100 protein-coding genes and 5 tRNA genes (2 of these 105 only partly in view) are annotated in these 108,658 nt (G+C 53.8%); 47 read left to right on the top strand and 58 right to left on the bottom strand.

Annotated features, from left to right (window positions below; all coding sequences use genetic code 11):
* Nucleotides 1-163, top strand: partial view of a transposase gene (locus F6R98_RS22425; RefSeq protein WP_265588135.1) — the 3' portion only. 38 nt of this gene lie to the left of the window's left edge; only the last 163 of its 201 coding nucleotides appear in the window; its start codon lies beyond the left edge, outside the window; the stop codon is at nucleotides 161-163.
* A gap of 292 nt (nucleotides 164-455) precedes the next feature.
* On the opposite strand, the gene tyrS is transcribed toward F6R98_RS22425, so the two are convergent.
* The 6 genes from tyrS to mepA form a co-directional block, all read right to left on the bottom strand.
* On the bottom strand, nucleotides 456-1,655 hold the full coding sequence (gene tyrS, locus F6R98_RS05760) for a tyrosine--tRNA ligase (RefSeq protein ID WP_153248177.1): 1,200 nt from the start codon (nucleotides 1,653-1,655) through the stop codon (nucleotides 456-458).
* 303 nt (nucleotides 1,656-1,958) lie between these two features.
* Nucleotides 1,959-2,729, bottom strand: coding sequence for a formylglycine-generating enzyme family protein (locus F6R98_RS05765; RefSeq protein ID WP_228125117.1), 771 nt, complete (start codon nucleotides 2,727-2,729; stop codon nucleotides 1,959-1,961).
* Between the two features lie 131 nt (nucleotides 2,730-2,860).
* Nucleotides 2,861-3,391, bottom strand: a complete 531-nt coding sequence (gene rsxB / locus F6R98_RS05770) for an electron transport complex subunit RsxB (RefSeq protein ID WP_153248178.1) — start codon at nucleotides 3,389-3,391, stop codon at nucleotides 2,861-2,863.
* Between the two features lie 4 nt (nucleotides 3,392-3,395).
* Entirely contained in the window at nucleotides 3,396-3,977 is a 582-nt protein-coding gene (rsxA, locus tag F6R98_RS05775; RefSeq protein WP_153248179.1) for an electron transport complex subunit RsxA, read from the bottom strand.
* Nucleotides 3,977-7,273, bottom strand: coding sequence for a methionine--tRNA ligase (gene metG, locus F6R98_RS21910; protein WP_228125118.1), 3,297 nt, complete (start codon nucleotides 7,271-7,273; stop codon nucleotides 3,977-3,979). The genes rsxA and metG overlap by 1 nt, the downstream gene beginning before the upstream one ends.
* An 86-nt stretch (nucleotides 7,274-7,359) precedes the next feature.
* A complete protein-coding gene (gene mepA, locus F6R98_RS05795; protein WP_194270163.1) occupies nucleotides 7,360-8,148 on the bottom strand; it encodes a penicillin-insensitive murein endopeptidase in 789 nt (262 codons plus the stop codon).
* Between the two features lie 254 nt (nucleotides 8,149-8,402).
* Between mepA and lplT the strand changes: the two genes are divergently transcribed.
* Entirely contained in the window at nucleotides 8,403-9,620 is a 1,218-nt protein-coding gene (gene lplT / locus F6R98_RS05800; protein ID WP_153248181.1) for a lysophospholipid transporter LplT, read from the top strand.
* Nucleotides 9,621-9,699: 79 nt separating this feature from the next.
* Here the strand turns inward: lplT and F6R98_RS05805 are convergent, their stop codons facing one another.
* The gene (locus F6R98_RS05805; RefSeq protein ID WP_153248182.1) at nucleotides 9,700-10,146 is read right to left on the bottom strand and encodes a winged helix-turn-helix transcriptional regulator; all 447 of its coding nucleotides are present in this window, start codon (nucleotides 10,144-10,146) and stop codon (nucleotides 9,700-9,702) included.
* Nucleotides 10,147-10,302: 156 nt separating this feature from the next.
* Between F6R98_RS05805 and F6R98_RS05810 the strand changes: the two genes are divergently transcribed.
* A complete protein-coding gene (locus F6R98_RS05810) occupies nucleotides 10,303-10,692 on the top strand; it encodes an MAPEG family protein (protein WP_153248183.1) in 390 nt (129 codons plus the stop codon).
* 53 nt (nucleotides 10,693-10,745) lie between these two features.
* Here the strand turns inward: F6R98_RS05810 and F6R98_RS05815 are convergent, their stop codons facing one another.
* The 3 genes from F6R98_RS05815 to F6R98_RS05825 all read right to left on the bottom strand — a co-directional run bounded on the left by F6R98_RS05815 (nucleotide 10,746) and on the right by F6R98_RS05825 (nucleotide 12,602).
* Entirely contained in the window at nucleotides 10,746-11,111 is a 366-nt protein-coding gene (locus tag F6R98_RS05815; protein WP_153248184.1) for a DUF5684 domain-containing protein, read from the bottom strand.
* A 183-nt stretch (nucleotides 11,112-11,294) separates the two neighbouring features.
* Complete coding sequence (locus tag F6R98_RS05820) at nucleotides 11,295-12,122, bottom strand: hypothetical protein (RefSeq protein WP_153248185.1); 828 nt, start codon at nucleotides 12,120-12,122, stop codon at nucleotides 11,295-11,297.
* A 273-nt stretch (nucleotides 12,123-12,395) separates the two neighbouring features.
* Nucleotides 12,396-12,602: a cold-shock protein gene (locus tag F6R98_RS05825; RefSeq protein WP_153248186.1), complete on the bottom strand. Its 207-nt coding sequence runs from the start codon at nucleotides 12,600-12,602 to the stop codon at nucleotides 12,396-12,398.
* Nucleotides 12,603-13,054: 452 nt separating this feature from the next.
* On the opposite strand from F6R98_RS05825, the gene F6R98_RS05830 reads away from it, so the two are divergent.
* The gene (locus tag F6R98_RS05830; RefSeq protein WP_153248187.1) at nucleotides 13,055-13,897 is read left to right on the top strand and encodes a PA4780 family RIO1-like protein kinase; all 843 of its coding nucleotides are present in this window, start codon (nucleotides 13,055-13,057) and stop codon (nucleotides 13,895-13,897) included.
* A gap of 286 nt (nucleotides 13,898-14,183) precedes the next feature.
* Here the strand turns inward: F6R98_RS05830 and ispG are convergent, their stop codons facing one another.
* Nucleotides 14,184-15,398, bottom strand: a complete 1,215-nt coding sequence (gene ispG / locus F6R98_RS05835) for a flavodoxin-dependent (E)-4-hydroxy-3-methylbut-2-enyl-diphosphate synthase (protein WP_153248188.1) — start codon at nucleotides 15,396-15,398, stop codon at nucleotides 14,184-14,186.
* A gap of 176 nt (nucleotides 15,399-15,574) precedes the next feature.
* On the opposite strand from ispG, the gene rplM reads away from it, so the two are divergent.
* The 4 genes from rplM to F6R98_RS22430 all read left to right on the top strand — a co-directional run bounded on the left by rplM (nucleotide 15,575) and on the right by F6R98_RS22430 (nucleotide 16,771).
* Nucleotides 15,575-16,003 carry a 50S ribosomal protein L13 gene (gene rplM, locus F6R98_RS05840; protein WP_153248189.1) on the top strand — a complete coding sequence of 143 codons (429 nt, stop codon included), beginning with the start codon at nucleotides 15,575-15,577 and terminating at the stop codon, nucleotides 16,001-16,003.
* A 17-nt stretch (nucleotides 16,004-16,020) separates the two neighbouring features.
* On the top strand, nucleotides 16,021-16,413 hold the full coding sequence (rpsI, locus tag F6R98_RS05845; RefSeq protein ID WP_153248190.1) for a 30S ribosomal protein S9: 393 nt from the start codon (nucleotides 16,021-16,023) through the stop codon (nucleotides 16,411-16,413).
* 57 nt (nucleotides 16,414-16,470) lie between these two features.
* Nucleotides 16,471-16,544, top strand: a tRNA-Gln gene (locus F6R98_RS05850).
* Between the two features lie 104 nt (nucleotides 16,545-16,648).
* Complete coding sequence (locus F6R98_RS22430; protein WP_265588136.1) at nucleotides 16,649-16,771, top strand: hypothetical protein; 123 nt, start codon at nucleotides 16,649-16,651, stop codon at nucleotides 16,769-16,771.
* A 379-nt stretch (nucleotides 16,772-17,150) separates the two neighbouring features.
* Here F6R98_RS22430 and istB read toward each other — a convergent pair whose 3' ends face one another.
* Nucleotides 17,151-17,957 carry an IS21-like element helper ATPase IstB gene (istB, locus tag F6R98_RS05855; protein ID WP_153248191.1) on the bottom strand — a complete coding sequence of 269 codons (807 nt, stop codon included), beginning with the start codon at nucleotides 17,955-17,957 and terminating at the stop codon, nucleotides 17,151-17,153.
* Nucleotides 17,947-19,470 carry an IS21 family transposase gene (istA, locus tag F6R98_RS05860; protein ID WP_153250922.1) on the bottom strand — a complete coding sequence of 508 codons (1,524 nt, stop codon included), beginning with the start codon at nucleotides 19,468-19,470 and terminating at the stop codon, nucleotides 17,947-17,949. The genes istB and istA overlap by 11 nt, the downstream gene beginning before the upstream one ends.
* Nucleotides 19,471-19,835: 365 nt before the next feature.
* Between istA and F6R98_RS05865 the strand changes: the two genes are divergently transcribed.
* Together F6R98_RS05865 and F6R98_RS05870 are read left to right on the top strand one after the other, a co-directional pair.
* A complete protein-coding gene (locus F6R98_RS05865; RefSeq protein ID WP_153248192.1) occupies nucleotides 19,836-20,090 on the top strand; it encodes a type II toxin-antitoxin system HicA family toxin in 255 nt (84 codons plus the stop codon).
* Nucleotides 20,091-20,098: 8 nt separating this feature from the next.
* Nucleotides 20,099-20,422 carry a type II toxin-antitoxin system HicB family antitoxin gene (locus F6R98_RS05870; RefSeq protein WP_228125119.1) on the top strand — a complete coding sequence of 108 codons (324 nt, stop codon included), beginning with the start codon at nucleotides 20,099-20,101 and terminating at the stop codon, nucleotides 20,420-20,422.
* Nucleotides 20,423-21,025: 603 nt separating this feature from the next.
* On the opposite strand, the gene F6R98_RS05875 is transcribed toward F6R98_RS05870, so the two are convergent.
* The 3 genes from F6R98_RS05875 to F6R98_RS05885 all read right to left on the bottom strand — a co-directional run bounded on the left by F6R98_RS05875 (nucleotide 21,026) and on the right by F6R98_RS05885 (nucleotide 22,475).
* Entirely contained in the window at nucleotides 21,026-21,262 is a 237-nt protein-coding gene (locus tag F6R98_RS05875) for a hypothetical protein (RefSeq protein ID WP_153248193.1), read from the bottom strand.
* On the bottom strand, nucleotides 21,241-22,080 hold the full coding sequence (gene trfA, locus F6R98_RS05880; RefSeq protein ID WP_194270165.1) for a plasmid replication initiator TrfA: 840 nt from the start codon (nucleotides 22,078-22,080) through the stop codon (nucleotides 21,241-21,243). The genes F6R98_RS05875 and trfA overlap by 22 nt, the downstream gene beginning before the upstream one ends.
* Nucleotides 22,081-22,253: 173 nt before the next feature.
* A complete protein-coding gene (locus F6R98_RS05885; protein ID WP_153248195.1) occupies nucleotides 22,254-22,475 on the bottom strand; it encodes a DNA-binding protein in 222 nt (73 codons plus the stop codon).
* Between the two features lie 112 nt (nucleotides 22,476-22,587).
* On the opposite strand from F6R98_RS05885, the gene F6R98_RS05890 reads away from it, so the two are divergent.
* Nucleotides 22,588-24,000, top strand: a complete 1,413-nt coding sequence (locus tag F6R98_RS05890; RefSeq protein ID WP_153248196.1) for a helix-turn-helix domain-containing protein — start codon at nucleotides 22,588-22,590, stop codon at nucleotides 23,998-24,000.
* On the opposite strand, the gene F6R98_RS05895 is transcribed toward F6R98_RS05890, so the two are convergent.
* From F6R98_RS05895 to F6R98_RS05915, 5 genes are all read right to left on the bottom strand, one after another.
* The gene (locus F6R98_RS05895; RefSeq protein ID WP_153248197.1) at nucleotides 23,943-25,016 is read right to left on the bottom strand and encodes a site-specific integrase; all 1,074 of its coding nucleotides are present in this window, start codon (nucleotides 25,014-25,016) and stop codon (nucleotides 23,943-23,945) included. The two genes, F6R98_RS05890 and F6R98_RS05895, sit on opposite strands and share 58 nt — an antisense overlap.
* 109 nt (nucleotides 25,017-25,125) lie before the next feature.
* Nucleotides 25,126-25,201: transfer RNA gene (locus tag F6R98_RS05900), tRNA-Lys, on the bottom strand.
* A gap of 7 nt (nucleotides 25,202-25,208) precedes the next feature.
* A tRNA-His gene (locus F6R98_RS05905) sits at nucleotides 25,209-25,284 on the bottom strand.
* Between the two features lie 21 nt (nucleotides 25,285-25,305).
* Nucleotides 25,306-25,382, bottom strand: a tRNA-Arg gene (locus F6R98_RS05910).
* Between the two features lie 5 nt (nucleotides 25,383-25,387).
* A tRNA-Pro gene (locus F6R98_RS05915) sits at nucleotides 25,388-25,464 on the bottom strand.
* Between the two features lie 91 nt (nucleotides 25,465-25,555).
* Here F6R98_RS05915 and queG point away from each other — a divergent pair.
* The 3 genes from queG to F6R98_RS05930 all read left to right on the top strand — a co-directional run bounded on the left by queG (nucleotide 25,556) and on the right by F6R98_RS05930 (nucleotide 29,972).
* Nucleotides 25,556-26,647, top strand: a complete 1,092-nt coding sequence (gene queG, locus F6R98_RS05920) for a tRNA epoxyqueuosine(34) reductase QueG (RefSeq protein ID WP_407079281.1) — start codon at nucleotides 25,556-25,558, stop codon at nucleotides 26,645-26,647.
* 70 nt (nucleotides 26,648-26,717) lie between these two features.
* On the top strand, nucleotides 26,718-28,385 hold the full coding sequence (ettA, locus tag F6R98_RS05925) for an energy-dependent translational throttle protein EttA (protein WP_153248198.1): 1,668 nt from the start codon (nucleotides 26,718-26,720) through the stop codon (nucleotides 28,383-28,385).
* A gap of 57 nt (nucleotides 28,386-28,442) precedes the next feature.
* Nucleotides 28,443-29,972, top strand: coding sequence for a B12-binding domain-containing radical SAM protein (locus tag F6R98_RS05930; RefSeq protein ID WP_153248199.1), 1,530 nt, complete (start codon nucleotides 28,443-28,445; stop codon nucleotides 29,970-29,972).
* Between the two features lie 165 nt (nucleotides 29,973-30,137).
* Here the strand turns inward: F6R98_RS05930 and F6R98_RS05935 are convergent, their stop codons facing one another.
* Entirely contained in the window at nucleotides 30,138-32,369 is a 2,232-nt protein-coding gene (locus tag F6R98_RS05935) for a heavy metal translocating P-type ATPase (protein WP_228125120.1), read from the bottom strand.
* A gap of 158 nt (nucleotides 32,370-32,527) precedes the next feature.
* On the opposite strand from F6R98_RS05935, the gene F6R98_RS05940 reads away from it, so the two are divergent.
* Nucleotides 32,528-33,037, top strand: coding sequence for a cytochrome P460 family protein (locus F6R98_RS05940; RefSeq protein ID WP_153248200.1), 510 nt, complete (start codon nucleotides 32,528-32,530; stop codon nucleotides 33,035-33,037).
* An 86-nt stretch (nucleotides 33,038-33,123) separates the two neighbouring features.
* Here the strand turns inward: F6R98_RS05940 and groL are convergent, their stop codons facing one another.
* Both groL and groES read right to left on the bottom strand, forming a co-directional pair.
* On the bottom strand, nucleotides 33,124-34,758 hold the full coding sequence (groL, locus tag F6R98_RS05945; protein WP_153248201.1) for a chaperonin GroEL: 1,635 nt from the start codon (nucleotides 34,756-34,758) through the stop codon (nucleotides 33,124-33,126).
* Nucleotides 34,759-34,805: 47 nt separating this feature from the next.
* Nucleotides 34,806-35,096, bottom strand: a complete 291-nt coding sequence (gene groES / locus F6R98_RS05950; RefSeq protein WP_315700474.1) for a co-chaperone GroES — start codon at nucleotides 35,094-35,096, stop codon at nucleotides 34,806-34,808.
* 419 nt (nucleotides 35,097-35,515) lie between these two features.
* Between groES and F6R98_RS05955 the strand changes: the two genes are divergently transcribed.
* Nucleotides 35,516-36,163 (top strand): hypothetical protein, encoded by a 648-nt coding sequence (locus F6R98_RS05955; protein WP_153248203.1) that lies wholly within the window; start codon nucleotides 35,516-35,518, stop codon nucleotides 36,161-36,163.
* A gap of 518 nt (nucleotides 36,164-36,681) precedes the next feature.
* Here the strand turns inward: F6R98_RS05955 and F6R98_RS05960 are convergent.
* The 8 genes from F6R98_RS05960 to F6R98_RS05995 all read right to left on the bottom strand — a co-directional run bounded on the left by F6R98_RS05960 (nucleotide 36,682) and on the right by F6R98_RS05995 (nucleotide 44,228).
* A complete protein-coding gene (locus F6R98_RS05960; RefSeq protein WP_153248204.1) occupies nucleotides 36,682-36,969 on the bottom strand; it encodes an MSMEG_0570 family nitrogen starvation response protein in 288 nt (95 codons plus the stop codon).
* A complete protein-coding gene (locus F6R98_RS05965) occupies nucleotides 36,962-38,137 on the bottom strand; it encodes an MSMEG_0565 family glycosyltransferase (RefSeq protein ID WP_153248205.1) in 1,176 nt (391 codons plus the stop codon). Before F6R98_RS05965 ends, F6R98_RS05960 begins: the two co-directional genes overlap by 8 nt.
* Nucleotides 38,134-39,126, bottom strand: a complete 993-nt coding sequence (locus F6R98_RS05970) for a sll0787 family AIR synthase-like protein (RefSeq protein ID WP_153248206.1) — start codon at nucleotides 39,124-39,126, stop codon at nucleotides 38,134-38,136. Before F6R98_RS05970 ends, F6R98_RS05965 begins: the two co-directional genes overlap by 4 nt.
* The gene (locus F6R98_RS05975) at nucleotides 39,123-39,665 is read right to left on the bottom strand and encodes an MSMEG_0567/Sll0786 family nitrogen starvation N-acetyltransferase (RefSeq protein WP_153248207.1); all 543 of its coding nucleotides are present in this window, start codon (nucleotides 39,663-39,665) and stop codon (nucleotides 39,123-39,125) included. Before F6R98_RS05975 ends, F6R98_RS05970 begins: the two co-directional genes overlap by 4 nt.
* 1 nt (nucleotide 39,666) lies before the next feature.
* Nucleotides 39,667-40,764, bottom strand: coding sequence for an MSMEG_0568 family radical SAM protein (locus F6R98_RS05980; RefSeq protein ID WP_194270166.1), 1,098 nt, complete (start codon nucleotides 40,762-40,764; stop codon nucleotides 39,667-39,669).
* Complete coding sequence (locus F6R98_RS05985) at nucleotides 40,751-41,770, bottom strand: Nit6803 family nitrilase (protein ID WP_153248208.1); 1,020 nt, start codon at nucleotides 41,768-41,770, stop codon at nucleotides 40,751-40,753. Before F6R98_RS05985 ends, F6R98_RS05980 begins: the two co-directional genes overlap by 14 nt.
* A gap of 247 nt (nucleotides 41,771-42,017) precedes the next feature.
* On the bottom strand, nucleotides 42,018-42,500 hold the full coding sequence (locus F6R98_RS05990) for an MSMEG_0572/Sll0783 family nitrogen starvation response protein (protein ID WP_153248209.1): 483 nt from the start codon (nucleotides 42,498-42,500) through the stop codon (nucleotides 42,018-42,020).
* Nucleotides 42,501-43,340: 840 nt separating this feature from the next.
* The gene (locus F6R98_RS05995) at nucleotides 43,341-44,228 is read right to left on the bottom strand and encodes a WYL domain-containing protein (RefSeq protein ID WP_228125121.1); all 888 of its coding nucleotides are present in this window, start codon (nucleotides 44,226-44,228) and stop codon (nucleotides 43,341-43,343) included.
* A 144-nt stretch (nucleotides 44,229-44,372) separates the two neighbouring features.
* Between F6R98_RS05995 and F6R98_RS06000 the strand changes: the two genes are divergently transcribed.
* Nucleotides 44,373-44,546 (top strand): hypothetical protein, encoded by a 174-nt coding sequence (locus F6R98_RS06000; RefSeq protein WP_228125122.1) that lies wholly within the window; start codon nucleotides 44,373-44,375, stop codon nucleotides 44,544-44,546.
* A 129-nt stretch (nucleotides 44,547-44,675) separates the two neighbouring features.
* On the opposite strand, the gene F6R98_RS06005 is transcribed toward F6R98_RS06000, so the two are convergent.
* Entirely contained in the window at nucleotides 44,676-45,719 is a 1,044-nt protein-coding gene (locus F6R98_RS06005) for an IS30 family transposase (protein ID WP_153247527.1), read from the bottom strand.
* Between the two features lie 105 nt (nucleotides 45,720-45,824).
* Here F6R98_RS06005 and F6R98_RS06010 point away from each other — a divergent pair, with 105 nt between their 5' ends.
* Nucleotides 45,825-46,085: a hypothetical protein gene (locus F6R98_RS06010; protein ID WP_153248211.1), complete on the top strand. Its 261-nt coding sequence runs from the start codon at nucleotides 45,825-45,827 to the stop codon at nucleotides 46,083-46,085.
* A 658-nt stretch (nucleotides 46,086-46,743) separates the two neighbouring features.
* On the opposite strand, the gene F6R98_RS06015 is transcribed toward F6R98_RS06010, so the two are convergent.
* Both F6R98_RS06015 and F6R98_RS06020 read right to left on the bottom strand, forming a co-directional pair.
* A complete protein-coding gene (locus F6R98_RS06015) occupies nucleotides 46,744-47,049 on the bottom strand; it encodes a hypothetical protein (protein ID WP_153248212.1) in 306 nt (101 codons plus the stop codon).
* A complete protein-coding gene (locus F6R98_RS06020) occupies nucleotides 47,039-47,296 on the bottom strand; it encodes a hypothetical protein (RefSeq protein ID WP_153248213.1) in 258 nt (85 codons plus the stop codon). The genes F6R98_RS06015 and F6R98_RS06020 overlap by 11 nt, the downstream gene beginning before the upstream one ends.
* A 504-nt stretch (nucleotides 47,297-47,800) precedes the next feature.
* Here F6R98_RS06020 and F6R98_RS06025 point away from each other — a divergent pair.
* The gene (locus F6R98_RS06025; protein WP_153248214.1) at nucleotides 47,801-49,078 is read left to right on the top strand and encodes an MSMEG_0569 family flavin-dependent oxidoreductase; all 1,278 of its coding nucleotides are present in this window, start codon (nucleotides 47,801-47,803) and stop codon (nucleotides 49,076-49,078) included.
* A 117-nt stretch (nucleotides 49,079-49,195) separates the two neighbouring features.
* Here F6R98_RS06025 and F6R98_RS06030 read toward each other — a convergent pair whose 3' ends face one another.
* The 11 genes from F6R98_RS06030 to F6R98_RS06080 form a co-directional block, all read right to left on the bottom strand.
* On the bottom strand, nucleotides 49,196-50,635 hold the full coding sequence (locus tag F6R98_RS06030) for an aminotransferase-like domain-containing protein (RefSeq protein ID WP_153248215.1): 1,440 nt from the start codon (nucleotides 50,633-50,635) through the stop codon (nucleotides 49,196-49,198).
* Nucleotides 50,636-51,063: 428 nt separating this feature from the next.
* Nucleotides 51,064-51,726: a Fic/DOC family protein gene (locus F6R98_RS06035; protein ID WP_153248216.1), complete on the bottom strand. Its 663-nt coding sequence runs from the start codon at nucleotides 51,724-51,726 to the stop codon at nucleotides 51,064-51,066.
* Nucleotides 51,704-51,901 (bottom strand): antitoxin VbhA family protein, encoded by a 198-nt coding sequence (locus F6R98_RS06040; protein WP_153248217.1) that lies wholly within the window; start codon nucleotides 51,899-51,901, stop codon nucleotides 51,704-51,706. Before F6R98_RS06040 ends, F6R98_RS06035 begins: the two co-directional genes overlap by 23 nt.
* 105 nt (nucleotides 51,902-52,006) lie before the next feature.
* Complete coding sequence (gene rlmB, locus F6R98_RS06045) at nucleotides 52,007-52,759, bottom strand: 23S rRNA (guanosine(2251)-2'-O)-methyltransferase RlmB (RefSeq protein WP_153248218.1); 753 nt, start codon at nucleotides 52,757-52,759, stop codon at nucleotides 52,007-52,009.
* Nucleotides 52,760-55,024, bottom strand: a complete 2,265-nt coding sequence (gene rnr / locus F6R98_RS06050) for a ribonuclease R (protein WP_153248219.1) — start codon at nucleotides 55,022-55,024, stop codon at nucleotides 52,760-52,762.
* Nucleotides 55,025-55,162: 138 nt separating this feature from the next.
* Entirely contained in the window at nucleotides 55,163-56,311 is a 1,149-nt protein-coding gene (locus F6R98_RS06055) for a calcium:proton antiporter (protein ID WP_228125123.1), read from the bottom strand.
* A 46-nt stretch (nucleotides 56,312-56,357) separates the two neighbouring features.
* The gene (cysB, locus tag F6R98_RS06060) at nucleotides 56,358-57,335 is read right to left on the bottom strand and encodes an HTH-type transcriptional regulator CysB (RefSeq protein ID WP_153248220.1); all 978 of its coding nucleotides are present in this window, start codon (nucleotides 57,333-57,335) and stop codon (nucleotides 56,358-56,360) included.
* Nucleotides 57,332-57,589: a hypothetical protein gene (locus F6R98_RS06065; RefSeq protein ID WP_153248221.1), complete on the bottom strand. Its 258-nt coding sequence runs from the start codon at nucleotides 57,587-57,589 to the stop codon at nucleotides 57,332-57,334. Before F6R98_RS06065 ends, cysB begins: the two co-directional genes overlap by 4 nt.
* 3 nt (nucleotides 57,590-57,592) lie before the next feature.
* Complete coding sequence (gene fdxA / locus F6R98_RS06070; protein WP_153248222.1) at nucleotides 57,593-57,916, bottom strand: ferredoxin FdxA; 324 nt, start codon at nucleotides 57,914-57,916, stop codon at nucleotides 57,593-57,595.
* 172 nt (nucleotides 57,917-58,088) lie between these two features.
* Nucleotides 58,089-58,556 (bottom strand): CYTH domain-containing protein, encoded by a 468-nt coding sequence (locus F6R98_RS06075; protein WP_153248223.1) that lies wholly within the window; start codon nucleotides 58,554-58,556, stop codon nucleotides 58,089-58,091.
* Between the two features lie 49 nt (nucleotides 58,557-58,605).
* Nucleotides 58,606-59,535, bottom strand: a complete 930-nt coding sequence (locus F6R98_RS06080; RefSeq protein WP_153248224.1) for a LysR family transcriptional regulator — start codon at nucleotides 59,533-59,535, stop codon at nucleotides 58,606-58,608.
* Nucleotides 59,536-59,654: 119 nt separating this feature from the next.
* Between F6R98_RS06080 and F6R98_RS06085 the strand changes: the two genes are divergently transcribed.
* Nucleotides 59,655-60,125, top strand: coding sequence for a YybH family protein (locus F6R98_RS06085; protein WP_153248225.1), 471 nt, complete (start codon nucleotides 59,655-59,657; stop codon nucleotides 60,123-60,125).
* Nucleotides 60,126-60,275: 150 nt separating this feature from the next.
* On the top strand, nucleotides 60,276-60,857 hold the full coding sequence (sodB, locus tag F6R98_RS06090; protein WP_153248226.1) for a superoxide dismutase [Fe]: 582 nt from the start codon (nucleotides 60,276-60,278) through the stop codon (nucleotides 60,855-60,857).
* Between the two features lie 92 nt (nucleotides 60,858-60,949).
* On the opposite strand, the gene F6R98_RS22435 is transcribed toward sodB, so the two are convergent.
* From F6R98_RS22435 to F6R98_RS06100, 3 genes are all read right to left on the bottom strand, one after another.
* Nucleotides 60,950-61,072, bottom strand: coding sequence for a hypothetical protein (locus F6R98_RS22435; protein ID WP_265588137.1), 123 nt, complete (start codon nucleotides 61,070-61,072; stop codon nucleotides 60,950-60,952).
* Between the two features lie 339 nt (nucleotides 61,073-61,411).
* Entirely contained in the window at nucleotides 61,412-62,824 is a 1,413-nt protein-coding gene (locus F6R98_RS06095; protein ID WP_153248227.1) for a PAS domain S-box protein, read from the bottom strand.
* Nucleotides 62,821-65,703: a chemotaxis protein CheB gene (locus F6R98_RS06100; RefSeq protein WP_153248228.1), complete on the bottom strand. Its 2,883-nt coding sequence runs from the start codon at nucleotides 65,701-65,703 to the stop codon at nucleotides 62,821-62,823. The genes F6R98_RS06095 and F6R98_RS06100 overlap by 4 nt, the downstream gene beginning before the upstream one ends.
* 625 nt (nucleotides 65,704-66,328) lie before the next feature.
* On the opposite strand from F6R98_RS06100, the gene F6R98_RS06105 reads away from it, so the two are divergent.
* The 7 genes from F6R98_RS06105 (at nucleotide 66,329) to F6R98_RS06135 (ending at nucleotide 75,760) form a co-directional block, all read left to right on the top strand.
* On the top strand, nucleotides 66,329-66,865 hold the full coding sequence (locus tag F6R98_RS06105; protein WP_153248229.1) for a bacteriohemerythrin: 537 nt from the start codon (nucleotides 66,329-66,331) through the stop codon (nucleotides 66,863-66,865).
* Nucleotides 66,866-66,925: 60 nt separating this feature from the next.
* A complete protein-coding gene (locus tag F6R98_RS06110) occupies nucleotides 66,926-67,513 on the top strand; it encodes an HD-GYP domain-containing protein (protein ID WP_228125124.1) in 588 nt (195 codons plus the stop codon).
* 159 nt (nucleotides 67,514-67,672) lie between these two features.
* Entirely contained in the window at nucleotides 67,673-69,544 is a 1,872-nt protein-coding gene (locus F6R98_RS06115) for an ATP-binding protein (RefSeq protein ID WP_194270167.1), read from the top strand.
* A 75-nt stretch (nucleotides 69,545-69,619) separates the two neighbouring features.
* A complete protein-coding gene (locus tag F6R98_RS06120) occupies nucleotides 69,620-70,168 on the top strand; it encodes a methanogen output domain 1-containing protein (RefSeq protein ID WP_153248231.1) in 549 nt (182 codons plus the stop codon).
* The gene (locus tag F6R98_RS06125; RefSeq protein ID WP_194270168.1) at nucleotides 70,165-72,873 is read left to right on the top strand and encodes a PAS domain S-box protein; all 2,709 of its coding nucleotides are present in this window, start codon (nucleotides 70,165-70,167) and stop codon (nucleotides 72,871-72,873) included. The genes F6R98_RS06120 and F6R98_RS06125 overlap by 4 nt, the downstream gene beginning before the upstream one ends.
* Before the next feature lie 89 nt (nucleotides 72,874-72,962).
* A complete protein-coding gene (locus F6R98_RS06130) occupies nucleotides 72,963-73,418 on the top strand; it encodes a response regulator (RefSeq protein WP_153248233.1) in 456 nt (151 codons plus the stop codon).
* A 17-nt stretch (nucleotides 73,419-73,435) separates the two neighbouring features.
* Nucleotides 73,436-75,760 (top strand): response regulator, encoded by a 2,325-nt coding sequence (locus F6R98_RS06135; protein ID WP_153248234.1) that lies wholly within the window; start codon nucleotides 73,436-73,438, stop codon nucleotides 75,758-75,760.
* Between the two features lie 92 nt (nucleotides 75,761-75,852).
* Here F6R98_RS06135 and F6R98_RS06140 read toward each other — a convergent pair whose 3' ends face one another.
* From F6R98_RS06140 to F6R98_RS06155, 4 genes are all read right to left on the bottom strand, one after another.
* The gene (locus tag F6R98_RS06140) at nucleotides 75,853-77,187 is read right to left on the bottom strand and encodes a diguanylate cyclase domain-containing protein (protein ID WP_153248235.1); all 1,335 of its coding nucleotides are present in this window, start codon (nucleotides 77,185-77,187) and stop codon (nucleotides 75,853-75,855) included.
* A gap of 332 nt (nucleotides 77,188-77,519) precedes the next feature.
* Nucleotides 77,520-77,678, bottom strand: a complete 159-nt coding sequence (locus F6R98_RS06145) for a hypothetical protein (RefSeq protein WP_153248236.1) — start codon at nucleotides 77,676-77,678, stop codon at nucleotides 77,520-77,522.
* A gap of 115 nt (nucleotides 77,679-77,793) precedes the next feature.
* A complete protein-coding gene (locus F6R98_RS06150; RefSeq protein WP_228125125.1) occupies nucleotides 77,794-79,350 on the bottom strand; it encodes a chitinase in 1,557 nt (518 codons plus the stop codon).
* An 881-nt stretch (nucleotides 79,351-80,231) separates the two neighbouring features.
* Nucleotides 80,232-80,594, bottom strand: coding sequence for a transposase (locus tag F6R98_RS06155; protein WP_320412173.1), 363 nt, complete (start codon nucleotides 80,592-80,594; stop codon nucleotides 80,232-80,234).
* A 544-nt stretch (nucleotides 80,595-81,138) separates the two neighbouring features.
* Here F6R98_RS06155 and F6R98_RS06160 point away from each other — a divergent pair.
* Together F6R98_RS06160 and F6R98_RS06165 are read left to right on the top strand one after the other, a co-directional pair.
* Entirely contained in the window at nucleotides 81,139-84,186 is a 3,048-nt protein-coding gene (locus F6R98_RS06160) for a S8 family serine peptidase (RefSeq protein WP_153248239.1), read from the top strand.
* Nucleotides 84,187-84,309: 123 nt separating this feature from the next.
* Complete coding sequence (locus F6R98_RS06165) at nucleotides 84,310-84,510, top strand: hypothetical protein (RefSeq protein ID WP_153248240.1); 201 nt, start codon at nucleotides 84,310-84,312, stop codon at nucleotides 84,508-84,510.
* Between the two features lie 21 nt (nucleotides 84,511-84,531).
* Here the strand turns inward: F6R98_RS06165 and F6R98_RS06170 are convergent, their stop codons facing one another.
* On the bottom strand, nucleotides 84,532-85,536 hold the full coding sequence (locus F6R98_RS06170) for an HD domain-containing phosphohydrolase (RefSeq protein ID WP_153248241.1): 1,005 nt from the start codon (nucleotides 85,534-85,536) through the stop codon (nucleotides 84,532-84,534).
* A gap of 566 nt (nucleotides 85,537-86,102) precedes the next feature.
* Here F6R98_RS06170 and F6R98_RS06175 point away from each other — a divergent pair.
* Together F6R98_RS06175 and F6R98_RS06180 are read left to right on the top strand one after the other, a co-directional pair.
* Nucleotides 86,103-87,698, top strand: a complete 1,596-nt coding sequence (locus F6R98_RS06175) for an ABC-F family ATPase (RefSeq protein ID WP_153248242.1) — start codon at nucleotides 86,103-86,105, stop codon at nucleotides 87,696-87,698.
* Between the two features lie 406 nt (nucleotides 87,699-88,104).
* Entirely contained in the window at nucleotides 88,105-88,470 is a 366-nt protein-coding gene (locus tag F6R98_RS06180) for a hypothetical protein (protein ID WP_153248243.1), read from the top strand.
* Between the two features lie 558 nt (nucleotides 88,471-89,028).
* On the opposite strand, the gene F6R98_RS06185 is transcribed toward F6R98_RS06180, so the two are convergent.
* Complete coding sequence (locus tag F6R98_RS06185; protein WP_153248244.1) at nucleotides 89,029-89,334, bottom strand: hypothetical protein; 306 nt, start codon at nucleotides 89,332-89,334, stop codon at nucleotides 89,029-89,031.
* 315 nt (nucleotides 89,335-89,649) lie between these two features.
* Between F6R98_RS06185 and F6R98_RS06190 the strand changes: the two genes are divergently transcribed.
* The 13 genes from F6R98_RS06190 to F6R98_RS06250 all read left to right on the top strand — a co-directional run bounded on the left by F6R98_RS06190 (nucleotide 89,650) and on the right by F6R98_RS06250 (nucleotide 104,708).
* Nucleotides 89,650-90,741 (top strand): PilN domain-containing protein, encoded by a 1,092-nt coding sequence (locus F6R98_RS06190; protein ID WP_153248245.1) that lies wholly within the window; start codon nucleotides 89,650-89,652, stop codon nucleotides 90,739-90,741.
* Nucleotides 90,725-91,336 (top strand): type II secretion system protein GspM, encoded by a 612-nt coding sequence (gene gspM, locus F6R98_RS06195; protein WP_153248246.1) that lies wholly within the window; start codon nucleotides 90,725-90,727, stop codon nucleotides 91,334-91,336. The genes F6R98_RS06190 and gspM overlap by 17 nt, the downstream gene beginning before the upstream one ends.
* Nucleotides 91,333-91,869 (top strand): hypothetical protein, encoded by a 537-nt coding sequence (locus tag F6R98_RS06200; protein ID WP_153248247.1) that lies wholly within the window; start codon nucleotides 91,333-91,335, stop codon nucleotides 91,867-91,869. The genes gspM and F6R98_RS06200 overlap by 4 nt, the downstream gene beginning before the upstream one ends.
* A gap of 83 nt (nucleotides 91,870-91,952) precedes the next feature.
* Nucleotides 91,953-94,424: a type II secretion system secretin GspD gene (gene gspD, locus F6R98_RS06205; RefSeq protein ID WP_153248248.1), complete on the top strand. Its 2,472-nt coding sequence runs from the start codon at nucleotides 91,953-91,955 to the stop codon at nucleotides 94,422-94,424.
* 87 nt (nucleotides 94,425-94,511) lie between these two features.
* Nucleotides 94,512-96,803, top strand: a complete 2,292-nt coding sequence (gene gspD, locus F6R98_RS06210) for a type II secretion system secretin GspD (protein WP_194270169.1) — start codon at nucleotides 94,512-94,514, stop codon at nucleotides 96,801-96,803.
* A 186-nt stretch (nucleotides 96,804-96,989) separates the two neighbouring features.
* Nucleotides 96,990-98,624, top strand: coding sequence for a type II secretion system ATPase GspE (gene gspE, locus F6R98_RS06215; protein WP_315698999.1), 1,635 nt, complete (start codon nucleotides 96,990-96,992; stop codon nucleotides 98,622-98,624).
* Nucleotides 98,625-98,836: 212 nt separating this feature from the next.
* Complete coding sequence (locus F6R98_RS22610) at nucleotides 98,837-100,183, top strand: M23 family metallopeptidase (protein WP_153248250.1); 1,347 nt, start codon at nucleotides 98,837-98,839, stop codon at nucleotides 100,181-100,183.
* A 172-nt stretch (nucleotides 100,184-100,355) separates the two neighbouring features.
* Nucleotides 100,356-101,573: a type II secretion system F family protein gene (locus tag F6R98_RS06225; RefSeq protein WP_153248251.1), complete on the top strand. Its 1,218-nt coding sequence runs from the start codon at nucleotides 100,356-100,358 to the stop codon at nucleotides 101,571-101,573.
* Between the two features lie 78 nt (nucleotides 101,574-101,651).
* Nucleotides 101,652-102,095: a type II secretion system major pseudopilin GspG gene (gene gspG, locus F6R98_RS06230; protein ID WP_153248252.1), complete on the top strand. Its 444-nt coding sequence runs from the start codon at nucleotides 101,652-101,654 to the stop codon at nucleotides 102,093-102,095.
* A gap of 24 nt (nucleotides 102,096-102,119) precedes the next feature.
* Entirely contained in the window at nucleotides 102,120-102,569 is a 450-nt protein-coding gene (locus F6R98_RS06235) for a GspH/FimT family pseudopilin (protein ID WP_153248253.1), read from the top strand.
* A complete protein-coding gene (locus tag F6R98_RS06240; RefSeq protein WP_228125127.1) occupies nucleotides 102,556-102,975 on the top strand; it encodes a type IV pilus modification PilV family protein in 420 nt (139 codons plus the stop codon). The genes F6R98_RS06235 and F6R98_RS06240 overlap by 14 nt, the downstream gene beginning before the upstream one ends.
* An 18-nt stretch (nucleotides 102,976-102,993) precedes the next feature.
* The gene (locus F6R98_RS06245; protein WP_153248255.1) at nucleotides 102,994-103,800 is read left to right on the top strand and encodes a prepilin-type N-terminal cleavage/methylation domain-containing protein; all 807 of its coding nucleotides are present in this window, start codon (nucleotides 102,994-102,996) and stop codon (nucleotides 103,798-103,800) included.
* Nucleotides 103,797-104,708: a type II secretion system minor pseudopilin gene (locus tag F6R98_RS06250; RefSeq protein ID WP_153248256.1), complete on the top strand. Its 912-nt coding sequence runs from the start codon at nucleotides 103,797-103,799 to the stop codon at nucleotides 104,706-104,708. The genes F6R98_RS06245 and F6R98_RS06250 overlap by 4 nt, the downstream gene beginning before the upstream one ends.
* Nucleotides 104,709-104,801: 93 nt before the next feature.
* Here the strand turns inward: F6R98_RS06250 and cax (F6R98_RS06255) are convergent, their stop codons facing one another.
* From cax (F6R98_RS06255) to F6R98_RS06265, 3 genes are all read right to left on the bottom strand, one after another.
* Complete coding sequence (gene cax, locus F6R98_RS06255) at nucleotides 104,802-105,917, bottom strand: calcium/proton exchanger (protein ID WP_153248257.1); 1,116 nt, start codon at nucleotides 105,915-105,917, stop codon at nucleotides 104,802-104,804.
* A gap of 12 nt (nucleotides 105,918-105,929) precedes the next feature.
* The gene (cax, locus tag F6R98_RS06260; protein WP_153248258.1) at nucleotides 105,930-107,009 is read right to left on the bottom strand and encodes a calcium/proton exchanger; all 1,080 of its coding nucleotides are present in this window, start codon (nucleotides 107,007-107,009) and stop codon (nucleotides 105,930-105,932) included.
* Between the two features lie 101 nt (nucleotides 107,010-107,110).
* Nucleotides 107,111-107,368, bottom strand: coding sequence for a cell division protein ZapA (locus F6R98_RS06265; RefSeq protein WP_153248259.1), 258 nt, complete (start codon nucleotides 107,366-107,368; stop codon nucleotides 107,111-107,113).
* Nucleotides 107,369-107,441: 73 nt separating this feature from the next.
* Between F6R98_RS06265 and F6R98_RS06270 the strand changes: the two genes are divergently transcribed.
* A complete protein-coding gene (locus F6R98_RS06270) occupies nucleotides 107,442-107,981 on the top strand; it encodes a UPF0149 family protein (RefSeq protein ID WP_153248260.1) in 540 nt (179 codons plus the stop codon).
* A gap of 414 nt (nucleotides 107,982-108,395) precedes the next feature.
* Nucleotides 108,396-108,658, top strand: partial view of a Xaa-Pro aminopeptidase gene (gene pepP / locus F6R98_RS06275; RefSeq protein WP_315699004.1) — the beginning only. Its footprint extends 1,063 nt past the window's final position; only the first 263 of its 1,326 coding nucleotides appear in the window; it begins with the start codon at nucleotides 108,396-108,398; its stop codon lies beyond the right edge, outside the window.

The following is a 108,658-nucleotide window of genomic DNA, read 5'->3' on the forward strand; positions in this document are numbered from 1 at the left end:
CTCTATCGAGCAGGAAATCACCGACCGCTGGCTGGTTGATCACCGGCTCGTTCTTTTGTATCTGCCGCCCTATAGCCCGGAACTGAATTTGATCGAAATACTTTGCGGAAGCATGCCAAATACCATTGGCGTAACTTCACTTCCTGGACACGGGATACGTTGATTCAGAATGTTCAGGTGCTTCTGAATGACTTCGGCACAATGTTCCACATAGGTTATACACGATCACTTATAGAAAATAGAATCCGGCGAGTATCGTGTCGATTTGATTGTCAATTACAAACAAACGACCGCGTCGATACGGAATCATTTTTCTATCATTCTTCACCACTCGATTCGAGCGGCAAAAGCTACCTCCGCTGCATAGAGCTGGCAGCGTATTATTGCTTCAGCACCTTCTTCTTCATTTTTTCCATATGGATACGGTCATAAAAACAAAGTGTTGCACGATCTTATCACACAGTCAGCGTCACGCGGGCAATCTTGAGCTTACCGACTTGAACGATGACAGGACCGCCCTTTTGCACTTTCAATCTGGGATCGGCGATTTTTTCGCCGTCGAAACGCACAGCGCCCTGTTTAATCAAGCGTATCGATTCCGACGTACTCGACGTCAATCCAAGATCCAGCAACAAATTAGCAATCGGATAGCCGCCTTCGGGTGTTTGCCGTACTTGCTCGATGATATCTTCCGGCACCAGTCCTCGACTGAAACGCGCCTCGAAGTTTTCCAGCGCGGCTTTTGCCGCTGCCGCGCCATGAAAACGCGCAACCAGCTCCTGCCCCAACCGGACTTTGACATCGCGCGGGTTGGCGCCTTCCTCGCACGCCTGTTTCCAACGGTTGATTTCTTCAATCGGGGTAAAACTCAGCAACTCCAGATAACGCCACATCAGCACATCTGATACAGACATGATCTTGCCGAACATTTCATCGCATGTTTCGGCGATGCCTATGTAGTTGCCCAGCGATTTCGACATTTTCTGGACACCGTCCAGCCCTTCCAGTAAAGGCAAGGTCATCACCACCTGCGGTGGCTGTCCATAAGCCTCCTGCAGTTGCCGCCCGACCAGCAGGTTGAATTTTTGATCGGTGCCGCCCAACTCCACATCCGCCTTGAGCACAACGGAATCGTATCCCTGTACCAGCGGATATAAAAACTCGTGTATCGCAATCGCCTGACCGTTCTTGTAACGCTGGGTGAAATCTTCGCGCTCCAGCATGCGCGCCACCGTATGCTTGGCTGCAAGCTGGATAAACTCGGCTGGCGACAACTGGTTCATCCAGCTCGAATTGAACATCACGCGCGTTTTTTCCGGATCGAGTATTCTGAAAATTTGCGTCTCGTAGGTTTTGGCATTCTCAAGTACTGCCTCTTGCGACAAGGGCTTACGCGTCACGCTTTTACCGGTAGGGTCACCGATCAAGCCGGTAAAATCACCGATCAGAAAAATGGTTTCATGCCCCAGGTCCTGAAACTGGCGGAGTTTGTTTAATAAAACCGTATGCCCCAGATGCAAATCCGGCGCGGTCGGGTCGAATCCGGCTTTTATGCGCAGGGGTCGCCCGCTTTGCAGTTTTTTTTCCAATTCGCCGACAGGCAAAATCTCCTGCACGCCTCGCTGCAACAGCGCAAGGGATGAATTTACAGACATTGAGCAAGAATCCGTGTGTTTGTAGGATTAAAGCTACATTCTATCATAAACTTAGTATTATTCGGAGTACGCTGGCACAGAGGAGGCGAGGAGAGGCTGTCGAGACACACGCAGAAGCCTGTCGGCCCTATACTTTTTGCTACTCCTCCGTAAACCTGCCCGCGCTGTGGCTCCGTGCCTGCATGTGAAGAAGTTATCGACTACGGCACCTGCATAACCGATCTCGCCAACCTCACCCCCAACTCTTCAAACAACAAACTCGTTGGTACTGTATAAGCTTTGCCAAGTTTCTTCAGTTTTAAATCAATTATCGCGGATCAGCCGAAAACCAACGGCCAAAAGCTTGGCCATCGCACCGAAACCTGCTTTTGCATCCCCACGCACGTTAGGCTCCTGACTGTCCCAGGCGCCACCAAGAAAGGTACGGCAAGAACAATCCTTGTTGCAACAACCGGTAGTCCACTCCGCAACATTGCCGCTCATATCGTATACTCCAAAAGCGTTGGCTTGTTTTCCTCCAACCTGATGAGTGCGTCCACCGGAATTCCCTTCATGCCAGGCAACCGCATCTATATTGTCGGAGCCGCAATATTTGTGACGGCTTCCGCTCTGACAGGCCATGTTCCATTCTTTTTCTGTTGGAAGCCGATAATGTTTACCGGTACTCTGGTTAAGCCGCTTGATATACTCCTGAACTTCGTCCCAGCTCACCTGTTCAACCGGGCAGTTATCGCAGCCGGTAAATTGCGACGGGTTGTTTCCCGCAATGGCTCGCCATTGCCCCTGCGTGACTTCGTATTTACCAATGGATATGCGGGATGGAAGATGCACCATCTCCGGACAATGGGGGCAATCCCGAAAACTTTTATCGGTATCGGAATTGGGTTTTTTCTTGCACCAGACTACACCGTCAGGGGCGGTATAACAGGTCTGAGAGTCCAGGCACGGATTTTCCTCAATGATAGAGGGTTGCTGATCCAGCGACAGATCGTCGGGTTGTACGGCGTAGACGGAAAGAGGCCAAATCACGACCATTAACAAGGCCAGTTTTACTAAACCATATAAAAGTCTCATGGATTTCGTACCATCGCTTGGTTTGGAGGCGTTGATTGTGCGTTGTTTCAGGCAAAAATGAAACACCATCGGCCAATCTTCAAGATTGTTGTGATATTTCGAGTAAAACAGCAAGTGCCTGGCCGATGCTTTTATTTTCCTGGTTTGGGCCAGCTCCAGTTAATCAAGCTGGTTTCCGGCGCGCGCATGTCGATACAGTCGACCGGGCAAGGCGCTATACATAGTTCGCAGCCGGTGCATTCCGAGGCGATAACGGTATGCATCCGTTTGGGCGCGCCGAGTATCGCATCGACCGGACAAGCCTGTATGCACAAGGTGCAGCCTATGCATTTGGCTTCGTCGATAAAAGCGACGGAACCAGCAGCTGCACGCTCCTTCTCCTCGTTCAACGGCCTGGTTTCCACGCCCAGCAGTTCGGCCAGCGCTTTTACTCCGGCTTCGCCGCCGGGAGGACACTGGTTGATTTCCGCTTCGCCGCAGGCGATAGCGACGGCATACGGCTTACAACCCGGATAGCCGCACTGGCCGCATTGCGTCTGCGGAAGCAGCGCGTCAATTTTATCGACCAGCGGGTCGCCTTCAACTTTGAAGCGCTTGGCCGAATAGCCGAGGATAAGTCCGAATCCGGCAAACAACGCACAAACAAGCAGTACCGCCAGCATGAGCCTAGCCTTTCACCAGCCCGGAAAAGCCCATGAAAGCCATGGATGCCAAACCCGCTGTAATCAGCCCGATCGAATTGCCTTTGAATGGCGCAGGCACGTCGGCGGCATCCACACGCTCCCTGACTGCGGCAAACAGCACCAATACGAGCGTGAACCCGCTCGCCGCGCCGAAGCCATAAACCACCGACTGCATAAAACCATGCTGCGATTGCACGTTAAGCAGTGCAACGCCCAGCACAGCGCAATTGGTGGTAATCAGCGGCAGAAAAATGCCCAGCAGCTGATGCAGAAGCGGACTGGTTTTTTGCACCGCCATTTCCGTGAACTGGACTACCACGGCAATCACGACGATGAAGGTGATGGTGCGCAAATACTCCACTCCCATCGGCACCAGCAGGTATTGGTTGGCCAGATAGCTGGTAACCGACGACAGCGTCAGGACAAAGATAGTCGCAAAGCCCATGCCGATCGCAGTTTCCTGTTTGCGCGATACCCCCATGAACGGGCATAGACCTAGAAACTTGACCAACACAAAGTTGTTGACCAGCAACGTGCTGACCAGGATTAACAGGTATTCTTTCACTATTTTACCTTCATGCCCGGTTGCGCGCCGGAGTCGGGAGACAAAATAAACAGTCCCGGCGTTTTACCGTCGCCGGCGGCCAGCACCATACCTTCTGATAAACCGAATTTCATCTTGCGCGGTGCAAGGTTGGCAACCATAACAGTCAATCGTCCGATCAGTTGTTCGGGTGGGTAGGCCGATTTAATGCCGGCGAAAACGTTGCGCGTTTGTTCTTCTCCGATGTCCAGCGTCAGTCTGATTAATTTGTCGGCGCCTTCGACATGTTCGGCATTGACAATCCTAGCTATGCGCAGATCGACTTTGCTGAAATCGTCTATGGAAATGAATTCTGATTCTGCCGTCGCTTGTGATTTTTTTCCTTCTCCCTCCGGGAGAAGGTGGCCCGCAGGGTCGGATGAGGGCTGCACTGCCTGCCAAATGGTTTCCAGCACGACATCTGTTTGTTGCAAAACCTCATTATTCCAGAACCGAAGCAATCGAACGCCCTGTTCCGCCAGAGCGCGAGTACGGTTCATATCGTATGAAACCTGCGCTTGGTGCTGGCTGCCATCCAACTCAATTCCCAAGTGTTGCTCATGGCAATAAAAGTCGAGAATAAAGCGACCGTACTTGCCGCAATCTATAGGGTGTTGACGGCGAAATTTGGTATTTGCAATTCGCCTGTCTCGAAGCAGCGACCATAACAGGGTTTCGGCGTCGGTTTGGGTTTTGCGCATTTCGCGGGCGTATTCGAGTAGTGCGGTTGGAAGTTTGGGCTTGCGTGCTGTTTCAGGCTTTACCCTCACCCCTTGCCCCATTGTTTCCGGGCTATCCTGCCCGGAACCCTGCGGGCGAGCTACGCTCGACCCAATCCGCGCCTGGCGGATTGGTCCCGAAGGGAGAGGGGGTGGGATGCTTTCTTTATTGGCGGCTATCATGGCTTCGACTTGTTTGGGGTCTATGCGCGTCATCAGATGTTGATAGGATCCAATTTGATGTTCTGCAGGTAATAAGCTTGTTGTAGCATTCCAAGTGAAAGACTTTAGTTTTAGGAAGTGCTCTACTGATTCGGTAAGTTTGGGTAGTATTGGTTTGAGATATACCGTCAAAAGCCTGAACAAATTGATTGCGACAGTACAGACTTCCTGCAGTTTTTCCTCTTGTCCCGCCTGTTTTGCAAGCTCCCATGGTTTTTCATTCGCCACGTATTGGTTGGCGATGTCTGCACATTGCATAATTTCACGCATTGCTTTCGCATAATTGCGTTCTTCATAAGCAGATGCAACGCGTTGCCCTATTTCGAGAAAAACGGCAAATATTTGTGCTATATCATCATGAGGGGATGAATGACCTAGGAGCGGTACGATTCCCCCTAATCTGCTAAATTCATCGGAGGTATAAATACCTCTCCCAGTCGCAAATATCGAGCAAACATTGCCGTTTGCGATGATTTGTCTATATGCATCAAATACCGCCTTAATATTTCCCTGTTCAATATTCGCCAGACGCCCACCAAAGTGCTTACTGACAAACCCCGCAGTACGGCTGGCAATATTGATATATTTTCCCACCAAGTCAGAGTTGACGCGCGCGACGAAATCCTCCAGGTTGAGGTCGATGTCCTCCATGGAGCCGTTAAGCTTGCAGGCATAGTAATAGCGCAGCCATTCGGGGTTCAGGCCTGCGTCGAGAAAGCTTTGCGCGGTGATGAAAGTGCCGCGCGATTTCGACATTTTCTCGCCGTTAACGGTCAGAAAACCGTGCGCAAATATTTTCGTAGGCGTGCGGAAACCGGCATTTTTCAGCATGGCGGGCCAGAACAGCGCATGGAAATACAGAATGTCCTTGCCGATGAAATGGTAGAGTTCGGCAGTGGAATCCGGCTTCCAGTACGCATCAAAATCCAGCCCTGCTTTGTCGCACAGATTCTTGAAGCTGCCCATGTAGCCGACCGGCGCATCAAGCCAGACGTAGAAAAACTTACCGGGCGCATCGGGGATTTCGAAGCCGAAATAGGGCGCATCGCGCGATATATCCCAGTCGGACAGCTCTCCGTCCAGCCATTCATCCAGTTTGTTGGCGGCCTCGGCCTGCAGCGCGCCGGAACGCGTCCATTCCTTCAGAAATCCGGCGCATTCTCCTAGCTGGAAGAAATAATGCAGCGACTCCTTGCGTTCCGGCGCAGCGCCGGAGACCGCGGAATAGGGGTTGATCAAATCGGTTGGCGCATATGTCGCGCCGCAGACCTCGCAGGAGTCTCCATACTGATCCTTGGCGCGGCATTTGGGACATTCGCCCTTTATGAAACGATCCGGCAGGAACATGGCCTTGACCGGGTCATAATATTGTTCGATTGAGCGAGATGCAATCAGGCCATGTTCGCGCAACCGTGTATAGATTTGGCCGGCGAACTGTCGCGTCTCGTCGGCGTGCGTCGAGTAATAATTATCGAAGCCGATATGAAAGCCGGTAAAATCGCGCAAATGCTCGCCGTGTACGCGAGCAATCAGCGCTTCCGGACTGATGCCTTCCTTTTCGGCACGCAGCATGATCGGAGTGCCGTGGGTGTCGTCGGCGCAGACATAATGCACCGTATGCCCCTGCATTTTCTGGAAGCGTACCCAGATATCGGTCTGAATGTACTCCACCAGATGACCGAGGTGGATGGAGCCGTTGGCATAAGGCAGGGCGCTGGTAACCAGCAGATTTCTGGTCATATTATTTTTTTGCATCGGCTTTGATGAGGAAATAAAGGTTTGTTTTGCGATATTGCCTATGGCGCCGGTGGTGACGCTGTCAATCGCGCCGCCGACAATGCCGCCGATAAACGGAATACTTTTTGAAATATTGACGACCAGCTGTCCGGTTATTTTTTGCATGATACGCCCAGTTATATGGGTTCCTGCCCTGATGCCGGCGCTTTTAACGATATCATTGGTCGCATTTCCGCACAAACAGGCGTAAATCAGGGTTTTGACCCGGTCGTCCTTGATATCGTGTCCCCCCATATAGGCGATGGCGGCGATCATGCGAATCTGGATATACATCACGCCGGCAAACTCGGCCGGTATGGTGACCGGCATCGTCAAAATGCCGCCCAGTCCGTTAATAAACCCGCTGGTTGCGGCCTTGGTACTCTGCCAACGTATCAACGCGTTGACTTTATCGCGCAACGGAGCATTGGATTTCAGGTAATGCAGAGCCATTTCCTCGGCGGAATCGAGTCCCGGCAGACCATTGACGGCGGTATTATAGGCCCACTCCAATGTTTTCGTGATTTTGGATTGCGTGAGGTTGTTGAAGATTGCGTTCAATGCCGCCTACACTTTACGGATATGGAAGCGACGATGGTCGTCGGTAAATTGGCCGTGAATATTACCAAACAAGCTTTTCATGATTCTCAGTTTGCATATAAAAGCGAACGGCACTCTGCCGGCATGTTTTTTTCGGGTACCGGTTGCGGAGCCGACGGCGGTAAGGGCTGCTGCAGCCACCAGTCGAGCGCCTCGTCGTCGCATCCGTCACCGGCGGGCAGCGAGTCCTGCTGTTCGCATAGCGAACTGCCGGAAGGACAAGTAATGCGCAGATGAAAATGTTCGTTATGTCCGTACCACGGGCGGATTTTTTGCAGCCAGGCGCGCGGCCCTTGTGCGTGACGGCACAGGTCAAGCTTGATATGCGGATTGACAAAAATACGATCGACCTGTGGAATGGAAGCCGCCTTTTTGAGTATTTCACGATGCGAATCCGACCACAAGTCAAGATCGAGTCCATCCCTGTCCCTGGTTAGCATGGAAGGAGCGCCCGAATGGGCGTATTCCCTACCCGCTTTATGCAGTTGGCGATGCGGCGTTTCCAGTTCGAACCAGACATCCGCGTCGAGTCCGTTCTGGTGGCTGCGATGGCCGGAGGGCATCGGGCCACCCCTGGGCTGGCTCATATCGCCGATTTGCAGCCGTCCGTACCCGCGTTGGTGAACGAAGACGCCGATATCCTGCAGCACGCGTATCAGGTGCGGATGCCCATAGTAACGATTGCGGTGCGCATTCATGATCCGGTAACCGGTACCGTCGGCGGTCAGCCGTTCCGCCCCGGCAATACAACCGTTGCCGACTTGTCCGATGGCATGAGGAGGGCTGTCGCTGGGATGCGATTGGGCGGGCCACGGATTGGCCACGGCGATATTCATGCTGCCAATTAATAGCAGGCCTGTCATAATTTTGCAGTAGGATCGCAAAGCTTGCATGGAGGCCCTCGGGTTTCTGCAAGAGATAGAATAAAAGTAACTATTCAGCAAGCGCTTTTGTATCATGACCGAAACAGTCGAAAGCGAGACAAGTTTGCAGAGACACGCGGCAGCGTGTCGGTAGACTCAAGCCACGCAGTAAATCCTGTACCGAAGCTCAACTCGCTTCCTCTTCATCAACGTATGTTGATATAGATATGAATAAATATAAAACGGACGCAATAGAGGACACTATTTTGCCACAACGCTCACTCTCTGCGGTTATGACCGCGCAATTTTTATCGGCGTTGGCCGATAATGCCCTGTTGTTTGTTGCGATAGCGCTGATGCGAACCCAGCATCGTCCCGAAGACTGGATTCCGCTGCTGCAAATCAGTTTCGTACTGGTTTTCGTAGTGGTCTCGCCCTATGTCGGCCATATTGCCGACTCCTGGCCCAAGAGCCATGTCATGATGGTCGCCAACATGCTCAAGTTGATCGGCGCGGGCTGTTTACTGCTTGGTGCCAACCCGCTGGTGAGTTACGGCGTCGTCGGACTGGGGGCCGCGCTTTATTCACCGGCCAAGTACGGCATACTTTGCGAGCTGGTTGCGCCGGAATACCTGGTAAAAGCCAATAGTTTGATGGAAGGTTCGACCATAGTCGCGATTTTAACCGGTGTTGCCGGAGGCGGCTGGGTAGTCGATCATTCGGTTCCGTTGGCGTTTACGTTGGTAATCGGCTGTTATGTCGCGGCGTTTGCCGTAAATTTCGCGATTCCGGTCATCCCCGCGCCGCATGCCAGGGCGCGTCTGCATGCCTGGAACCTGTTGAAGCAATTTCTCGTGCTGGGCCGTACCTTGGTCGGGGACGCCGACGCCAGATTTTCCCTGGTTGCGACCAGTATTTTTTGGGGTATAGGCGCGACACTGAGGATATTGCTGGTTTCGTGGGTACCCTTTGCCCTGGGTATTATGGACAATCAGACCGCAGCGGGCCTGAATGCGCTGGTGGCCGTCGGCGTTGCCGTAGGCGCCAGTCTGGCGTCGGTGTTTATTCATCTTAAAACCGTGAACCGTTCCATGTTGCCAGGCTTATTGCTTGGCCCGCTGGTCATGGGAGCGGTACTGTCGCATTCGCTGGGTACCGTCAGTTTTTATGTGATTTTAATCGGTTTATGCGGTGGGGCTTTCGTCGTGCCGTTGAACGCGCTGCTACAGTTTCGAGGACAGCACAGCATCGGTTCCGGCAATACCGTTGCGGTTCAAAATCTGTTCGAAAACATCGCCATGCTGGTCATGCTGGGCGTTTATACCGCGGCAGTCGATGAAGGCGTTACGCCGGTGGGCACCGGCTTGGGCCTGGGACTTTTCATATTGCTGAGTCTGGCATTTTTGGCCTGGCTGCGCTATCGGGATGTAAAAAGCGGTGCATGATCATGCCGGCCGGCGCTTTTATAGCCGATGAAGGTCAACTTAAAGATGTAGCCGCAACTTCGCCTTTTCATTGGCGTTTTTACCTGCTGTCCGGACAGCAAGACGCCGGCAACTCGCATTGCCGGCGTCTTCGTATATCTGCGATGTATGCCTCCCGGTTCCCGGTAATCTGCTGCACCAATGCAGGAGGCATAGCCGTTTTTTCGTGTTTTGTCGCCCATACCACCATCTCCACCAGTAACGGTGCGAGATCGATGCCTTTTTCCGTCAGCCGGTAAATATAGCGGCGGGTATCGTCCGAGTCGCGCTGTTTCGAAACGATACCGGCAGCTTCCAAACGCTGCAGCCGGTTCGACAGAATATTGGTGGCGATTTTCTCTTCGGCATGCAGAAACTCGTTAAAGGTTTTACGTTCCCTGAACAGCAGATCGCGCACAATCAAAAACGACCAGGCGTCCCCCAGCGTTTCCAGCACGACATTAACGGGGCAGCCCGAGCGTAGGGCGTTGTGTTTCTTTGTTTTCATAGATGAAACCTGGTTATAACGATTGTAAAATGCAACCTATCCATTATACTGCTTGCAAATTGCAAGCCATGTATAATGAAGTCCACTTGTTAAAATAGCCTATGTGCAATTCAAAAAGTATACACAACCATTGAACTTAACTGCTCAGGAGTAAAAATGGCATCGAAATATACGGGATTCTACGCAGCGTTACTGGGTTTGTTGTTTGTTTTTCTCAGCATGCGCGTCATTACGTTACGAATGAAACTGAAAGTATCGGTAGGGGATGGGGGGCACGAACTGTTAACCCGCGCCATACGCATTCATGGTAATTTTGCAGAATATGTGCCATTTGCCTTGCTGCTAATGCTGCTCAACGAGCTGGCTGGCGCTTCAATGTGGCTGATACATGCGCTGGGAGTCTCCCTGATAGCCGCAAGGATTCTGCATATCAAGGGTATTGCGACCGCCGAATCGCCGATGGCGCCCAGGAAGGCGGGAATGATGCTGACCTTCGCGGTAGTGATTACCGGCTCGTTGAGTTTATTGTTCAGAAGTATTTGGTAAGGTTGCAGCAGGAAGCGCTGTTTCTACCAGCGCTTCCTGTCGGATAAGTAAGGCTACTGGAAACCGCGATCCAAAAAGCGCGGGTCTTCCGGCGACGGCGACGGTCTTATGTACCTGGCGTCGCCAAAACCCAGCAGGGGATAGAACACGAACGGCACCAGCAACAAACCGATTGCGAACGGCCAAATCTGGCCGAAGCGTTCAGCCAGTTTCCAGTACAGAAAACCCAGCGCAATGAAGTTTACCACCGGTATCAGGCAAAGAATAAGCAGCCACCACGGCTGGGCTGCGATGACGGTCAGCACGTAAAGATTATAGACCGGAATGACCGCTTCCCAACCTTCCCGCCCCGCTTTGACAAACACTTGCCACGCACCGGCGAAAGCAACTATTGCCAGAATAAATCCAATGAAGCCCATATGCCCCCCTCCGAATAATGCACCTGTCAGAACATATCCAACATATCCATGAAGCCCATATGACCTCCTCTTTAATCTGTCAGTGACATGGCACAGAAAACGAATGGGATTATAGAGCCAACACTTTTCCGCCGCCGACATATTCTGCGATGCGGGCCGGGCGGCACTCGAAAGTTACACGTTTTATTTGAAAAGCGCAAATGCTTCCGATTTATAATCTTGCGGAACCTGCATCTTCTCATCCGCTATGGCCGCGCCGCTCAAGCGCTGCAGAGAGATATTGCCGTTGCCGTTTTTATTCAGATCGTTTATCGCAACAGGTATACCGTCAATATCGGTCAGCGAGAAGCTGGGAATATTTACGCCAAATTGACTCGCCAACCCGCGGGAAGAGGTCACAACCTTATCGGCGAAATTAAATAAAGACTTGAACGTTGCGTAATCATTATCATTCATATGCAGATTGCCCTGACTGGCCAGGCACAACTCCGCGCTGGGAACGTTGTCGGTAAGCACGTTGATCTGTTTGCAGCTGATTCCCGAGACAGTTCGCTTTTTGCCGGTATCGAGCAGGGAAGCGCTTTTAGGCGGTTTTGCCGCTTCGCTGATTTTATCCAGGGATACCGAGTTTCCCAGCATCTGCTGCCATTTGGCACGTTGCTGCGGGTCCAGTTGGGCCAGTTGTTTACTAAATCCCTGCAATAAAGGCTGAACTGTCTCGCTGGTTTTCGCCATACTGTTGATCTGTTGTTCGTTCAAGGTCTGAACAGAACGTTTTTTGTGATCGATGATAAAAAGCGTTTCCGGCGCGCTTTGATAGAGCAGATTGTATTGCGTACTGCCCTCTGCCGCCTGGATCAGAATTTTGCCGCTCTTGATAAGTACCGAGTGGGTTTGGCGACCTGCACTTTTATTGGCGTCGGCGAGATACTCCAGCGTACTGTCCGCCCTGGTGTTTGCTCCAACCAACAGTAGGGGGAAGAGAACTGAAAGATAACGGATTGTTTTCATGGCTAGGCTCACTTCGGGACTGGTTTGTGGATTTATTGATGTGCCGTTGACGACGACCGTACCGCCGGAGTTGGTGACGAGCCAACTTACTCAAGCGAATAAAATGAAGGCGCTTATAATATACCGACATGCACACTTTGTATTGCAGTGCGTCAACTGGCAGTGAAGGCCGGCCTGTTCTGGCCTGGGGGAATAATAAATACGGTATGAGCAAAAAGCAGGCGCTTTGAACTGCCTGCTTTTGCGATGAGCGGGTTAAGCCAGTGGCGTTAATTAAACAACGGTCACGTTTTCGGCTTGCAGGCCTTTCTGGCCTTTCACTTCGTCAAAGCTGACGCGTTGACCTTCAGCCAGGGTTTTGTAACCTTGACCGACGATGGAACGGAAGTGCACGAACAAGTCACTGCCGTTATCGTGCTGGATGAAGCCGAAGCCTTTGCTTTCGTTGAACCATTTAACGGTTCCATTTTGTTGTGACATGATTATTAATACTTTATAAAACGCGCTGAGTGCGCAAAGATTCCAATATTCCATTATGGATATACTGAAAGTACGGGCGGGTATTACGAAAAGCGGACAGTTGAAGCAGGAACGATTCTTATATGAACAAAAACTACACTGACATGCTAGGCGCGGATTTCTATACACCAGTGACTAAGATACGGGAAAAACACTTCTACCGCAAGCTTTTTATCGAAGCGTCGGCTTTCTTTTTACTCCCGCACATAAACGTCGCATCACGAATATCATAGCGTGCCGATTTAGATAAACGAGCGCCTGGCCGGCAGTGGAGGTCCGGCATTACGGAACCTCCCCTCTTCCGGAAATGTCTTACAGCCGTTCTTGATATAGAATGGAACATCAGAATCCAGTAGTGAGTTTATGCCGAATAATTTCCCCCCTGCGCCGTCCGTAGCGCAAAAGACCTGCTTATGAAGACGCCGAAACAGATCGCACCGCTGGTGCATGACGGTCTCATAGATGAAGTCGTTCGTTCGCTCAAGAGCGGCAAGGAGGCCTCTGTTTATGTAGTGCGCTGCAATGGCGAAATCCGTTGCGCCAAGGTGTACAAAGAATCCAACAAGCGCGGTTTCCGCCAGAGCGTTCTCTATCAGGAAGGACGCAAGGTGCGAAGCAGCCGGAGGGCGCGCGCAATCGAAAAAGGAAGCCGCTATGGGCGGCAGGAGCAGGAGGACGCCTGGCAGAACGCCGAGGTGGACGCCTTGTACCGCCTTGCCGCCGCCGGCGTGCGCGTCCCTCAGCCCTACGGTTTTTTTGGCGGCGTATTGCTGATGGAACTGGTGACCGACGATGAGGGCAATGCGGCCCCAAGGCTAAACGATGTTGATTTGACGGCTGAGCAGGCGCGCGAATATCACCGAAAAATCATTGCACAGATCGTGCTCATGCTTTGCGACGGCATAGTCCATGGCGATTTGTCGGAATACAATGTTCTGCTCGGCGGCGATGGGCCAGTCATCATCGATCTGCCGCAAGCGGTCGACGCCGCAGGCAACAACAACGCGGCCATGATGCTTGAGCGGGACGTCGACAACATGGCGGCCTATTTCGGTCGTTTTGCCCCCGAGCTTTTAACCACGCAATACGGCAAGGAAATGTGGCGGCTCTACAAGAGCGGCGAACTTCATCCTGAAACCGAGCTGACCGGCCGCTTCATATCCCATGACAAACCGGCCGATGTACGCGGCGTCATGCGCGCAATTGATGCCGCGCGCAAGGAAAACGAAGAACGCTTGCGATATGAGCGAGGCTGACGAGCGGCTTAAAACCAGGTCAGCTACCGTCGCCTATTCCCGTGGGAGCGGGCTTTAGAACGCTCCTACCAAAATTCAGCTGCGCCGGACGGTGCTCAGCACAAAACGGACAAGGAAAGATCTTGCTGGCCGAATCCTTGGGCCAACCCCGTACAGGTTTAACATCCGAGGCTGGCTGTTGGCTCCATCAAATTACCAGGAAAGGCCGTTCGACCTGAACGAGCCGAAGACACATAAACCGGCGTTCGACTCGCTCACGGAGAACGGGAAGGTTTAAAAAACGAACCTATGCCTGCGCGCCGTAATGCGATTCCACATAGCGCTCCACTATCTCCTGAAACTCTTCGGCAATGCGGTCGCCCTTCAAGGTAACCGTCTTTACGCCGTCCTCGAACACGGGTGCTACCGGCTGCTCCCCGGTGCCGGGCAAACTGATGCCGATATTGGCGTTCTTGCTTTCGCCGGGACCATTGACAACGCACCCCATCACCGCGACATGCATGTCTTCGACGCCCTTGTAACGCTGTTTCCAGGACGGCATCTGGTGGCGCAGATGCGACTGGATATTTTGCGCCAGTTTCTGGAAATAATCGCTGGTGGTGCGTCCGCAGCCGGGGCAGGAAATAACCATCGGAGTAAACGCGCGTATGCCCATGGTTTGCAGAATTTCCTGGGCGACGATAACTTCGAGTATACGGTCCGCGCCCGGCTCCGGCGTCAGCGAAATACGGATGGTGTCGCCGATACCCTGGCTGAGCAGCACCGACAGAGCTGCAGTAGAAGCGACTATGCCCTTCGAACCCATGCCGGCTTCGGTCAATCCCAGGTGCAGCGCGAAATCGGTGCGCGAGGACATCGACTCGTAGACATGAATCAACTCCTGCACGCCGCTCATCTTGCACGACAGCACGATGCGGTTACGCGGCAGCCCCAGCTCCACCGCCTTTTCCGCACTTTCCAGCGCCGAGGTAATTACCGCTTCGCGCATGACTTCCTGCAAAGGCCTGGGTTCGCTCAACGTGGCGTTTTCATCAAGCAGGCGCGCCAGCACGCTCTGATCCAGACTGCCCCAGTTGACGCCGATGCGCACCGGCTTTTCGTAGCGGCACGCGAATTCGATCATTTGCGCAAACTGGGGATCGCGCTTGGAGCCTTTTCCGACATTGCCGGGATTGATGCGGTACTTGCTCAGCGCTTGCGCGCAGTCAGGGTATTTTTCCAGCAGCTTGTGGCCGTTGAAATGAAAATCGCCTATCAACGGCACATCGCAGCCGCGCGTGGCGAGCTGATCGCGAATATGCGCCACCGCCTCTGCTGATTCTTCTCTGTCGACGGTCAGCCGCACCAGCTCAGAACCTGCGCGAGCCAGCTCATAAACCTGTTGAACGGTACCCTTGATATCGGCAGTATCGGTATTGGTCATCGACTGCACGACGACCGGGCCGCCGCCGCCGATCCGGATATTCCCAACCTGGACGCCGATAGTATTTTTTCGCTTCATGGATCGATAGCCCTAAACAATGAGTGAATTTCGCGTTATTCTATCAGGGATGGGAGCAGACGGCACTGCTCCGTAAGTAGATACGGGTTTTATGCACATTCAGCTTGTTTTGTCCGAAGAGCTCATGTAAAATGCACGGTTTTTAGAAGAACGCCATATTTCTGGAGCGTGAACAAATGAAGACCTTTAGCGCAAAACCTGCTGAAGTAAAACGCGACTGGTACGTGATCGACGCCGACGGCAAAACACTCGGCCGCCTCTCTACCGAGATTGCGCGTCGCCTTCGCGGTAAGCACAAGGCCGTGTATACTCCGCACGTAGATACCGGCGATTACATTATCGTAATCAATGCCGAGAAAGTCCGTGTGACAGGCAATAAGGAGCAGGACAAGATTTATTACAAGCATACCGGCTACATCGGAAACATGAAATCCGTCAGTCTGGGCAAACTGCGCGGGACGCATCCCGAACGGATCATCCAGACCGCCGTGAAAGGTATGCTGCCCAAAAACCCTCTGGGGCGGGCTATGTTCAAGAAGCTGAAAGTCTATGCCGGTATCGAGCATGGGCATCAGGCCCAGCAGCCGCAGTTGCTGGAAATTTAACCAAGTCGGATGTTATCATGGCAGCTACTCAAAATTACGGCACGGGGCGTCGCAAAAGCGCAATCGCGCGTGTTTACACGAAGTCCGGCACCGGACAGATTGTTATAAACAACAAGCCGCTCGAAGTTTATTTCGGACGCAAAACCGATCGCATGATCGTCAGACAGCCCCTCGAATTGCTTGAAGTGTCGAATAAATTCGACATTGACGTTAAAGTCGTCGGCGGTGGTCCATCCGGACAGGCAGGCGCTATTCGCCATGGCCTGACCCGCGCCTTGATGGATTTCGACGAAGCGTTGCGCCCCGCATTGCGCAAGGCCGGTTACGTGACTCGCGATGCGCGTGAAGTTGAACGTAAAAAAGTCGGCTTGCATAAAGCAAGAAGACGTCCGCAGTACTCGAAGCGTTAATCGCTTGCAAAGCAGACCGCTGCTATCGGCAGTGGCGGTCTGTGGTCTATAGTTAATTGGGGAATCGTCTAGCGGTAGGACTACGGACTCTGACTCCGTCAACTGAGGTTCGAATCCTTGTTCCCCAGCCAACACAAGTAAAGCCTTGCGAGAAATCGCAGGGCTTTTTATTGTCTGCATGGATTCATGCGTATATTGAGCCTAAATCAGGTTATGACACCTTGCGAAATGTCGCATGAATAACGGTTTTCTCGCTCATGACGTCATCGAGAAAATCGGCCCACTGTTGCAGCATGGCGATACGCTGCTTTTTGCATTGCGCGTGGGAATAAGTACCGGCCAGCCGGGTATGGCGTGACTCAAAGCGGTCTCCACTACTTCCGGGTGATGCCCATGGTTGCGTAGCTCCGTGCTGGCCGTGTGCCGGGTGGTCGTGTATGTGATAGTCCTCGATACCGGCGCTATTGATCGCGGACGCATGTGCTCCCGTCCAGGTTGTTGCCGTTCATGGAGTTCGTGGGTCTGTGAGCGAATGTAGACAGCAATCCTTCGCTTATGTTGTTAACGCTGATTGAATAATGCCCCAGAGTGCTGATTGAATTTTGACCCAGGACCTGTTGCTGTTTTGTGTTGCAGCAACTGTGGATAAGTCTACCAGATTGTTGATTTGAAGTTTTTAGATGCGTGGGAAGTTCACGAAGTTTGGAGACCGTAGTGAACTCCCCGCGCGTGCCTGGTTAGAACGGCTCTTCTACTGCTGCGTTTTTGCCTCCTCTTCGTGCTTGCTCTCTCGATTTGATGCGGGCCTTCGCGGCCATGCTGCTGTGCTGAAACCGGTATGACTCATTCCCGGTTTCAACAATGTGGCAGTGATGCGTCAGCCGATCCAGCAACGCCGTCGTCATCTTGGCATCACCGAATACACCCGACCATTCCGAGAAGCTCAGGTTCGTCGTGATGATCACACTGGTGTGCTCATACAGTTTCGAGAGCAGGTGAAACAGCAAGGCTCCTCCCGTTTGGCTGAACGGCAGATAGCCAAGCTCGTCGAGTATGAGCACATCCATGCGCATCAACGATGCGGCGATTCGCCCGGCACGGCCATCCTGTTTCTCGCGTTCGAGTGCATTGACCAGATCGACCGTCGAATAGAATCGCGCCCGCTTACTCTGCGTGGTGATACCCGACACCGCGATGGCGGTCGCCAAATGCGTCTTGCCTGTCCCGGGCCCGCCGATAAGCACCACGTTCTGCGCTGTCTCGGTGAATGATAGCGTTGCCAATTGCTCTACCAGCGGCCGATCAGCCTTGGAGGCGGCGAAGTCGAATCTGGCCAGGTCGCGATGTACCGGAAACCTGGCCGCATTCAATTGGTTTCTCACTGAGCGCATGTGCCGGTCCGTTGCTTCGGCTTGCAGCAGGTGTTCGATCAGCCATTTCGACGAATCGGTCGATGCAGACCCTTGTGCGATCAGGTCTGTCAATGCACCGGCCATGCCATGTAGCCGCAAATCCTTGAGTTCAGCAGTGACATCACAGCGCATGATCAATCTCCTCCGCATTGAGGTGAGCTTCAGCGTCATGCCTCAGCTCATCATATCGGCGGGTATTGGCCAGCGGCACATCCTTGAGCTGCAAACTCGTTTCCACATTCGGTGGAAGGGGCGGCGCATTCAGCCGTCCCAGTACGTTGAGGACGTGTTCCACACTCAACACGCCGGACTCGATGACCAGTTCCACCGCAACAATAACGGCTTCAAGCCCCGCCCGTGGTACGGCGGCCAGCACCTGCGCCATGCAGCGATCTCCGCCCGGATCGCGCATCAGCCCCTGCCTGAGCTGTCTGAGTGGTACAGGCATGTCTGCGAACGGGGCGCCATTGCGCAGCGCTCCCGGTTTGCGTTCGATCAGCGTGATGTAGTGTTGCCAGTCGTAGCGAACATGTCCGCGTTCTGTCAGGCGCTCGTGGCAGGCGACAAACGCGTCACCCGACACAACGGTGACTTGATTGGGATAGAGCCGGACGCTGACCATCTTTCCCGCCAGCTCGCATGGCACGGAGTAGTGGTTGCGCTGTACATTGATCAGGCACGTGCTCGATACACGAGCCGGATTTTCAACATACCCATCAAATTGAACCGGCATGGGCATCATGTGCGCGCGCTCCTGCTCCAGCATGTCGGCTACGCTAAGCTCCTTGTACTCGGGATGGTGCAGCTCGCCCCATAATGCCCGGCAGCGATCACCCAGCCACACATTGAGTTCGACGAATGAACCGAACCGCTGGTTCTGCGCTTCCAGCCAGATGCGCCGCCGACTGTCCTGTACGTTCTTCTCGACAACGCCTTTCTCCCAGCCGGATGCCACGTTGCAGAAATCGGCATCGAACAGGTAGTGCGCGCACATCACGGCAAAGCGCGCATTGACCACGCGTCCCTTACCTTTGTTGACGCGATCAACGGCAGTCTTCATGTTGTCGTAAATGCCACGGCGAGGAATGCCACCCAGCGCCGCAAAGGAGCGCGTATGGGCATCGAACAGCATCTCGTGCCCTTGGCCCGGATACGCCACCAGCCAGAATGCCCGACTGGCGCACAGCTTCAGGTGCGATACCTGTATGCGCCGGTAAATGCCTCCAATTACCAACCCTTCTTCGCTCCAGTCAAACTGGAAGGCTTCGCCAAACTCAAATTTCAACGGCACAAAGGCGTGGGGCTTCTTGCCTGAGTCAGCACGCCAGTTGCGAATGAACGCAGTCACCTGGCTGTAACCGCCCGTGTAACCATCCGTCCTGATTTGTGCAAACAGATTTTTGGCGGTGCGCCGATTGTGTTTGGGGCGATGGGAATCCGCTTTGAGGGCTTGTTCCAGTGTGGGGTGAAACGCGCTGAGCTTGCAGTCCGCCTTTATCCTGCGGTATTTCGGCGGTACTGCTTTCTCTTCCGCCCTTAGCCATTTGCGTATCGTGTTGCGCGATAAGCTCGTGCGCTTTGCTATCGCATGCAGCGACATTTTGTCGCGTAAATACATCCGCCGTATCTTGCCTATCATTTCCATAGTGATCACCTTTATCTCCTGCCCAAAAATTGGACAGGGCAAGTAGAGCACCTGGGTCACTTTTGAATCAGCAAACCACCTCTACATGGGTCAGTTTTCGGTCAGCGACAACACCCCGTCCTCTGGGGGATTGCTGCCGCACCCCCGGACGGCGCCCCCTATGGGTTTTTCCTACGGCCACTGATCCCCCGCTACCGCGCGGGGTGGCCGTTGCTTCATCGTGTCGGCAGGTTGTTTTTAGACAAAATTGCTAGGCGCGCAAGGCGTTGGTCCGGAAAGAGTTTTTTACCCAAGAAACCTTCGGTTGTTGGACAAATTTTAAAATTGAAGCCGTATATAGTACCGCCAGATGGTACTATATTCCCATGAAACGCAAACACCAGAAAACGCTCGAACTGATCTATGCCCGCCCTGTCGGTGGCAACATTCAATGGCGGGACATCGAAGCGCTTTTCGTCGAATTGGGCGCTGAAATCAGCGAGCGCGAGGGCTCACGTATCGAGGTGTTTTTGTTTAATGAGGTGCGCGTGTTCCATCGCCCGCATCCGCGTCCAGATACCGATAAGGGCGCGGTTTCGAGCGTGCGGGAGTGGTTAAAGGCAAACGGGGTAACGCCATGATGAATAGAATGATCATTGACGGCTATAGTGCCGTCATCCAGTACGATCCAGAGATTGAAATGTTCCGGGGTGAGTTCACCGGCTTGAATGGTGGCGCGGATTTTTATGCCAAGGATATTGACAACCTGAAGCGTGAAGGCGAGATTTCCTTGAGGGTGTTTCTGGATGCCTGCCGGGAGCGCGGCATTGCACCGAAGAAAACCTTTTCCGGCAAGTTCAATGTGCGCATTCCAGAGGATCTACATGCCGATATAGTCAATGCCGCATGTGCTGAAGGCAAAAGCCTGAATCAGTGGGTGGCAGAAGCGCTAAGGCGGGAAGCCAGCGCTTAATACAGAAAAAATATTTTCGATATTGAAAGCACTGGCGAAGCCAGCGCCGGTATGTGGGCGGTTGCCCACATAAAGCGACTGCGCGGCATCGCGTAACGGTTCTCGACATCAAGGCTGTTCGAGCGCCGCCAGAGGATCGCCAAGCATTGCTGCCAAACTCCAAGCACTTTCCCCCTCTAAACAACCGCTTTTTTCTCTCCCATAAGCTCGCTACGCTGTTTTTTCTCGAACAACACAAATGGGTTGCCGCGTGCCGCAAAGCGGCTTGACGCGGCTCATTTTGGCTCTGGCCGTTGCTTTTTAATTTGAGGGAGTTGCCGGGTGGCGCGTTAGCGCCGTAACCCGGCTCCTTTTTTGTTTGCGAAAGGGGGCGTTACCCGAAGGGCCGAGACGGTTCCCGGCTCGGTGCGCGAAGCGTATAGCAGCCGGCCCGCTTTAGCGGGTTCGCCCGCCTGTGTCTCGCGCGCGGATTTAATATAGATTTAAATAGATTTAAGGGGCGAACACTTTACTAAAACATTCATTAAAAACAAAATTATGCAATGACTTTGAGGCTTCGCTCGGTCGTCGAAAAGCCGCACCTCGGTCGCCGAAATGCCGCACCTAATTGATAGGCTCGTAAGTCCAAGGCACATAACCCTTAGCGCGCACTCTACTGGCTATTTCGTCTACGTCATCAATGGTGATTATGTTATTCCCACGCGCCACACACATCTCAATCGTCACCTCCAACAGAATCAAATGACCATACGAAAGGTCATCACTCGATATTTCCACTTCAAGTCCGTTGGGCAGCATGATTTTGCGTTTTGGTGTGTTCATTTTATTGGCTTTCTGCATTTGGCTTTCTTTTCGATGTGTTTTATCTGGGCGGGGCTTGGTATCCGCTCGATGTGTACCAGGTCGCCGGCGTCAATGCTCCACGCGGTTATAATTCCCGCATCCTTTAGCAAGTCTAGGGCTTGCCGCAATATAGCGCGGAAGTGCTTAAGCTCTTTCGTCTGGCTTCCGCTACGGTCGCGGATGGTTTCAGCTTTCATCGAGTATTGCTCGGCGTGGCTCTCGATGTGCAAATGCAGCCACTTTGCAAGCTCGGAGCCTCTGCCACTGATTTTCAGGCGGTCTTGCCAGTCGATCAGGGTTACTTCCATCCGACCGAAAAACCGCGCAAACTTCGGGTTTAATCTGTAGACAAGGTGGCGGCGGTATTGCGGCAGGATCGCTTGATCTTGCGGCGTGCTGGCATCGTCCAGCAAATGCCCCTCATAGCGCGGCATATTCGGCAAGGTGAGCCGAATCGTACCGCGCACAAGGCGGCTTATTTGCTCGAATAGTTGGCGCCGTTGCTCTTGGTACGTATCGCGCCCCAAGCCCTTCAAAACGGCATTGACAGACGCGCAAACGTCCACGCCTAGCGGCTTGTGATTTGCACTAAAGATAAGCTGCATAAGCGTGTCATGATCATCTTGATTGAGCTGCTCGCCGCAAAACTCAATCTTTACCCCTCCGACTTCGCCGACGGTCACATAATCGCGGAAAAACTGCCGCTTTTTCACGGCGGCGAACAAGGCACAACGCGCGATTTTGTTCGATACTGCGCGGGTATCGTCGCCAAAAGGTGAGGGAAACTGCAGGACGGTGTTTTTTACTTCCTGCACCGCTGGCTGGCTCTTTCCCTCGTGTTCCTCGCGCGCCTTTATCGCCCGGCGCAAATTTTCGACTGACTCGGCAAGCGGGTCGCCAAAATCATTTTTCTGCGCACGCCCGTTGGCGGTAACCTGGGCTGCAACGAAGGCGGATATATGCTCCATCGGGAGCCCCCCGACTAGAGTCAAACCCCGCCATCAATAACCGCCGCAACCACATCCACCCGAAACAAGATACGCCTACCTATTTTCAGTCTGCCTTGCTTTAATTTTTCGGCAAATGCCGACTCCCCTCGGAGGGTAAATCGCAATCCCTCGGGGGTGCGATGCAGCACCTCGGCAACCTGTCGCGTGTCGAGGAGTAATCCGCCATATTGTTTTGCAAGTTTGTCTTCGGTTGTATTCATTTTTTCCCCGTGTTTTTCGGTGTTTACGTGTGGCACGCGGATATAATATGAGTTGACTAGATGCCCGTAAGGTATAAAATATGTAAATCTGGTTACCTAATGACACAATGACATGCTCGAAGAATTAGGCGAAGATCTACCCGAGTTTCTGCACACGCTCAATGCCCCAGAAACGACTAAGATTACTGTCCATAGGGACGGGGATCTGTTGCATCTGTTGCAAACGCGTTTTGGGGGGAACAAGAAATCTATAGAGGTTGTTGCTGCTCCTGGTGCAGCAGAGATGGCGATACACAAAATAGCCAAAAACTTAGATATAAAGATTGAGAACCTAACTGGATTTTTTGAAGGAGAAATCCTGATCAGAGGGGCTCGGTTTAATTTTACAGCTCATGAAAACGCCCGAGTGTTTACCCTCCGCAAAATTGACCCGCAAATACTTGCGCTCGAAATCGCGCTTGCGAGCGATTTATCTCCAGCGAAAGCGAAGAAACCCTTTTATTGGTTTTGTGACGCAAAAGTTACGGATATAAAGCGCGATAGAGCGGCGAATGTTGATTTATTACTCGACCAAATTCATTGGTTTTGTGACACCAAAGTTGCGGATGCGATCCGGATATGTGCAATGAAGTCAGCCACGTACTCATTGACCTCAAAACCTCACTCGCTTTGGAGTCTTATACGCGCACATATTGACCCAGCGGTAAAAGACTATTTGAATCAGGCCAATTTTCCTAGCTTGAAAATCCTAGGTTTTTTCTCACCTGGTTTTTCGGAGTCATCGAAGTTAAACGGTATCAGAAGTACGCAAGAAAGTATAAAAGCAGTAATACGATATTCAGCTTCTATTGAACGTGCCCGTAATTTTCCAGAAAACTTCACACAAACCCTGGATTCTTTACTTTATCTGTTAGAGTTTATGGCTATGTGTGAGCGGAAACAAAATATCGGTTTGGTAACCAACCCATCTGGGACTACTAGGCGAACATTGAAATATAAGGCTGATGCTACTAATCATTTCCCCTACTGTGAACTCTGTTGGCGTTTATCTGCTTTTGCCCAAGCAGCCAAAGATGGAGATCCCACTTCAAAAGTTGATAAAGAATATAAAGCGCGCGATCTTAGTCGTCGATTCTGCGAGGAACACGACCCATCTATCAATATAAATAAAAAATCACGCGACGATGATAAAAAAGACAAAAAAAATTTTTACAGAACCGACTTAAAATACAAAGATGTGTTTCACGCTAAGGTCTTAGAGTGTTACCGTGCTCTACACTGGCCTCCTGGTGCCTATGACGAGCAGGATCGTGAGATTAGGCGTTTCGCCTATGAGTTCGTTCGTCTATCCGATAATCCTATACATATAATGCGCATGAAACGACAGGGGTTAAGCAAGGAGGAAATAGCCGTCAAGTTGAGTATTCACCCCAAAACGGTTTCTAAGCATCTAAGAGGGCTCTCTCCTTACTTCAAAGAATTGATAGCATCTAGCTTGTTCACTAAATCTTCAGCGCGCAAGTGAGTGTAGCGCTTCAGCATTTGCATCGAGCGGTGGCCGCTAATCGAGGAAACCTCTTGATCGCTCAAACCCGACTCGACAAAGCGGCTAACTGCCTCATGACGCAAATCGTGGAAATGGAAGTCAGTTAACCCCAGTTTCTTTTTCAGCCGCACCCAGACTGCATTGAACTGATAGGGCTGGCGTTTACCATCCTTGCCCGGCTCGCCAAAGAAAACCAAATCCGTGTCAAACGGACGAATCGGATTATTCAGCGCCTGCCGAAAATACTCGGTGGCTTCCTTGGTCAATGGCACGGTGCGCGGCGAGGTGTTTTTGGTTTCGAGCAAACGCACGATGCGGCGCTCAAGATCAACCTGATTGCGCCGAAGCGTCAAAATTTCAGATGACCGCATCCCGGTTGAAATAGCGATACCGGCAATCCAGCCCAGCATGGGGTTCGAGTGCGCAGCAACAGCTTCGAAAAGCCGCTGTTCTTCTTCGGTAGAAAGTCGGCGGTTTCGCCCTGGACCGGGAGCAGGGCGACGGATGTTAAGAACCGGGTTATAGGTAAGTCCCAATCCCCATTCCTTGATAGCTACCGTGAACATATGTCCCAGAAGGGCAAGCTCCAAGCGAACGGTGTTGTTACTACGCGGAACGCGCACGCCTTTATCGTTTAAGTCTCCGGCAAGCCTGTCGTCGCGATATTGAGCAATTACTTCAGCAGTCAAAGCGATAAGAGAATATTTCCCGAGCTGATCAGTCAAGATTGACACTCGCTTAACTTCTCTGGACTGAGTGGTTGGCCGTTTGGTCGGCGTCACTTCGGCTTGATATTTTTGCAGGGCATCTTTAACCGTCATGCGTTCAGCGGGTGCGCGCAGAATGTGGACGCCGCGAACCATTTCATCTTCGGTGCGTCGCGACCAGTCTTCCGCATCGCGTTTCGTGCGGAAAGTCTTGGCTGCGCTCGGCCATCCGGCCTTTCGGATAACTGCTTTCCAAGTGCCGGAATCTGTCTTGACGATGGTTGCCATAAGTATCCCTGAACAGTGTCATGTACTGAGCACTGTACCGAAATTGTACCTGATAGGCAATTTTTAGAGCGGAATAATAGCAAGCTTAAGCACAAGCTATTGTTTTTATTGGTGGGCCATGTAGGGATCGAACCTACGACAAACGGATTAAGAGTCCGCTGCTCTACCAGCTGAGCTAATGGCCCAAATAAATGGGGTGACCGATGGGGCTCGAACCCACGACAACCGGAATCACAATCCGGGACTCTACCGACTGAGCTACGGTCACCATAATATGTAGCAAGGTGAATGGTGCGCTTGGCAGGACTCGAACCTGCGACCCTCGGCTTAGAAGGCCGATGCTCTATCCGGCTGAGCTACAAGCGCAAATGTGGTCGGGGTAGAGGGATTCGAACCCCCGACATTCTGCTCCCAAAACAGACGCGCTACCAGACTGCGCTATACCCCGATGCCTCAATGTGCTGTCAGTAAAAGCCAGCCAACCGAGCTGATAATAATTGCATGTTATAATTATAAAGTCAAGAAAATATCGAGTCTCCGTGATTAAAATCCAAAAACCTGTTATCCCGATCTCCGCTGGCCAGCTTGCGGAGCTGGCGGCGCGTATCAAAGGCTGGGGAATGGAACTCGGCTTTCAACATATAGGCATAACCGATATCGTTCTCGAAGACGCGGAAAAGCATTTGCAGCAATGGCTGGCGGACGGTTTTCATGGAGAGATGAGCTACATGGAAACGCACGGCAGCAAGCGCACGCGCCCGGACGAACTGGTACCCGGCACCGTCAGGGTAATCTGCGCGCGCATCGATTATTTGCCGGAACCTGCTGCGCTATCAGAAGAAAGGCTGAACAACGCGCTACAGGCTTTCGTTTCGCGCTATGCGCTGGGACGGGATTATCACAAACTGGTGCGCTCCCGGCTGCAACGCCTCGCTGCGAGGATAGAAACGGAAGTCGGCGCTTTCGGCTACCGGGTATTTTCCGACAGCGCGCCGGTGATGGAAAAAGCGTTGGCGGAAAAGTCCGGGCTGGGCTGGATAGGCAAACATAGCAACCTGATTGCGCGGGAAGCCGGTTCCTGGTTTTTTCTGGGCGAGATTTATACCGACCTGCCGTTACCCTGCGACGACGTCGTTTCCAATAATTGCGGAACCTGTATCGCCTGCATGGCGGCCTGTCCCACCCAGGCCATAGTCGCCCCGTATCGCGTCGATGCGCGGCGGTGTATTTCCTACCTGACCATAGAACTGCACGGCAGCATACCGCTCGAGTTCAGGAAAGCCATCGGCAACCGCATTTACGGCTGTGACGATTGCCAGTTGGCATGTCCCTGGAACCGCTTCGCCACGCAAAGCGCTGAAGCCGATTTTCGGGCGCGCCACGGTTTGGATACGCTCAGCCTGATTGATGCGCTAAGCTGGGACGAGTACGGCTTCCTGAAAAAGACCGAAGGTTCGGCGATAAGGCGTATCGGTCATCAGCGCTGGCAGCGCAATGTTGCGATTGCGTTGGGTAACAGCTCTCCATCCCCGTCAGTAATTAGTGCATTACAGCAACAACTCGCCGGCGCTTCGGAACTGGTAGGAGAGCATCTGCTCTGGGCGCTGGAACAACATTATTGCTCACGATAGCCATACCTCGTGCGCACGACGCGCAAACATGGGAGAATGACGCCACTTCACAATTCAGATTCAATTGACTATGGCACAGTACATTTTCACTATGAACCGGGTGGGTAAAGTCGTACCGCCCAAACGCGAAATCCTGCGCGACATTTCGCTGTCGTTCTTTCCAGGCGCCAAAATCGGCGTACTCGGACTGAACGGCTCGGGAAAATCGACCTTGTTGCGGATCATGGCCGGTATCGACACCGAGTTTAATGGCGAAGCGCGCCCGCAGCCTGGTATTAAAATCGGTTATCTGCCGCAGGAGCCGCAACTGGACCCGATAAAAACCGTGCGCGGCAATGTCGAGGAAGCGCTGCAACCGATCAAGGACGCCTTGGCGGAACTGGATACGGTTTACGCTGCCTACGCCGACCCGGATGCCGATTTCGACGCCATAGCCGCTAAACAGGCCGAACTCGAGGCATTTATTCAAACCACCGGTGGCCACGAACTGGATCGCACGCTGGAAATTGCCGCCGATGCGCTACGCCTGCCGGATTGGGATGCGGATGTCACCAAGCTGTCCGGCGGCGAGCGCCGCCGCGTCGCGTTGTGCCGTTTGCTGCTTTCCAGCCCCGACATGCTGTTGCTGGACGAACCCACCAACCACCTGGACGCCGAATCAGTCGCCTGGCTGGAACATTTTCTGCACGATTTCCCCGGCACCGTGATTGCGGTTACCCATGACCGCTACTTCCTCGACAATGTTGCAGGCTGGATACTGGAACTGGATCGCGGACACGGCATTCCCTGGGAAGGCAACTACTCTTCCTGGCTGGAACAAAAGGAAAAGCGCCTGGAAATAGAAGAAAAGCAGGAAAGCGCACGCCAAAAAGCGATGAAAGCCGAACTGGAATGGGTGCGCACCAACCCCAAAGGCCGTCACGCCAAGAGCAAGGCGCGTCTGGCGCGCTTCGACGAGCTGTCCTCGCATGAAAACCAGACGCGCAACGAAACCAAGGAAATCTACATTCCGCCGGGACCGAGATTGGGCGATGTGGTGGTGGAAGCCGAAAGCATCCGCAAAGGCTTCGGCGACCGGTTGCTGATCGACGATCTCAGTTTCCGTCTGCCTCCCGGCGGTATCGTCGGCATCATCGGTCCGAACGGCGCCGGTAAGTCGACGTTGTTCCGCATGATGGCCGGACTGGAGCAACCCGATTCCGGCGCGATCCGCATCGGCGAAACGGTACAGATTTCGCACGTCGATCAAATGCGCGATAATCTCGATCCCAACAAAACCGTGTGGGAAGATATTTCCGACGGCCTCGACATGATTACCGTCGGCACTTATCAGACGCCATCGCGTGCCTATTGCGGACGCTTCAACTTCAAGGGCTCCGACCAGCAAAAGCGCATCGGCGAACTGTCCGGCGGCGAACGCAACCGCGTACATCTTGCCAAACTGTTGAAAAGCGGCGGCAACGTATTGCTGCTGGATGAACCGACCAACGATCTGGACGTAGAAACCCTGCGCGCGCTGGAAGAAGCGCTGCTCGACTTCCCCGGCTGCGCGGTGGTGATCTCGCATGACCGCTGGTTTTTGGATCGTATCGCCACGCATATGCTGGCGTTCGAGGGCGACAGCAAGGTAGTCTGGTTCGAAGGCAACTACGCCGATTACGAGGCCGACCGTCATCGCCGTCTTGGCACCGATGCCGATACGCCGCATCGCGTCAAGTTCAAAAAGCTCGGAGCTTAAGTCGCGGCTTCGGATGCGGCGCCCAAACAGCGGCGCTGCATCCCCAACCGCGTTATCATGATTACTCTTACCACCCTCAACGCACGTTATTTCCACGCATCGCTCGGCCTGCGCTATCTGCTCGCCAACATGGGTGAGCTTGAGCCGGTTACCACGCTACGCGAATTCATTTTCAGCGAACGCCCCAACGATATCGTCGAGTCCCTGTTGCGTGACCAGCCGCGTATCATCGGCTTGGGCGTTTACATCTGGAACATCACCGAAACCACGCAGGTGGTCGCGCTACTCAAACAAATCCGCCCGGATATCAATATTATCCTCGGCGGCCCCGAAGTCAGTTACGAAACCGGACAACAGGATATCGTCCGCTACGCCGATTACGTCATCACCGGCCCCGGCGATCTCGCCTTTGCAGCGCTTTGTCGCCGGATTCTGAACGGCAACTCGCCCGGACACAAAATTATCGCCGCCGAATATCCGCCGTTACAGCAACTGGTTTTACCTTACGGCCACTATAACGAACAGGACATTGCCAGCCGCATTATTTATGTGGAAGCGTCGCGCGGCTGCCCGTTCAAATGCGAGTTTTGCCTGTCGTCGCTGGACAAGACCGCCTGGCCGTTCGAACCGGATGCCTTTCTGGATGCGCTGGACAGTCTGCATCAACGTGGCGTCAGGCATTTCAAGTTTGTCGACCGCACTTTCAATCTGAACATCAAATCCAGCCTGCACATACTCGAGTTTTTTCTGGAACGGCTGGATGAGCGGCTTTTTCTGCATTTCGAAATCATTCCCGATCATTTACCGGAAGCCTTGAAAGCCGCGATCCGGCGTTTTCCGGCTGGTACGCTGCAATTCGAAATCGGCATACAAACGCTGAACCCGGAAGTGCAGCAACTCATCAGCCGTAAACAGGACGTGATCAAAACCCTGGACAACCTGCAATGGCTGCGCAACGAAAGCGGCGCGCATCTGCACACCGATTTGATCTTCGGTCTGCCGGGAGAAAGTCTGGACAGCTTCGGTGACGGATTCAATCAGTTGATAAAACTGAATCCGCATGAAATCCAGGTCGGCATTCTGAAACGACTGCGCGGCGCACCTTTGGCGCGACACGATGACGCCTACCGGATGCGTTACAGTCCCTATCCGCCCTATAGCATCCTGCAAACAAGTCTGGTCGGTTTCGACGACGTACAGCGCATGACGCGTTATGCGCGCTACTGGGATTTGATCGGCAATTCGGGACGCTTCGGGCGCGGACGAGCGCTGCTGCTCGGCGACGAACCTTTCGAGCGCTTTCTGGCTTTTTCGGACTGGGTATTTCAGCGCACCGGAAAAACGCACGAGATTTCGCTGTCGCGCCTGTACGACCTGGCATATCAATGGCTGTTGCAACAGGACGAAGACCGGCACAACGCCTACGATGCGCTCGCCGCCGATTATCATGCCAGCGGCGCGCGCGGGCTTCCGGAGTTCATGAATAATGCCGCCGGTTCCCTGCAATATTCAACCGGCACGGAGCAGAAACCGGCCAATCGGCAGGCGAGGAGGCGTCAATCGAAACACGGTGAAACGGGGCAATAAGCGCGACGTTGCGCTGCGCCGTTGAAACTAAGAACCCTTTCCCTGTGAGAGAGGGCCAGCAGGTAGGTTGGGGGGAACGATGGGAACCCCAACGCAAACCACGGCGGGGTGTGCAGGTTGGGGTTCGCAAGCTCACCCCAACCTACGGGCTTTTTTACAATACAACTACTTCCAGCGCAAACGGTTGGCATTGGTCACTACAGTCACCGAGGACAAAGCCATGGCTGCGCCGGCAATAATCGGATTAAGCAGCAAGCCGAATACCGGATAAAGGATGCCGGCAGCGATAGGTATGCTCAACACGTTATAAATAAAGGCGCCAAAGAAGTTCTGATGTATGTTCTCCACGGTAAGACGGGATAAATGCATCGCGTCCGCTACCTTGAGCAGGGAGCCGCGCATAATGACTACATCGCCGCTCTCGATTGCGATGTCGGTACCGGTGCCCATCGCAAACCCTACTTCCGCCTGAGCGAGCGCGGGTGCGTCGTTGATGCCGTCACCGACCATGCCGACTACCAGACCCTGCGTCTGCAGCTCCTTGACTATCGTTGCTTTATCTTCGGGCATGACTTGCGCCCGCACTTCGTCTATGCCGGCTTCGCGCGCAATAGCCTGCGCGGTGAGTTCGTTGTCCCCCGTTACCATCAATACCCGCACGCCCAGCGCTTTCAGCGCCTCTATTGCCGGCCTGGAGTCGGCTTTTATGGTGTCGGCAACCGATATCACGCCGACAATCTGCTGGTCGACGGTCAACAAAACCGGCGTTTGCCCCCGGTTGGCGCATTGATTCAGTATCGGCCAGAAAGCGCCGAAATCGACATGGCGTTCCTGCATCAGTTTGGCGTTACCCAGCGCAACGCTTTTGCCGCGCACTTCGCCAACTACACCTCTGCCGCCCAAGGCCTCGAAATGCTCCACTTTTTCCAGCGTCATACCCCGTTTATGGGATTCCTCGACTATAGCCGCGGCAAGAGGGTGCTCCGACCCCGCCTCCAGACTCGCCGCCAAGGAGAGCAGCATTTCTTCCTGCAAGCCGGGAGCGGTATGTATTTCAGCTACGCGCGGACGTCCCTGCGTCACCGTGCCGGTTTTGTCCAGCACCACGCAGGTCAATTTACCGGCCAGCTGCAGGGCATCGCCATTACGAATCAGGATGCCTTTCTGCGCGGCGCGCCCCACGGCGACCATGACCGAAATCGGCGTTGCCAGACCCAGTGCGCACGGACAGGCGATAACCAGCACCGTCATTGAGGTAACAAAGGCGTAACCCAGGCTCGGGCTGGGACCGAAAACCAGCCAGACCAGGAAGGTAAACGCGGCGATCCCGACTACAGCAGGTACGAAAACCGCTGCAATACGGTCGGCAATGCGCGCGAGAGCCGGTTTACTGGCTTGCGCCTGCCGCACCGATTCGACGATGCGCGCCAGCATGGTGTCCCGCCCGATACGCGTCGCCTTGTATAACAAAGTACCGCCTTGATTGAAGGTGCCGGCAATCACCGTGTCGCCAACCTGCTTGCTGACCGGCATGGACTCGCCGGTCAGCATGGATTCATCGATATTGGAATGCCCTTCCAGCACCTCGCCGTCCACGGCGATTTTTTCGCCGGGCCTGACGCGCAATATTTCTTCGAGACCGATGGATGCTATATCGACATCGATCTCAACGCCATCGCGCACCACGCGCGCCGACCGCGGCTGCAGGCCGATCAGCTGGCGTATCGCCTGCGAGGTTTTGCCGCGTGCGCGCATCTCCAGCGCCCCGCCCAGATTGATAAACGCCAGTATCGTCGTCGCCGCTTCGAAATATGCGTGCCCGGCATCGTGGGGGAGCATACTGGATATGTCTATTGCCAGGGTGGAGTACGACCACGCGGCTCCGGTGCCCAATGCGATCAGCGTATCCATATTGGACTGATGCTTTTCCAGCAGCTTAAAGGCGCTGATGTAAAAATGCCGTCCCGAATAGTAGATGACCGCCATGGTCAATACCGAAACGAACGACCAGAAATGCTTGGCGCCCGGTTCCGAGTACTCGGGAAACCAGCCCAAATGGGAGCCGAGCATCAGCGGGAAACCCAGCGCCGCCGCTACGCCCGCTTTCATCAGCAGGGAGATAAAGCGCGCGTGCTCCATGGCTTCTTCCGCGCCTACATCCTCCAGCGCTTCCATTAACGCCGCATCGTATCCGGCGTCCACCAATGCCTGCTTCAAGCTTGAAAACTCGACATCGCCTTCAACGCGCGCAGTATGATCGGCAAAATTAACTTCCGCCGTCTCGACGCCGACAACGCCCTGCAGAGCGGTTTCGACGCCGGCGACGCAGCCGGCGCAACGCATACCGGCAATAGACAATCGCATGGCCGGTTTTTCCTGTTCATCAGTAGACGCCATGAAAGCACCCCCGTGGTATAAAATAGTTATAGAGTTGCAAGCGTACCATTTTTAGCGGACGGCTCATAGCGCTACATGCACTCTGCAAACGCCGGCAAACCCGATAAACTACCCTTGCCCCAAGTAACTTCTATTCCTTAATTTGCCGTGGAGATATCATGAAAGCATATATTGGCCTGATTTCACTTGCCGCCTTGACTGTATGCAGTCCGGCAATGGCGGAAACTCCGCCGGTGGTTGCGTCGGCGCCCAACGGCATCACCATTCCTGTGGGTTTTAAAAACTGGCGGCTGATCGGTGTTTCCCAGCGCAAGGACTCTCAGACGCTGCGCGCCACGCTGGGAAATTCCGTAGCCGTCGATGCCGCGCGCAGCGGCAACACGAATCCCTGGCCGGACGGCGCGATACTGGTGAAACTGAGCTGGAAGGAAACTGCGCACGAACGCTTCGAAAATGCGACGGTGCCGGGCGATTTCGTTCAATACGACTTCATGGTCAAGGATACGCAGAAATACGCCTCAACCAACGGCTGGGGCTTTGCGCGCTGGAAAGGCGAAAAGCTGGAGCCCTATGGCGCGGACGCTAATTTCGCCAATGAATGCGTAGGCTGTCACGGCATCGTCAAGGATAAGGACATGGTGTTCACGCACCCGGTCAAGCTGCCTTGAGAAAACGCGACCGCGCCATTTGAACGCCGGTTCCGAAAATAACAAAGCCCCCGATCAAGGGGGCTTCATTATCTGTGCGGTTTGAACTAATATCCGCCAAAGCCGCCGTCGCCGCCCGCGGGCAAGCCGCCGCCTTTTTCTTCCTTGGCTTCTTCAACGATCAATGCTTCCGTGGTCAACAGCAGGCTGGCAATCGAAGCTGCGTTCTGTAAAGCCGAACGCGTTACCTTGGTCGGATCGAGTATGCCCAGTTCGATCAAATCGCCGTATTCGCCGGTAGCCGCGTTGTAACCGAAGTTGCCGCTGCCTTCCTGTACACGGTGAACGATCACCGAGGCCTCTTCGCCGGCGTTGGCGACTATCTGTCGCAACGGCTCTTCGATAGCCCGGCGCAGAATGTTGATGCCGACGGTCTGGTCGTGATTCTTGCCTTCCAGTCCCTTCAGTCTGGCCTGCGCGCGTATCAACGCGACGCCGCCGCCCGGCACGATGCCTTCCTCTATCGCGGCGCGGGTTGCATGTAATGCATCTTCCACGCGAGCCTTCTTTTCCTTGACCTCCACTTCTGTGGCCGCTCCGACTTTTACCAGCGCCACACCGCCGGCCAGCTTGGCGACGCGTTCCTGCAGTTTTTCGCGGTCATAGTCCGAAGTGGATTCCTCGATTTGTACCCGAATCTGCGCAACACGCGCGGAAATACGTCCCGCATCGCCGGAACCGTCGACTATCGTGGTATTTTCCTTGCTGATCTGCACGCGTTTGGCATGCCCCAGATCGGTCAGTTCGGCCTTTTCCAGATTTAAACCGACCTCTTCGGCAATGACGTTGCCGCCGGTCAGAATCGCAATGTCCTCCAGCAAGGCCTTGCGGCGGTCGCCGAATCCCGGCGCTTTCACTGCCGCCACCTTGACGATGCCGCGCAGATTATTCACCACCAGCGTCGCCAGCGCTTCGCCTTCGACGTCTTCGGCGATAATCAGCAACGGACGCCCGGATTTCGCCACCTTTTCCAATAACGGCAACAGTTCGCGGATATTGGATATTTTCTTGTCGTTCAGCAGTATATAGGGATTGTCCAGCTCGATGCTTTGCGAATCCTGCTGATTGATAAAATACGGAGACAAATAGCCTCGGTCGAATTGCAGGCCTTCGACGATTTCCAGCTCGTTTTCCAGCCCGGAACCTTCTTCCACGGTAATCACGCCGTCCTTGCCGACCTTGTCCACCGCATCGGCGATGATCTGGCCGATGGCTTCGTCGGAGTTGGCCGAAATCGAGGCCACCTGCGCGATGGATTTACTGTCGGTGCTGGGGCGGGAAAGCTTTTTGAGCTCTTCCACCACCACGATCACCGCCTGGTCGATGCCGCGCTTGATATCCAGCGGATTGGCCCCGGCGGTGACCGATTTGAGACCTTCGCGCACGATGGCCTGCGCCAGGACCGTTGCGGTGGTGGTGCCGTCGCCGGCGACGTCGGAGGTTTTCGACGCCACTTCCTTGACCAGTTGCGCGCCGATGTTCTCGAAACGATCCTTGAGTTCGATTTCCTTGGCGACCGAGACGCCGTCCTTGGTGACGGTCGGTGAGCCGAAGCTGCGCTCCAGCACCACGTTGCGCCCCTTCGGTCCCAGGGTTTGCTTGACGGCATCGGCCAGTACATTTACGCCCGCCAGCAAACGGTGGCGCGCGTCATCGGAAAATCGTATTTCTTTAGCAGACATAGTAGAGTTCCTTAAGTTTTTTACTCATCAAACAGCAAACGCGGCAATCAGGATTCCAGCACAGCAATAACATCGTCTTCGCGCACGATCAGGTATTCGCTGCCTTCGTGCTTGATTTCGGTGCCGGCATATTTGCCGAACAGCACGCGCTCGCCAACCTTGACCGTCAATGGCCGTATCTGGCCGTTATCCAGCGCCTTGCCTTCTCCCACGGCAATGACTTCGCCGCGGGAAGGTTTTTCCTTTGCGGCATCCGGTATCACGATACCGCCCGGCGTGGTCTGTTCATCCTCCAGCCGCTTCAACAGCAGTCTGTCGCCGAGAGGGCGTAATTTAATCGACATACTCTTAGTCTCCTTAATGTTCGGTTACGGCGCGTTGCGGCGCCTGAACAATAGCATTCAATTATCAGGCCATAATTCGCGTTTGAAGCGCACAGGCATATCGCGTGCGGAAATCTGGCATAAGTCCATGAAAATAAATAAGGCCATCTGTGCGGCTCCACGCATGCTTCCATCTCGTATGCGTCCGTGCAGACAATGCCATGCTTCCATCTCGCTTTTTATGCTGCTGAGGAAGCAAAGCGGAAACACGGGCTGCTTACTGGGGAGCAGTATCTCGTCAGGCTTGCCGTCTTGTCTTTATAAGCCGTTTATGTAATCAGGTTACAGCAACAGTCCGCCTGGTTCTGATAGCCGTATGGCGCGAAAACTGCAATGTATTGTGATGTAACCGCATCAACATGGAGGAAAGCATCATGACCCAATACACGCACACAGCAGCAACCCCGGCAGGTTTGATTCTGGACATGAGCGTTCAGGAGCATTTCAGGGAAACGGTTTCAATCGCAATCGCCAACCAGAACCTCGGCGTGATGGAAGATACGGCCTTCTATGTCGTCAATCTGCTATCGCATTTCGTCAAGGCCGAATGGCTATACGACGAGTCCGCGCCCAAAGGCGTAACGCACCCGCCGCTGGCCCGACTTTATGCGCATGCCGCGCTGACCGGCTGTCCGAATGAACGCCATGCCATATTACGGCGACTGGGCGATATTGCGCTGCTGGTTTCGGGGCTGTTCCCGTCGAGTCTGAGCCGCAAAATAGTCGATGTCGATTACTACATCGCGATGGGCAGCGGCGCATACGGTTATCTGTCCGGCAAACGTGGCGCATCGGCGCGCACGCGCACGCTCGCCGACATTTTCGCTGAGCTGGCCGGAAAATTTCACGCATTTGTCGATGTATTGAACGAAGTAGCCGAACAGTGCCGACTGCACGGCAACGAGGATGTGTTGCGGCTTTATGATGTATGGATCAAAACCGGCAGTCCGCGCGCTGCCGGCAAACTAAGGCAGCTCGGTGTGGAGCCTGCGGCCGGGGCGGTCAGCCGCAGGTATAATTAGTGTCTGAACGGAAACGCTGCCAATCTATATGAATCAAGGGTTTCAGAGATTTCTTGAACACGAAGAAATAAACTGTCCACGAAAAGCACGAAATACACGAAAATTTTTATATATTTTTCGTGAGTTTCGTGGACAAAAAATCTTTCCTGCTTTAGTTATTTGAACATTGAGCAAATTATATCTTCATATTTCAAAGATCTTCGATCGATGATTTTGTCTGAAACCTTTGGTGGATAAGGCTTGTAGAATTTCCGTTCAAGCACTAATTAGCATTAGCGCGGTTTTTTTACCCGCGCGATTTATGGTGATGGGAATGGAAGCCCTCCCTCTGCCATACAAGGATTTCGGAAATCTTCTTTCTCATAGCTTCGAATTTATTTACCCGACGACCTGCCGGATTGTTTTTCGACGGACGACAGCCTGGGTGAGCCGACAGCCAGTGTCCAGGCATGCACATGCACCCGATGGCCTGAATGGGGCCGCAGTCGGCACTTTCATATTGTTGAGTGAATGCGCGGTTATTCAATGAACTCTTCCAGCACAATCTGTGCGTTTGCGGTATCGGAAAAGCGCGCGGCGATGGTTTCGATTTCCTCCAGCTGGTTCATTGCGCTGCTGCAGGTAAAGCCGAATTTCCGGCGTACCCGTTCGCTGGCGATGTTCAGCGCTTCGCGGCTACGCGTGAGGAAGTCGGCCAGCTCGTAGCTGTCGCCCGGATTGAAATAATCCTTGATGATCAGCGACGGCGAATAACAAAGGGTTTCGGATTGGTCCGGCCAGCGGACGCGAAAACGCATTTCAGGCATGGGTATTACCTCTTGGGTTGATGATGGATTGATAAATCTTCAAATGAGTCCGTGCCGATGTTTCCCAGGAAAATTCAGAGGCAAGACGCGAAGCTGTGGCAGCCAGACGCTGCCGGGGAAAGTCGCCGATTGCCTGCTTCATCGCTGCAGCAATGGCTAGCCTTTCTTCAGGGTCGGTCCAGACGCAGTCATGCTCCTGCAGGTATTCGCTAAATGGCGGCCGGCGCGAAACGATGACCGGCGTGCCGGAAACAATGGCTTCCAGCACCACCAGACCGAAGCCTTCCTGCAGCGACGGAAACACCAGCGCGTCGGCGAGACGAAACAGCGATGGCATTGCGGCGTCCGGCAACGGCCCGCTGATAACCAGCGGCTGGTCGGGGCCTTCCGCGATGCCGCTGTTTTTTACCGCATCGTCGAATGCTTGCCGATAACCGCTGTGATCGAGCAGGCTGGCGCCGCCGGCGATCAGCAATTGCGCCTGTGGCTGGTTTTTCAGCACATCAAGGAACGAATGGAAAATGCGTAATGTGTTTTTACGTGCTTCGATGCCGCCGACGGCCAGAAACAGCGGGCCGCTCCGGTTAAGACCGAGACGGCTACGCAGCGATTCATCCTCGGGCTGCGCAGTCGGATGAAAGCGCCGGGTATCGACGCCGTTGTTGATTTCGATGGCGTTAATGCCGTGTTCGTCGGCGAGCTTTTCGCGCCAGTGGCGGCTGACGCACAGTACCTGCCGCGCTTCACGAAACGAACGCGCCTGCCAGGCCGCGAGATCGGCAGCGCCGAAAGTATCGAGATGATGCACGGTGCGCACGAAGCCGGGCAGTATGCCGCGCTCGCTCAGCATTGCCAGCGCGCAGCCGCTGATCGCGTCCTGGGCGTGATAGATGTCGTAGCGCGGCGTATCAGGGCGCGAAAAATACTCGACATATGCCCGGATGCGCTGTTCGACCTGCGTGCTCAGGTCGCCGGATAAAACCGGCAGCGTCAGCAACTGCGTAGCGCAGAAGGTCTTGCGAAAAAAGGCTTTGCCGTGTTCCGCCGCCGCGATCAGCGTGACGCGCTGCCCCTGTGCATGCAGGGCTTCGGCCAGCTCCAGTGCATGTACTACGCCGCCGCGCGGATTGGTGGAGTGGGCGAGCATCGCAATGCGTAGCGGACTCATGATGCAGTCTCGTGATGTTGCATTTTGTTGCAGCCGGTTAACGGCTCGTCATTCAAATCCCAGAGCAGCGCCTGGTCGGATGCATCGGCCAGATGCAGTTGCCCTGAGTTGTCGGTTGTGCCGATGACGGCGCAGGTGATGCCGCGCCGGGAAAAATGTTCGATGATGGCTTCGCTGTGTTCGTCCTCGGCGCTCAAAATAAAACCGTAGCTCGGGAAGCAACGCAGCCAGCGTTCCAGCTCGACGCCGGGCGGGCGCGGAATCGCGGCGATGTCGATGACGCCGCCGAGACCAGAGCATTCCAGCAGCATCAGCACGGTGCCGATCAGTCCGGCCATGCTGATATCCTTGGCTGCGGCGCACAGGCCGCTTTCCGCCAGCAGCGGCAGCAGTTCGAGATCGGCGCGCAGGCGTTCGGGCGGCGCGTTGCTGCTGGCGTCCCACCAGTTATGCGGTTCACGGAAATGTCCGCGCAGATCGACCGCCGCCAGCAGTTTTTGTCCGGCTTGCGCGGCAAAACTGCTCAGTAATTTTTCGGCGCGCCCGAGAATCGCTACCGATAGTTGCGGGCGGTCGTTGCGGGTATTGCTGTGTCCGCCGACGACCGGCACGCCGTAAACTGCGGAGGCGGCGGCGAGTCCTTCCAGTATCGGGCGCGCTTTGGCTTCGCCCTCGCTCCAGATTGCATCGACCACCGCGATGGGACGGCCGCCCATCGCATAGATGTCGCTGACATTGACCATCACGCCGCAGTAACCGGCAAACCAGGGCTGGGTGGCGACAAACTCGTTCAGGAAACCTTCTGTCGCCAGCAGCAGATAGCCGTTCCCGTCCGCTATCGCGGCGCAGTCGTCGCCGAGCGCGATGGCGCGATTCTGGTGCAATGGCGCGGAGCGCGACAGGATGTCGACCACGGCGGCGATATCGCGCTTGTGCGCCAAACCGGTACTTTGCGCAATATTCCGTGCGAGTTGACCCAGGCTGTTCATGCCGCGATCCGGCTGGTGGCGATAAAACCGGTCAGGGCGTCGGCATAGGGCGGATAGCGTTTCAGGTCGGCCTGCATCAGATGATGCGGGCGTCCGTGCGGCGTGATTTCTTCCAGCGTCTGCCAGTGCAGACGGCGAAACAGCGGCACATTGCGGCTTTGCACCTGCGCCAGAAAGGTATGGCAGCCCTGGGCATGCGCACTGCTGACCGCCAGACGGATCAGCGCCGCGCCCAGACTGCCCTGTTTGCGATAGGCGGACGCCACCGCCAGCCGCGAACCCCACCAGAGGCCCGGTTCAGGCTGGTGAATGCGCACGGTGCCGACTACTTCGTCCGGCAGTCCGCCGACGCAGGCGATAGCGACGATAGGGGTGGCGATACGGTCGATTGCATCCATATCGTCACCTTCGAATACGCCCTGTTCTTCGCAGAAAACCGCCTGCCGCAGACGTAGCATCTGCTGCCGCTCCCAGTCCTGAGTGACCCATTTGAGCAGGTATTCATTCGCCATAAAATGTTTGATGGGTTGGTTCAGCATGTCACACCTCGTAGGCGGAAAGCGCCGAACATGCGCCGCATTTGGCGCAACCGGCTTTCAGGTCGGCGGAGTGCAGTCCGGCTTGTTTCAGCATTGCGCCGAGCGGTTGCAGGATGTCCTGCATGAAACGCGGATCGGGTGAGGGATGATGTTCCAGCGGGGTGCCGACTATCGGCACGAACGGCACCACGAACGGATAAACGCCTTTGCCGGTCAACTGCTCGCAAACAGACAGGATGGCCTCAATCGTATCGCCGAGACCGGCCAGTATGTAGGTGCTGACTTCGCCGCGTCCGAACACCGCAACCGCCACATCGAAGGCATCCATATAGCGCGTCAGCGGCACGGCGGCTTTGCCGGGCATGATGCGCGCGCGCACTTCCGGGGTGACGGCTTCCAGATGCATGCCGAGGCTGTCGATGCCGCTCGTCTTCATGCGCTCGAACCAGCTATCCTGATCCGGCGGTTCGCATTGTCCCTGTATCGGCAAATCCACGGCGGCTTTCACTGCGCGCGTGCTTTCGCATAAAATCGCCGCGCCGCGATCGGTGGCGTTGGGCGTGCCGGTGGTCATCACCATATGTTTGACGTTATCCAGCAGCACGGCGGCGCGCGCGACTTCAGCAAGTTGTTGCGGGGTTTTGCGCAGTATGGTTTTACCGGCCGCCAGCGATTGCCCGATGGCGCAGAACTGGCAGGATTTCTGACGGTTGTTGTAGCGTATGCACGATTGCAGCAGCGTGGTGGCGAGCACATCCGCCGCATGCAGCGTGGCGATGTGGGAATAGGGAACGCCGTCCAGGGTCTGCAGCCGGTAAAAACGCGGCTGGCGCGGAAAGGCGATTTTGGCGAGCGCGCGTTCGCCGTGCCGAATCACGCTGATGCCGTGCGCGTCGGGCTGGGCGGCGACGAATGGCGAGCTGCTTGCCGTAACGGTGGCGACCGGCACCATCACGGTTTTACCGCCGATGTTGACGGCTTTGTGGTCGGAGGGGCCGGCGCCGCCGCGCCGGTCGGCAACACTGTCGTGTTCGAGGCGCAGTCCCAGCGATTGCAGTTCGTTGATGAGCTGCGGCGAAACCGGTTCAACGTAATGCATGACTGATTTCCTCGCTGTCGGGGATGAAGGGTGTTGTTGCAAACGCCGGGAGACTGGATTTCGGCGCTGCGGTATCGGTGGTAACCATTGGAGATGCCGCTCTGTCGTCGATACGCAGGCTCAGCAATTCCGGGCGCGCGTAATGGCCGACCGAATCCATCATGCGTTTGCGTTTGGTGATCAGCGTCTTATCGAGATCGGCGATTACCATGCCTTCGCCCGAGCGTAGCGGTTCCGCCAGATGCTGGCCTTCCGGGGAGACGATGGCGGTGCAACAGCCGCCGCGGAGCGCTTTTTGCAGGCCGGGATCGGGCGTGACCGCCGCGATTTGTTCGTCGCTGAGCCAGCCGGTGGCGTTGACGACGAAGCAGCCGGATTCGAGCGCATGGTGACGTATCGTGACTTCGATCTGATCGGCGAAAATCGGTCCGACCAGCGAGCCGGGAAACTGGCTGCAGTGGATTTCTTCGTGCTGCGCCATCAAGGCATAGCGCGCCAGCGGGTTGTAATGTTCCCAGCAGGCGAGCGCGCCGATGCGCCCGATGCCGGTATCGACCACCTCGAGGCCTGATGCGTCGCCCTGGCCCCAGATCATGCGCTCGTGAAAAGTCGGGGTGATCTTGCGCCGTTTCAGCGCCAGTTGGCCGTTTTCGTCGAAGATCAGTTGTGTGTTGTAGAGGCTGCCGTGATCGCGCTCGTTGACGCCGAGCACCACGACTATGCCGAGTGCGCGCGCCTGTGCGGCAACGGCTTCGGTGACCGGTCCCGGTACTGTCGGGGCGTATTCGTACAGTTTCAGGTGTTCGCTGCCGGACTGCACGGGCGGCAATACGAAGGAAAAATACGGGTAATAAGGTACGAAGGTTTCCGGGAACACCACCAGTTGCGCGCCTTGGCGGGCGGCATCGGCGATGGCCTGGCAAACCTTGTCGACGGTGCCGGTAGGCGAGTCGAACACCGGCGCGATCTGTACCGCTGCCGCTCTGACGATTGTTTGCGATGTCACTATCTGTTCTCCTGTTTTTCGTGATTGAAGTCCCGAACACGAGTTCTGGAATTCACATTTGATAGAAAAAGCAACGCAACTATTCAGCTATCGGCATTGGGTCTGCGGGTAAGGCTGTCGAGACACGCCGTAAATCCATCCCTGGAGGCTCGACTGCGGCATCCCTGCCGCAGACGGTCTCGCCAACCTTACCCGCAGCCCCTCCGTGGCGTCATGCTCGGTGGTACTGAATAGCTGCGAAAAAGACCTACATCGTCCAGGTATCCAGAATAAATGCGTTTTCGCGACGATGAATCAGCGCAATATCGAGCACATCGAGCGGGCTGATCGGGCGTATACCTTCGATGAGGCTCGGTTCGCCGTGTCCGTAGAGCGCTTGCAGCGCAAAACGGCAGGCGTAAACCTTGCCGCCTTCCTCAATGAACTTCTTGATTTGATTGGTGTAGTTTTGATGCCCAGGAAAGGCCTCGTCGCCCAGACGCGGAAAACCGCGCTGTAGGCCCAGCGTCACGCCAGGCCCATACAGCAGGATTGAAGTTTCGAAGCCCTTGCGTTGCAAACGCGTGGCCTGCAACAGATTCACGAAACCGATGGAGCCTTCGAACGCGACGGTGTGAAATTTCACCAGCGCTTTTTCGCCGGGTAGAGCTTTAACGTCCTCGAATACTTTCTCTTCGTAATCGACAAAAAAATCGCCGTTGGCGTGAGCCGGTTTTTGAACTGCTGGCATGGGATGAACCTCGTTTTAAAAGTTGAAAATCTCCGCACCGGCGTGATGCCGGGAAGCGTTGTGCTTGCCAATCGCGAGCTTGATCGACGGGGATTACTTTAAAAGCGGGGCGGTTTTGGGAACAGATTCAGGATTTGCTAATTTTTATGCGTACAGATAGGCGGTGTGTAGAACTGTACTGCCTGATAAACCGGATAACTGTTATGGCTATGTGTCGGTTGACCGGTTAACGCGTTTGTGCCATTTCAGGCGACAAATGGCGAAATGACACGGTTTTATGTCGCGAAGAGTGAAAGTTAGGCTATTTCCAGAAAAAACATACCAGAGTTCCAGTTCGCTTCTTTATCTCGTCATTCCGGCTGGGAATGACGGAATCCAGACTCTGGATGGTTTGGGGGTAACGTCCCTATCAACTGGACACCGGGAGAATCCATACGGGTATGACGTACCAAGAAGGATCCTCTTTCAAGGAAACCACCTTATATACACGCTCTACCATCAATTCGCTAAGTGTGTCCGCTTAACCGACGTGGAACATAATTTCTGCCGCCATACAGCCCCATATAGGACTGGGGGTGACAAGCTAAAGAATTTTCCACGCCAGTTAACCTTGAATACTTAGCAAGTTCCATATCAGTAATACATGACTACTTATGACCAATTCGGGCCGCTCTAGGCGGCTGCAAATTTTACCTGCCAAACTGCTTCTGCGACTTGATTGATCGACAGCAGAACAAACAATGAAACACTGATTTAATCGGTTTTCACCATGAATTTGAATGGTAACCAATTGATTTTTATTGTCCGTAATCAGCCGATTTTGAATTAATCAGTGGTTCCCTAATGAGAATTAATTTTGTTTGGAGGTTGATAACCCGGTGCAAACAGTGCACTCTCTACGCCATATAGAGCTAAAGGGTCTCTTAACCACAGCCGAAACGCTTTATCTTCGCCTTTGCTGTGGTTCGGTGAGCAATCGACATGCCATTGGAGTAAAACATAACCAGCCATTGCGGCTCGAAGGTTGATACGCAATACACCGTCGTGTATTTCAAAATCTCTCGCGACTAATTCGGGACACTCATTATCTGGATGAGGCACTAAATCGAGTTCAACGATTCGGTTCCACTGAATATCCTGCTCGGGTAGCTCGTGTTTTTCAGGAACACTGTTGTCAATAACAACGGCATAGTCAATCCGACTTATTACAAAATCCACAAACTTTTGCCTCTTGCGATCAAATGCGCGTGTATGCCAGCGCAATCCGTCTGTAGCCAAGGAAAATGGTACAATCTCCCGCTCAGATGCTCCACTACCAGAAAAATAACGTATTTTTACAGCCTTATTTAAATTAATTGCGCGTGTGATTGGAGCTAAGCTAGTTAATTGAAGGCGATTTAATACCATTGGCATTTCACATGAAATCAATGGGCCAACAACCGGATTAACTCCGTCACCAAAGCCTTGAGATAGCGCCGTTAGTACTCGCTCAGGCGAATGAGTAAATAATGGCTCAAATCTCTCGCCAAGCACATATATTTTTGAAGCATTGTCAAATACGATATTTCCAGGAGCAAATTTTTTATATAGAGCAAAGTCACGCGTTGCACCGGCCGGGGCCACCCCAAATCGCCCCATCAATTCTCCTCGTCCTACCTTACCCAGAAAGTACAGCTGAAACTCAATGTATGCCAATCGTTCACGTTGGGCTTGGCTAAGCATATCCATCATCATCGCACCTTAATTAGAGAGTATATGGTCAATATGTTTTTATTATGCGTCAATTTGCCGCACATGTAAAACCAAAAAAGATCATTGACATCATCATATTGATGACATATGATCATCTTTAAATTAAATGAAGGAGCTACAATGGCAAAAAATCCACCGAGCGGTGATGGACAGCGCATCGGCGCGGTACGAGATCGCAGTCAGACACAAACGCCAACCGGAAATTGGGTAAAAAGAGATACCGACACCGGTCGGTTTATTGATGTTAAGACAACTGATAAGACGCCGTTCAAAGGGGTGTGTAAGGAAAAGTGAGCGGGCTTTTCGTACAAATATCACCCATAAATCAACGAAAATAGGAGATTGCGATGACACATCAATAACAGAGATAAGCTCGAAAGCTTATCACGGAAACATACGCAATGGGATTGGGGCAGGGCGGTTTCAAATTCCAAGTGCAACGGTTGTTGATTCGCACATAGCCTCATCCTTTTGGCAATTATGCAGGAATTCGGCATAAACTTCCAAGGGGGTTCTAAACCCGAGAATTTTTCTCGGTCTCGTGTTCAGTCTGTATGCGATTTCATCCAGTTGCTCCTGCGAGTAGGTCGACAAATCGGTTCCTTTGGGTAAATACTGGCGCAGTAGTCCATTGGTGTTCTCGTTACTTCCGCGTTGCCAAGGGCTATGAGGGTCGGCAAAGTAGATGGTGATGCCCGCTCGCTCACTGAGCGTTTTATGGCAGCTCATTTCCTTACCTTGATCATAGGTCATGGTTTTGCGCATCGGCTCATGGACACGGTTCAATGCGTTACTGAAGCCTTCCAGTGCGGCTTCAGCCGTGCCGGACGTCATAGCCGCCAGCATCACAAGGCGGCTGCTACGCTCGACCAGCGTGCCTACCGAAGAACGATTGCCTGACCCCTTGATCAGATCACCTTCCCAATGCCCTGGAACCAGCCGGTCTTCAATCTCCGGTGGACGTACATGCAAGCTGTTCATATCAGGTATCTGACCACGCCGATCGGTTCCTCTGGCGCGAGGACGTCTGCCCGTGTGAGATTGCCGCAAACAGCTCAACAGTTCGCTGCGTAATTCACCGCGTGGGAAGGCATACAGTGCGGTGTATATCGTTTCATGTGACACCGTAAGGGCTCCCTGCTCTGCATACACGCGCTTGAGTGTGCCAGAAATCTGTTCAGGCGACCAACCTTCATGCAGAAAGTAATCGACTACGCCAAAAAGCAGGCTATCCGGTAATAATTTGCGCGGCTTTCGAGCCATATGGCGTAACTGCCTCGCTCGTATCCCCGCCGTACCTGCGCAATAGCTACCAGACTTGACTGGATTGCGTAACAATTCGCGACTGATCGTTGACGGAGATCGCTGTAATCTCAAAGCCATCGCCCTCAGGCTATGTCCATCTGACTTCATCAACATGATCGCGGCACGATCCTCTGCACTTAAGTGATTATATTTCTTTTCCATTGCAACACCTTATCATAGTGTTGCACTTGTATTTTGAGCCCGCCCAGGTAATAATGCCCGCCTTTGTCTAAGCCCATAAATCAACTTTTACCAGGAAGCACCGGTATGAAACTTCAAGGCGCAGTTATTAAAGAGCAAGGCCAAACATTCGCTATCATTATCGTAAAGTCACATGTTATTAATTCACAAACAGAATCACAGGAAGCAGCACGGGCCTTCTCTGTGTATTTTCCTGGCATGCCAGTTACGCTAATGGCACAAGATAGTAGAGGAGTGCCGACTTATCGAGGCCGTAAAGATATTGTTAATTTCCTTGCGAATATTCACATGTCACAAATACCATGGAGGGAGTATACATTTTCATAATACATTATATGGATAGGTAGTCATCATACATAGTCTACTGTAGACTATCTGTAGAATTACTTAATTTACAACAGCCAATGTTCAATAAATATTATGAGGCTCCTTGTTGAGCCTCATAACCAATTACTTCGCTACTGTGCCAGTAATTATTCACTAATATGGCGCGGCTTTCACTTTCTGCGACCTCCTATATGTTACCCGCTTTGTAATATGAACTGGATATTCTGTACTGCTAGTGGAACTTCCCCATAACAGTTATCCGATTGTTCTGGCATAACAAATTCATTCCAGCAGGATCTGTGTCCTGAAAAATTTTTTTTCTCTGAATCTGTGATCGGATCAGTCTCGTTTCCTGAATATTCCGTGCCAATCTGGCATCAGGCTGGCGGTCACTTGAGTAACCTTACCGCATAGTCGCAACCGGAAGAGATAACCGTAGGAAATAACATTAAAATAAACACTCGTACGGGCGTTTTCTTATGACCGGAGTTTTACACAATACGCGGTTTGGGTTGATGTGTGCCAGCGGCATCCAAAGAAAGAACTCGCCCATCTCAAGGGCAGAAGCCAAGGTAGCAAAGGAAGTGGAACGTAAAGCCGGAATCAGGCGCGTGGGTCGATATTGCAGCTTTGGGTAGCCGCGATCGACCGATGGTCTTCAGTGGTAGGCGGAATCATGATCGGCGTGAAGACTGAGTATCCTTAACCATGGCCCGTCGCGGTATCCCAGCACGCGAAAAACCTTGCTCGCACGGAAGCTGTATAACCGTTGACCGTTTGGGCCTTGCCTGGAGTGGATAGCTTCCCATTTTAACCCACGGTCGGCGTAGACCTGCGGCCAGGACATGGTGCTCAAACGCTTGAGCGTGGACAGCAGCGCGGTTTGCTCGGCCTTCTCCAAAACAAACAGGTCGCGCTGAAATACCGGGCTGTTCAGGTCGAGCCGCAGCGTGTTATCGGCCATGCACAGCGGCCTCAATGTCAGCCATATTATCCGAGTAGGGCGGATGGGTTTCCGCCCAGACAATAGCCTCATCCAGTTTTGCCTTGTTTTCCGGCGTATGCAGCCATTGCTCGCTGTCAGGAATGAACTGACCGGTTTTGACGATCCAGACGCCGGGTTCGATCTCATCGACCAGCACAGTCTGCCCGGAATACTCTTTGCCCAAGGTGATTTGTCCGCTCGCTCCGATGGTCTTGATCATGCTCATGCCGACATCTCCGTTAAATATTATTGCATGGCTGCATGATCGCATGATTTATCGGGTTGCGATAGCGCGTCGCAAGGATATTTGTAACTATTCAGCCTACCCGCTGGAGAGGAAGTGAGGTGAGTCAGGCGAGACCTTTTGCGCCCATGGATGGGCGCAGAGAGCTTCCATGGACGGACTTGCAGCGTGGTTGATTGACCGACACGCTTCCGCGTGTCTCGACTGGCTTGCCTCACTTCCGACCGCTTCGGTCATGAAGCTAAAGCGCTCTCTGAATAGTTACGGATATTTCACCCCGACCGCGGCTACGTTCCCATAACAGTTATCCGGTTGTTCGGGCATCACAGATTCGCTTCAGCGGGATCTGTATCCAGAAAATTTTCTCTGCTCTGAATCTGTGACCGGATCGGTCTCGCTTCCAGAATATTCCGTGCCAATCCGGCATCCGGCTGACGGTCACTTTGTCAGTCTTACCGCATCGCCACAACCAGAAGAGAGAACCGTATGAAACAACATCAAAACGCCACACCCAGTGTTCATTATGACGTCATCATTGTCGGCGGCGGTCAGGCCGGATTATCGGTGAGTTACCACCTGCAAAAACTAGGCGTCAACCACATTGTTTTCGAAAAAAACCGCGTCGCTCATTCCTGGCGCGCCGACCGTTGGGACACTTTCTGTCTGGTGACGCCGAACTGGCAATGCCGGTTGCCGGATTTTCCGTATCAGGGCAACGATCCGCAGGGCTTCATGCTCAAGGACGAAATCGTCGAATATGTGGAAGCCTTTGCGCAAAAGGTCAATGCGCCGCTACGGGAAGGCGTGGCGGTCACGCGCGTTTGCCGAAGCAAATCCGGGAAGTTGGAGGTGACGACGAGTGAAGGACAATTCAGCGCCGATCATCTGGTGGTGGCGACCGGCGGTTACGATATTCCGATAGTGCCGGATTACGCCCACAGCCTGCCGAAACACATCACGCAAGTGCATTCCATGCACTACCGCAATCCTGAGCAATTGCCGCCCGGCGAGGTGCTGGTGGTGGGTTCCGGGCAAAGCGGCGTGCAGATCGTGGAAGATCTGCATCTGGCGGGCCGCAAGGTGCATCTGGCCGTCGGCACCGCGCCGCGCTCGCCGCGCCTGTATCGCGGGCGCGAGGCGACCGAATGGCTGTACGACCTGGGGTTTTACGATCTGACCGTTGATCGACATCCGTTAGGCGACGCAGTACGCCACAAAACCAACCACTACATGACCGGGCGCGACGGCGGTCACGAAATCGACCTGCGCAAGTTTGCGCTGGAAGGCGTGCGTTTATACGGCAGCATGGTGAATATTCGCGGCGCGCGCCTGGAATTCAAACCGGATCTGACCAAAAACCTTGATGATGCCGACAAGATTTACGTCAATATCCGTAACGACATCGACCGCTACATCGCTGAAAACGACATTGATGCGCCGGTGGAGCCGCCGTTCCGGAAACTCTGGGAACCGGATTTCGATCCGATCAGTGTGGATGCCAACGAAGCAGGCATTACCTCTATCGTATGGGCGATCGGTTTCCGTCCGGATTACAGTTGGATCGAACTGCCCGCTTTCGACGATCGCGGACATCCCCGTTTCCGGCGCGGCGTCACCGATGTGGCGGGGCTGTATTTTATTGGCTTACCCTGGCTCAACACCTGGGGATCGGGGCGCTTCCTCGGCATTGCCGAAGATGCCGAGTATCTGGCCGTTGAGATAGCCGAACGCCTGTCGAACAGCCGAGTCGGTCGCTTGGGCTAGTTGGCGGATGCGATGCCGCTTATCCGCTCTGCGGCAGTCAGTGCTGGTCGGGTAAAGTGGGGGTAAGCGTAGCGCCCCACCAGGACGCGGGATAAGATCGGGAAGTTATTTCCAGCCCTATCCCTGGCCTGTTTTTGTCATTAACTCACGAGTCAAGTCGCCCAGTTTTTTGATCGCGCGTTCGATGCGATCCGACCAGGGGGCGCCGCAACTGATGCGGATGAAGTTGCCGTACTTCTTTTGCGTCGCAGAGAACAGCGGGCCGGGGGCGATGATGATGTTTTCCAGACCGGCGCGGCGATGCAATTCCATCGCATCGGCTCCGGCGGGCATTTCCACCCACAGCGCAAAGCCGCCTTCCGGTTGGGTGACCTTGGTGCCTTCCGGAAACGCCAGACTCACTGCCTGCACCGTGCGAGCGATGTTGCGGGCGTATTCCTGTCTGATTTGGCGCAGATAACGGTCGTACCCGCCCTGTTCCAGCACATGGGCGACAACGAGCTGATTCAGTGTTGGTACGGCCTGATGCTGCATGTATTTCAGGTTTTCGACTTTTTCCCGGTGGCGGCGTCCCGGCACCAGCCAACCGACGCGTAGCCCCGGCGAAAGCGTTTTTGCAAAGGATGAGCAGTACAACGCATCTGCTTCCTTGTTGTGCGACATCAGTATGGATGGACGCAGCTGACCGAAGGCCAGGTCGCCGTAAACATCGTCTTCGATCAACGGAATGCCGTGCTGGTCCAGCAGCGTTATCAGCGATCGTTTCCTGTCGTCGGGCATGCACGAGCCCAACGGGTTGTTGAAGTTGGCGACGAGCAGACATGCCTTGATCGGCCACTGATCAATGGCCAACTGCAGTGCATCAAGCGAAATGCCATCGCGCGGATGCGTGGGGATCTCCAGCGCCTGCATGCCGCAGGATTCGATGACCTGAAGCAGGCCATAAAACGTCGGGGATTCGATGGCGATGACATCGCCCGGCTGGCAAACTGTCCGCAACGCCAGCCGCACGGCGTCCCTCGCGCCGAAAGTGATGACAATATCGTCGGCGGCGAAGCTGTAATTGAGCGCCGCCATGCGCTTGGCGATTTGGCGTCTCAGATCCTGGTTGCCAAGCAACTCTTCCGCATCGAAACAGCGTTTACCGTAGGTGCGCGCCACTTTTGCGGTTGCCTGTTGCAAGGTATGCGTCGGCAGCAGGTCGGGGTGGGGGACGGATGAGCCCAGATTGATCAGATGCGGCTCTTTGGCGGCGCGCAGAATCTGGCGCGTCAGCGACTGTCCTGTGACGCGCGATGGGGTGGACGGCGGATCGGAAATGGCGGGTTCGATGATGTTTGGGCGGTGAATGTTGCTGACATAGTAACCCGAACGCGTCCGAGCCTGAATTTTGCCTTGATCTTCCAGCAGCCGGTAGGCTTCCAGCGCCGTCGATATGCTCACATTCAGTTGCTGACTCAAGCCGCGCACGCCGGGCAGTCGTTCCCCCTGGCGATAAACGCCTTGCTCGATACGGGCCGCGATATCTTCGGCTACGGTTTCGTAAAGATGTTTCATTCGGTGTTGTGCGGTAAATATCGGAGTACGAAGCGCATTTGTACCGCCTCTCAGGAATGGGATAAGTGTGTCTGTCTAACCATCGTGGAAATATGCGCTTGTGTCGCCAGCAACACGCTTTGGGGCTGGAAAACGAGCCAAAGTGTCTTCCACGTCAGTTAGTCTTGAACACTTAAGGCGCTGTCGGTTACTGTAGCGTCCAGAGACATAACTTCGTCAGGCACGCTTGCCCAGTTGACATTTTTTATCTGTGGGGCAAAACGAAAATGGCGTGTCGTGTTTGACGAGATCGTCGTAAATTCTGCAGCAGCGGTAAGGTTTGCACACGAAATAGTCCTTATCGTCGCCTGCAGCAAGTGTCGTTTTGATGGAAATACATCAGCTGGAGCGGAGCTCCGCTGCATAGCAGGCAGGGATAATTGCTCCGCTCACTTCGATTTTGACTGTGCTGCTTTTCTGGGCTTTTTGGGCGCGGTGTTGCTCGGCTGAGCAACTGTTACGCGCGGGTAAAGGTTGTCGCGGATGAAACCGGCAAACCATGTCGTGTCTCCGCTATGGAGCGACTCGGTGGAAGCCTCGGCCATCTCTTCCTGCGAGGTGTTGTTCCAGGCGATGGACAGCCCGTTGTTATAGGCAAGGTGATTGATGAATTCGCGTTGCGCGCGGCCGTTTCCGCTGCGGAAAGGATGCAGTGCGTTGATTTCACCCAGATAGCAAGCCGCCCGGTCTGCGAAAGCCGATGTAGTCAGTCCGGCCAGTGCATTTTCCTTTGCCAGTTTCTCAAAAATCGATCGTGCGGCGCTGACTATGTGGGTATGGTTTGCAAAGTAATTGTCTCCTTTTGCCAGGTCAATATCGCGAAGCTCGCCCGCCCAGTCGTAAACGTCCCCAAATAGGTGCTTATGAACGGATTTCAGGTGGGCTAAGTCAAACTGTCCATGGAGAGGGGTTTGAGCCAGTTCATAGGCGCGCGCCGCAGCATAATCGGCTTCGAGTTCTTGAAGAATAGTCTGGTTTTTGATTCCCAGCTTATTTTTTAGAACACCGGTTTCCATATCAAGGTAATGATCATTGCCCGTGGGTTTCTGCATCCCTGTGCCTCTTGCCTATGTTGGAGATGACCTCGCGCACGCTGATTTCACCCTGTGCGGCACGTTCCAGATCGCTTACCAGTTCAGCGGAAGGCGTAAGCCCTTCCAGTCGCTGCTGGGCAATTGCGTTTTTAATGTCGAACAGGTTTTGTTTGATGTTGTCGTCGTTTGGCATGGCCAGCCCCTTGGGATATTGGATGGCGCGTGCTGCGCTTTATGTTTTCAATGATGGAACAGCGAGAAACGGGAGTCAATCGTTTTATCCTTCGTCCGGGTGTTTTCACTTTTTGACGTTCAGACGTTGACGCACGGCTTCGAACAGTATTACGCCGGTTGCGACGGAAAGGTTCAGGCTTTCGACCTGTCCGAACATCGGGATTTTGAAAAGAAAATCGCATTTTTCCCGCGTCAGGCGGCGTAAACCGGTACCTTCCGCGCCGATTACAATAGCCAGTGGCAGCTTCATATCGGTTTCGTAAACGGTTTTATCGGCTTCGCCGGCTGCGCCGGCCACCCAGATGCCGCTCTCCTTGAACCACCCCAGGGTTCTGGCCAGGTTTGTTACGCGGTAAAACGGGACGGTCTCGGCTGCTCCGGAAGAAACCTTGGATACGGTAGCGGTAATGCCTACCGATTGATCGCGCGTGGTGACGATGCCGTCGACGCCGGCGGCGTCGGCGGTGCGCAGGCAGGCGCCCAGATTGTGAGGGTCCTGCACATGATCGAGCACCAGAAACAGGCGCTGCCCGCTGTTCTCATCCAGGCTGTCGCGCAAGTCGGGCTCGCCGAGCTCCGTCGGCAGATCGATTTCCACGAGTATGCCTTGATGCGGACGGCGTTCAGCAAAACGTTCCAGTTGTTTGCGATCAACCTGTTTGATCGTTATCCCGGCCGTTTCGAGCGCGTCGCGCAGTTTCAGCAGGCGCGCATCCTGCCGCGACAGGTCGATCCAGGCGCTGGTTATTTTTTCAGGGCTGTGATCGAGCGCCGCCTGCGCGGCATGGATTCCAACAATACGGCGTAGCGTAGCCATTTATTTTTCTATCTTCTTGCGCGGTCTGCGCTTTCTTTTCGGTTTGTCGACTGTCTCGGCGGGTCTTTCCGATGTCTTTACAAGATCGAAATCCATTTTGCGTTCATCCAGGTCGACGCGGGCGATGCGTATGCTGACCGGATCGCCGAGACGGTATTGTATGCCGCTTCTTTCTCCCTGCAGACGGTGGCCGATGGGATCGAAATGGAAATAATCCTTGTCCAGCGTGGAAATATGCACCAGGCCCTCCACAAAGATATCGGTTAGTTCGACAAACAGGCCGAATGAGGTGACCGCGGAAATGATGCCGTCGAAGGTTTCGCCCAGTTTCGATTGCATGTATTCGCATTTGAGCCAGCTGACGACATCGCGCGTCGCTTCGTCGGCGCGGCGTTCGGCCGCCGAACAGTGTTCGCCGAACAGCACCATGTCGTTGACCGAGTAACCGAACGCTTCCGGCGGACGGCCTTCCAGCACGTATTTGATCGCGCGGTGAACCAGCAGGTCGGGGTAGCGCCGGATCGGCGAGGTAAAGTGCGTGTAGGCGTCCAACGCCAGTCCGAAGTGGCCCTTTGGCTCCGGGCTGTAAACGGCCTGCGAAAGCGAGCGCAGCAGCACGGTCTGGATCAGGTGTTTGTCGGCACGGTCGCCTATCTGTTCCAGCAGGCGGAAATAATCCTTGGGACTGGGGTCTTCGCCACCGCCGAGCCGTAGTCCGACTTCGCCGAGGAACAGGCGCAAGTCGGAAAGCTTTTCATCGGTGGGGCCGTCGTGATTGCGCAATAAATGCGGAATCTTGGCGCGCGCCAGAAATTTTGCCGATGCGGTATTGGCTGCCAGCATGCACTCTTCGATCAAACGATGCGCGTCGTTGCGCGTAACCGGCACGATATTTTCTATCTTGCGGTCGTCGGCAAAAACGATTTTCGATTCCTGGGTATCGAAATCCATCGCGCCGCGCGCTTCGCGCGCCTTGTGCAGTTTTTTGTAGAGCGCATGCAGAGCTTCGAGATGCGGGAGCAGGGATGACCGTTTTTCGCGCAATGCAGCGTCCTGATCGATCAGTATTGCGGCGACTTCATTGTAGGTGAGTCTGGCGTGCGAGCGCATCACCGCGGGGTAGAATGCATAACGTTCGATTTGTCCCGAACGGCCGATATGCATTTCGCACACCATGCTCAGGCGGTCTACGTCGGGATTGATCGAGCAAAGGCCGTTGGACAGAATTTCCGGCAGCATCGGGATGACGCGTTCGGGGAAGTATACCGAAGTGCCGCGTTTCTGTGCCTCTCTGTCCAGCGCCGTACCCGGCCTGACATAGTGCGATACGTCGGCAATGGCGACCAACAGCTTCCATCCGTCGCTCAGCGGTTCACAGTAAACGGCGTCGTCGAAATCGCGTGCGTCTTCTCCGTCTATGGTTACCAGCGGCAGCGAACGCAGGTCGACCCTGCCTGATTTTGCCTGTTCCGGTACATCGGGTCCGATGCCGGACAGTTCGTCGTCCACGGCTTCCGGCCATTGATTGGGCAGGTTATGAGAGCGTATTGCGACCTCTATTTCCATGCCGGCCGCCATATGGTCGCCCAGCACCTCGATGATGCGTCCTACCGGGCCGCGGCGCCGTGTCGGCTGCTCGATTATTTCTACCGCAACGATCTGGTCGGGCTGCGCGCCGCCCAGGTCCTGCTCAGGGATGATGATTTCATGGGTGATGTGCCGGCTGTCGGGTTTGACGCTGGCGACGCCGCGCTCCAGATAGAGGCGTCCGACAATTTGTTGCGTGTTGCGTTCCAGAACCTGGATAACGGCGGCTTCGCGCCTGCCGCGCCGATCGACGCCGCGTATGCTGACCACGGCGCGATCTTCGTGCATCAGCAGTTGCATTTCCTTGGGCGACAGGAACAAGTCTTCGCTGCCGTCGTCCGGTCGCAGGAATCCGAAACCGTCATGGTGGCCGAGTACGCGTCCTATCACCAGATCTTTCTGGTTAACCACGCAATAGCGGTCGGCGCGATTTTTCAGCAGTTGACCGTCACGCTCCATGGCGTTCAGCCGTCTGCGCAACGATTCGCTATCGTCGTCGTCTTCCAGGCCCAGCAGCTGGGTAATTTCATAAAAGCCGAGAGGCGCGCCTTGGTCCTTGAGCACATCGAGTATCAACTCGCGGCTCGGTATCGGCTTTTCATACTTTTCGGCTTCGCGTTGCGCATATGGATCTTCCAGCTTGATGCCGGATTCCTTCGTTGAAGAAGGGGATGTCATTGATGAGTTCCTTGGTTGTTATTCGTGTTTGTCTATAGGCCCGTCAAGCCGGTAAAGACGTAAAGGGTGAGTCTAATGTTTTAAATAATAAAACATTTAAGCCAGGTTTGTTGTTAAAGATGAAGGCTGGCGTGTCCGTCATGGAAACAGGATGAAAATCAGATAGCCGAAAAAAAGCATCAAGTGCACCACGCCCTGCAGCAGATTGGCTGCGCCGCTGATAAAAGTCAGCATGGCTATCAGCAGGGAGGCCTGCAGCAATGTGGTGTTGGCGCCGCTTAGTCCCAGTATCAGCGGGTGATCGAACCAGCCGGAGGCAATGATGATGGTGGGTACGGTCAAACCTATGGTCGAAAGCGCCGATCCCAGGCAAATATTGATGGAGCGCTGCATGTGGTTGGCGAGCGCGCTGCGTATCGCGCTTGCCGCTTCGGGAAACAGCACCAGACCGGCGATAATAACGCCTCCCAGCGCCGCAGGCGCATGAAGTTCTTCAATGCCGAAGTCTATGAGATGCGCCAGCCATTCGGATAGCAGCACGACCGGTAATATACTGATGATTAATCCGAATACGGGTTTTGTAATATCGACGAGGCGGCGCGGGCGCTTTTGCCTGACGGCGACTTCGGATGTGCTGGCAAGACTGAAGTAGGCCCGATGGCGACCGGTTTGCAGCATCAGAAAAAGCCCGTACACGACCGCGCAAAGCACGCCCAGGAATACGGATTGCGTCGGGGCAAGCGTGGGTCCGGGGGATGATTCCGTGTAGTTCGGCATGATCAGTATCAGCATCGACAGCGGTGCGATCAGTTGCAGAAATGACAGCGCGCCGCGCAGGTTGAACGACTGTTCGCGATGACGCAACGCTCCGCTGAGCAGCGCCAGCCCGGTTACGCCGTTGAGCGTAATCATCAATGCCGCGAATACTGTGTCGCGCAGCATGGCGTGATTTTCCTCGCCGCCGAACATGATGCGCAGCATCAGGGTAACTTCGATGCAGGTGGACGACAGCGTCAACACCAGGGTGCCGAAAGGCTCTCCCAGGCGTTCGGCCAGTTTATCCGCGTATCTGACTGTCGATGATACGCAGCCCAGCATGATAAGGAATATGATGCCGGCGGTTACGGCGGTAGCGCCTAGGCCCTGTGCCAGCATTGCCGGTCGGGTTGGCGGGCGGGAAAGCAATAACCATAACGCCCATCCGGACAGGGCGGGCGCCAGGCGTATTATGGCGGTTTTTGCACGAGAGGCTTTCAATTCGCTATCTTCGATAATGGCGTATTTCACTCGGGGTTATTGTCTGTCCGCAGTGGTGGGGTGTCCTTATCAAGGCTTAGTGCTCTGGAAGCTCGATCTGTTTGAAAAGCGAGCCGATTTCCTTCCTGTCGCGCAGCATCACGGCCTGCTCTATCAGTGAGCGCGTCAGGTGGGGGGCGAAAAGTTTGATGAAATCGAACATGAATCCGCGGATATACATATCGCGCTTCAAGCATACCTTGGTAATGCTTGATTCGAATAAATGGCCTACGTCCAGCGCGGTCAGCTCTGTGTCTACATCGGGATCGAAAGCCATTTTTGCGACTATGCCTATCCCTAGGCCGAGTTTGACATAGGTTTTGATGACGTCCGCATCGACGGCGGTGAGCGCAATTTGGGGGTGTATATGTTTTTTCTCGAAGGCTTTATCCAGCTGTGAGCGTCCGGTAAAACCGAAGGTATAAGTAATCAGCGGATAATCGGCCAGATTTTCGAGCGTGACGGAGCTGACTGTTGTCAGCGGATGATCCCGGGGGACCAGCACGCAGCGGTTCCACCTGTAACACGGCAGCATTAACAGGGTGTCAGATTCTTCCTGTATCGTTTCTGTGGCGATCGTCATGTCAACCACGCCTTTCAGCGCCATTTCGTGGATTTGACTGGGCGTTCCCTGGTGGATATGCAGTTTGATTGCCGGGTAAGCTTTTATGAACTCGGTAATGGTGGCGGGAAGCGCATAACGTGCCTGCGTATGCGTGGTGGCGATGCCGAGCGAACCCATCCTGCTGTTTTTATGGTCCTGAGCGACATGCTTGATGTCTCTTGCCTTGGCCAGGATATCGCCGGCAATCGCCACTATCTGTTGTCCTGCCGGGGTTATTTCCGTGAAGTGCTTGCCGTTGCGAGAGAAAACAAGGACGCCCAGCTCGTCTTCCAGTAGACGAACCTGTTTGCTGATTCCCGGCTGGGATGTGAACAGGCTGTCCGCGGTTGCCGAAACATTCAAATCATGTTGGACGATTTCCCAGATGTACCGTAGTTGCTGCAGTTTCATGTCGATTCAATGGGGGGGGGGCGGCGATTTCGGTCCGAAGCATTCCTTTGCAGTAACACCATCCGCCGCCTTAAAAATTGTACAAAAACAGACATTGGACTGTCTGATTTTGTCGTTTTGCCACAATCCTGCCTGACCAGCGCCTGGGAAGCGTTGGTTTGATCGTTTTTTCCGGCAAACTCAAGGCGAAAGTCATTTATATTGTTTTTTTTTATATAAAAAACCCGCTTTTCTTTGCCCAAGCTGCCGCTCAAATTCTATCGTTCCAGTAAGTCGGTTTTCCCGCTCTTCCCTTTCCATTCATCTGCATCGGGAAGCGCGTCCTTTACTTCGGTAATGCCTGGCCAGATTTTTGCCAGTTCGGCATTAAGCGTAATAAAATCCTCCATTGCCGCCGGTACTTCGTCTTCCGAAAAAATGGCGTTTGCCGGGCATTCGGGTTCGCACAGCGTGCAATCTATGCATTCATCCGGATCGATTACCAGAAAGTTGGGGCCTTCGTGAAAGCAATCGACGGGACAGACATCGACACAGTCAGTGTATTTGCACTTGATGCAATTTTCGGTTACTACAAAAGTCATTGATATTCCTGGTAATTTCTGGTATTGGCGATCAGCACCGCATAGCCAGTGCACTTCAGCCGGCGATGGTGGAGCATGTCGTCTCGGTTGCAAAAGCATATTTTACATGGAATATATCGGTTCAGCATCCCTGGAGCCGTTCAAAAATGCGAAAGAACTTCGTTTTTGCCGGTTACCAGCTATTAAACGGATGTTTGGACAGTTGCGTGTTGTAGTAGCGAATGTCCTCGGTTACTTCCCGTCCGAGCCATGCGGGTTTCTCGAAATACTCCTCCGGCGAAGACAGCTCAATCTCAGCGACGATCAATGCGCTATTATCGCCTTCAAATTCATCGATTTCCCATAAATGATCGCGATATCGAACCAGATGGCGAACTTTTTCAATCAATGGACCCTGCCGGAGCGATCCCAGCATATCCAGCGCATCCTGTATCGGTATCTCGTACTCGAACTCCAGGCGGCTGCTGCCGATGGTGGCGCTTTTTATATTAAGCCAGGCCTGCTCGCCGCAGGTGCGTATACGCACCGAACAATGAAGTTCGTTGTTCAGGTAGCCTTGCGTCATACGATGCGAGGCATGTATCTCCTTGCGCCAATCGTTGCCGGCGACTAAAAATTTGCGTTCTATTTCATGAGCCATGCGTAGTATGAGAGCCGGTTTGTTGTTTTTTTGTCGGGCGGTGTGCTGTTTAATCGTGCGGACCCGACGCCCATTTTTCCCATGGCGGGGTAGGGTGGAAGCGTTCATGCAGGAAATCCACGAATGTTCTGACCTTTGCCGACAAATGTTTACGGTGGGGGTATACGGCGTGTATTTCGACTTGTACCGGGTCGTAATTTTTCAGTATTGCCTGCAGCCGCCCTTTTTGCAGGTCCTGGCCGGTCATGTAGGTGGGCAGCAGCGCCAGTCCCAGGCCGCTAATGGCCGCCAGTCTTAATGCGTCGGCATTGTTGGCTTCGAGCGTGCCGGTAACCTTGACGACGGAAGTATTGCCGGTTACCGGTTCGCTGAATTGCCATTGATCACGTGGAGCAAGCGTATTGTTCACCAGACAATTGTGTTTTTTCAGGTCGTTCGGGGTAGCGGGGAAGCCGCGCCGCTTGAAATAATCGGGCGAGCCGCACACGACGCGCTGTGAACTGCCGAGTTTGCGCGCAATCAGGCTGGAATCGTGCAGTTCGTTCAGGTTGATCGCAAGATCGAAGCCCTCCTCGATCAGGTCCACATGGCCGGTTTGCAGCACCAGCTCTACATTGACGTCCGGGTAGGCTTCGTTATATGCCGCTATGGCCGGCGCAATATGATAGGTGCCGAAAAACGGCGTCGCATTAACCTTGAGCGTGCCTCTGGGCTCGGTTTGCAGGCGGGTTACGGATAGTTCCGTTTCTTCGATATCGTCGAGTATTTGCAGGCAGCGTTCCAGGTAGGCGATGCCGACTTCGGTAAGATTGAGATTGCGGGTGGTTCTGTTCAGTAAGCGGATGCCCAATGTATTTTCGAGTTGCATCACGTGTTTGGTGGCCATCGCACGCGAAAGGTTCAGTTCTTTTGCCGCTGCCGCGAAGCTTCCCGCCTTGGCGACTTTGGTAAATACAATCATGCTGGTCAGTTTGTCCATGTTGGATTCCTGAGTTTATTTTTTATGAGGAAACAATCAATAAAGAATTTTGGGTATTGTATACAAGTTGTTGGTTTTGTATAGTCGTATACAGCATTAAAACTTGTGAGGTAGCTATCATGAAAAAAAATATTCTGGCTTTTGCCGTTTTACCGGTCGTTCTTTGGGGCGGTCAAGTTAGCGCCGATGACAGTTCTCAGCGGATAGCCGATTCCAATGTCGCCAAGTGGAATGAGGCATTCGCGCACGGTAAGGTGGACGATATTGTCGCTCTCTATGCCGATAACGCCATGCTGGTTCAGCCGAATGGCACGATCTCGAAAAATACAAGCGAAATTCGTGCCTTTTGGCAGACATTGATTGAAAAGCGCGGCGGCGTTCTGGCGATCGATGTGATCGAGGTTAAAGACGAGCATGAAGATACTATCGTGACAACTACGCGTATTTCCGAGGTAAAAACGCTTCCGGCCGCCGCACAGGTCATGAAATACCACTATGACGGCGTGCTGTACAGCGTATTGAAACGGCAGCGTGACGGTTCCTGGAAGGCGCAGGTTCAGCAGTGGCGTGATAACGGGCATGGCGTATAGTTATTGTATAATGGGACGGCAATGAGGGTTTTCTGTCGGTTCACGGAGTGATACTATTCCCTAGGAAACTACCCGGAAATATTTGCTGCACGCCGGGTGTGGCTTCCCGCGCGGTTTAAAGCAGTTTGTTGAATTTGAATGGAGATCGTCATGACACATGTGTTACCGGAACTACCTTATGATAAAAGTGCTCTGGCCCCGCATATTTCTGCGGAGACCCTGGAATATCACTACGGCAAGCACCATCAGACCTATGTGACCAATCTTAATAACCTGATCAAGGGTACCGAGTTCGAAAACCTGTCGTTGGAGGAAATCGTAAAAAAATCCAGCGGCGGTATTTTTAATAATGCGGCGCAGGTGTGGAATCATACCTTCTACTGGAACAGTCTGTCTCCTCAGGGCGGCGGCGGGCCGAGCGGTGTGCTGGCCGACGCGATTAATCAAAGTTTCGGTTCCTTTGACAAGTTCAAGGATGCTCTGACCCAGTCTGCCGTTACTACCTTCGGTTCCGGCTGGGCTTGGCTGGTAAAAAATGCGGATGGCAGTCTTGCCGTGGTCAGCACCAGTAACGCGGCAACGCCGTTGACTACGGACCAGAAGCCATTGTTGACGGTCGATGTATGGGAACACGCTTACTATATCGATTATCGCAATGCGCGTCCCAAATATCTCGAGGCGTACTGGAATCTGGTTAACTGGGCGTTTGCGACCAAGAATTTCGTTGCCTGATTCCGGGCAGTCAGCGCGGTTTGCCTGACGGTTGCCGCATTTTGTCGAATAGGGCAGGTACTTGAGTACCCGCCCTATTCTTTTTTTGCCGATCAATTGGTGTAGGCGGGCCTTTTGGGTTGTCCGTTGCCCAGCGGTTCTCCGCCGCAGCCGGTGGCGCTGACGACTGTAAGACCGAGCATGATAATAAGTACGATACTTTTCAGGATAGACATGGGTTTAGCCATAAGGATTTGAAAGTTGATAAAACCGGCCTTCCGTTCGCCTGCCCAGGTCGAAAAAAGGGCGTACGATCCGAGATATGGGTTGTTTTGCCGGGCCTGCGCCGCATGATACACCTCGTATGCTCCCGCTGCCTATGGGTTGGCGCATTCTCGTCATTATTTTGTCACACGCGGTGGCGGTCAGTTACCGCCTGCCAGTCGCCGCAGGTTATTGGATGGTAAAAGTTGGCGGTATAGCTGCCGATACCTGGCGCTCTCTGCAAAACTCGGTTCGCATGTTTATATATGTTTTTGTGGAACGATTGTTAATGGCTCGATTCCGGTTTTGTCTTATTCATAGAGCGACAGCAGATAACTGTGAAGGTTGCTGGCCTTTCCTTTCAATTCCAATTTCTTGCGGATATGCTTGCGGTGAATGCTGACGGTTCCAGGCGAGAGATTCAATGTTTTTGCGATCAGCTTGGTGGCCAGCCCCTGCCTGACCAATGACGCCACCTGAATTTCTACTGGGGTTAACTGCTGGTAGACGGCAGGCAGATTTTCTGCGCGTCCGTAGGATTTTACCAGGTGCCGTAGATTGATTTCGAGAATGTCGATCAAACGACCTTGATTTTCATCGATAGCCGCCCCCTTTAACCTGGTCAGGAAGGGTATGACTGTTCTCTCTATTTCATGTGAAAGCTGATTTTGGGCTTCGGATTTGTCTGTTTCCCGATACTTGAGCAGAACGTCGAGCGCGGTATTGACCAGCGCCGATTCCTGCTTGAATTTTTCCAGCTCCATTTGCGTGTGTGCCACCTGATTTTCCAGACGATCGCGGGTATCGAACAATATCTTTTCGGCTTGTTTTTGTGCTGTGATCTCCGTGAAAGAGCCGACATAATGGGTTATATGTCCTTCGTCGTCGGCGACTGCGGCTATGGTGCTCCATAACGGGAACACCTCGCCATTCTTACCTTTGTCCCAGATTTCGCCCTGCCAGTAACCATGGTGCTTTACCGATGCCCAGATAGCCCGATAAAAATCCTCGTTATGCAGGCCTGAATGCAGGAAGGACGGTTTCCGGCCGCAGGCTGCTTCAGCACTGTAGCCGGTGATACGGCTGAAAGCGCGATTAACGCGAAGGGTGGTTTTGTCCGCATCGGTTACCAGGATGCCGGCCTGCGTTTCGAAGGCTACGGCGGCAATGCGCAGCGCCTGATCCGCACGTTTGCGTTCGGTGATGTCGGTGAGGATGATGCCCATCAGCACAGGAGAATGGAGTGTTTCCATCGGCCGGCAATCGAGCTGGGCATGCCATACGGCGCCACCGGTGTGGCGGAGCGCCAGTTCAACGCTTTGTTTTCCGCCCTGCTGCATTGCCTGCCGGTAATAACGATGCCAGCGGTCGCTGTCTTCGGCTGCGACAAAGTGCGCAAAACGGCGGTTGATCAGTTTTGTGCGATCGACGCCGAGCAGTTTGGCGCAAGTCAGGTTGGCTTCTATAATTGATTCGTCTTCGGCAAGTGTGATATAGCCGACTGGAGCGAAATCGTAGAGCCGCAGATAACGGTCGCGGGACGCTTCCAAAGCCGTTTGAGCTTGGCATAGTTCCTCATGCTGCATTTCCAGTTCAATCTGATGCACCTGCAACTCGTGGAGCAGTTCCTGCGCGGCAGGCTGCTCAATTTCAGGCGCGCGGGCTATGCAGGCCTCAGCCTTGGCGCGCAATGGTTGCCGATGTTTGATGTATTTATCGTTCATGCATCGACCTCCATCGACAGCAATATCAGTTGCGGCTCACCGGCCTTGCCTATGAATTGACGGGCGTTCAGCACTATCCTGCGATGACCGATAACCGGGAAGTCCTGTTCCAGCACAAAGCCTTCGAATCCCCGGTCATCAGGCAGTATTTTCTCCAGTAATTCATGCAGGGCGGGGTGGTCCCACTGGCGGCAGCCAAGATCGAAAATCAGGCTGCCTGCGGTCTCTTCCGCCGTAACCTGGAATTCCTGGTAAAATGAGCGGCTGGCGGTGACCACCTTCATCGTGCTATCCAGCACGACCAGCGGTTCGCGTACCGTATTCACTATGCCTTCGGCCAGGTTAAGGGCTTCTTGCGCCGCTACCGCATTGATGCGTGCGGTGATATCGGTAAAAGTCAGTACGATGCCGTCTATGACGTTATCCAGCATACGGTAAGGCTGGATGCGCGCCAGCACCCAGGCGTTGCCGTTGATTTTCAGCTCGCGCTCATAAGGCATCAGCGATTCCAGTACGGACCGGGCTGCGGGCAGCAGCTCGCCTCCCTCTTCCACAACCGGCTTGAAGTCGTTTAAAGGCCGGCCCACGTCGGTGGCGATCAGGGGGTAGATGCGTACCGCCTCTTGCGTGAAACTGCGTATCATCAGGCGCCGGTCGAGGAAAATGATGCCGACGCTGATATTGTCGAGCAGATTTTTCATGTCGTTCTGCATTCTTTCAAGTTGCTCGATTTTGCTGTGCAGCTCGGAATTGACCGTAATCAGTTCTTCATTGGCCAGATGCAGCTCATCCGTGGAGGTTTCCAGTTCTTCGTTGGTTGATTGCAATTCTTCGTTGGTTGATTGCAGTTCTTCATTGGTCGACTTGAGCTCTTCGTTGGATACCTGCAGTTCTTCGACGGTGGTCTGATGGCATTCTTTGAGATATGCCAGATCGCGTTCCAGTTCTTCGATGCGCCCCGGTTTCGCACTGCGCTCACGTCCGAGTTTTACTGCCGTATCGGTGACGTCATGGAAACTGACCAGTAGCAGTCTCTGCGCGCCAACGGGGCAGGGCAGTGGCTTGACGCTCAGACTGAGCGAGGTAGAACCGCCATAGGACTCGATCCGTACTTCCCGGTTCAATGTGGCAATTCCCTCGCCTGCGGCTGCGTGGAACGCGGAACGCAATTCCAGTTCCAGCCCTTCGCGCGCCATTTCGATCACATTAAGCTTCGTATGCTCCGACGCTGGATGCAGGTATCTGCCGGTCTCGCCATGCGAGCAAATAATATCGCCCTGAAGGTTGGCTGTCACCGAGGCCTGTGCAAAACATTGTACCGGCGTCCAGTAGTTAGCGTGTTGTAACGGTTTGGTTCTGCTTGCTTTTTTCATGGCTTGTTCTGGCGGTTTGCCGCCGCTTTCCGCCGGTCTGTGCATACCTCGCGCCATCGCCGCCCTGGAAGATAAATTGGAATGGCTGACACGATAAAATTTCCACTTGCGGTGAATGGATGAAAACAGTTCGGTATGATTGCCTATGCTCTCCGATGGCGACAGGAACAGCACTCCGCCTGGGTTGAGCGCATAGTGGAATTTCGGAATCAGCCGGTTTTGCAGTTCCGCAGTCAAATAGATCAATAAATTCCGGCAGCTTATCAGATCGATTCTGGTGAAGGGAGGGTCTTTGATCACGTTCTGAGTGGCGAACACCACCATTTCGCGGATATCTTTTTTTACCCGGTATCGGGCATCCTCTCTGGTGAAGAATCGCTGTAGCCGCTCCTGGGCAACATCCTGGGCGATACTGGGCGGATAAATGCCCTGGCGGGCAACAGCAATGGCGCTGTCATCCAGATCGGTGCTGTATATTTGCGTCTTGAACGGCTGATGGGTTTTCTCCATCAATTCGCGCAGCAGAATGGCGATGGTGTACGCTTCTTCGCCGGTGGCGCAGCCGGCTACCCAGACGCGAAACACGTAATCATCCGCTTTGTCTCTGCACATCTTCGGCAAGATATCATTCCGCAGCACGGCAAACGCCTCTGCGTCCCGGAAGAAGCCGGTGACATTGATCAGCAGCTCCTTGAACAGATTGCGCGACTCGTCCGGGTTTTCTTCAATGTAATGGGCGTAGACTTCGATATCTTCGATATGTAGCTGGTGCATACGGCGTTCGATACGACGGACGATGGTGCTTTTTTTGTATAGCGAAAAGTCGTGACCGGTAAAGTCCAGCAACTGCTTCAGGATAGCCCTGATCCCGCTTTTCATTGTAGAAAAGGCAGGTGTTTCAGTCTGGGAGGCCAAAGTGCCGGCGCAGGCCAGAACCGCCTCAGGCATTTTATCGACGGGCAGAATATGCGTGGCGCAACCCGCTTGAATGGCGCTGGACGGCATGCCGTCGAATTCGGCGGTATCAGGTTGCTGCGCGAAGGTGACGCCACCCTGATCCTGAATGGCTTGTAATCCCAATGTGCCGTCGGTACCGCTGCCGGAAAGGACGATGCCGATAGCGCTTTTCTTCCTGTCTTCAGCCAAAGACCCAAGGAACTTGTCTACCGCCATGCGCTGGCCGCGAGGCTCAAGCGGTACGCTCAGTTGCAATCTTCCCTGTGCGATGACCATCTCGCGGTTGGGAGGGATGACATACACGCGGTTGGGCTCGACCGGCATTTGATCCAGCGCTTCGGCCACCGGCATAATGGTGCTGCGTTGCAGGATATCGGCGAGCAGGCTGTCGCGGTCAGGGTCGAGATGCGACACCAGCACGAAAGCCATGCCGGTGTCGGCAGCGGTATGTAGAAAGAATTGCTTGAACGCTTCCAGTCCGCCGGCGGAAGCTCCTATGCCGACAATGTGAAAAACAGTTGCCGCATCATCTGTTTTCTTGATCGGCATTGAATGCTACCTTGGTTTAGCCATGAAGTCTGCCGGCGGTTCTCCGAAGTACGGGGCGGCGATGCCTACTGGTTGCCCGGTTCGCTTGCGCTTGCCCGGCGTCACCGACGTTTTTATCTCTCATGCATGACTTCCATCGGCGGCAATTTCAGTTGCGGCGGAATGAGTGGCGGACCGCTGGCATAAAACTTCAAAATAACCCGAATGAGGTATTCACTATCAGTCTATTTTCATTATTCTGGTAATAAGAAGTAAGTACTTATCTCATTGTAAGGAAGTCCTTATTTTTTATCAATGTTTCAAGACTGCATTGTGCGCTGATTTCCGGAACGGAATATGGCGGCCGGCCGCAACCGCAAAATAGGTTTACCTCGAACAGAGAGCGAAATACCGTGTGCAAACTAAACGATGTTCGAAACCGGTATGGCGCTTTGTCGCTCTCATGTCAACCTGTTCGACGAATGTGAAAACTATCAACCTGCTTCGCGGGGCGAAGTCTGGCCTCGGTTTAAGAGCGTCCGGCCATCACCATAGGCATCGTCGGCTACCTGGCTTGTTTCAACGGCGCTGACGGCAAGCACGACAAGAGCCCGCAACTCTTTTATTCAGAAGCTTGGGAGGAAAAATGTCTTTAATTACCTGGAGCGACTTTCTTAGCGTTGAAATGGCGGAAATTGATGGGCAGCACAAGAGGATGGTGCGACTGATTAATGGCTTGGACGAACATATGCGGAAGGGCGACGCCAACGATATCATGGCCGGGGTTTTTAACGGGATAGTCGAATTCGCCGGTATTCATTTCGCGACGGAAGAACAATGGATGGCGCGATACGACTTTCCCGGTTTTCCTGAGCACGTGCTGGAACATCAACAGTTTACAGCCACAGCGGTCGAACTGCAAAACCGCTTTAGCAGTAACCAAGCCGAGGTTACTGCCCACACCATGGTGTTTTTGCAGGATTGGTTTTATCACCATCTGCTGGGGACGGATAAACTGCTTGAGAAGCACCTGCATGCTATGAGCACCGGTCATTTGAGCAGCAGCCAACTGGGATCCAAAGATGCCCAGGCGGCTGGTGGCGTTTCAGTGATGCTCCGGTCACCCTCGCTTTATGATGGGTATACCGCGACCGTACCCTTGCTTTTCAGACGAGTCGTATAGGGCGAATACAGGGACAGCCATGAGTGATGCTGCCGCGCTTTAGAACAGAGGGCGTCAATAGTGAACAGCAATTCTTACAAATCCGATGTGGAAAAGCTTTCAGACTTCATATCCGGGATCATCGAAGGGCGCGACCCGGATTTGTACGGGCATCACCAGCGGATCGGAAAGATTGCAATGTTATTTGCGCAACATATCGGTTGCTCGGCGGAAGACTCGGAACTGCTCGCGATTGGAGCTCGTATACACGACATCGGCAAGCTGTCCATTAACGAACATATCCTGAACAAACCCACGCAGCTTACCGCGACCGAGTTCTCATTGATCAGGCAACATACCGAAATAGGCGAAAGACTGCTTGCTCCCCTGAAGCTGGATGTGCGTATCGCCGAAATCGTGCGCTTCCACCACGAAAACTACGATGGCAGCGGATATCCGCAAGGTCTGGCAGGGGAGGAAATTCCGTTTTTGTCCCGGGTGGTCAGAGTTCTGGACTCCTTGGACGCGTTAACTTCGAACAGGCCCTATCACCCGCGCGTTTCATGCGACGAGGCTTTGTGCGTAATGCAGCGTGATTCCCATGTTTACGATCCGTTCCTGCTCGAATCATGCTGCGAAATGATGAACAAACACCTCATAGAGGTGTAAGCTAAAACCGCCAAAATTCCGTCAGCGCGAATTGGCATACCCCATGGGTGTGCTGAATTGCGTTTTTTGCCAAACATGAAACGCAAACTGCCGGCATTACTTCCATCATTGATGTATAAAAAAAATCAGCGCCTCCCAGACTTACGCGGACTCAGAACCATGACCACGAATAACACGCACGGCGTCGCGGCGTCGCCAGTCACGATGACAGAGGAAGAATTGCAGGCTTCCGCGATACGATACCGCTGTCTTTTCCCGTCGATTGAAGACGGCATTTTGATCCTCAATGCGCAATCCGGCATGATCGAAGATGTCAACCCAGCCTTGACGGCCCTGCTGGGATACTCGCGGGAGGCGCTGCTCGAAAAGTTTCTATGGGACATCGGTTCATTCAGGCATGTCGTGTCCGACCGGGCGGGCTTGCTGGACCTGCAGAGCCGAAAATACATATGCTATGACGATGTGCCGCTGGAGACTGCGGACGGCGCCGTGATGTATGTAGAGTTCATTAGTCACGTTTATCCTGATGCCGAAGTTCAGGTAATCCAATGCAATATACGCAGCATGACTGCACACCGGCGCGGCGCGGAACAAACGGAGGAAGCAATAAGTCAGCGCACGCTGGAGCTGATTCGGGCTCGCGATGCCGCCGAATCGGCCAATAAGGCCAAAAGCCAGTTTTTGGCCAATATGAGCCATGAGCTGCGTACCCCGCTAAACGCTATTCTCGGTTTCTCCAGCATGATGCGCCGCGATCCTCTCATAACCGAAAGCCAGCGCGAAAACCTCAACATCATCAATAGTAGCGGTGCGCACCTGCTGAGCCTGATCAATGAGGTGCTGGACATGGCTAAAATCGATGTGGGAGGCCTGCAACTGGAGACCGCTCCGTTCGATCTGGGCGGAATGCTGCGCGATGTCACAGAAATGATGCAGTTGCGCGCCCATGAAAAAGGCCTGCAACTCCTGCTTTACCAGACATCCGTATTTCCGCGTTACATCCAGGGCTACGAGGAGCGCCTGCGTCAGGTACTGGTCAAGCTGGTGGACAATGCGCTGAAATTCACCGAACGGGGCGGCGTGACCATACGTTTTGGCGTGAAACAAAACGCCAGGCAACACATGGTGATCGAGATCGAGGATTCCGGAGTCGGCATCGGTACTGAAGACAGGAAGCGCTTGTTCGAACCCTTTGTGCATATGGCGGAAGGAGGGGGTCAACAGGGCGCCGGACTGAGTCTGGCGATCTCGCGCCAGTTGATCGAGCTGATGGGCGGCAGCATTGTTGTCGAAAGCACGCCGGAGAAAGGCTCGCTGTTCCGGATTGAATTACCGATGGAGCTTGCGAAAGCCGAAGATGTGTTCAAGTCTGAAAATCAGGGCGAAGTGGAGGGGCTTGCTCCGGGTCAGCCCAGCTATCGTATTTTGATCGCCGAAGATCGGCGCGACAACCGGCTGCTGCTCAGCCGGCTGATGACCAATATCGGTCTGGATGTGAAAGTGGCGGAAAACGGCGAGCAGTGTGTGGAACTCTTTCAGAGCTGGCATCCCGATCTTATCTGGATGGATAGACGCATGCCGGTCTTGGACGGCGTGGAAACCACGCGGTGCATTCGCCGGTTGCCAGAAGGCCGGGCAGTAAAGATCGTCGCGGTTACCGCGTCGGTCACCTCTGAGCAGCATCAGGAAATGCTGGCTGCCGGGGTGGACGATTGTGTGAGCAAGCCCTATCGTTTCAAGCAAATCTATGACAGTCTGGCGCGGCAACTGGGCATTACCTATCGCTATGCCGAAGCCGGAGAGGCTGCGGGCGCCGCGCTGAAACCGGCAATGCTCGCCAGGTTGCCGTCCGGGTTGCGAATTGAACTGCGGGACGCCCTGATACGGCTGGATAGCGACCGTATTGCGGCGGCGATTCGGCAGATTAGTGACATCGACGCAGATTTGGGCCGTACGTTGTCCGGGTTGACGGAAAATTTCGACTACCCGGCCATACTGAACGTTCTGCGGGAGCGGGGTTCGGAGAATTGACCATGGATCTTTTGGGTTCTCCTGGGTTTCGTGGACAGAGAGACCCGTTTGTAAGCAGCGCCAAGGAGCCAATCAATGAGTAATGACGCAGAAAATATTGCCGAACAAATGGCGGCCCTGAAAATCCCTTTGGATCGCGACCTGTTCATGCGCACCCTGATCCGGGAGCTGGCCGACGTGCTGCAGGATGTAGTCGGCGCCGAGCAGGCGTCGAGCTTTATCAGCGTAGTCGGTCAGTTGATGGGCAAGCGGATCAACGAACAGTATTGCAAGGCCCTCGACGCAACTTCGCTGAGCAGGGAGCAGGTTGCAGCGGTGCTGGTGGATTTGAAAAAGCGCATCGGAGGCGATTTTTTCATAGTCGCGCAGGATGATGAGAAAATCATTTTTGGCAGCCGATCGTGCCCGTTCGAGGAAAAAGTGGTTGGACAAAAGGCGATGTGCATGATGACTTCCAATGTTTTCGGCAGCATCGCAGCCGCCAACCTGGGCTACGCCAAAGTACACCTGCAAGCTACTCTTGCCGAAGGACAGCCCGAATGCCGCGTGGTGGTGTTTTTAAAGATGAGCGACGAAGCGGATGCGGTAGAGGGCCGGGAATACTTCAAGAGCGCAGCCGGATGATTGCGAGGGAAACCGCCCAGTTGCTTCGACTGATAACGGGCCCGTTTCTGGTGGTCGACGGAGCCTGCGAGGTTGTTTTCGCCAATCAATCCTTCTGCGAACTGCTTAAATGGGAAAAAGGCCGGTTGATCGGCCGCTCTTTCATGGAACTGGTCGCGGAGCCACGGGAAAAAACCAGACAGACCTTGAAACTGTTTTTCGGCAGCGGCGAGTGGCTGGTGGGCCGCTTGTCTCTGCATAAGGGCGATGGGAGCAGACTGGAGTTCCCGTGCAAGGGGTGCGTGATGCAACGGCCATCCCCCGGACAGCAGCTTTTGGTCATTATTCAATTCGACGAACCTATTCAGTTTCAGGCATTGGTCCAAAAAGTCGAGGAGCTCAACACCGAAATCCGGCGCAGGCGGCTGGTCGAAGAGCAACTGCGGGAACGCTCCGTCAAACTTGAACAGGAAGAGGATGCATTACGCGAAAGTGAACACTTCCTCAGTTGTGTAATAGACCACATTCCCAATTTACTATTTGTAAAAGACGCCAATGACCTGTGTTTTGTTAGGTTTAATAAAGCCGGAGAAGCGTTGCTTGGCTATACGCGCGAAGAGTTGCTGGGAAAAAACGATTATGATTTTTTTCCAAAAGCGCAGGCGGACTTTTTCGTAGCGAAAGACCGGGCGATTCTCGACAGCGCCGAGCCGCTGGATATACCGGAAGAGCCTATCAGTACGAGACTGCTGGGTCTGCGTTATTTGCATACGAAAAAAATTCCTATTTTTGCCGGTGACGGGAGCCCTCGTTATCTTCTCGGTATTTCAGAGGACATCACCGAACGCAAGCGGGAGAAGGATGCTTTACGCGAAAACGAGGAGAAGTTGCGCAGTCTCTACGAACTCTCGCCCCTGGGTATTGCATTGACGGATATGAATGGGCGTTATGTGGAGTTCAACGAATCGTTCCGGCGCATCTGCGGTTATAGCGAGGAGGAGTTGAAGACGCTGGACTACTGGACCCTGACACCCAGGAAATACGAGGCGGACGAGGCGCGGCATTTGGAATCGCTCGCAGGTACAGGGCGCTACGGCCCCTACGAAAAAGAGTATGTGCGCAAGGACGGCAGCCTGATTCCTCTCCGTTTCAACGGAATATTGGTTACGGGACGCGACGGCCGGATGTACATCTGGTCCATTGTCGAAGACATCACCGAAAGCAAGCGGGCGGAAATGGAGTTGCGGGCAGCATCGCTGTATTCACGCAGCCTGATTGAGGCAAGCATCGATCCGTTGGTGACCATCAGCCCGGAGGGGAAAATTACAGACGTTAATCTGGCTACCGAGGCCATTACCGGCAGGAAGCGTTCCGAGTTGATTGACACCGATTTCGCCGACAACTTTACCGAGCCGGACAAGGCGCGTGCGGGCTATCGGCAAGTATTCGCCAGGGGCTTCGTTCGTGACTTTCCACTGACCCTGCGCCATATCTCCGGAAAGGAAACCGAAGTGAACTATAACGCCAGCGTCTACCTCAACGAAGAGGGTGAAGTGGCGGGGGTGTTTGCCGCCGCGCGCGATATCACCGAACACAAGCGGGCGGAAGCGGCCCGGACGCAGCTGGCGGCCATCGTGGAGTTTTCCAACGATGCGATTATCGGAAAAACGCCGGACGGCATTATTACCAGCTGGAACAAAGGCGCCGAGAGAATTTACGGCTATTCCGCAGATGAAGTCCTGGGTAAGTCGATCACCTTGCTGGGACCCGAACGCCATGCCGAAATCCACGGGCTGCTGGAAACGATACGCAAGGGCGGCACCGTCGTAAACCACGAGACTGAGCGAGTCTGCAAGGGTGGGGCCCTGATCCACGTCGCTCTCACTCTTTCGCCGATCAGAGACGCTTCCGGCAATATCTCCGGCATATCCACCATCGCACGCGACATTACCGAGCGCAGGCAGGCGGAAACCGAGTTGCGCGCGCTCAAGAATGAACTTGAACAGCGTGTAGTCGAACGCACCCGGCAACTCGAAGCCGCCAACAAGGAGCTCGAAGCTTTTGCATATTCCGTTTCGCACGACTTGCGCACGCCGTTGCGCGCCATAGACGGATTTTCCCGTATCCTGCTGGATGAGTATCCCGGCAAGCTGGATAAAGAAGGCAGACGGCTGCTTAATGTGGTGAGGGACAATACCTGCAGAATGGGGCAACTCATCGACGACATGCTGAAGTTCTCCCGCACAGGTCGTGTGGAGCTGACTTTATCCCTTATAGACATGGAGAGACTGGCCCATGAGGTTTTCGAAGAACTTCGTCCTGCTGGCGCCGGCGACAGGCTGCAGCTGGAAATAGAGGCGATTCCCCCGGCTATGGGCGACAGCGCCATGATGCGTCAGGTTTTTGTCAATTTGCTGTCCAATGCGATCAAGTTCAGCCATTCCAGGGATATCGCCAGAATCAAGGTGGGTGGTTCCATTGCAGGGAGTGAAGCTGTTTATTATGTGATGGATAATGGTGTAGGCTTTGACAACCAATATGTCGATAAACTGTTCGGCGTGTTTCAGCGCCTGCATAGCGTGAACGAGTTCGAGGGAACGGGTATCGGACTCGCGATAGTCAAACGCATCATCACCCGTCACGGCGGACGGGTTTGGGCTGAAGGAGAGGTTGGCAGGGGCGCAACGGTACATTTCACCTTACCGGTCAGAGTATGTGCTGATTAACTCGAAATAAGCTGGCGCCGGTAAACCCACTAGTGTGGGCTGAATTATTGCTGAACGGGACAAATCTGTGTTTATAAAGGAAAATATATATGGATGATGCAGTAAAAGAAGTTGAAATCCTGCTGGTTGAAGACAATCCGACCGATGCGGAACTGGCGATACGGGCGCTTAAAAAAAACAATTTCGCCAATAAACTGGTATGGGTAAAAGATGGCGCGGAAGCATTGGATTTCCTTTTCGCTACCGGAGCCTATAGCGGACGCCAGGTGACAAATGGCCCCAAGGTGATTCTGCTGGACCTGCGCCTGCCCAAGGTGGACGGTATGGAAGTGCTGCGCCGGATCAAGGACGATGAGCGTACCCGTATTATCCCTGTGGTGGTGCTGACCTCTTCCACTGAGGACAGAGATGTCGCGGAAAGTTACCAGCTCGGCGTCAACAGCTATATCAGCAAACCTCTGGAATTCGACCAGTTCGCCAAGACAGTATCCGAACTGGGACTGTACTGGCTGCTGGTGAATCGCCCGCCGCTTGCCGCGAAGTAGCCGTGGCGCAGACCGCCATGAATCGGGGGGCGCGTGTCCTGATGTTGGAGGACTCGCTTACTGACGCGGAATTGGCTGAGCGCGAACTGCGCAAGTCGGGTATGACTTTCAGTTCAATGCGCGTGGATACTCGTGATGCGTTCATCCGGGCGCTGGATGACTTCCGTCCGGATATTGTGCTGTCCGACTACAAACTGCCCGATTTCGACGGCATGACCGCGCTGGAAATTGTGCGCGGCAACCACCCTGACGTGCCGGTGATCATGGTCACCGGCGCGCTTAGCGACATCGAAGCGGTGAAGCTGATCCAGGCGGGGGCCAAGGATTATGTACTGAAAGACGGGTTGGCGCGGCTGGCGTCGTCCGTCCGTCAGGCGTTGTCTGCAGAGCGGGGTATTCGCGCGCGCAAGGCGGCGGAGAAAGCGCTGAGGGAGAGCGAGGAGCGCTTTCGCTCTCTGGTGGAAAGCACCAGCGACTGGATATGGGAGATCAACGCGCAGGCGGTCTACACCTATGCCAGTCCCCAGGTGTTTGACCTGCTGGGTTACAGCGTTGGGGAGATTCTCGGCAAGACGCCATTCGATCTGATGCCGCCAGCTGAATCGGGGCGGGTCAAGGCGGTATTCAATGACATCGCCAGTGAGAAGAAGCCGTTCCGTCTTTTGGAAAACGCCAATCTGCACAAGGATGGCAGGGTGGTTTTTCTGGAAAGCAGCGCTACCCCTATATTTGACGCCGAGGGCAGGCTGAAGGGGTATCGCGGAATTGACCGTGACATTACCGAACGGAAGCGTGTCGAGGAAAATTTCAGGCGTTACAAGGATCAGCTGGAGGAAACGGTAAGGCAACGTACGGAGGAGTTGCAGCTGGCGCGCGATGCGGCCGAGGCGGCCAACAAGGCCAAGAGCCTGTTTCTTGCCAACATGAGCCACGAGTTGCGCACACCGATGAATGCCATACTCGGCTTCTCTCATATGATGCGCCGCGACCCGCATCTGACCGAAAGTCAGCGTGAAAATCTCAATATCATCAATCGTAGCGGCGAGCATTTGCTGAGTTTGATCAATGATGTGCTGGAAATGGCAAAAATCGAGTCTGGACACCTGCAGTTGGAAATAGCTCCATTCGATTTGGGCGGCATGGTGCGGGAAGTTGTCGAGATGATGCGATTGCGCGCAGAAGAAAAGGGCTTGCAGCTGGCGCTCGATCTGGCCTCCTCTTTTCCGCGAAATATCAGGGGCGATGAAGCGCGGATACGCCAGATTCTGGTCAATCTGGTCAGCAACGCTGTGAAATTCACCAAACAGGGTCAGGTTACTGTCCGTCTCGGCGTCGAGTGCAATTCCAATTTCAATCAACATTTACGAATCGAGGTCGAAGACACCGGCCCCGGTATCAGCCAGCAAGATCAGCAGCGTCTGTTCCATCCTTTCGTGCAATTGGCGGATGGCGGAGAACAAAAGGGCACCGGACTGGGTTTGAGTATCTCTCGTCAGTTTGCTCAGTTGATGGGCGGTGACATAGGCGTCGACAGCACAGCCGGGAAAGGGGCATTGTTCTGGGTTGACTTGCCGGTGGAGCTGGTGAGCGCTGCCGACGTTTTCAAGCCGGAGAAACGCGGCGAAGTGGCGGGACTTGCTCCTGGGCAGCCAAGCTATCGCATACTGATCGCCGAGGATCAGCAAGAAAACCAGTTATTGCTCGGCAAGCTAATGACCGGCCTTGGTCTCGAAGTGAAAGCGACCGGGACCGGCGAGCAATGTGTGAAACTCTTCCAGGATTGGCATCCGGATCTCATTTGGATGGACAGGCGCATGCCGGTTATGGATGGGGATGAAGCCGCCCGGCGCATCCGTCAATTGCCGGAGGGCCAATCGGTGAAGATCGTCGCCGTAACCGCTTCGGTTTTTAGCGAAGAGCAGCAGGAACTGCTTGATGCGGGGATGAACGATATCGTGCATAAGCCCTACCGCTTCGAAGAAATCTATGACAGTCTTGCGCGGCAACTGGGCATCAAATATCGCTATCATGCCGAGGTCGAGGAACACAATATTCCAGTGGTTCTGACGCCGGCGATGCTGGCCGTATTGCCGGCCGCAGTGCGTCAACAGCTCAGGGAAGCGCTGGAAAGCTTGGATAGCGGGCGCATCACGGCTATAATCCGGCAGATAGGCGAGTGCGATGCGCATCTGGGGCGTAAGTTGTCCGGCCTGGTGGAGTATTTCGATTATCCTGCTATATTGAACTCGCTCGGCCGGACCGCCGACCTTTCGGTCGCGTCAGCGTCGCTATCGCACCCTGGGCATCAACCGGATGCCCAATGTTTTAAACCGCCTGTGTAAAAAGCCTTGTTTTGCCTGTTTCCGGCCGGTTTTGATTAAATTCATGCTTCACAAGCCGGCAGTATTGGCGGATAGGTTGCGGGGTTGCTTTGCTAACCGGTTGTTGTATCAGGGCTGGCGACGTTATGCGGTCCGTCACAAGGCTGGGCGAAATAACTGAAACGGTTACGGCCCGCATTTTTGGCTTCATACATCGCTCTTTCGGCATTATAGAGCAGCTCTTTGATGGTAACGGCGTCGTTTGGATAAAAGGCTATGCCGATGCTGGCTGAAAGGCGGGTTGTTTCGTCTCCCGATGCGTAAGGCTGGTTCAATGCTTGAATAATTTTCTGGGCGACGCGTTCGATATTGGTTGGGACGGCTATTTCAGGCAGAATAACGGCAAACTCATCGCCGTCCAACCTCGCGACGGTATCCGATTCGCGCACGCTTGCGCCAATGCGGCGCGCGGCTTCTATCAGCAAACTGTCGCCTTCGTCATATCCCAAATGTTCATTTATCTCCTTGAGGCGGTCGATGTCTATAAGAAATAACGCCAGGGACATATCCGCCCCAGCCGAATCTTCGACACCTTGCTTCAGCCGTTCATGGAACATCTGCCGGTTGGGTAGTTGCGTCAGGCCGTCGAAATGCGTCTGACGCCACGTCAGTTCTTCCGCCAGCTTGCGTTCGGAGAGGTCGCGCACGACTGCCTGCAGAATGGGCTTACTCTCCAGTATCGTCCTGCTCAGCATTACTTCTGCAGGAAAGCTTGCGCCGGTATCGGCACGCTCGAATACCCAATCAAAATGTTGATTGCCTTCGTTCAGGGCCTGGGCGATCTTCTGGTCGGCCAGCGTTCTGGAATTGGCGCCGCAGGGTTGCTCCGGCGGAGACAAGTCGGCGAGGTGCAAATAAAACGCTTCCTGGCTGGCGCAACCGAAAACTGTCAAGGTCGCTTCGTTACAGTCGAAAACGCTTTGCTCATCCAGCAGCATGACCGCATCAACGGTCGAATCATAAAGCGTGCGAAACCTGCTCTCCGATCGGCATAAGGCATCTTCCAGTTTCACTCGATGCAGCGCATTGCGAATGCAGTGTGCCAAGCCATTGTGGCCGAAATCGCCCTTCACCAAGTAGTCGGTAGCCCCTGCGTCCAGCATTTTCTGGCAGAAATCGGTTTGGTCTGGCGCGGTTAATGCGATGATGGGAATACGCTTCGCCGATTGCCGCGCGATGCGGACGGTTTCCAGGGCTTCCGTTTCGGCGTGCGGCAGATCCAGAAGTAAAACATCGTAGCTTGATTCAACTTCCTCTTGCAGCGCTTCGCGCAACGAACAGATCCGGGTAACATCAAAATGCATACGCGCAAACCGATGCAGCGAGATTTGTATATCGCCGGCTTCGGTTTCTATCGACAGTACACGGATGAGTTCGGTTTCGCTCATTAATCATCTCCAAGCGATACGGAAAAGCAGGCTGGTAATCGCTACGTTTAAGGTTAGGGTGCAAATGCCGCTCCTGTTTCACAATCCAAGCCTTTCCGGACTGAAGTAGAGGGTAAGCGTTCGTTTTGCTGTTTGCACCATGCCATATGGGCGCAAGGAATATTCCTGAATCCGTGGTCGATTCCGGGAATATTCATGGAATTCATATGGATGCGCCGCTTTTCGCTTCACCCAAAATGAACGTTGATTTCTTATGAAATCATACTGTTGACTCTAACTACCACGGACTCAGGATATTGTCTTTACATTATAATATTATCCGGTCTCTTCGCTCAAATGGTTTGTGCGCCTGGGTGTTCCGCCATATTAAAAAGTCCCGGATGAAGCGCAAACAGCTCCATGTCTTGATAGACCTGTTGATCCTTGGCATCTGTGCGGTCAGCAGGGGAGCGGGGAGGGATGAAGTGTTCCTGCAAAAACTGGATTTTCACGTCAGATTTCGCAAAAAATGGCGATACTTTCGGTGTTGTACTGCTGTACCGAAGTTGCCATGCCACGCATAGAAAAAAGCATGGCAACTCGGCCGCAATAACGAAGCGGTATTTCCTACTGCTTTATACACGAATCCGGATAGGCGTTAGGCGCAATAAGAGGGGTCATCCTTCCGTTCGCAAAGTCGTATACGCCGCAGTCCGACGCGTCGTATTTTATCAACATGGGAATAGCGTCGGTGAATACACTTTTATCGGCGAACATGCTGGTAAAGTCTGTGCTGGTTGACATTGCTCCGAATAATGTCGTCAGATCCTTCCATGTGTATGCGAATAATGAATTATGTGGAAGGTCGCAGTAGGTTTGTCCGGCAATGTAGGAATTCTCAGATGTATTCTTTGATGCCTGTATGTACTCAATCGATTGTAGATAATACTTATGACGGTTTTGGCTGTTCCGCTTAAGCTGGCCTTTCGTATCTTTCTTCCATTCAGGGTTTTCAGAAGTTTCCAAAGAACATTCGTACGCGCCGTTGATGGCGCTGGTGCTGAATTTAAACGGGTCGGCTACTTCGCCCTGGTTGGTGATATTGATTCCCAGCGGTCCGACCGCCTGTCGGTAATCCTTGGCTGTTTTTTCCGGAAGCGGCGTCCCGTAATTATATAAAGCGCCTGGCTTGTAACTGCCAATGAACATGGCGTGTATCGAAGGTTTTGGCGGATCTGGCGTCATATAAAAATAAACAGCCGAAGCCAGTATCAAATATCCATCGCGCGCAACGTGATCCGGGTATTTCAGTAAAAAGTCCGGGTCGCCGAGCATGACTGCAGAAAAGTTTGCGTAGTTGCTGGGATGGCTTAATTGGTGCAAACCCCTGCCGTAATAGCATACTTGATAATTGTCCAAAAGCTTTTGATCATTGCCGCCGTAACTCGTATAACACCAGTTGGTTGTCGTGATCGGTTTAAACTCGTATGCGTAGCTTTCCTGGTTGTTTTCACGGCTTGCAGACAATATTTGCCTGTTTTCAGGGTATTTGATTTGGTCTACGATGGTATCGTGACCGCCGGTTTCTTGCGCGGCATGACCGAACATGGCTGCAATTTCTCTTCTGCACGTATCGATCGATACGTTACCCTTATCCGAGGCGGAAGGGTCGCCGCAAAAGTGCGGATATCTTGCAATAACCTTAAGCAAGTTTTCGTAACTCAACGTTTGGGTCAACACAGGGCCGCCGCCGTTTTCAACAAAAATATCCTGCCAGTTCTTCTCTATGGATTTTTTATTTGCCTCACTGTTTTTTGCATTTTTCTGTGTTACTTCCGTAAGGTATTTTGTGTACATATTCCATGACTCTATTGGAAATGCCTGCATGACGTTCTGCACATTATATTGATTATTACCCATATTGCCTGCATCGACGGCAGGCTGGCAGGGTAGCGCATAAGCTGCCGACAATTGCTTGAGGATATAATCTTTTTGAGTTTGCGAAAGCGATGAAAAATTCGTCGCTACGGATTCACGGCTTTTGATGTCTCCGTTGTTAAACAGATAGTCAATATCCTTGCGGCTTTTGAATAATGCGTCGGCCTGCAGTGGCGTATAAAATGAAGGGCACGTCGGTACAGGTTTATACGGCGGCGGTCCTGGCGGTACGATAGTATTTTCCACTTTTTGCCATAAGCCGGCTTTGCCTGGTATATCCCCAGGGTTGGCCCACCACTGATTCTGATATATCGCGCCTTGATAGCAGATTTTAGTAAATGCCGTGGCATATACTTTGGCTTCCCAGGCTGGAAAGTCCGAGCAGCGCTTTTCTTCGAAAAGAGCCCAGGGCCCTTGCGTTTCCGAAGGCGTCATGCCTGGTTCCACCCAGTACATGGCGCGCCATTTTTTTCCGCCGTACATGACATCCGCAAGCTTTTTGTATGTTTGGGACGGGTCGTAATTCGGTACGGTTGCAGCCAAAACCGGCCCGCCAAATAAACAGCATAAAGCGAATAGAGCGATTAGGTGTTGTCGGTGTTTTTTTTTCACATGCGCCTCCTGTACGGATTAACTGCGTTACGGTATACGCCGACCGGTTGATCGGCTACACGAGGGTTTTGAACTACGGGTTTTCTCAATCGACTGGGTTAGACGCAATTCATGCCTGAGCGCTCTTCTGTACGGTTGACGTTGGCGGGCCGGCGGTTGATTGGTTTGCCCGCGCTGTGAGCGGTACGAGGCGGTCGTCAAGTGCAAGTTTTCGTTTTCGGCGCATTATTGACAAGGCTCCGGTTTGTAAGGACAACTCAATTGGGGAACGGTCTCATCGAGTTTACCATGGTTGATAAACTGCGCGGCGACCGGAATGATACCGTTGATAGGGTTGATTTGCTGATAAACGACGCCGTTTTTAACATATGCCGCGTTGATGCCCATCCACCCTGCTTGCGCATTTTGCGCGCTCAGCGCCGCGCATCGCTTTTAGTTTCCCGCGCTTTCCACTTTTGTTTTGGTCGAGGGCGGCGCTGCTATCAGCGTAGCGTCGACTATCGTTCCTTCGCGCATCATAACCCCTTCGCCTCCAGTAATGCATGAATGCGTTCCAGCATCACCGCAGCCAGCTTATGCTCTTCCAGCAGATGGCGGAAGGTCAATAGCGTGGCGGCGTCGGGTACGCGTTCATGCGTGAGGTCTATACCGGCAAAGCGGCAAAGTATTGGTATGTCATAAAGCGCGTCTTCGGTTCCTTCGTCTGGAAAGCCGGACCATTGCTGGATAAAATACAGCCGCAGCATCCTTTTTATCCCGATAGGCGGGCGGCCTCGCCCGGAAGCGGGATATACCGGCTGAATGATCTCAATCAGCTCGGACCAGGGAACTACCGATCCATCGGGTTCAAAAAAGTCTCGCGCCGCGTGATGCGGGATTTCTGCTGGAGAAGTAGGTCTGGGAGAGCGGTCTGTTTCATCATGCGCCTGGCGCCGTTACAGTGTAATATATTGATTGTTATATCATGATTAAATGTTATCAATAATAAATACATGGAAATAGGCGGCGATTAAATCAGTGTTTCCTTAATGGACGTTTACTTCATCGGACGATCGAGCAAACAGCGCCGATCAATGGCTGCTGCAAAAAGCGAGAACCATTTCTCGCGTACTGTTACTCAAACCATAAGCAGTCAAAATTTCGATGCCGATTAATAAGCTGAAAGACTTGGGTAAAATTTATCGCGCATGACTGGGTGGCTTTATGCGCGCAGCAACGATCTTATATTCAATATTCCAAGGAGCAATCATGAAAAGCCTAATCCGATGTAGTGGTCAAGTATTTTCGGACATCCAGATAGGTTGTGTTGCTGCCATTTTCTGCTCGTAGGCTATGGGCGGCAGGTTAAACGTCCTAATAACAGGGTGGTGAAAGTGTGCCGCAGGCACACACAGTAAGGTAATCTAAACAGGAACAGTAATTATGGGTAGTCTCAATCTTAGAAGCCAGAATCTGGATGGAATCAGCGGTAACATCTATGCGCCAGGTGACTGGGTCAGCACATACAGCAATGTGGCGCAGAATAATTCAAATACCTTCATATTCGGGACGCTGGGCGATGCCAACATTACCAGCCGGCAAGACAGCACCGATACACAAACGGGATTCCATCGGTTGTTCACATTGAAGGTGGAAGGCTCATATAAATCGTATACAGTATCGAGCAGTTATGGCTATGTCACATTGACTAACGTTCAGAACGGCCAGACTATAAAATTTCAGCTCAGCCAACCGGAAGCCGGCGCCAATGATTCAGGTGTCGACGTACAGTTTCTTGATGGCGGTCTGGCCTTTACGTCTTATGTCGATGCCAACAGCGGTGCCTGGTCAGCCTATGTCACCAAAGGCGGAACCAGTAACATGTGGGGAACGGGTTCGGTGGCGCTTCCCGCGACTAACGTACAAACTGCGCTGAGTCTTGCGACGCTCGGTTCTACGACAGTCAACCCGGCGGATACGCTCGCCCCTATCTATGCTCCTTCTTCTGGTTCTGTAGCCAGTACCTGGAGCAGCACTACCGGACTCGGGATGATAAATCTCGATACTGCGCTGGCGCTGGCTACAGGGAAGACCGTTACCCCTGCGTCCCCCCTTACCTCTGCCTCTGATACTACAACGCTTAATTGGGGTATAAACGCAGCTAATTTCCAGAGTGCCTGGAAAGCCGGGTACACCGGCGCGGGTATTACCATCGCAGTAATCGATAGCGGCCTCGACCTGAGCAATACCGCGCTCAAAACAAACTACCTGGCATCAAAAAGCAGCGCTTTTTCCTCTGTGCAGGATTTCAACGGTCATGGCACCTTTGTAGCCAGTCAAATAATTGCGCAGAATACAGGTACGGCAGCAAACCCGTCGCCGGTTACCGGCGGCGCTTACGGTGCGAGCTTGCTGGCGCTGAATGATGGCACCTACGTCAACGGTAGCTATCAGGGTATTCAAGGCAGCATAGCGGCAGGAATCACTTATGCCGTCAATAACGGCGCCAACGTAATCAATATATCGTTGGGAACGTCTGTCGACAACGAGCTGTTGACAGCTTTGCAATACGCCAGTGATAACGGGGTCATTGTGGTGGTTGCCTCTGCCAATTCGGGCTATACTAGCCCAGCTTATCCGGCTGCTGCCGCTCAAACACTGGGCAATGTCATCGCTGTGGGTGCTACGCAGTACACTGCTTCCGGTTCAGATATAGTGCAGGCCGGTTTCAGCAATCAGGCCGGCAGCAGCGCCGCTTATAATTATGTGGACGCGCCGGGCGCCAATGTGTTGGGCTATCAGATAGGAGGGGGGGTAAAGGCTGACTCAGGCACCTCTTACGCGGCACCGGAGGTTGCAGCAGAGGCAGCGGTTTTGGAGCAGGCGATCAAACAATCCAACCCCGCTCTTGATCAAACGCAGTTAGCAGCGGCGGTAGTGCATGCCATTACGGTGGGATTGGTCGGAGTCTCGCCTAATGTCATCACGAATGATGCGACAAATGCTTATTCTCCATACACATTCACGCTCAGTGCTTCAGTGACCAGCTATATTGCTGCAAACCCAGTTATGAATACTTTTAACGGTAGCTATAGCGATGGCGAAGTTGGGGGGGGGAATACGTTTAAAATTGACGATATTATCACTGGCAAGGGAACTATCAATACGCTGAATATCTCGTATTATACGGAAGGTGGTGCTACTTCATTTACAGCAGATAATGACAGTATTTGGTCTCATGTTAGCGGGATCCAAAATCTTTCGATTGCAACCGACGGCACAGGCGCACAGACCCTTACCTCAGGTGCTAAGTTTAATGCCGCATTTGCTACGGCAGGCGTATATCTGACGTCGACAGCCGTCGACGGCGCGATTAATGTTTATATGGATGGGAGTCATGGTGGGACCCTGTTTACCGGGACTGAAACAATCAATGCAAACACAACCGGTCAGGGTGCGCAGACTATTAACGCCGGCTCTGGTCCTGCCACAGTGATAGCATCAGACCGGGGTGGTGCGCAAACCATTGCGGGTGCAAATCTTATCGGAGTGTCGATAACAAACAAAGGTGGCGGTGGTGCGCAGACGATTACCAGTACGGGCGCAGGCCCTGTCACAATATCAGCATCAGATGGTTCGGGCGCGCAGACGATTACCAGTACGGGCGCAGGCCCTGTCACAATATCAGCATCAGATGGTTCGGGCGCGCAGACGATTACCAGTACGGGCGCAGGCCCTGTCACAATATCAGCATCAGATGGTTCGGGCGCGCAGATGATTACCAGTACGGGCGCAGGCTCCGTCACAATAACAGCATTTGATGATTCAGGCGCGCAGACGATTACCAGTACGGGCGCAGGCTCCGCCACAATAACAGCATCAGATCTTTCAGGCGCGCAGACGATTACAACGGGTGCGGGCAACGATATTTTAAACGTGACGTTGTCTGCCGGAGCAACCAATACCATTGCAACGGGCGCAGGCAACGATACGATCAACCTCTCTTATACTGCTACTGCTGGCTCGGCTTCGACCAACACCATTACAGGCGGCCTCGGTGCTGACACGATCAACTTGGGTACCCAAACCACCGGTACGGTTGATAAACTGATCTATGCCGCACTTAGCGGTACCAATGATACCGGCTCGGCCATCACCGCCAACGGCGCACTGAGCGGTGTCGACGTTATCAGCGGCGCAAGAACTGGGGACGTAATCAATCTTGGCGCTGCTGCCGGTACGCTGACCAACGCATTGGATGGCGGCTTTACAAACCCGGTTGTTGCCGGTGGGCTGTCAGCACAAATCGTGCTGGGTAATTACACTGGTGGTACCAATGGTACGTTTACTGCCTCTGCCACGGGTAATTCATCCCTGGTTCAGTGGGCCGATGCGACTGTCGGCCACGGTACGGCTGCGGTCGTCCTCATTGGTTATGCCGATACCGCAGCCACGGTTATTAGTGGGGCGGGTCTCATCACCCTCGCTTAATTAAGTGGTCGGGTAAAGGTAGGTGTAACCGCCGTAGAAAGGGGAAACCGGCTTCTGGCCGGTTTTTTCGTTTCAAGGAGGTTTATCTTGCGCACAGTGTTCTTTATCGATGGGTAACTGAGCATGCGAACACATCACGAACTGGACGAACGTAGTCTCGCATTGCATCGTTTGATCGCGGACAAGATCAGGCAGTATCCAGTCTTGTTCGACAGGGCCAAGGAGACGCTCGCCCGGCGGCGAAAAATTGTCTGCGTATCGTCACACAGCCCAGTCTGCCGGTATTTAAGTCTGGCGGATATCGCTAGAAGCCGTAGCGGGTGACTGTAGGCCGTGCGCGTCGGATCAGTCCGGAAACTGATAGTCCCGTTCCCGAAAAAGTTTCAGGCAGGCATCCACCGCCAGGGGATCGTAAAGCGCGCCTCTGTTACGGGTGATTTCCTCCAGCGCGGCATCGACACCCCGTCCAGGGCGATAGGGGCGGTGCGACATCATGGCTTCTACTACGTCGGCGACCGCCAGAATCCTGGCTTCCAGCAGGATTTCCGTCTCGCTGAGCCCCTGCGGATAACCCGACCCGTTTTGCCGTTCCTGGTGTTGCAATACGATTTGGGGAATCGGCCAGGGAAAATTGATCGGTTTGAGTATTTCATAGCCAGCTTCCGGGTGCTCCTTGATGAGACAGTATTCAGTGGCGCTCAGCCGTCCCGGTTTGCAGAGTATTTCGGCCGGAACCCGTATCTTGCCGATGTCGTGCACTACGCCGGCAAGATAGATTCCCTCGATCTGATCTTCCGGCAATTGCATCTCTCTGGCGATAGCGGCAGCGAGGCCGGCCGCACGGCGCTGATGTCCGGCAGTGTAGGGGTCGCGCATTTCGACTGTGGCGGCGATCGCGGTGATGAAGTCCAGCATGCTTTCCTTTAGCTTGCTGGTGCGATCTTCCACCATTTCTTCCAGATGGTTGCGCAGACGGTTAATTTCGAGGTGGGCTTGGACCCTGGCCAGCAACTCTTCGCGCTGATAGGGTTTTGTGACAAAATCCACGGCCCCCAAGGCAAATCCTTGCACTTTTTCTTCGGTTTCGGACAGGGCGGTGACGAAAATCACCGGTGCGCCACGGGTTTTAGGGTGCTCCTTGAGTCTCCGGCAGACTTCGAAGCCATCCATATCGGGCATGCGAATATCGAGCAAAACCAGTTCAGGCGGGTTACTGATCGCGGACTTCAAGGCCAGTTCCCCGTTAATGGCTGCGCGTACCTCATAACCTTCCTCCTGGAGGAGGTTCGACAACAATTTCAGAGAGGCCGGAGTGTCATCGACGGCAAGAATTTTACCTTTTTTAGCCATATGTCTCTCAATCAATTCGTCAGTAGCGTCTTCAGAGTCGCAGTCTAGTTGAAGTTTTCGACAAAACCGTCTGACTATGCTGTTGACATTCGAGTTTGCGCATCCCGTTACGCCGTGGTTTTTCCTTCCAATCCAAATCCGGAAACAGTACGTATCTGCATGACGTGATATCTGCAATTAGTCGATACGGAGCAAGTTTTTAATTTCTTGCATAAATTAATGCGGACAGCTTGATTTTTGCCCAGGCAATGGATGGTCGTAATCTTTCTCTACATCCTCAGTCTATCAACTTTGAGGGTACACAGGAAGTCGCGGGTATTTGCCCGTAAATTGACCGAAAGCAGGAAATGTCAGTGTTCCTTGGGTTATCATGCAATATGTTCGCCGTCCGGTGGGAGCGATACTGTATTCTCGGGCATTCCAACTGTTGGTACAGGCTGAGGCTCGCTCCATTGACTTTCAAGCCCGCGCCCGTTAAAAACATACCCCTGTTGCATTCATGGAATGCAACTTTGCCATGATCAGAGCCTAACTTTTGAATTTTACTACCTCTCGGGAATATTAACTTGCTTATCACCAATAACCTCAGCATCCAATTCGGAGCCAAGCCGCTTTTCGAAAATGTTTCCGTCAAGTTTGGCGAAGGCAACCGTTACGGCCTGATCGGCGCCAACGGCTGCGGTAAATCCACCTTTATGAAAATTCTGGCTTCGGTGCTGGAGCCGAGCGCCGGCAATATTTCGCTAGACAGTAATGAGCGCATGGCATGGCTTAAGCAGGATCAGTTTGCCTATGAAGATAGGCGCGTACTGGATGTGGTCATGATGGGACATGAGGAAATGTGGCGCGCGATGCAGGAGCGCGACGCCATATACGCCAACCCGGATGCAAGCGAAGATGATTACATGCGGGCGGCGGAGCTGGAGTCCGAGTTCGCCGAATACGACGGTTATACGGCGGAAGCGCGCGCCGGCGAGTTGTTGCTGGGCGTCGGCATACCGATCGGCCAGCACAACGGCCCGATGAGCGCGGTCGCGCCCGGCTGGAAACTGCGCGTACTGCTGGTGCAGGCGCTGTTTTCCAATCCGGATGTGCTGCTGCTGGACGAACCGACCAACAACCTCGATATCAACACCATACGCTGGCTGGAAGACGTGCTCAACAACCGCACCTGCACCATGATCATCATCTCGCATGACCGGCATTTCCTCAATCAGGTCTGTACCCATATCGCGGACATGGACTACGGCAAGCTGACCGTTTACCCGGGCAATTACGACGATTATATGGAAGCCTCGACGCTGGCGCGCACGCGTCAGCTTACCGATAACGCCAAGGCCAGGGAGCGCGTCGCCGAGCTGCAGGATTTCGTGCGGCGCTTTTCCGCCAATGCTTCCAAGGCGCGTCAGGCGACTTCGCGCGCCAGACAGATCGAAAAAATCAAGATCGAGGATATTCAGCCTTCCAGCCGCCAGTATTCCTTTATTCGTTTCGAGTACGATGAACGCGAAAAGCTGCACCGTCAGGCGCTGGATGTGACGGAGCTGAGCAAGGGGTTTGACCGTTCGTTATTCGAGAACCTTAATTTACGTATCGAGGCGGGCGAGCGCGTGGCCATTATCGGCGAAAACGGTGTCGGTAAAACCACGCTGCTGCGCTGTCTGGCAACGGATCTGGAACCGGATCACGGTGGCGTCAAATGGGTGGAGAAAGCCAATATCGGCTATTTCGCACAGGACCATGCCGCCGATTTCAATAATAGTATGAAGCTGGACGAGTGGATGCAGCAGTGGATGCGCCCCGGCGACGACGAGCAGACGGTGCGCGGCATCCTCGGCCGTTTGCTGTTTTCCGGCGACGACGTGAAGAAACCGGTGCGCGTGCTTTCCGGCGGAGAACAGGGACGCATGCTGTTCGGCAAGCTGATACTGCAGCGTCCCAACGTATTGTTGATGGACGAGCCCACCAACCACATGGACATGGAATCGATCGAATCGCTGAACACCGCGCTCGACAAATACAAGGGCACGCTGATTTTCGTCAGCCACGATCGCGCCTTTGTCGGATCGCTGGCTACCCGCATTCTGGAGATACGTGACGGCAAGGTCATCGATTTCAATGGCAATTATGAGGATTATCTTGCCAGTCAGGGTGTGGTGTAACGCCTACTGGTTACACTGTACGATGTATTTACTTACAAATCGCGAAGCGAGCACTTAAGCGCCGCTCCGTTTGGGAGCGGCGCTGTGAGGGAAACCGGGCAAGGTAAGAGCTTCCATGATAGGGGTGGCGGTTTCCTCTCGACCTTGTTAAGCAATGCTAATTCGATATAATCAGCGACATCCATTTAGTATTGGGGAAGCGCTGATTTAATCGGTTTTTGCAGACCTGCTGCGTTAGGCAGAGCGGCCGGATACCCAGGCCAGGTTTAATTCTCGTAGCCGATGTAGCGGATGATTTTCCATTCGCCGTTGGCCTGCTTACGAACAATTGATCCAATCGTAATTGACGCATGGTTTTGCGTCAAATAGCATATCCGGATTAGATACCAGCCAACCCGGGAGCACAGTGAATAATTTTACGCACATGGTTTTTCTGCACAATCTCGATCATTTGGACTCGCCCCTGGCATATCTGCTTTACTCCATGCACCAATCGGCTTATTTAGCCAATGAACAAGTGATTCAATTCCTGCCATGCTCGGAAATTGTAGTTTCGGGACCGTATTTTTCAGCAAGAGTTCATCGTCTCTATGATGGACAGGAAGTGGAGGATGAAGTATTTTTGCCGCATAATCTGATTGCCGCGATACTTCCTTTGGACTCCCATAAACGACAGCTTGGATTTGTTCCCGAGGAAAGCCGCGAACAACAAAAATCTGCGAGCGTCGTTGAAATCCAGATTGAGCTGACTGAAGAGCACACGCACCCATAAGTTTAAGGACAAAAGCAAAGTAATGAATATGGTCATTACAAATTCGTTCTTTGCATTGCGGGTGCTATGCTTCCGGCTCATGCGGCGGCGCGCCATCGTTCGAGACGTATTACGAATCGCCGGTCAGTACGGAAGTCGGCACGACGCCCCGGTTTTTAATCGAGCCAGGATCGAGAGTATAAAGCCCGGATTCTTGATGCATTGAAACAGCGCATTAATTTTGCAGGTCACTATGTACTGTCGTCATTCGGCTGCTGAGGGGTTGCTTCATGTCGTTTGTGTTGGACAAAACCAGCGGACAGGTTTTCTGGCTGTATGCTGCGGGGAAGACTTCGGCCCAGACGTTGAGCCGGTGGCCTTCAGGAAAAACAGCCGCTTGCTTGTGATCACGGGAAGCCGCAACGAGCAGGGAAAAGGCGTTTATTATTACGAATTCAAACAGGGTCAGTTCGCTTTGATTCAACAGGCTGAGCGGTGACGCGCGCTCTTCCGCTCAACTCCGAGTGTTGCGTTATCCGTCAAGTCACGGACTGGATCGCGCCCATGCGGCAGGTTCTATCAATCCGCGCTCCGCATGATGGGATGCTCGACGGCGATTTCCTGTTCGCATTGCGGGCAGGCGTACCAGGTTTCCGCATCCTGCAGGGTGTAGACGTCGTGGCTGTCCTGTTCCATCGGGATCAGGTCGCGTCCTCGCCCGCGCCAGCCGCAGTCCTGGCACAGAAACATCGAGCGCTCCATATCGTCGAGAAAACGCTGAAACGCGACAAAACTGATTTTTTTTATAGACATCCGCGCCGAACTGATATGGAAGCGGATACCGGCGGATTTGTCATCGCTGTCTTTATCTATACGTCTAGGCATAGCCGTGCCCTCCTGCATGACAGAGTATTTTTGATCACCGACGTTGTCTGAAGCTTTGGTAGTAGCGACGACGGGGTTTACCTGCCGGCCTGAGAATTATCATACGCCAAAAACAGCCGGATATGAAAGGCTTGATTCATAATATTGTTAAGGATGCCAGCTCTGCGTATCCGGAAATCGAGAGGTTATTTTTAACGAAATCCTGACTACTTATCCGACCCTGAACTATGGGATACTGTAATAATGACAATCCGGCTTTATTAATCGAAAGCCGATAGCGTGTTTTTCAAGTTTATGACTGTTCCCATCTAGGTTATGTTTGACTTACCCTCGTTGCTGAAAACTGAATTCGACTACAATGCTTTTTTGCGATGGTGGGGGTTGCAGCTCGGTTTTTTAGCACCTGAGGGCGTCCGGAATTTTTTGTGGCCGCGGCGTCCTTCGCTACTGATACGCCCGATGTCGGGGCAATTGTTGGTTTTCGTGTATGAAAACGATAATCTGCAGGAGTTGGGGTTATTTCCAATCGATGAAACGGGCGCACAGGCGCGCGACGCCTTGTTTGCCAAAAACCCCTATCTGTGCGATACCGATCAGGTGCTGATGTTGACACAGGATGTGTCTTTGCTGCGCCGTTGCAAGCTGCCCCACGCCGCGATAGAAAACCTGCATCAGGTTGTCGGCTTCGAGCTCGATAGGTTGACGCCGTTCAAACCGGAGCAAGTGTATTACAGCGCCCGAATTTTGGAGCGTATAAAGGAAAGCAAACAATTGCGAGTCGAGGTCGCGCTGGTGCTGCGTGACACGCTCGATCCCCTGCTTCAGGCGATGCATCGATGCGGCTGGAAGCCCTTTCGCGCTGATATAGATGAGGGCGTTGCGTTGACCCGGCGCCATGAGTTGCTGCCCGAAGCCTTTCGCATCCCCAGAAAGCGGGGGCCGTGGTGGGTCGCTGCCGCGGCGGGGGGCGTGTTGATGGCGATAGCGGGTATCGCCCTGTGGTTGCCGCTTACGATGGGGGAGACTATGGCAAGCCGTCTGCAAGCGGAAATTAAAGCGGGAAACAAGGTTGTGGCGGAGGTTGAAGCATTAAAAACAGGAGCGGAAAAGATAAGGATCAACGCTAATTTTATACGCCGTAAAAAGCGGGAAGAACCGCGCATGCTCGATATGCTGGAAGAACTGACGCGTATATTGCCGGACGATACGTGGTTGAACGGTTTGCAATACGATGAACACAAGCTGCTTGTGCAGGGACAGTCTCCGAATTCGACGGAATTGATCGAAAAACTGGAGGTTTCCCCTTATTTTCAGGACGTGAAGTTCGCCTCGCCTATAACCAAGGATGCCAACCGGATTGAACGCTTTCAGATTTCCGCTGCGGTGATTAATGGTCAGGCTAATTAAAATAACATTCGATAAGTCTCGTCTGCTTGCATTGGGGTTGCTGGCGGGAATTGCCGGATTGTTTTTCTTTGTGGCCGTTCTGCCGGTGCTGGGACAACGAGCGGAATATGCCGCATCTATCGAAAATTCGATTTTCCGCCTGCAGCGGCTCAATGGCCTGATTGCGAAAAAAGATTACTGGCAAGAAGAGCTTGACCGTGCAAAACAGCAGGATCAGCAGGAGTTCCAGTTTATCTTCAGAGAAACGTCTTCGCTGGCATCCGCCGACATGCAGGCGCAAATCGGCGAAATCATTAAGGACGCCAGAGGAGAGTTGATTAGTACCCAGACGCTGCCGGACGAAATGGAGGAAAAGTTTGTCCGGGTTGGAATCAAGGTGCGCATGACGGGAAGTACGCGAACCTTGAGAAAGGTGCTTTATTATGTCAAGGCAACTTATTTCGACTCCACTAAACCGGCTTTGTTCGTTGAAAGTCTCAGTATCCGTCCGATACGGCTTAGTCAAACGCTCTCCAATGGCGTCGTCGCGCCAGTTATGGAAAAATTGAGTATCGAATTCGATGTGGTTGGCTATATGCATCCGGGGTCGCAATGAAGCAATTCTCTAACGACAGTCTGGCTGTGAAGCGTGCGCTGAACGATTATCGCTGGGCAATTTTTCTTTTTGTTTTAAGTGTTTTTATGCTGTTTATGCTGCTGGCCGAGTGGGGTGTGATGTCATGGCGCGATAAGATGCTGCTGGCCAGACTTGATGAAAAGCCTCCGCAAGCGGCTCAGCCGCCTGCCGTCAAGGGGCCGGTTGCATCCGATCTGCTTCCAATGGAAAGCTACGCGCAAACCGTTGAACGTCCGGTGTTTATGGAAGGACGCAAACCCGGTTTGGAGCCGTGGCTGTCTCTGGAGCAGGGTACGAAGACGACGCAGGGACCGCTGAGCTTGACGGGTGTCGTTTTATCGCCGGGTGGTGAAGAGGCGCTGCTGACCGATGATCAGCACCACACCAAGCGACTTAAAAAAGGCGAAAGCTGGAACGGGTGGACGTTGCAGGGCGTATATCCCGACCATGCCGTTATAGAGCAGCGAGGCGATAGACAGGATATCCGTCTGCATACCAAAAAAAAGCCATAGCTGCAGACCTGCGCCGCTCTAACAATAAATTGGCGCTGTACATGCCGGTTGCCTGATATAGTTAAACCCGCTGTTTAAGTTGGATGAAAATGCATACTGCCTTGTTTCAAACGTATCGATTTAATAAAACCTTATCGTGGGCCGGATTATTGGTGGTTACCGGGCTATTGATAGGTTGCCAGTATCTGGCGCCGTTCGATAGGCCGAAGGAGGTTCCCGAGATATTGAAAGTCCAGCAGGTAAAACCCGCTCCGCCGCAAGTAGAAGAAGTCGTTGAGGATAACCGGGGACTCAAAGAGACCGAGTATTTCCCTGCTACCGGGTCTTCTTATAAAGCCGTCCAGAGCAATGAGCGGAAACAGCCCGGCCGGCAGAATAAGCGCAACGCCGCTGAGATAGCGCCGGGAAAGCCGGAAGGCAAATACACCCTGAACTTCGACGATGCCGATATAGGCGAAGTCGCCAAAGTGATTTTGGGCGATACGCTGAAATTGAATTATGTCATCAATCCGAAAGTAACCGGCAAGATCAGCTTGCAAACGACGGCGCCGCTGAGCGACGCTGAAATGATACCGACGCTGGAGACGCTGCTGCGCATGAACGGCGCCGCGTTGATCAAGAGCGATTCGATTTATCGTATCGAACCGGATGCGGCTGCGATCATCAATGCGCCGAATAGCGGGATCGGGCTGACCGGCAAGATACAGCCGGGCTTCCAGGTGCGGGTGGTGCCGTTGCGCTTTGCCGGCGCGCATGAAATGCAAAAAATCGTAGAACCGTTGCTGCCGCCTAAATCGGTAGTCTATGCCGATCCGTTGCGCAATTTGCTGATCGTCGCCGCGAACGCTGACGATCTGGAAAATGTCAAGCAGACCGTGAATGCTTTCGATGTCGATTTCATGCGCGGGATGGCGGTGGCGTTTTTCCCGCTGCAGAATGTCGATCCGACTACGCTGGCGCATGAGCTGGATGCATTGATGATGACCGGTGATAAAGGGGCGATGTCGGGCATGGTGCGCATCCTGCCGGTGGAGCGCTTGAACGCGGTGATGGCGATTTCGGCGCAACCTGCCTACCTGCGCGACGTGGAAACCTGGATAGAGCGGTTGGATCGCTTCAGTCCGCATAAATCCGGCAATATGCATGTTTACAAGGTTCAAAATGTTGACGCGGTCACGTTGGCGCAGACGCTGGCCCAGGTTTTCGGTCCGGCGGCCCATGCGGGTTCGGGGCCGCAGGCTTCGATCGCGCCGGGAATGAGCGGAACTTCTATAGGCGGTGGCGGCGGCGCCGCTTTTGGCGCCAGCAATCTGCAGAGCAGTGTGTCGGGCGTCGGCTTTGGCGTCAGCGATAGCGGGCAGGCTTCCGGCAGTTCATCCGGCGGGTTTGGTGGTGGCTCCTCCTCAGGCAGCTCAGGCATGGGGGGGGCTGCTGCCGCCTCAACCGGTTCTTCGACCGGCGCAAGCCCTGGCTCTTCGAGCCCGGCTTCATCTTCTACCACTGGATCGAGCGGATCGAGCGCTTCAGGCGGCTTCGGGGCCGGCTCTTCGGGGCTTGGCGGCGCCGGCAGCAGCGGAACCGGCAACCGGCAACCGGTGGTTGCGGAACTGGCCAACAATGCGCGCGTGGTCGCCGATCCGGTCAATAATGCCCTGGTGATATTCGCCAAGCCCGCGGAATTCCATGACATAGAAACCGTGCTGAAAGAGCTGGACGTGATGCCCCGGCAGGTCATTGTCGATGCGATGATCGCCGAAGTGACGCTGACCGGCAAATTGCAATACGGTTTGCAATGGTATTTTAATAAAGGCAGCAGTTCGGGCGGTTTATATACGCCCGGCATAATGGGGTTTCCAGCCAACTTCCCCGTTCCCGATACTGCTTATACCAAAAATATGCAGAATGGCGGGTTTAGTTATATTTTTTCGGCCAATCAAATCCGCGCCGAGCTGGATTTGCTGTCTACGGAAGGCAAGGTCAAGATTTTGTCGACCCCATCGATAATGGTGCTGAACAATCAGGAGGGGCAAATCAATGTAGGTCAACAGGTCCCCGTATCCAACGGTCAACAGAATGTCACCACGGGCGGTATTCCGACCTCAACCAGTACGTTTTCCTATAGGGACACCGGCGTTACGCTCAAGCTCAGGCCGCGGGTTAACGAAGGCGGCCTGGTATTGATGACGGTTCAACAGGAGCTGGTGCAGCCGCAACCCGCTCCGGTTACCGCGCCGTTGAATCCGCCTTTTTTGCAACGTAAAATTATAAGCACGGTCGCCGTAAATAACGGCGATACCATTACTATGGGCGGGTTGATACAGGAAAATACCCAGGATACGGTAACGGGCATACCGGTGTTGGCTCAATTGCCCTATATCGGCTGGCTGTTCGGAACAACCGTCAAAAGTATGGATAGAACCGAGCTGGTGATGCTGTTGACGCCGAGGACTCTTGATTCGCGGCCCGACGTAACCAGGGTGGCCAACGAGTTCAGACGCCATTTGACAGGATGGAACGACTTGAAACCGCTGTCGCCCGATCCGGGTGGGCGTTAAGAAATATGGCTAAAATTATTTGTCGATGATACTCGTTTGTTTCAGGAATATTCATACGCAAAAGTTTCAGCATGGGCCGGTTTGTGCGTGTCCGCCTTACTATTGACAGGCTGTCAATATCCGGCTCCGTTCGACAGGCAGACGGAAGTTCCCGGGATATTACAAATTCAGCAGGTAAAACCTGTTCCGCCGCAACTCAATGAGGTTGCCGAAGCTTCCCGGAACTTGAGCGAGGTCGAGTATCTCCCGGTCTCCGGGACTATCTATGATGCTCAGAGCGGTAATGCGGAGAAAATAACTCGGACGGAGGGCAAGAGGGAGGGTAAACATGCCCTGAACTTTGACAATGCCGACATAGGCGAAGTAGCCGGGGTTATTTTGGGCGATGCGCTGAAGTTGAACTACGTCATCAACCCGAAAGTGACAGGCAAGATCAGCCTGCAAACTGCAGCGCCGTTGAGCGATGCTGAAATGATACCGGTGCTGGAGACGCTGCTGCACATGAACGGCGCCGCGTTGATCAAGAGCGATTCGCTTTATCGCATCGAAGCGGATACGTCCGCGATCGTCAATGCGCCAAGCCGTGGAGCCGGGCCGGCCGGAAAGATACAGCCGGGATTTCAGGTGCGGGTGGTGCCGTTGCGTTTTGCAGGCGCGCATGAAATGCAAAAAATCGTAGAGCCGTTGTTGCCGCCGAAGTCGGTGATCTATGCCGATTCGCTGCGGAACCTGCTGATAGTTGCCGCGAATGCCGACGATCTTGAGAACGTCAAGCAGACCGTAAGCGCTTTCGATGTCGACTTTATGCGCGGAATGGCGGTGGCGTTTTTCCCGTTGCATAATGTCGATCCGGTTACGCTGAAGCACGAGCTGGATGCGTTGATGATGAGCGGCGATAAGGGGGCTGCGCAGGGGTTACTGCGCATTCTGCCGGTAGAGCGGCTGAATGCCGTCATGGCGGTTTCGGCGCAGCCTGCCTATTTGCGCGACGTGGAAACCTGGGTAGAGCGGTTGGATCGCCTGAGCCCGCATAAATTCGGAGAAATGAATATTTATAAAGCGCAGCATGTGGATGCCATGTCGTTGGCGCGGACGCTGACCCAGGTTTTTGGTCCGGCGGCTCATGCGGAGTCCGGGCCGCAGGTTTCAATCGCGCTGGGAATGAGCGGCGCGTCTGTCGGTGGCGGCGCTTTTGGCGCGAGCGATAACGGCCGAAGCGGTCAGGCGTCGGGCGTTTCTTCGGGCGGTAGCGGCAGTACGGCCGGTTCCTCTTCCGTCGCGAACGATGCGGCTTCGGGTCCTGGTTCCGCATTGGTTGCAGAAACAGGCGCTTCCGGCGCCTTCGGAGCCGGCGCGTCAACTGCCGGCGTCAGGAGCGGAAACGGCAATAGTCAGGCTACGGTTGCCGAACTGGCCAACAACGCGCGCGTGGTTGCTGATCCAGCCAATAACGCCTTGGTGATATTCGCCAAGCCGGCGGAATACCATGACATGGAAATCGTGCTGAAGGAGCTGGATACGATGCCCAGGGAGGTGATTGTCGACGCGATGATTGCCGAAGTGACGTTGACCGGTAGTTTGCAATACGGTCTGCAATGGTATTTTAACCATGGCAGCAGTTCCGGCGGGTTGGGGCAGCCCGGTTTGTTGGGAGTGAACGCCAATAATCCGCTGTCGGCAGTTCCCTCCAACGCAGCGACCAAGGGGTTTTTTACCCCTGCGATGGCGGCAGGCGGGTTCAGTTACGTGATGGCCGCCAATGATCTCAGGGTCGAACTGGATTTGCTGGCATCGCAAGGCAAGGTCAATATTTTGACTACGCCTTCGATCGTGGTGCGGAACAACCAGGAGGGGCAAATCAATGTGGGTCAGCAAGTAGCCGTGTCGAACGGCAGCCAGGTTGTCACCACAAACGGCGCTCCGACCTCGACCAGTACATTTTCTTATAGAGATACCGGCGTTACGCTTAAACTCAGGCCGCGCGTGAATGAAGGCGGTCTGGTGTTCCTGACGGTTCAACAGGAGCTTGTGCAACCGCAAGCCGCTTCGGTTGCCGCTCCGTTGAATCCTCCCTTTTTACAGCGCAAAATTTTGAGTACGGTAGCAGTATATAGCGGAGATACCCTGGCCATGGGAGGGTTGATTTCGGAACAAACCAACGATACCGTTTACGGTATACCGATACTGTCCGAATTGCCCTATATCGGCTGGTTGTTTGGCACAACGCTCAAATCCTTGAATAGAACCGAGGTGGTGATGCTGTTGACGCCTAGAATTTTAGCATCGCGGACCGATGCGGCCAGCGTGACAAATGAGTACAGGCGCCGCTTGTCCGAATGGAATGAGACTGCGCCGTCGATGCCTGCAGCCGTACACTGATATCAGGTAGTCTGGTTTGCGAAAATAGCGATTTCTTTGATTTGTTTGTTGATAAAGTGACTGCGGGTCCGTTCACTATGAAGTTAACCATGTCGGAGTTTTTCACATCTGAATACGATTACTGAGGTTTCATCGGCTTATTCACAGTTTACCGGCTGGTTGCAGGAAACAGGCAAAGCGCGCGATGTGGAAATTAATCGCGCTTACCGCTTGGCGCAGCAGTCGGAAGAGGTGTCGCTGCCGCTGTTGTTGATGCGCATGGGGGTGATTTCCGAAAGGGACGTGGCCGAAGGTTTGGCCGATGTCAGCGGTTTGCTGCTGGTCAAGGCTGCCGAGTACCCCAGCGCAGCGATACTCCCTGATTCCATACCGCAGCGATTTCTACAGGAAAACAAGGTTATCGGTCTGAATGAAACGCCCGAAGCTTTCGAAGTGGCGGTCGCGGACCCGCTGGACCGGTTCCTGGCGCACGCGCTGAGTCTGGCTTGCGGCAAGCCCGTGCATATGCGCGTCGGACTTGCTTCCGAAATCGAAAAAGCCATTGAGCAGCAGCTGGGTACAGGACGTTCCTTGATGGGACAGTTGACCGATCATTTTGGCGGCGATGACGAAAGTGAAGAGACTGATGTCGAGCAGCTCAAGGATATGGCAAGCGAGGCGCCGGTTGTGCGCATGGTGAATCTGGTAATGCAGCGCGCGGTGGACGCGCGGGCTTCCGATATCCATATCGAACCGTTCGAGGAGCGGCTGCATGTGCGTTTTCGTGTCGACGGCGTGTTGAAGGAAGTGGAAGCGCCGCCGGTGCGTTCGACGGCTGCCGTGATTTCCCGCATCAAGATCATGGCGAAGCTGAACATAGCCGAGCGGCGCTTGCCGCAGGATGGCCGCATCAGTTTGATGGTTCAAGGGCGTGAGCTGGACTTGCGCGTTTCGACGGTGCCGACGCTGTACGGCGAAAGCGTCGTCATACGTTTATTGCACAAGGAAAGCATCAGTCTCGATTTTGCCGCATTGGGTTTTGATGGCGACGTACTCGCGCGTTTTCTGAGACTCCTGGAGTTGCCGCATGGCGTTATTCTGATTACCGGCCCGACCGGCAGCGGAAAAAGCACCACGCTGTATACCGCGCTGCATCGTATCAACACCCCGGACCGTAAAATCATCACTGTCGAAGATCCGGTCGAATACCAGCTCGAAGGCATCAACCAGATACAAACCAAGGCGCAGATAGGACTGACTTTCGCCAGCGCATTGCGTTCCATCATGCGCCAGGATCCGGATGTGATCATGATAGGCGAGATGCGCGATCTGGAAACGGCGCGTATCGCGGTGCAATCCGCCTTGACCGGTCACTTGGTGCTTTCCACGCTGCATACCAACGATGCCGCGAGCGGCGTAACGCGTCTGCTCGATATGGGGCTGGAGGATTATTTGATTACTTCCACCGTGAACGGGATACTGGGGCAGCGTCTGGTGCGGCGCTTGTGTCCGCATTGCCGCGAACCGTACGCCGCGGCGCCGGAGGTGGTCAGCGAAATGAGGTTGCGCCGTTTCGTGGCCGAAGGCGATGTTACGCTTTACCGTCCGCGTGGATGCGAGCGTTGCGATCAGCGGGGGTACAAGGGACGTCTATCCATCGTCGAGTTGCTGGTGATGAGTGATGAAATTCGGCGTATGGTGATGGAGCATGTTCAGGCGCGTCATATCGAAGAGCAGGCGCTGAAAGAAGGCATGTTGACCATGCATGCCGACGGCGTGCGCAAGGCGGTCGAGGGCTTGACTACGATAGAGGAAGTGCTGCGCGTCACTTCGGATGTTTAATTTGCATGGGCATAACGCGAACGACGAATCTGCGCTTCGGCGACCTGGGTACAGGAAGTTTCCGCTGCATCCGTCAGGCGTTCCACATTTGAACGACTGCCGACCGATGACCGGAAGCGTGAAAGGCGGGCAACGCTTGCCCAGCAATTCACCACAACCGGCAAAGCGTGAGCTGGATGCCAAAAAAAACCTATTATTCAGGGGGATAACTTATGTTTCGCCGACGACTTTCGTTTTTGTCTTCTATCGCTACCGCTCTTGCCGTACTGGTGCTGACTTCACCTATTCGCTTGGTTAATGCGAAGGAATCAGGCGCGAATGGAGATAGACATAAACCGGAGCCGCGCGCGATATTACCGGTTTCCGACCCGCTGATGATCTCGCCCCTTGTCTGGTCTGTATTGGCCAAGCCTGTATATCCTGTCGAGACGACCGACGGACGTATCCATCTGGTGTATGAGTTAAATGTCAATAATAATTCGCGCTATACGGTTAACCTTGACGCCGTTGAGGTGCTGGACGCGAGAACCGGCCTCCGGACAGGGCTAAACCAGGCCATCAGCCTGGACGGGCAGGACATTGCGGGCAAAATCCGACCTTTCTCCCTGGAAAATCCCAGCCAGAACGCAGTTGATTACACGAATCAGCTCGGTCCCGGACAAGGCGGCGTGATTTATTACGATCTGAGCTACCAGATAGCGAGAGACCTGCCCCAATCGATTAAGCATCGAGTCGTTGTTTCGTTCCAAAAAGCAGACGGTACGACTCAGTCGCTTACATCCATGGACGCTGGAACCGAAATCAGCCGCGAGAAAGCGCTGAGCATCAGTCCGCCGCTGGAAGGCGCAGGCTGGCTGATTGCCAACGGAAGCGGCGGAATCGTTACCGCGCATCGCTACACAGCTCAGCCAACCAATGGAGCGCTACGTTCAGCGGAGCATTTTGCCATCGATTTTATCAAGCTGGATCAGTCTGGTAAGCTTCACTCAGGCGACCAGTACAACAACAGCAGTTACTTCTGCTATGGGCTAAACGTGCTTTCCGCGACGAACGGACGCGTGGTAGTAGTGTCCGACGGGATGACGGAGCAGATTCCCGGACGGCTGGTTCCTCCGCAAGAAGTTCTTCAATATACAGGCAATCATGTGGTTGTCGCGATTGGCTCTGGAAAATATGCGCTCTATGCGCATTTGGTGCCCGGCAGCGTCAAGGTCAAACAGGGCGATGGTGTCAAGGCCGGGCAAATCCTCGGACAGTTCGGCAGCTCTGGAAACAGTGACGCCCCGCATCTACACTTCCAGATTACGAACTCTGCTTCAGCTTTCAATACCGTAGGGTTGCCGTTTGTTTTTGAGCGGATGCGCTATCAAGGCCGTCTTAAAGGGGAGCTAAACCCGGCTATAGATTCCTTGTTCAAGGGAGACGGCGCCGAAATCGACACCAGCGACGCCGGACTGCGATCACAGCAGATGCCGCTGACGCTTGATCTGATCGAGTTCAAATGTCGAGTATTGGCCGGAGTGAATTCCCGGTTGGGTTTTAAGTTATTATTTGGGTAATTATTCAGCGAGCGGAACCAGAACATGGTAGTTGCTCTTAATTTGGCGGCGCATAAAAGCTTTCGGCTGAAATATTTTGCAGAAGCCGACTTTAGCCCGCGAATGGCCGACCGCTCGCGGGCTAAAGCTCGCTCCTACAGGGGTACATTGCGAGTATTTACAGAGCCCGGGTATGCCCCTTTATTTTTATAAAGCCGTTACATTTGAAGGTGAAACAATTGAAGCGCAAAGCGAGGCTCGCGACGAGCAAGCGCTCGTCGTTCAGTTGCAACGCGAGGGGATGCTGCCGATACGAGTAACGTTGGCTTCGTCCAATCCGCTGAGCTGGTGGCGTATGCGCAGATACCGTTCGAAGCTGGGTCTCAAGGATATCGTGCTGTTTACACACGAATTGCTGACCTTGCTGCAAGCCGGTCTTCCATTGGATAGGGCGCTGACGGTGCTGCTGGAGCTTACGCAGGAACAAAAGGACCTCAATGCGATGATAATGCGCATATTGGAAAGCGTGAAAGGCGGTGCCCAGCTTTCCGATGCGCTGGAAGCGCAAAGTGGTGTATTCAGCCGTTTTTACCTGAATCTGATAAGAGCAGGTGAGGCCAGCGGCGCGCTGGATCAGGTTTTGTCTCGATTGTCGGAATATCTGGAACGAACGCGCGAGTTGCGCGAAACTGTCGGCACAGCCATGGTATATCCGGCCATACTGCTAACGATGTCGGCGTTATCCCTGTTGTTATTGCTGACTTTCGTTGTTCCGCAATTTACGGAAATGTTTGAAAGCGCCGGCAAGGAGCTGCCGGTTCCAACGCAAATTGTTGTCGGTCTGGCTACCGGGCTGCGCAACTTCTGGTGGGCTTTGCCATTGCTGGGCATGGGTTTTGTAAGTTTTTGGCGCTACCAGCTCTCGGACCCGGAGCGGCGCAAGGTTTGGGATGCGCGTTTTCTGAAACTGCCTCTGGTTGGCGATTTGATACGCAAGATAGAAGTGGCCAATTTCAGCCGCACCCTGGGTACTTTGCTGAGTAATGGCGTAAGCCTTTTGCCGGCGCTTGCCATTGTTCGTGACACCTTGAGTAATCGGGTTATCGCTGAAAAAATGGATCTGGCGCTGGAGAGCCTGAAGCAGGGGGGGGGCTTGTCGGCGCCGTTGATCGAATCCGGTCTGTTTCCCACCCTGGCTATTCAGATGGTCAAGCTCGGTGAAGAATCCGGGCATCTGGACCAGATGTTGGAGCGTATCGCCGTGACCTACGACAAGGAAATCAAAATAGCCGTGCAACGCCTGCTGGCATTATTGGAGCCGGTGCTGATCGTGGGCCTTGGTATCATGATTGCTGGTATCATTATTTCGATACTGATGGCGATATTAAGTGTCAATGACCTGGCGTTTTAACCTCAGACAAGGGCTGGCGGCACCTGCTTGCGGCGTTACGCTTAGCGAAACAAATTTATCCATAGTAAGGACTAACGCATGAACTATTCCAACTATCCCATTGCTTCTTTTCGCCGTTGCGCCGGTTTCACATTGATTGAATTATTGGTGGTGCTGGCCATTATCGGTCTGTTGGCCGGGCTGGTGGGGCCGCAGGTGATTAAACACCTGGGCGAATCCAAGAGCAAGGCGGCGCGCGTTCAGCTGGAAGAATTATCCTCGGCGCTGGATATGTACCGCATAGACAACGGACGTTATCCTACCAGCGAAGAAGGCTTGGATGTGCTGATAGAGGCTCCGTCAAACGCAGCTGGCTGGAATGGCCCTTACCTGCGAAAGAAGAAAGTGCCGCTCGATCCCTGGAATCAGCCATATCACTATACTGCGCCAGGCCAGCACGGTAAGTATGATTTGTTTACACTGGGAGCCGACAACGCCGAAGGCGGTGACGGTGAAGACAAGGATGTGCTTGGCTGGGAATAAACGTTCGTGGTTTTCAGGCGGACCATGACGAAAGGCTTTACGCTGATCGAAATGATGCTGGTGCTGGTCATCGCTGCAATGATGGCCGGCGTGGTGGCGCCAAATCTGATGCCGGCAATTGCCTCCGCCCGTTTTCGTTCTGCGGTGGACGATGTGGTGTCGGGTTTGCGATTTGTCCGTAGCGAAGCGCTGATACAGGGGCATGAATCGATATTTGTTCTGGATATAGAGCATCACGCTTACCGGCTAAGCGGTAAAAACCGGATCTATAACCTGCCGGACTCCGTTAAACTGGAGTTGTTTACAGCAGAACAGGAGCGGCAGGGGGAAAGCCAGGGCGGAATCCGTTTTTATCCTGACGGCTCTTCCACTGGAGGGCGCATCACGATGACCGGCGCCGGTCGTCGCGAATATGTGGATGTGAGTTGGCTGACGGGCGCTATCGTTGCGCGGCATGCCGGTGCCGGTTCTTAAAGCCGGCCGACAGCGAGGGTTTTCCCTGCTGGAGGTCATGGTGGCTTTTTCGATCATGGCTATTGCGGTCTCCGTACTGCTGCGCGTTTTCGGGAGTGGACTGCAACTGGGCTCTTTATCTCTGGACTATGCGCGCGCGCTGCAGCATGCGGAGTCGTTGCTGGCAGGGGTAGGGGTGGAAACGCCATTGCAGTTGGGCGACAGCCAGGGTAAGTTCGACGAGCGTTTTCATTGGCAGATACATATCAGTCCTTTTCAGGCCGAAGGCGCGCCAATTCCGCAAAATCTGCCGCTCAGGGCGCTATGGGTACAAGTGACCGTGCGCTGGGGCGCGGAAAGACCGGGGCAGCGAGAGCGCGAGGTGGCGCTGGCCACGCTTAAGCTGTCGGCCGCCCCGGCCAACTAGCCAAATAGCCGTTAACTCATGAACGCTTATTGTTCTCATGGCTCATCTCCGCCGCCGCTTGGAGGGCGTAAGGCGGGGCCGTGCAAATCGCGAAGCGGACAGCTAAGCTCCTCTTCCTCTGAGATCTGCCGGGCCAGGGAGGCCGCACATGGCGAGCATTTGCATGACAGGGCGCGGCGTTTTCACCCCCAACGCTTAGGCCGGCGTAGCTATCAACCCGGCTTCACATTGTTGGAGGTGTTGATTGCATCAAGCCTGATGATGATGATGATGACGCTATTGCTGGGCAGCCTGCGCATGGTGGCCGGCAGTTGGGATGCCGGCGACAAGCAAAGCGAGCAACTGAACCGGCTGCTGGTGACACAGAATTTCTTGCGTGCGCAGTTGAGCGCTCTGCGCCCGCTGGTACGCCCCAGGTCGGCTTTGGAGCCTCCCAATGCGGCTGCGACGCTTTATTTTCAGGGCGGCGCCGACTGGGTCGAATATGCGGCGGCACTGCCTCCGCAAGTGCATGGCGGTGTTTATGTGTTGAGGCTTTATATCGAACGACTGGAAAACGACAGGCGTTTGATGATTTCCATACGCCCGGCGGCAGGCAATGACTCAGCAAGCTCAGGCCCGCAGTCGATAGACGATGTGGTATTGCTCGAGCATGTGCAATCATTGAAGATCAGTTATTTTGACAAATCTGCGCCGCAGGGTACGCCGTGGGTGTCTTCGTGGACTGGAAACATTTTGCCGTGGTTGATAAAGATTCAGATTGCCGACAGCGCAGCAAACTGGCCGGAAATGGTTGTAGCGCCACAGGTACGGGTAAAAATGTGAGCCCGAAGGGCAGGCAGCAGGGTTATGCGCTGATTGCCGTGTTATGGGCGGTAATGCTGTTAATGATAATGGCCGCCAGTTTTTCTTTGACATTGCGGAGAGGGTCGGGTGTCCTGGAGGGGGCTATGGAGCGTGCGCAGGGGATAGCATTGGCAAACGCCGCCCTGAATTACGCCATGTTGCAGCTTACCGTACCCGATCCTGCGCTGAAATGGCGCGGCGGCAGCATGCACTCGTTCAGTTTGCCGGGTGGGAAGGTGCGCGTCAGGCTTTTCGACGAGGGAGGCAAGATCGACATCAATTCGGCGCAATATGAAACGCTGTCCCGTATTTTGGGACCATTACTGGGGAATGGCGAACGCGGTTCCGCGTTGGCTGCCGCTATTGTTGATTGGCGTGATAAGGATGATGAAAAGCTTGCGAAAGGCGCCGAAGCAACCGAGTACACTTTCGAAAAAAAAGGCTATGTTCCAGCCAACAGAACATTTCAATCCATAGAGGAATTGCAAATGGTGCTGGGGATGACGCCTGAGTTTTACAGGACGCTGGAACCCATGCTCACGATTTACAGCGGCCAGGACGGAATCAATCTGCGCCATGCGTCCCGGAAGGTATTGTCCATGTTGCCTGGCTTGGATAGCGCTGCCATCGAGTCGTTCATGAGATCTGTTCAGGCCGCCGCATCCAGCAATGCGGATCCGCTTGCTTCGCTGACATTGCCTATCGGCATTCCAACAACGACCGCAGGCGATGTCGCTTACACCGTCGTTGTCGAGGTTGTGACGCAAGAAGCGCCGCAACCGGTTTATATCAAGGCGATAATCCGGCGCGAGCGTGTCGAATCGGGGATACCTTTCGCCATCGCCAGCTGGAAACAACAGTTCTCACCCTCCTTGCTCGACAACTGATTGTTTCCGCTTCGCATCTTTCTCTGCCTGATCGCCGGTACGGATATGGTTGGTGGCAAAAGTGGTAACCGAATAAATCAGCGTTTCTTCCGGTTAGCTTTTGGGCAGATAATAAAAACCGAATCCCAGCACCGTATAGAGACCCATTAGCAGCAGGCCCTCGAACCAGGTGGTGCGGTTGTTGGCAATCAGAGTCCGCGTAACCGTGACTGAAAGCAGAATCGCGACCAGTTCGAAGTTGTTGAACAGCAAATTCATGTCCAGTTCCATGGCCGCGCCGCAAATGACCAGCACTGGCGCCACCAGCAGCACCAATTGCGTGGTAGCCCCCAGGTTGATGGATAAGGCCAGCGTCATCTGGTCTTTGCGCGCAAAAGTGTAGGCATTGAGATATTCGGGTATATTGCCGATCAAAGCGAGCAAAAAAACGCCGGCGAATACCGGGTTCAAATGCATAGCATCGGCGGCGGGTTGCACCGATCCGGTCAGAATGTCGCTGAGCATCGCCAGTGTCGAGGCTACGCATGCCAGAACGGCAAGCGCAGTATTACGTCCCCATGCGGGTTTTTCTTCGAGGTCGGCGACTCGATCAAGCGATAATCCCGGAACGCCTTCAATGTCGGCTGCGCGTCTCTGTTCGAGCGCGACATCATCGATAACACTCTGGTGGCTGTCGGTGACGGCGGCGCGTTCATTGAGCAGTATATGCAGGATGCCTGCTGCGTAAATGATAAGCAGTGTGACGGAGATATGCAGGCTGAGCTCGCGATCGGTGTCGGCAGCGACATGGAAAACCGACGGCACGATCAGGCTGAGCGTCCCCAAAACCAGTAACGCGCTATGTATGGATATGACTCTTCCGTCGAATGATTGCGTGCCGCGTTTAATTCCGCCTGCGAACATCGATAGTCCGAGACCGAACAGCAGGTTGCCTATTATGGCCCCGGCTATCGAGCTTTTCAGCATATCGATCAGACCGTGATTCAGCGCCGCAATGCCGATGATAAGTTCCGGCGCGTTGCCCATGCTGCCGCATAACATGCCCCCGAAGTGGGGACCCAGATAATGCGCCAGCGCTTCGGTGGCTTTTCCCATTAATGCCGCAAGCGGCAGTATAGCTAAAGCAGAGGTTGCGAAGGTAATGGTGGGAGCCGCATGTTCATGTTCAAGTCCGAATGCAACAGGAATAAATATAAGTAACCAATTCATTAAAAAATCAGGTCAGCTCGCTGCGGCGGTATGGGGTAAATAATAGAAACCGAAGCCGAGCATCGCGTATACGCCTATCAACAGCAACCCCTCGAACCAGGTTGAGCGATTGTCGGCGATCAGGCTGCGCGCAATGTTGACCGATAGAATAACGCCGATCAGCTCGAAATTGCTGAACAACAGATTCATCTTCAGACCCATCAGTGTTCCGCTGATGACCAGCAGCGGAGCTACCAGCAACACTAATTGCGTAGTTGAGCCCAGATTGATCGATAACGCCAAGGTCATCTTGTTCTTGTGGGCGAAGGAAACGGAGTTCATGTATTGCGGAATATTGCCGACCATGGCCAGCAGAAACACGCCGGCAAAAACCGGATTCAAACCCATTGCGTCGGCTGCGGGTTGAATGGAGCCGGTTAACAGATCGCTCACCACGGCCAGCGCAACAGCAACGGCCGCCAATATAGCCAGCGCCGTGTTGCGGCTCCATTCCGGCGTTTCCTTGGTTTTGGGTTTCGCAACAGGGTGTCCGGGAGGGATGTCGATGGAGTCCGTATTACGCCCGTCCCGAACCAATGTGTGTATGATGCTGGCGACATAGATCAGCAGCAAGGTAACCGAAATATGCAGGCTGATTTCCTGGTCGACATCGGTGGTGAAGTCGAAAACCGCGGGAATTATCATGCTGAACGTTCCCAGCATCAGCAGCGAGCTGTTGATAGAGACCATGTCGCGGTCAAACGTCTGAAACGGTCTGCCGAGACCACCGACAAACATGGAGAGCCCGACCCCGAACAGCAGCGTACCGAGTACCGACCCAGCGATCGAACCCTTCAACATGTCGATCAATCCGTGATTCAGAGCCGATATGCCGATGATAAGTTCCGGCGCATTGCCCATGGTGGCGCTCAAAAGTCCTCCGTAGCTGGGTCCCAGATAGCTTGCGAGCGCATCGGTGGCTTTTTCCATCAGCATCGCCAGCGGCATAATGGCCAATGCGGATGCGATGAAGACGATGAAAGGATCGGCATGCCAATGATCCAGCCCGAAAGCTATTGGAATGAATATCAGTAGCAGGTTTATCCATTGCATGCGGACGGTCTCCGGTTATTGACGTTTAAGACAGGAAGGGCTGAAAAGCTGATCACGCGTTCTTTCGTTCAGCTTATGAAGAGGGTGGGGCAATTTTGTCATTATTCATTGACTATGGTGTCCTGATGCGAGGGCGTGCTCTTGTTGCGAGCTTGCATCAGCTCATGCGCTATGTTGAGCGCTGCCATGACGGCAACGCGTTCCGTGCCGATGACGCGACCATTGTCGCGGATAGCCCTCATCCTTTCGTCAAGATAGCGCGCAGCCAGCAACAGGTCGTGTTCTTCGTCGCGTGGACATGAAATAGGGTATTCCTTACCGAGCAGTGATACTTTAATAGGCGGATTGGCTTCATCCATCGTCTCAATTCCTCAACACAACATCATTCCTTGGTAGCATAATTAAAGTGTGAACAGTCTACAAGGTGCATTTATGAAATCACTACCGGAATATGAGGATATAGAGGACGCGATAGCGTTGCAGGAAGAGGTGGCAAGCGCCGCAGAACTGCATGGTTTGTTTTGCGGCATGCAATGCGCCAAACCCGGACTCGACGCGCAGACATGTTTACAGCTTGTGTTTGGAAGCGGGAAGGGTGCCGTGAGCGACGATGACCTGGAGCAAATGATCGCGCTTTGCGAGTCAGTGCGCGAAGGGCTAAGCAGTCTTGATTTTTCCTTTGGTTTGTTCCTGCCGGATGATGACGAGGCGTTGTACGAGCGCGCCCAGGCATTGGGCGAATGGTGTCAGGGATTTTTGTATGGCCTCGGCGCTCAGGCGGAATCCACGTCATGGCATGGGGAATGCCAGGAGATTTTGCGGCATCTTGTCGATATTGCGCAGTTGGACGCGGATGCCGCCGGAGAGGAAAACGAGGCCGCATTCATGGAGCTGAGCGAGTTTGTGCGTATGGGCGTGCAGCTGATTTACGGTGAAACACGTGCGGCAGCCCAGCCGTCGCGGGTACATTAATTATTAGTGAGTGTTTGAGAGTTACGACCGAAGCAGTCGGGTTGAGGCAAGCCAGTCGAGCCACGCTGCAAGTCCGCCCTGGAAGCTATCTGCTCTCGTCCTTGTGCGCAGAAGGCCTCACCTCACTTTCTTTTCAGCGGGTTGGCTGGACAGTTACATACAGGTAACGATTCTGCAACGGGCTTTGGCTTAGCAGGTAAGGCTGCCGAGACACGTGGAAGAGTGTCGATTTGGCAGCGTCGCCCGCAAAACCATAATTGGAGGCTCGTCCATGGCATCACTGCCATAGACGGTCTCACCAGCCTTACCCCAGCCCTTCATGAAAAGCACATAAGGGGTTATTGAATAAGTGTTTATTTTCAACAAATGAAAAGTGTTTCTTAACAGTTACAATGACAGGAGATTTTTGTCTTTATGATTCCTTCTGAGGAGTTCAAGCAGCGCCGTAAAAAAGTTATGCGGGAAATGAAAAAGCGCAGCATGGCGTTGATAGTCGGCCACTCGGCGTCGGTCAGAAATGGCGATGTTGAGTATCCTTTTCGTCAGGATAGCGACTTTCTGTATCTGACCGGCTTTGACGAGCCGGATGCCGCGGCCGTTTTTTTGCCGGGTAGGGAAGAAGGCGAGTTTGTGCTTTTTTGCCGAGAATTCGATGAAACGCGGGCGCTTTGGACCGG

The sequence above is a fragment of the Candidatus Methylospira mobilis genome, assembly GCF_009498235.1.
GTDB lineage: Bacteria > Pseudomonadota > Gammaproteobacteria > Methylococcales > Methylococcaceae > Methylospira > Methylospira mobilis.

Excerpts from the sequence above, each read along its gene's own strand:
- lplT (WP_153248181.1), top strand. The coding sequence starts at position 8,403 with ATGAATAAATATAAAACGGACGCAATAGAGGACACTATTTTGCCACAA.
- F6R98_RS06200 (WP_153248247.1), top strand. The coding sequence starts at position 91,333 with ATGAAGCAATTCTCTAACGACAGTCTGGCTGTGAAGCGTGCGCTGAAC.
- F6R98_RS06115 (WP_194270167.1), top strand. The coding sequence starts at position 67,673 with ATGACCACGAATAACACGCACGGCGTCGCGGCGTCGCCAGTCACGATG.
- gspM (WP_153248246.1), top strand. The coding sequence starts at position 90,725 with ATGGTCAGGCTAATTAAAATAACATTCGATAAGTCTCGTCTGCTTGCA.
- groL (WP_153248201.1), bottom strand. The coding sequence starts at position 34,758 with ATGTCTGCTAAAGAAATACGATTTTCCGATGACGCGCGCCACCGTTTG.
- F6R98_RS05995 (WP_228125121.1), bottom strand. The coding sequence starts at position 44,228 with ATGGATATGCTTAGCCAAGCCCAACGTGAACGATTGGCATACATTGAG.
- F6R98_RS05980 (WP_194270166.1), bottom strand. The coding sequence starts at position 40,764 with ATGCATTACGTTGAACCGGTTTCGCCGCAGCTCATCAACGAACTGCAA.
- F6R98_RS06095 (WP_153248227.1), bottom strand. The coding sequence starts at position 62,824 with ATGAACGATAAATACATCAAACATCGGCAACCATTGCGCGCCAAGGCT.
- F6R98_RS05765 (WP_228125117.1), bottom strand. The coding sequence starts at position 2,729 with ATGAGACTTTTATATGGTTTAGTAAAACTGGCCTTGTTAATGGTCGTG.
- F6R98_RS06010 (WP_153248211.1), top strand. The coding sequence starts at position 45,825 with ATGAAACTTCAAGGCGCAGTTATTAAAGAGCAAGGCCAAACATTCGCT.
- istA (WP_153250922.1), bottom strand. The coding sequence starts at position 19,470 with ATGGAAATGATAGGCAAGATACGGCGGATGTATTTACGCGACAAAATG.
- F6R98_RS06030 (WP_153248215.1), bottom strand. The coding sequence starts at position 50,635 with ATGAAACATCTTTACGAAACCGTAGCCGAAGATATCGCGGCCCGTATC.
- F6R98_RS06140 (WP_153248235.1), bottom strand. The coding sequence starts at position 77,187 with ATGAGCGAAACCGAACTCATCCGTGTACTGTCGATAGAAACCGAAGCC.
- F6R98_RS06005 (WP_153247527.1), bottom strand. The coding sequence starts at position 45,719 with ATGGAAAAGAAATATAATCACTTAAGTGCAGAGGATCGTGCCGCGATC.
- cax (WP_153248258.1), bottom strand. The coding sequence starts at position 107,009 with ATGCAATGGATAAACCTGCTACTGATATTCATTCCAATAGCTTTCGGG.
- rpsI (WP_153248190.1), top strand. The coding sequence starts at position 16,021 with ATGGCAGCTACTCAAAATTACGGCACGGGGCGTCGCAAAAGCGCAATC.
- F6R98_RS05825 (WP_153248186.1), bottom strand. The coding sequence starts at position 12,602 with ATGTCACAACAAAATGGAACCGTTAAATGGTTCAACGAAAGCAAAGGC.
- F6R98_RS06100 (WP_153248228.1), bottom strand. The coding sequence starts at position 65,703 with ATGCCGATCAAGAAAACAGATGATGCGGCAACTGTTTTTCACATTGTC.
- F6R98_RS06020 (WP_153248213.1), bottom strand. The coding sequence starts at position 47,296 with ATGAGCATGATCAAGACCATCGGAGCGAGCGGACAAATCACCTTGGGC.
- gspD (WP_153248248.1), top strand. The coding sequence starts at position 91,953 with ATGAAAATGCATACTGCCTTGTTTCAAACGTATCGATTTAATAAAACC.
- F6R98_RS22435 (WP_265588137.1), bottom strand. The coding sequence starts at position 61,072 with ATGTCTATCCTGAAAAGTATCGTACTTATTATCATGCTCGGTCTTACA.
- F6R98_RS06190 (WP_153248245.1), top strand. The coding sequence starts at position 89,650 with ATGTTTGACTTACCCTCGTTGCTGAAAACTGAATTCGACTACAATGCT.
- F6R98_RS06170 (WP_153248241.1), bottom strand. The coding sequence starts at position 85,536 with ATGGCTAAAAAAGGTAAAATTCTTGCCGTCGATGACACTCCGGCCTCT.
- F6R98_RS06040 (WP_153248217.1), bottom strand. The coding sequence starts at position 51,901 with ATGCCAAACGACGACAACATCAAACAAAACCTGTTCGACATTAAAAAC.
- F6R98_RS06235 (WP_153248253.1), top strand. The coding sequence starts at position 102,120 with ATGACGAAAGGCTTTACGCTGATCGAAATGATGCTGGTGCTGGTCATC.
- F6R98_RS06130 (WP_153248233.1), top strand. The coding sequence starts at position 72,963 with ATGGATGATGCAGTAAAAGAAGTTGAAATCCTGCTGGTTGAAGACAAT.
- F6R98_RS06135 (WP_153248234.1), top strand. The coding sequence starts at position 73,436 with ATGAATCGGGGGGCGCGTGTCCTGATGTTGGAGGACTCGCTTACTGAC.
- F6R98_RS05820 (WP_153248185.1), bottom strand. The coding sequence starts at position 12,122 with ATGAAAACAATCCGTTATCTTTCAGTTCTCTTCCCCCTACTGTTGGTT.
- mepA (WP_194270163.1), bottom strand. The coding sequence starts at position 8,148 with ATGAATATCGCCGTGGCCAATCCGTGGCCCGCCCAATCGCATCCCAGC.
- cax (WP_153248257.1), bottom strand. The coding sequence starts at position 105,917 with ATGAATTGGTTACTTATATTTATTCCTGTTGCATTCGGACTTGAACAT.
- F6R98_RS05830 (WP_153248187.1), top strand. The coding sequence starts at position 13,055 with ATGAAGACGCCGAAACAGATCGCACCGCTGGTGCATGACGGTCTCATA.
- F6R98_RS06085 (WP_153248225.1), top strand. The coding sequence starts at position 59,655 with ATGAAAAAAAATATTCTGGCTTTTGCCGTTTTACCGGTCGTTCTTTGG.
- F6R98_RS05940 (WP_153248200.1), top strand. The coding sequence starts at position 32,528 with ATGAAAGCATATATTGGCCTGATTTCACTTGCCGCCTTGACTGTATGC.
- F6R98_RS06000 (WP_228125122.1), top strand. The coding sequence starts at position 44,373 with ATGGCAAAAAATCCACCGAGCGGTGATGGACAGCGCATCGGCGCGGTA.
- F6R98_RS05890 (WP_153248196.1), top strand. The coding sequence starts at position 22,588 with ATGCTCGAAGAATTAGGCGAAGATCTACCCGAGTTTCTGCACACGCTC.
- F6R98_RS05895 (WP_153248197.1), bottom strand. The coding sequence starts at position 25,016 with ATGGCAACCATCGTCAAGACAGATTCCGGCACTTGGAAAGCAGTTATC.
- gspG (WP_153248252.1), top strand. The coding sequence starts at position 101,652 with ATGAACTATTCCAACTATCCCATTGCTTCTTTTCGCCGTTGCGCCGGT.
- F6R98_RS05975 (WP_153248207.1), bottom strand. The coding sequence starts at position 39,665 with ATGCTGAACCAACCCATCAAACATTTTATGGCGAATGAATACCTGCTC.
- F6R98_RS06075 (WP_153248223.1), bottom strand. The coding sequence starts at position 58,556 with ATGGCTCATGAAATAGAACGCAAATTTTTAGTCGCCGGCAACGATTGG.
- F6R98_RS05865 (WP_153248192.1), top strand. The coding sequence starts at position 19,836 with ATGAAACGCAAACACCAGAAAACGCTCGAACTGATCTATGCCCGCCCT.
- ettA (WP_153248198.1), top strand. The coding sequence starts at position 26,718 with ATGGCACAGTACATTTTCACTATGAACCGGGTGGGTAAAGTCGTACCG.
- F6R98_RS06160 (WP_153248239.1), top strand. The coding sequence starts at position 81,139 with ATGGGTAGTCTCAATCTTAGAAGCCAGAATCTGGATGGAATCAGCGGT.
- rnr (WP_153248219.1), bottom strand. The coding sequence starts at position 55,024 with ATGACATCCCCTTCTTCAACGAAGGAATCCGGCATCAAGCTGGAAGAT.
- tyrS (WP_153248177.1), bottom strand. The coding sequence starts at position 1,655 with ATGTCTGTAAATTCATCCCTTGCGCTGTTGCAGCGAGGCGTGCAGGAG.
- F6R98_RS05935 (WP_228125120.1), bottom strand. The coding sequence starts at position 32,369 with ATGGCGTCTACTGATGAACAGGAAAAACCGGCCATGCGATTGTCTATT.
- F6R98_RS05965 (WP_153248205.1), bottom strand. The coding sequence starts at position 38,137 with ATGAGTCCGCTACGCATTGCGATGCTCGCCCACTCCACCAATCCGCGC.
- F6R98_RS06035 (WP_153248216.1), bottom strand. The coding sequence starts at position 51,726 with ATGCAGAAACCCACGGGCAATGATCATTACCTTGATATGGAAACCGGT.
- F6R98_RS06165 (WP_153248240.1), top strand. The coding sequence starts at position 84,310 with ATGCGAACACATCACGAACTGGACGAACGTAGTCTCGCATTGCATCGT.
- F6R98_RS06105 (WP_153248229.1), top strand. The coding sequence starts at position 66,329 with ATGTCTTTAATTACCTGGAGCGACTTTCTTAGCGTTGAAATGGCGGAA.
- F6R98_RS05955 (WP_153248203.1), top strand. The coding sequence starts at position 35,516 with ATGACCCAATACACGCACACAGCAGCAACCCCGGCAGGTTTGATTCTG.
- F6R98_RS06270 (WP_153248260.1), top strand. The coding sequence starts at position 107,442 with ATGAAATCACTACCGGAATATGAGGATATAGAGGACGCGATAGCGTTG.
- F6R98_RS06245 (WP_153248255.1), top strand. The coding sequence starts at position 102,994 with ATGAACGCTTATTGTTCTCATGGCTCATCTCCGCCGCCGCTTGGAGGG.
- istB (WP_153248191.1), bottom strand. The coding sequence starts at position 17,957 with ATGCGCTGTGATGTCACTGCTGAACTCAAGGATTTGCGGCTACATGGC.
- F6R98_RS05875 (WP_153248193.1), bottom strand. The coding sequence starts at position 21,262 with ATGCAGAAAGCCAATAAAATGAACACACCAAAACGCAAAATCATGCTG.
- F6R98_RS06185 (WP_153248244.1), bottom strand. The coding sequence starts at position 89,334 with ATGCCTAGACGTATAGATAAAGACAGCGATGACAAATCCGCCGGTATC.
- cysB (WP_153248220.1), bottom strand. The coding sequence starts at position 57,335 with ATGAAACTGCAGCAACTACGGTACATCTGGGAAATCGTCCAACATGAT.
- F6R98_RS06125 (WP_194270168.1), top strand. The coding sequence starts at position 70,165 with ATGATTGCGAGGGAAACCGCCCAGTTGCTTCGACTGATAACGGGCCCG.
- F6R98_RS05970 (WP_153248206.1), bottom strand. The coding sequence starts at position 39,126 with ATGAACAGCCTGGGTCAACTCGCACGGAATATTGCGCAAAGTACCGGT.
- F6R98_RS06265 (WP_153248259.1), bottom strand. The coding sequence starts at position 107,368 with ATGGATGAAGCCAATCCGCCTATTAAAGTATCACTGCTCGGTAAGGAA.
- F6R98_RS22610 (WP_153248250.1), top strand. The coding sequence starts at position 98,837 with ATGTTTCGCCGACGACTTTCGTTTTTGTCTTCTATCGCTACCGCTCTT.
- rlmB (WP_153248218.1), bottom strand. The coding sequence starts at position 52,759 with ATGGCTACGCTACGCCGTATTGTTGGAATCCATGCCGCGCAGGCGGCG.
- F6R98_RS05870 (WP_228125119.1), top strand. The coding sequence starts at position 20,099 with ATGATCATTGACGGCTATAGTGCCGTCATCCAGTACGATCCAGAGATT.
- F6R98_RS06025 (WP_153248214.1), top strand. The coding sequence starts at position 47,801 with ATGAAACAACATCAAAACGCCACACCCAGTGTTCATTATGACGTCATC.
- F6R98_RS05930 (WP_153248199.1), top strand. The coding sequence starts at position 28,443 with ATGATTACTCTTACCACCCTCAACGCACGTTATTTCCACGCATCGCTC.
- F6R98_RS06120 (WP_153248231.1), top strand. The coding sequence starts at position 69,620 with ATGAGTAATGACGCAGAAAATATTGCCGAACAAATGGCGGCCCTGAAA.
- fdxA (WP_153248222.1), bottom strand. The coding sequence starts at position 57,916 with ATGACTTTTGTAGTAACCGAAAATTGCATCAAGTGCAAATACACTGAC.
- F6R98_RS06225 (WP_153248251.1), top strand. The coding sequence starts at position 100,356 with ATGCCCCTTTATTTTTATAAAGCCGTTACATTTGAAGGTGAAACAATT.
- F6R98_RS05810 (WP_153248183.1), top strand. The coding sequence starts at position 10,303 with ATGGCATCGAAATATACGGGATTCTACGCAGCGTTACTGGGTTTGTTG.
- F6R98_RS22430 (WP_265588136.1), top strand. The coding sequence starts at position 16,649 with ATGAATAACGGTTTTCTCGCTCATGACGTCATCGAGAAAATCGGCCCA.
- rsxB (WP_153248178.1), bottom strand. The coding sequence starts at position 3,391 with ATGCTGGCGGTACTGCTTGTTTGTGCGTTGTTTGCCGGATTCGGACTT.
- sodB (WP_153248226.1), top strand. The coding sequence starts at position 60,276 with ATGACACATGTGTTACCGGAACTACCTTATGATAAAAGTGCTCTGGCC.
- F6R98_RS05990 (WP_153248209.1), bottom strand. The coding sequence starts at position 42,500 with ATGCCAGCAGTTCAAAAACCGGCTCACGCCAACGGCGATTTTTTTGTC.
- F6R98_RS06080 (WP_153248224.1), bottom strand. The coding sequence starts at position 59,535 with ATGGACAAACTGACCAGCATGATTGTATTTACCAAAGTCGCCAAGGCG.
- F6R98_RS05885 (WP_153248195.1), bottom strand. The coding sequence starts at position 22,475 with ATGAATACAACCGAAGACAAACTTGCAAAACAATATGGCGGATTACTC.
- F6R98_RS05815 (WP_153248184.1), bottom strand. The coding sequence starts at position 11,111 with ATGGGCTTCATTGGATTTATTCTGGCAATAGTTGCTTTCGCCGGTGCG.
- ispG (WP_153248188.1), bottom strand. The coding sequence starts at position 15,398 with ATGAAGCGAAAAAATACTATCGGCGTCCAGGTTGGGAATATCCGGATC.
- F6R98_RS05805 (WP_153248182.1), bottom strand. The coding sequence starts at position 10,146 with ATGAAAACAAAGAAACACAACGCCCTACGCTCGGGCTGCCCCGTTAAT.
- rplM (WP_153248189.1), top strand. The coding sequence starts at position 15,575 with ATGAAGACCTTTAGCGCAAAACCTGCTGAAGTAAAACGCGACTGGTAC.
- F6R98_RS05960 (WP_153248204.1), bottom strand. The coding sequence starts at position 36,969 with ATGCCTGAAATGCGTTTTCGCGTCCGCTGGCCGGACCAATCCGAAACC.
- F6R98_RS06015 (WP_153248212.1), bottom strand. The coding sequence starts at position 47,049 with ATGGCCGATAACACGCTGCGGCTCGACCTGAACAGCCCGGTATTTCAG.